General features: G+C 65.9%; 111 protein-coding genes (2 of these 111 only partly in view). 43 read left to right on the top strand and 68 right to left on the bottom strand.

The genetic code is table 11. The features are described from left to right. From IB275_RS10550 to IB275_RS10525, 6 genes are all read right to left on the bottom strand, one after another. Positions 1 to 958: the 5' portion of an outer membrane protein transport protein gene (locus IB275_RS10550; RefSeq protein ID WP_139791695.1), read on the bottom strand. It extends 641 nt beyond the left edge of the window; only the first 958 of its 1,599 coding nucleotides appear in the window; the start codon lies at positions 956 to 958; its stop codon lies beyond the left edge, outside the window. Between the two features lie 18 nt (positions 959 to 976). After that, the gene (locus tag IB275_RS10545) at positions 977 to 1,981 is read right to left on the bottom strand and encodes a transporter (RefSeq protein ID WP_081520583.1); all 1,005 of its coding nucleotides are present in this window, start codon (positions 1,979 to 1,981) and stop codon (positions 977 to 979) included. Positions 1,982 to 2,029: 48 nt separating this feature from the next. Then, complete coding sequence (locus tag IB275_RS10540) at positions 2,030 to 2,791, bottom strand: C39 family peptidase (RefSeq protein WP_081520584.1); 762 nt, start codon at positions 2,789 to 2,791, stop codon at positions 2,030 to 2,032. Positions 2,792 to 2,881: 90 nt separating this feature from the next. Next, the gene (locus IB275_RS10535) at positions 2,882 to 3,337 is read right to left on the bottom strand and encodes a DUF6160 family protein (protein WP_017516894.1); all 456 of its coding nucleotides are present in this window, start codon (positions 3,335 to 3,337) and stop codon (positions 2,882 to 2,884) included. 231 nt (positions 3,338 to 3,568) lie between these two features. Then, entirely contained in the window at positions 3,569 to 6,292 is a 2,724-nt protein-coding gene (locus IB275_RS10530) for a winged helix-turn-helix domain-containing protein (RefSeq protein ID WP_192295409.1), read from the bottom strand. A 1-nt stretch (position 6,293) separates the two neighbouring features. Beyond that, a complete protein-coding gene (locus IB275_RS10525) occupies positions 6,294 to 9,002 on the bottom strand; it encodes a winged helix-turn-helix domain-containing protein (RefSeq protein ID WP_192295408.1) in 2,709 nt (902 codons plus the stop codon). Between the two features lie 162 nt (positions 9,003 to 9,164). On the opposite strand from IB275_RS10525, the gene pabB reads away from it, so the two are divergent. Continuing rightward, positions 9,165 to 10,508 (top strand): aminodeoxychorismate synthase component I, encoded by a 1,344-nt coding sequence (pabB, locus tag IB275_RS10520; RefSeq protein ID WP_192295407.1) that lies wholly within the window; start codon positions 9,165 to 9,167, stop codon positions 10,506 to 10,508. Between the two features lie 58 nt (positions 10,509 to 10,566). Here pabB and thrH read toward each other — a convergent pair whose 3' ends face one another. Further along, complete coding sequence (gene thrH, locus IB275_RS10515) at positions 10,567 to 11,184, bottom strand: bifunctional phosphoserine phosphatase/homoserine phosphotransferase ThrH (RefSeq protein WP_024765701.1); 618 nt, start codon at positions 11,182 to 11,184, stop codon at positions 10,567 to 10,569. 189 nt (positions 11,185 to 11,373) lie between these two features. Here thrH and IB275_RS10510 point away from each other — a divergent pair, with 189 nt between their 5' ends. The 3 genes from IB275_RS10510 to IB275_RS10500 all read left to right on the top strand — a co-directional run bounded on the left by IB275_RS10510 (position 11,374) and on the right by IB275_RS10500 (position 13,801). Then, the gene (locus tag IB275_RS10510) at positions 11,374 to 12,108 is read left to right on the top strand and encodes a phosphoadenylyl-sulfate reductase (RefSeq protein ID WP_081520588.1); all 735 of its coding nucleotides are present in this window, start codon (positions 11,374 to 11,376) and stop codon (positions 12,106 to 12,108) included. A gap of 85 nt (positions 12,109 to 12,193) precedes the next feature. Beyond that, entirely contained in the window at positions 12,194 to 12,538 is a 345-nt protein-coding gene (locus IB275_RS10505) for a hypothetical protein (RefSeq protein ID WP_192295406.1), read from the top strand. A 78-nt stretch (positions 12,539 to 12,616) separates the two neighbouring features. Continuing rightward, a complete protein-coding gene (locus IB275_RS10500) occupies positions 12,617 to 13,801 on the top strand; it encodes an MFS transporter (protein ID WP_192295405.1) in 1,185 nt (394 codons plus the stop codon). Between the two features lie 54 nt (positions 13,802 to 13,855). Here IB275_RS10500 and cysB read toward each other — a convergent pair whose 3' ends face one another. From cysB to IB275_RS10475, 5 genes are all read right to left on the bottom strand, one after another. Beyond that, positions 13,856 to 14,830, bottom strand: coding sequence for an HTH-type transcriptional regulator CysB (cysB, locus tag IB275_RS10495; protein WP_192295404.1), 975 nt, complete (start codon positions 14,828 to 14,830; stop codon positions 13,856 to 13,858). A gap of 167 nt (positions 14,831 to 14,997) precedes the next feature. Then, positions 14,998 to 15,483: a universal stress protein gene (locus IB275_RS10490; protein WP_081520591.1), complete on the bottom strand. Its 486-nt coding sequence runs from the start codon at positions 15,481 to 15,483 to the stop codon at positions 14,998 to 15,000. A 96-nt stretch (positions 15,484 to 15,579) separates the two neighbouring features. Then, positions 15,580 to 16,491, bottom strand: a complete 912-nt coding sequence (locus IB275_RS10485; protein ID WP_192295403.1) for a 5'-nucleotidase — start codon at positions 16,489 to 16,491, stop codon at positions 15,580 to 15,582. A gap of 17 nt (positions 16,492 to 16,508) precedes the next feature. Continuing rightward, positions 16,509 to 17,456, bottom strand: a complete 948-nt coding sequence (locus IB275_RS10480) for a putative 2-dehydropantoate 2-reductase (protein ID WP_192295402.1) — start codon at positions 17,454 to 17,456, stop codon at positions 16,509 to 16,511. After that, the gene (locus tag IB275_RS10475) at positions 17,456 to 17,842 is read right to left on the bottom strand and encodes a YbbN family protein (RefSeq protein ID WP_192295401.1); all 387 of its coding nucleotides are present in this window, start codon (positions 17,840 to 17,842) and stop codon (positions 17,456 to 17,458) included. Before IB275_RS10475 ends, IB275_RS10480 begins: the two co-directional genes overlap by 1 nt. Here IB275_RS10475 and IB275_RS10470 point away from each other — a divergent pair. Beyond that, on the top strand, positions 17,841 to 18,260 hold the full coding sequence (locus IB275_RS10470) for a PilZ domain-containing protein (RefSeq protein WP_081520595.1): 420 nt from the start codon (positions 17,841 to 17,843) through the stop codon (positions 18,258 to 18,260). The genes IB275_RS10475 and IB275_RS10470 overlap by 2 nt on opposite strands. 180 nt (positions 18,261 to 18,440) lie before the next feature. After that, positions 18,441 to 19,517: a 3-deoxy-7-phosphoheptulonate synthase gene (locus IB275_RS10465; protein ID WP_192295400.1), complete on the top strand. Its 1,077-nt coding sequence runs from the start codon at positions 18,441 to 18,443 to the stop codon at positions 19,515 to 19,517. A 125-nt stretch (positions 19,518 to 19,642) separates the two neighbouring features. Here IB275_RS10465 and IB275_RS10460 read toward each other — a convergent pair whose 3' ends face one another. Continuing rightward, positions 19,643 to 19,927 carry a GNAT family N-acetyltransferase gene (locus IB275_RS10460; RefSeq protein ID WP_024765462.1) on the bottom strand — a complete coding sequence of 95 codons (285 nt, stop codon included), beginning with the start codon at positions 19,925 to 19,927 and terminating at the stop codon, positions 19,643 to 19,645. A gap of 22 nt (positions 19,928 to 19,949) precedes the next feature. Continuing rightward, positions 19,950 to 21,224 carry a hypothetical protein gene (locus IB275_RS10455; protein ID WP_192295399.1) on the bottom strand — a complete coding sequence of 425 codons (1,275 nt, stop codon included), beginning with the start codon at positions 21,222 to 21,224 and terminating at the stop codon, positions 19,950 to 19,952. Positions 21,225 to 21,461: 237 nt separating this feature from the next. Here IB275_RS10455 and IB275_RS10450 point away from each other — a divergent pair, with 237 nt between their 5' ends. The 4 genes from IB275_RS10450 to IB275_RS10435 all read left to right on the top strand — a co-directional run bounded on the left by IB275_RS10450 (position 21,462) and on the right by IB275_RS10435 (position 24,136). Next, positions 21,462 to 22,151, top strand: coding sequence for a crotonase/enoyl-CoA hydratase family protein (locus IB275_RS10450; protein ID WP_045208591.1), 690 nt, complete (start codon positions 21,462 to 21,464; stop codon positions 22,149 to 22,151). A 159-nt stretch (positions 22,152 to 22,310) separates the two neighbouring features. Further along, complete coding sequence (locus IB275_RS10445; RefSeq protein WP_081520664.1) at positions 22,311 to 22,502, top strand: hypothetical protein; 192 nt, start codon at positions 22,311 to 22,313, stop codon at positions 22,500 to 22,502. Between the two features lie 348 nt (positions 22,503 to 22,850). Beyond that, positions 22,851 to 23,072 carry a hypothetical protein gene (locus IB275_RS10440; RefSeq protein WP_081520598.1) on the top strand — a complete coding sequence of 74 codons (222 nt, stop codon included), beginning with the start codon at positions 22,851 to 22,853 and terminating at the stop codon, positions 23,070 to 23,072. A gap of 92 nt (positions 23,073 to 23,164) precedes the next feature. After that, entirely contained in the window at positions 23,165 to 24,136 is a 972-nt protein-coding gene (locus IB275_RS10435; RefSeq protein WP_081520665.1) for a magnesium and cobalt transport protein CorA, read from the top strand. 123 nt (positions 24,137 to 24,259) lie between these two features. On the opposite strand, the gene IB275_RS10430 is transcribed toward IB275_RS10435, so the two are convergent. The 4 genes from IB275_RS10430 to IB275_RS10415 all read right to left on the bottom strand — a co-directional run bounded on the left by IB275_RS10430 (position 24,260) and on the right by IB275_RS10415 (position 29,224). Then, positions 24,260 to 24,997: an amidotransferase gene (locus tag IB275_RS10430; protein WP_081520599.1), complete on the bottom strand. Its 738-nt coding sequence runs from the start codon at positions 24,995 to 24,997 to the stop codon at positions 24,260 to 24,262. 204 nt (positions 24,998 to 25,201) lie between these two features. Beyond that, positions 25,202 to 25,756, bottom strand: coding sequence for a cysteine hydrolase family protein (locus tag IB275_RS10425; RefSeq protein WP_192295398.1), 555 nt, complete (start codon positions 25,754 to 25,756; stop codon positions 25,202 to 25,204). A gap of 100 nt (positions 25,757 to 25,856) precedes the next feature. Beyond that, complete coding sequence (locus IB275_RS10420) at positions 25,857 to 28,001, bottom strand: 3-hydroxyacyl-CoA dehydrogenase NAD-binding domain-containing protein (RefSeq protein ID WP_192295397.1); 2,145 nt, start codon at positions 27,999 to 28,001, stop codon at positions 25,857 to 25,859. Between the two features lie 17 nt (positions 28,002 to 28,018). Then, on the bottom strand, positions 28,019 to 29,224 hold the full coding sequence (locus IB275_RS10415) for an acetyl-CoA C-acetyltransferase (protein WP_192295396.1): 1,206 nt from the start codon (positions 29,222 to 29,224) through the stop codon (positions 28,019 to 28,021). 672 nt (positions 29,225 to 29,896) lie between these two features. Between IB275_RS10415 and IB275_RS10410 the strand changes: the two genes are divergently transcribed. Next, complete coding sequence (locus tag IB275_RS10410) at positions 29,897 to 30,700, top strand: cytochrome c (protein WP_192295395.1); 804 nt, start codon at positions 29,897 to 29,899, stop codon at positions 30,698 to 30,700. A 235-nt stretch (positions 30,701 to 30,935) separates the two neighbouring features. On the opposite strand, the gene IB275_RS10405 is transcribed toward IB275_RS10410, so the two are convergent. From IB275_RS10405 to IB275_RS10390, 4 genes are all read right to left on the bottom strand, one after another. Continuing rightward, complete coding sequence (locus IB275_RS10405; RefSeq protein ID WP_192295394.1) at positions 30,936 to 31,670, bottom strand: proteasome-type protease; 735 nt, start codon at positions 31,668 to 31,670, stop codon at positions 30,936 to 30,938. A gap of 67 nt (positions 31,671 to 31,737) precedes the next feature. Continuing rightward, positions 31,738 to 32,538, bottom strand: a complete 801-nt coding sequence (locus tag IB275_RS10400; protein ID WP_192295393.1) for a transglutaminase family protein — start codon at positions 32,536 to 32,538, stop codon at positions 31,738 to 31,740. After that, entirely contained in the window at positions 32,535 to 33,485 is a 951-nt protein-coding gene (locus IB275_RS10395) for an alpha-E domain-containing protein (RefSeq protein ID WP_045208605.1), read from the bottom strand. The genes IB275_RS10400 and IB275_RS10395 overlap by 4 nt, the downstream gene beginning before the upstream one ends. A gap of 2 nt (positions 33,486 to 33,487) precedes the next feature. Next, positions 33,488 to 34,900 (bottom strand): circularly permuted type 2 ATP-grasp protein, encoded by a 1,413-nt coding sequence (locus IB275_RS10390; protein ID WP_192295392.1) that lies wholly within the window; start codon positions 34,898 to 34,900, stop codon positions 33,488 to 33,490. A gap of 327 nt (positions 34,901 to 35,227) precedes the next feature. Here IB275_RS10390 and ydcS point away from each other — a divergent pair, with 327 nt between their 5' ends. From ydcS to IB275_RS10365, 5 genes are all read left to right on the top strand, one after another. After that, complete coding sequence (gene ydcS, locus IB275_RS10385; RefSeq protein WP_192295391.1) at positions 35,228 to 36,400, top strand: putative ABC transporter substrate-binding protein YdcS; 1,173 nt, start codon at positions 35,228 to 35,230, stop codon at positions 36,398 to 36,400. Between the two features lie 277 nt (positions 36,401 to 36,677). After that, on the top strand, positions 36,678 to 37,697 hold the full coding sequence (locus IB275_RS10380) for an ABC transporter ATP-binding protein (protein ID WP_192295390.1): 1,020 nt from the start codon (positions 36,678 to 36,680) through the stop codon (positions 37,695 to 37,697). A 47-nt stretch (positions 37,698 to 37,744) separates the two neighbouring features. Beyond that, positions 37,745 to 38,596: an ABC transporter permease gene (locus tag IB275_RS10375; protein WP_225601947.1), complete on the top strand. Its 852-nt coding sequence runs from the start codon at positions 37,745 to 37,747 to the stop codon at positions 38,594 to 38,596. Continuing rightward, positions 38,586 to 39,407, top strand: a complete 822-nt coding sequence (locus IB275_RS10370; protein WP_192295389.1) for an ABC transporter permease — start codon at positions 38,586 to 38,588, stop codon at positions 39,405 to 39,407. The genes IB275_RS10375 and IB275_RS10370 overlap by 11 nt, the downstream gene beginning before the upstream one ends. A 75-nt stretch (positions 39,408 to 39,482) precedes the next feature. Further along, the gene (locus IB275_RS10365; RefSeq protein WP_192295388.1) at positions 39,483 to 40,907 is read left to right on the top strand and encodes a gamma-aminobutyraldehyde dehydrogenase; all 1,425 of its coding nucleotides are present in this window, start codon (positions 39,483 to 39,485) and stop codon (positions 40,905 to 40,907) included. A gap of 252 nt (positions 40,908 to 41,159) precedes the next feature. Here IB275_RS10365 and IB275_RS10360 read toward each other — a convergent pair whose 3' ends face one another. The 6 genes from IB275_RS10360 to IB275_RS10335 all read right to left on the bottom strand — a co-directional run bounded on the left by IB275_RS10360 (position 41,160) and on the right by IB275_RS10335 (position 46,742). Then, the gene (locus IB275_RS10360) at positions 41,160 to 41,864 is read right to left on the bottom strand and encodes a type 1 glutamine amidotransferase (protein ID WP_192295387.1); all 705 of its coding nucleotides are present in this window, start codon (positions 41,862 to 41,864) and stop codon (positions 41,160 to 41,162) included. A gap of 228 nt (positions 41,865 to 42,092) precedes the next feature. Beyond that, positions 42,093 to 42,431: a ribonuclease E inhibitor RraB gene (locus IB275_RS10355; protein WP_045208619.1), complete on the bottom strand. Its 339-nt coding sequence runs from the start codon at positions 42,429 to 42,431 to the stop codon at positions 42,093 to 42,095. Between the two features lie 281 nt (positions 42,432 to 42,712). Beyond that, a complete protein-coding gene (locus IB275_RS10350) occupies positions 42,713 to 43,396 on the bottom strand; it encodes a hypothetical protein (protein ID WP_192295386.1) in 684 nt (227 codons plus the stop codon). A gap of 154 nt (positions 43,397 to 43,550) precedes the next feature. Then, positions 43,551 to 44,309 carry an SDR family oxidoreductase gene (locus IB275_RS10345; RefSeq protein ID WP_192222934.1) on the bottom strand — a complete coding sequence of 253 codons (759 nt, stop codon included), beginning with the start codon at positions 44,307 to 44,309 and terminating at the stop codon, positions 43,551 to 43,553. After that, positions 44,306 to 45,283 carry an alpha/beta hydrolase gene (locus tag IB275_RS10340; protein WP_192295385.1) on the bottom strand — a complete coding sequence of 326 codons (978 nt, stop codon included), beginning with the start codon at positions 45,281 to 45,283 and terminating at the stop codon, positions 44,306 to 44,308. Before IB275_RS10340 ends, IB275_RS10345 begins: the two co-directional genes overlap by 4 nt. Beyond that, positions 45,267 to 46,742: a flavin-containing monooxygenase gene (locus IB275_RS10335; protein WP_192295384.1), complete on the bottom strand. Its 1,476-nt coding sequence runs from the start codon at positions 46,740 to 46,742 to the stop codon at positions 45,267 to 45,269. The genes IB275_RS10340 and IB275_RS10335 overlap by 17 nt, the downstream gene beginning before the upstream one ends. Before the next feature lie 146 nt (positions 46,743 to 46,888). Between IB275_RS10335 and IB275_RS10330 the strand changes: the two genes are divergently transcribed. Continuing rightward, entirely contained in the window at positions 46,889 to 47,905 is a 1,017-nt protein-coding gene (locus tag IB275_RS10330) for an AraC family transcriptional regulator (RefSeq protein WP_192295383.1), read from the top strand. Between the two features lie 19 nt (positions 47,906 to 47,924). On the opposite strand, the gene IB275_RS10325 is transcribed toward IB275_RS10330, so the two are convergent. The 3 genes from IB275_RS10325 to speE form a co-directional block, all read right to left on the bottom strand. Continuing rightward, positions 47,925 to 48,710, bottom strand: a complete 786-nt coding sequence (locus IB275_RS10325; protein WP_192295382.1) for a sulfite exporter TauE/SafE family protein — start codon at positions 48,708 to 48,710, stop codon at positions 47,925 to 47,927. 229 nt (positions 48,711 to 48,939) lie between these two features. After that, a complete protein-coding gene (locus IB275_RS10320) occupies positions 48,940 to 51,018 on the bottom strand; it encodes an LTA synthase family protein (protein ID WP_192295381.1) in 2,079 nt (692 codons plus the stop codon). Positions 51,019 to 51,340: 322 nt separating this feature from the next. Beyond that, positions 51,341 to 52,201: a polyamine aminopropyltransferase gene (gene speE / locus IB275_RS10315; RefSeq protein ID WP_192295380.1), complete on the bottom strand. Its 861-nt coding sequence runs from the start codon at positions 52,199 to 52,201 to the stop codon at positions 51,341 to 51,343. Positions 52,202 to 52,395: 194 nt separating this feature from the next. Between speE and IB275_RS10310 the strand changes: the two genes are divergently transcribed. Continuing rightward, positions 52,396 to 53,301, top strand: a complete 906-nt coding sequence (locus IB275_RS10310; RefSeq protein ID WP_192295379.1) for a DNA-3-methyladenine glycosylase family protein — start codon at positions 52,396 to 52,398, stop codon at positions 53,299 to 53,301. Positions 53,302 to 53,303: 2 nt separating this feature from the next. Then, complete coding sequence (locus tag IB275_RS10305) at positions 53,304 to 53,780, top strand: methylated-DNA--[protein]-cysteine S-methyltransferase (protein ID WP_081520622.1); 477 nt, start codon at positions 53,304 to 53,306, stop codon at positions 53,778 to 53,780. A 26-nt stretch (positions 53,781 to 53,806) separates the two neighbouring features. Here the strand turns inward: IB275_RS10305 and IB275_RS10300 are convergent, their stop codons facing one another. Together IB275_RS10300 and IB275_RS10295 are read right to left on the bottom strand one after the other, a co-directional pair. Next, entirely contained in the window at positions 53,807 to 54,340 is a 534-nt protein-coding gene (locus IB275_RS10300) for a methylated-DNA--[protein]-cysteine S-methyltransferase (protein WP_192295378.1), read from the bottom strand. Between the two features lie 24 nt (positions 54,341 to 54,364). Continuing rightward, positions 54,365 to 54,943, bottom strand: a complete 579-nt coding sequence (locus tag IB275_RS10295) for a TetR family transcriptional regulator (protein WP_192295377.1) — start codon at positions 54,941 to 54,943, stop codon at positions 54,365 to 54,367. 67 nt (positions 54,944 to 55,010) lie between these two features. On the opposite strand from IB275_RS10295, the gene IB275_RS10290 reads away from it, so the two are divergent. Next, positions 55,011 to 55,538 (top strand): dihydrofolate reductase family protein, encoded by a 528-nt coding sequence (locus IB275_RS10290; RefSeq protein WP_192295376.1) that lies wholly within the window; start codon positions 55,011 to 55,013, stop codon positions 55,536 to 55,538. Between the two features lie 54 nt (positions 55,539 to 55,592). Here the strand turns inward: IB275_RS10290 and IB275_RS10285 are convergent, their stop codons facing one another. From IB275_RS10285 to aroC, 6 genes are all read right to left on the bottom strand, one after another. Beyond that, positions 55,593 to 55,784 carry a PLDc N-terminal domain-containing protein gene (locus IB275_RS10285; RefSeq protein ID WP_045208647.1) on the bottom strand — a complete coding sequence of 64 codons (192 nt, stop codon included), beginning with the start codon at positions 55,782 to 55,784 and terminating at the stop codon, positions 55,593 to 55,595. A gap of 90 nt (positions 55,785 to 55,874) precedes the next feature. After that, positions 55,875 to 56,558, bottom strand: coding sequence for an acireductone synthase (gene mtnC, locus IB275_RS10280; RefSeq protein WP_192295375.1), 684 nt, complete (start codon positions 56,556 to 56,558; stop codon positions 55,875 to 55,877). A gap of 110 nt (positions 56,559 to 56,668) precedes the next feature. Then, positions 56,669 to 57,214, bottom strand: a complete 546-nt coding sequence (locus IB275_RS10275) for a 1,2-dihydroxy-3-keto-5-methylthiopentene dioxygenase (RefSeq protein ID WP_192295374.1) — start codon at positions 57,212 to 57,214, stop codon at positions 56,669 to 56,671. Positions 57,215 to 57,261: 47 nt separating this feature from the next. Then, positions 57,262 to 57,888: a methylthioribulose 1-phosphate dehydratase gene (locus tag IB275_RS10270; protein ID WP_192295373.1), complete on the bottom strand. Its 627-nt coding sequence runs from the start codon at positions 57,886 to 57,888 to the stop codon at positions 57,262 to 57,264. Beyond that, positions 57,872 to 59,032 carry an MFS transporter gene (locus IB275_RS10265; protein WP_192295372.1) on the bottom strand — a complete coding sequence of 387 codons (1,161 nt, stop codon included), beginning with the start codon at positions 59,030 to 59,032 and terminating at the stop codon, positions 57,872 to 57,874. The genes IB275_RS10270 and IB275_RS10265 overlap by 17 nt, the downstream gene beginning before the upstream one ends. Positions 59,033 to 59,087: 55 nt before the next feature. Next, a complete protein-coding gene (gene aroC / locus IB275_RS10260; RefSeq protein ID WP_192295371.1) occupies positions 59,088 to 60,179 on the bottom strand; it encodes a chorismate synthase in 1,092 nt (363 codons plus the stop codon). Between the two features lie 123 nt (positions 60,180 to 60,302). Here aroC and IB275_RS10255 point away from each other — a divergent pair, with 123 nt between their 5' ends. Both IB275_RS10255 and IB275_RS10250 read left to right on the top strand, forming a co-directional pair. Beyond that, positions 60,303 to 61,322, top strand: coding sequence for an alpha/beta hydrolase (locus IB275_RS10255; RefSeq protein ID WP_192295370.1), 1,020 nt, complete (start codon positions 60,303 to 60,305; stop codon positions 61,320 to 61,322). Positions 61,323 to 61,371: 49 nt separating this feature from the next. Continuing rightward, positions 61,372 to 62,151: a hypothetical protein gene (locus IB275_RS10250; RefSeq protein ID WP_192295369.1), complete on the top strand. Its 780-nt coding sequence runs from the start codon at positions 61,372 to 61,374 to the stop codon at positions 62,149 to 62,151. 70 nt (positions 62,152 to 62,221) lie between these two features. Here the strand turns inward: IB275_RS10250 and prmB are convergent, their stop codons facing one another. After that, on the bottom strand, positions 62,222 to 63,136 hold the full coding sequence (gene prmB, locus IB275_RS10245) for a 50S ribosomal protein L3 N(5)-glutamine methyltransferase (RefSeq protein WP_192295368.1): 915 nt from the start codon (positions 63,134 to 63,136) through the stop codon (positions 62,222 to 62,224). A 180-nt stretch (positions 63,137 to 63,316) separates the two neighbouring features. Between prmB and IB275_RS10240 the strand changes: the two genes are divergently transcribed. From IB275_RS10240 to IB275_RS10230, 3 genes are all read left to right on the top strand, one after another. Then, complete coding sequence (locus tag IB275_RS10240; RefSeq protein WP_045208668.1) at positions 63,317 to 63,913, top strand: cysteine hydrolase family protein; 597 nt, start codon at positions 63,317 to 63,319, stop codon at positions 63,911 to 63,913. A gap of 173 nt (positions 63,914 to 64,086) precedes the next feature. Then, on the top strand, positions 64,087 to 64,407 hold the full coding sequence (locus IB275_RS10235) for a hypothetical protein (RefSeq protein WP_192295367.1): 321 nt from the start codon (positions 64,087 to 64,089) through the stop codon (positions 64,405 to 64,407). Between the two features lie 68 nt (positions 64,408 to 64,475). Then, positions 64,476 to 65,033, top strand: a complete 558-nt coding sequence (locus IB275_RS10230) for a Smr/MutS family protein (protein ID WP_192295366.1) — start codon at positions 64,476 to 64,478, stop codon at positions 65,031 to 65,033. On the opposite strand, the gene IB275_RS10225 is transcribed toward IB275_RS10230, so the two are convergent. Further along, positions 65,034 to 65,582 carry a carboxymuconolactone decarboxylase family protein gene (locus IB275_RS10225; RefSeq protein ID WP_192295365.1) on the bottom strand — a complete coding sequence of 183 codons (549 nt, stop codon included), beginning with the start codon at positions 65,580 to 65,582 and terminating at the stop codon, positions 65,034 to 65,036. It lies immediately after the preceding gene. Positions 65,583 to 65,656: 74 nt separating this feature from the next. Here IB275_RS10225 and IB275_RS10220 point away from each other — a divergent pair, with 74 nt between their 5' ends. Together IB275_RS10220 and folE are read left to right on the top strand one after the other, a co-directional pair. After that, the gene (locus tag IB275_RS10220; protein ID WP_081520637.1) at positions 65,657 to 65,998 is read left to right on the top strand and encodes a winged helix-turn-helix transcriptional regulator; all 342 of its coding nucleotides are present in this window, start codon (positions 65,657 to 65,659) and stop codon (positions 65,996 to 65,998) included. A 91-nt stretch (positions 65,999 to 66,089) separates the two neighbouring features. Continuing rightward, entirely contained in the window at positions 66,090 to 66,635 is a 546-nt protein-coding gene (gene folE, locus IB275_RS10215) for a GTP cyclohydrolase I FolE (protein WP_024765420.1), read from the top strand. 63 nt (positions 66,636 to 66,698) lie between these two features. Here the strand turns inward: folE and IB275_RS10210 are convergent, their stop codons facing one another. The 4 genes from IB275_RS10210 to IB275_RS10195 all read right to left on the bottom strand — a co-directional run bounded on the left by IB275_RS10210 (position 66,699) and on the right by IB275_RS10195 (position 70,163). Continuing rightward, positions 66,699 to 67,550, bottom strand: a complete 852-nt coding sequence (locus IB275_RS10210; RefSeq protein WP_225601938.1) for a cache domain-containing protein — start codon at positions 67,548 to 67,550, stop codon at positions 66,699 to 66,701. 97 nt (positions 67,551 to 67,647) lie between these two features. Next, the gene (locus tag IB275_RS10205; protein WP_151186517.1) at positions 67,648 to 68,109 is read right to left on the bottom strand and encodes a bacteriohemerythrin; all 462 of its coding nucleotides are present in this window, start codon (positions 68,107 to 68,109) and stop codon (positions 67,648 to 67,650) included. A gap of 283 nt (positions 68,110 to 68,392) precedes the next feature. Beyond that, positions 68,393 to 68,995, bottom strand: a complete 603-nt coding sequence (locus tag IB275_RS10200) for a glutathione S-transferase family protein (protein WP_081520639.1) — start codon at positions 68,993 to 68,995, stop codon at positions 68,393 to 68,395. 10 nt (positions 68,996 to 69,005) lie between these two features. Beyond that, the gene (locus tag IB275_RS10195; protein WP_192295364.1) at positions 69,006 to 70,163 is read right to left on the bottom strand and encodes an aminotransferase-like domain-containing protein; all 1,158 of its coding nucleotides are present in this window, start codon (positions 70,161 to 70,163) and stop codon (positions 69,006 to 69,008) included. A gap of 82 nt (positions 70,164 to 70,245) precedes the next feature. Here IB275_RS10195 and IB275_RS10190 point away from each other — a divergent pair, with 82 nt between their 5' ends. Continuing rightward, on the top strand, positions 70,246 to 70,689 hold the full coding sequence (locus IB275_RS10190) for a MarR family transcriptional regulator (RefSeq protein WP_081520641.1): 444 nt from the start codon (positions 70,246 to 70,248) through the stop codon (positions 70,687 to 70,689). Here IB275_RS10190 and IB275_RS10185 read toward each other — a convergent pair. After that, positions 70,686 to 71,327 (bottom strand): hypothetical protein, encoded by a 642-nt coding sequence (locus tag IB275_RS10185; RefSeq protein WP_192295363.1) that lies wholly within the window; start codon positions 71,325 to 71,327, stop codon positions 70,686 to 70,688. The genes IB275_RS10190 and IB275_RS10185 overlap by 4 nt on opposite strands. A gap of 166 nt (positions 71,328 to 71,493) precedes the next feature. Between IB275_RS10185 and IB275_RS10180 the strand changes: the two genes are divergently transcribed. Genes IB275_RS10180 through IB275_RS10170 form a run of 3 tightly spaced genes read left to right on the top strand, consistent with a single transcriptional unit; the run spans position 71,494 to position 74,527 of the window. After that, complete coding sequence (locus IB275_RS10180) at positions 71,494 to 72,096, top strand: LysE family translocator (protein ID WP_081520643.1); 603 nt, start codon at positions 71,494 to 71,496, stop codon at positions 72,094 to 72,096. A gap of 13 nt (positions 72,097 to 72,109) precedes the next feature. After that, a complete protein-coding gene (locus IB275_RS10175; RefSeq protein WP_192222919.1) occupies positions 72,110 to 73,309 on the top strand; it encodes a benzoate/H(+) symporter BenE family transporter in 1,200 nt (399 codons plus the stop codon). Between the two features lie 54 nt (positions 73,310 to 73,363). Beyond that, the gene (locus tag IB275_RS10170; protein WP_192295362.1) at positions 73,364 to 74,527 is read left to right on the top strand and encodes an AAA family ATPase; all 1,164 of its coding nucleotides are present in this window, start codon (positions 73,364 to 73,366) and stop codon (positions 74,525 to 74,527) included. A gap of 176 nt (positions 74,528 to 74,703) precedes the next feature. Here the strand turns inward: IB275_RS10170 and IB275_RS10165 are convergent, their stop codons facing one another. Together IB275_RS10165 and IB275_RS10160 are read right to left on the bottom strand one after the other, a co-directional pair. Continuing rightward, positions 74,704 to 75,594 (bottom strand): bile acid:sodium symporter family protein, encoded by an 891-nt coding sequence (locus IB275_RS10165; RefSeq protein ID WP_081520646.1) that lies wholly within the window; start codon positions 75,592 to 75,594, stop codon positions 74,704 to 74,706. Positions 75,595 to 75,896: 302 nt separating this feature from the next. Further along, positions 75,897 to 76,658: an SDR family oxidoreductase gene (locus tag IB275_RS10160; RefSeq protein WP_081520647.1), complete on the bottom strand. Its 762-nt coding sequence runs from the start codon at positions 76,656 to 76,658 to the stop codon at positions 75,897 to 75,899. Between the two features lie 237 nt (positions 76,659 to 76,895). Here IB275_RS10160 and IB275_RS10155 point away from each other — a divergent pair, with 237 nt between their 5' ends. Continuing rightward, positions 76,896 to 77,900 (top strand): NADP-dependent oxidoreductase, encoded by a 1,005-nt coding sequence (locus IB275_RS10155; RefSeq protein WP_192295361.1) that lies wholly within the window; start codon positions 76,896 to 76,898, stop codon positions 77,898 to 77,900. A 247-nt stretch (positions 77,901 to 78,147) separates the two neighbouring features. Further along, positions 78,148 to 79,893 (top strand): SulP family inorganic anion transporter, encoded by a 1,746-nt coding sequence (locus IB275_RS10150; RefSeq protein ID WP_192295360.1) that lies wholly within the window; start codon positions 78,148 to 78,150, stop codon positions 79,891 to 79,893. Here the strand turns inward: IB275_RS10150 and IB275_RS10145 are convergent. Further along, the gene (locus IB275_RS10145; protein WP_192295359.1) at positions 79,861 to 81,816 is read right to left on the bottom strand and encodes a methyl-accepting chemotaxis protein; all 1,956 of its coding nucleotides are present in this window, start codon (positions 81,814 to 81,816) and stop codon (positions 79,861 to 79,863) included. The two genes, IB275_RS10150 and IB275_RS10145, sit on opposite strands and share 33 nt — an antisense overlap. 272 nt (positions 81,817 to 82,088) lie before the next feature. Here IB275_RS10145 and IB275_RS10140 point away from each other — a divergent pair, with 272 nt between their 5' ends. Continuing rightward, entirely contained in the window at positions 82,089 to 82,463 is a 375-nt protein-coding gene (locus IB275_RS10140; RefSeq protein ID WP_192295358.1) for a hypothetical protein, read from the top strand. A gap of 24 nt (positions 82,464 to 82,487) precedes the next feature. Here the strand turns inward: IB275_RS10140 and IB275_RS10135 are convergent, their stop codons facing one another. Beyond that, positions 82,488 to 83,096, bottom strand: a complete 609-nt coding sequence (locus IB275_RS10135; RefSeq protein WP_192295357.1) for a flavin reductase family protein — start codon at positions 83,094 to 83,096, stop codon at positions 82,488 to 82,490. Positions 83,097 to 83,173: 77 nt separating this feature from the next. Then, entirely contained in the window at positions 83,174 to 83,452 is a 279-nt protein-coding gene (locus tag IB275_RS10130; RefSeq protein WP_081520653.1) for a hypothetical protein, read from the bottom strand. Between the two features lie 152 nt (positions 83,453 to 83,604). Here IB275_RS10130 and IB275_RS10125 point away from each other — a divergent pair, with 152 nt between their 5' ends. Next, complete coding sequence (locus IB275_RS10125) at positions 83,605 to 83,952, top strand: GFA family protein (protein ID WP_081520654.1); 348 nt, start codon at positions 83,605 to 83,607, stop codon at positions 83,950 to 83,952. Positions 83,953 to 84,217: 265 nt separating this feature from the next. On the opposite strand, the gene mnmH is transcribed toward IB275_RS10125, so the two are convergent. Both mnmH and selD read right to left on the bottom strand, forming a co-directional pair. After that, on the bottom strand, positions 84,218 to 85,318 hold the full coding sequence (gene mnmH, locus IB275_RS10120) for a tRNA 2-selenouridine(34) synthase MnmH (protein WP_151186509.1): 1,101 nt from the start codon (positions 85,316 to 85,318) through the stop codon (positions 84,218 to 84,220). Further along, positions 85,318 to 86,352: a selenide, water dikinase SelD gene (gene selD / locus IB275_RS10115; RefSeq protein ID WP_192295356.1), complete on the bottom strand. Its 1,035-nt coding sequence runs from the start codon at positions 86,350 to 86,352 to the stop codon at positions 85,318 to 85,320. Before selD ends, mnmH begins: the two co-directional genes overlap by 1 nt. Before the next feature lie 108 nt (positions 86,353 to 86,460). On the opposite strand from selD, the gene IB275_RS10110 reads away from it, so the two are divergent. The 3 genes from IB275_RS10110 to IB275_RS10100 all read left to right on the top strand — a co-directional run bounded on the left by IB275_RS10110 (position 86,461) and on the right by IB275_RS10100 (position 88,152). Next, complete coding sequence (locus IB275_RS10110; RefSeq protein WP_192295355.1) at positions 86,461 to 87,498, top strand: patatin-like phospholipase family protein; 1,038 nt, start codon at positions 86,461 to 86,463, stop codon at positions 87,496 to 87,498. A 79-nt stretch (positions 87,499 to 87,577) separates the two neighbouring features. Continuing rightward, positions 87,578 to 87,814 (top strand): type II toxin-antitoxin system ParD family antitoxin, encoded by a 237-nt coding sequence (locus tag IB275_RS10105; protein ID WP_192295354.1) that lies wholly within the window; start codon positions 87,578 to 87,580, stop codon positions 87,812 to 87,814. Further along, positions 87,811 to 88,152 (top strand): type II toxin-antitoxin system RelE/ParE family toxin, encoded by a 342-nt coding sequence (locus tag IB275_RS10100; RefSeq protein WP_192295353.1) that lies wholly within the window; start codon positions 87,811 to 87,813, stop codon positions 88,150 to 88,152. Before IB275_RS10105 ends, IB275_RS10100 begins: the two co-directional genes overlap by 4 nt. Before the next feature lie 10 nt (positions 88,153 to 88,162). Here the strand turns inward: IB275_RS10100 and IB275_RS10095 are convergent, their stop codons facing one another. From IB275_RS10095 to kdpF, 6 genes are all read right to left on the bottom strand, one after another. After that, positions 88,163 to 88,855, bottom strand: coding sequence for a response regulator (locus IB275_RS10095; protein WP_192295496.1), 693 nt, complete (start codon positions 88,853 to 88,855; stop codon positions 88,163 to 88,165). A gap of 40 nt (positions 88,856 to 88,895) precedes the next feature. Continuing rightward, positions 88,896 to 91,553, bottom strand: a complete 2,658-nt coding sequence (locus tag IB275_RS10090; RefSeq protein ID WP_192295352.1) for a DUF4118 domain-containing protein — start codon at positions 91,551 to 91,553, stop codon at positions 88,896 to 88,898. Positions 91,554 to 91,707: 154 nt separating this feature from the next. Next, the gene (gene kdpC / locus IB275_RS10085; RefSeq protein ID WP_192295351.1) at positions 91,708 to 92,256 is read right to left on the bottom strand and encodes a potassium-transporting ATPase subunit KdpC; all 549 of its coding nucleotides are present in this window, start codon (positions 92,254 to 92,256) and stop codon (positions 91,708 to 91,710) included. Positions 92,257 to 92,459: 203 nt separating this feature from the next. After that, positions 92,460 to 94,520, bottom strand: coding sequence for a potassium-transporting ATPase subunit KdpB (gene kdpB / locus IB275_RS10080; protein WP_192295350.1), 2,061 nt, complete (start codon positions 94,518 to 94,520; stop codon positions 92,460 to 92,462). Positions 94,521 to 94,532: 12 nt separating this feature from the next. Further along, positions 94,533 to 96,227 (bottom strand): potassium-transporting ATPase subunit KdpA, encoded by a 1,695-nt coding sequence (gene kdpA / locus IB275_RS10075; RefSeq protein ID WP_192295349.1) that lies wholly within the window; start codon positions 96,225 to 96,227, stop codon positions 94,533 to 94,535. Positions 96,228 to 96,235: 8 nt separating this feature from the next. Then, positions 96,236 to 96,325: a K(+)-transporting ATPase subunit F gene (kdpF, locus tag IB275_RS10070; protein ID WP_009618573.1), complete on the bottom strand. Its 90-nt coding sequence runs from the start codon at positions 96,323 to 96,325 to the stop codon at positions 96,236 to 96,238. A 322-nt stretch (positions 96,326 to 96,647) separates the two neighbouring features. Between kdpF and IB275_RS10065 the strand changes: the two genes are divergently transcribed. The 5 genes from IB275_RS10065 to IB275_RS10045 all read left to right on the top strand — a co-directional run bounded on the left by IB275_RS10065 (position 96,648) and on the right by IB275_RS10045 (position 101,511). After that, positions 96,648 to 97,403, top strand: a complete 756-nt coding sequence (locus IB275_RS10065; protein WP_192295348.1) for a response regulator — start codon at positions 96,648 to 96,650, stop codon at positions 97,401 to 97,403. Next, complete coding sequence (locus tag IB275_RS10060; RefSeq protein ID WP_192295347.1) at positions 97,384 to 98,514, top strand: sensor histidine kinase; 1,131 nt, start codon at positions 97,384 to 97,386, stop codon at positions 98,512 to 98,514. Before IB275_RS10065 ends, IB275_RS10060 begins: the two co-directional genes overlap by 20 nt. A 108-nt stretch (positions 98,515 to 98,622) precedes the next feature. Beyond that, positions 98,623 to 99,414, top strand: a complete 792-nt coding sequence (gene xopAW, locus IB275_RS10055) for an EF-hand domain-containing protein (RefSeq protein WP_192295346.1) — start codon at positions 98,623 to 98,625, stop codon at positions 99,412 to 99,414. Positions 99,415 to 99,542: 128 nt separating this feature from the next. Next, positions 99,543 to 100,190, top strand: coding sequence for a FadR/GntR family transcriptional regulator (locus IB275_RS10050; protein ID WP_192295345.1), 648 nt, complete (start codon positions 99,543 to 99,545; stop codon positions 100,188 to 100,190). A 43-nt stretch (positions 100,191 to 100,233) separates the two neighbouring features. Then, positions 100,234 to 101,511: a CynX/NimT family MFS transporter gene (locus tag IB275_RS10045; RefSeq protein WP_192295344.1), complete on the top strand. Its 1,278-nt coding sequence runs from the start codon at positions 100,234 to 100,236 to the stop codon at positions 101,509 to 101,511. Positions 101,512 to 101,722: 211 nt separating this feature from the next. Here the strand turns inward: IB275_RS10045 and IB275_RS10040 are convergent, their stop codons facing one another. From IB275_RS10040 to sixA, 9 genes are all read right to left on the bottom strand, one after another. After that, positions 101,723 to 102,778: an AI-2E family transporter gene (locus tag IB275_RS10040; RefSeq protein WP_192295343.1), complete on the bottom strand. Its 1,056-nt coding sequence runs from the start codon at positions 102,776 to 102,778 to the stop codon at positions 101,723 to 101,725. Between the two features lie 89 nt (positions 102,779 to 102,867). Then, on the bottom strand, positions 102,868 to 103,758 hold the full coding sequence (locus IB275_RS10035) for a DUF4892 domain-containing protein (protein ID WP_405307727.1): 891 nt from the start codon (positions 103,756 to 103,758) through the stop codon (positions 102,868 to 102,870). A gap of 83 nt (positions 103,759 to 103,841) precedes the next feature. Further along, the gene (locus IB275_RS10030) at positions 103,842 to 104,702 is read right to left on the bottom strand and encodes an alpha/beta hydrolase (protein ID WP_138216439.1); all 861 of its coding nucleotides are present in this window, start codon (positions 104,700 to 104,702) and stop codon (positions 103,842 to 103,844) included. Between the two features lie 9 nt (positions 104,703 to 104,711). Next, positions 104,712 to 105,512 (bottom strand): alpha/beta fold hydrolase, encoded by an 801-nt coding sequence (locus IB275_RS10025; RefSeq protein WP_138216440.1) that lies wholly within the window; start codon positions 105,510 to 105,512, stop codon positions 104,712 to 104,714. Between the two features lie 239 nt (positions 105,513 to 105,751). Then, positions 105,752 to 106,399, bottom strand: coding sequence for a LysE family translocator (locus IB275_RS10020; RefSeq protein WP_192295342.1), 648 nt, complete (start codon positions 106,397 to 106,399; stop codon positions 105,752 to 105,754). 44 nt (positions 106,400 to 106,443) lie between these two features. Beyond that, positions 106,444 to 107,247 (bottom strand): AraC family transcriptional regulator, encoded by an 804-nt coding sequence (locus IB275_RS10015; RefSeq protein WP_192295341.1) that lies wholly within the window; start codon positions 107,245 to 107,247, stop codon positions 106,444 to 106,446. Positions 107,248 to 107,468: 221 nt separating this feature from the next. Then, on the bottom strand, positions 107,469 to 107,894 hold the full coding sequence (locus tag IB275_RS10010; RefSeq protein WP_081519161.1) for a hotdog fold thioesterase: 426 nt from the start codon (positions 107,892 to 107,894) through the stop codon (positions 107,469 to 107,471). A 15-nt stretch (positions 107,895 to 107,909) separates the two neighbouring features. Next, entirely contained in the window at positions 107,910 to 109,577 is a 1,668-nt protein-coding gene (locus IB275_RS10005; protein ID WP_192295340.1) for an AMP-binding protein, read from the bottom strand. Positions 109,578 to 109,836: 259 nt separating this feature from the next. Then, a protein-coding gene (gene sixA, locus IB275_RS10000; protein WP_192295339.1) for a phosphohistidine phosphatase SixA crosses the window boundary here: on the bottom strand, positions 109,837 to 109,926 show its 3' end. It continues 375 nt past the right edge of the window; 90 of the gene's 465 nt are visible here — the last part of the coding sequence; its start codon lies beyond the right edge, outside the window; its stop codon occupies positions 109,837 to 109,839.

The following is a 109,926-nucleotide window of genomic DNA, read 5'->3' as shown; positions in this document are numbered from 1 at the left end:
AGTTCTGCATGCCGGACCAGAAGCCCTGCCAGTCCTTGGTGTAGTCGACACGGTACTTGCCCTTGAGGTGCATGCGCGACTCGCTCTGGTAGGTCGCGCCCCAAGCCAGCCAGTCGTAGGGTTCCCACAGCACGCCCAGGTTGAAGCTCGGCGACAGGGTCTGCTGCATGTCCAGCTTGAGGTTGGCCAGCGAGTCGTAGGGGCCGATGCGGCCGCCGCAGACGTTGAACACCAGCTCGACGATCTCCTGCGCACCGGGCACGCAAGTGGTGTCGTGCAGGGTCTGCAACAGGCCGGTAAGCAGGCCTGGGTTGCGGAAGTCGGTGTCCAGCGCCATCGCCTGGTGGGAGAAGCCGATGCTCAGGCCCACCGACAGGTCGTCGTTGACCTCGTAGCCCACCGAGGGCGAGAAGTAGGTGATGCGCTGCAGCGAGACGCGGCGGCCTTCGTAGCGTGCCGGGTCGCTGTCCGAGTCGCGCGAATAGCCTAGCGCCTGGGGCGCGTAGACGTTGGTGGCGAAGGTGAACTTGGAGCCCGGCGGGTTGATCGACAGGCCGGCCAGTGGCGCCACCAGCAGCGGCATGTCGGTCATGCCGCCAAGGCCGGGCAGGTACATGGTCGGAGTCAGGGTACGGCTGTTCTCACCGGCCACCGGGTCGTCGTCCAGGCCGAAGGAGGACGAACCATAGTCCGGCGGCGCCTTGAAGCCGGCGCGGATATCCATGACCCCGGTGATCAGCTTGAGCTGAGTTTGGCGGCCCTTGAGCTTGGTCAGGGCGGCGGGGTTGTAGTGCACCGCGTCGATACCGGTGGAGTCGGCCGTGACCGCGTTGGCCATGGCCATGGCCTTGGGGTTGCCGATGGTCAGGTCGTTGGCGAGCTGGGCGTTGGCGAGCGTCGCCCAGCCAAACCCTACCCCTGCCATCGCCACCGCGAGGGGCGAAATGCGCATAGTCATGTGGTGGTCGCTCGTCGGTTACTGGGCTTTGAGGCCTTGGATATCCAGGGGAAGGGAAACCCCCAGCAGTACATCCGGCGAGTCTTCGGTCAGACCGAAACCGGCGTTCACGTTGACGATGTAGTCCGGCGATGTTCGCAGGCCGAGCGAGAAGTTCATGATCGCGCTGGTCTGCTCGGGCGCCTCGACCGTGCGGTCGTTGAAGTAGTACTTGTTCTTGAACGAGTAGGCCATCTGGTAGGAGGTGGCCAGGGAAACGTCGTAGGACAGCGCGTAGGCCATGCCCATGGCGAAGTTCAGCGTATCGCCCGGCACCACCTTCTCCAGCTCTTCGCCGAACTGGTTCTGGTGGATGTCATCGACCTTCATGTTGTAGGTGTAACCCAGCGAGCCGTAGAGCACGACGGGATCGATCACGTAGGACATGTTGGCGCCGGCGCCCAGGCTGTAGAAGCCGTTGCCGGTGGAGACGTCATCCTGCACGTTGCCCTTGTACGGGCTGTCGCCGGTGGGCAGGCCGAGGGTGGCGTAGAGCGTGGTGACCGGAGCGCCACGACGCGCGGCCCAGGGCTGCCAGCGCAGGGTGGCGGAGACATCGCCCAGGCTGTAGGCATGGATGTCGCGCTCGGTGTCGTACTTGGCCACGAACGGCAGGCGCATGCTGAAGGTCAGGTTGTCCCAGATGCCGTAGTCGAAGGTGAACGAGTTGGTGAAGGTGTGCTGCGCCTCGCTCTGGGCCAGCACGCTGTAGACGTTCTCGCCACTGCGCACGGCCTGCAGGCGGGTGTCGCGCATCAGGGTGTAGTCGAAGCCATAGGTCAGCTGGCGCTCACCTTTCTTGAGCAGGGTGTAGCTCTTCTCGGCGGCCTGGAATACCTGCTCCAGCGCCTTGGCGCTATCGGCGTCGGTATCCTTCTTGGCCAGCGCATCACGCGCGTCTTCGGTTGTCGCTTCTTCGGCGATGGTGCTGGTACTTGCCAGCAAGGCCAGAGCGGCAACGCACGCAAACCCCTTGAAATCCATGTTGCTATCCCCTGGTCTTGTTCTTATTCGTATGGGCCGATCGGGCGATCACTTGCGCCGGATGTACTGGACATCTCCGTTCGTGGCGGCTGTGCCAATCTGGTTCTGGGTGACCTTGCTCATCTCCGGGAACTCGCGGAAAGCCAGCAGGCTCACGGTCCGGTCGTCCACCAGGCGCATGTCGGCTTCCTTCAGCTCCAGAGCGTTCCTGGGCTCCTGGCCGCTGGGGTAGATCACGAAGAGCACGTTCTGGTCCCAGATTTCCTCGAAACGGGCGCGGGTGAAACTGATGTTGCCCAAGGCAGGATCGGCAACGAAGACGTGGTCGTTGTAGACGTCGCGGACCACGACGAAATGCTTGAAGCCGGCATAGTGGATCGGCACCAGCGCCGGGTGTTCGAGCGAGTCCAGGTCGGAGAACTCGGCACGGAAGCCGCCACTCTTGTAGCCGAGTGCGGCGGCATAGCGCTTCATGTCCAGAAGCGAGAATCCACGGCGCTGGACGATCTTGTCGGCCTCGCCGTACTTGATCAGGCCTTCCATGACCTGACGCTCTTCCAGGTTGCGGCCCAGGTAGTAGTCCAGCAGCGTGGTCAGCGCCGCCGAGCCGCAGCTGTAGTCGTAGGCCTGGCGGATGACGTTGCGGAACTGCACCTGGCTCATCGGCTCGAGCTGGACCGACTCGCGGAAGGGACCGTTGGGCGTGAGCGGCTGCGAGATGTTCACTGTGCCCTGCTGTTGCGGCTTGGTATCCACGGCCTGGGTAAAACCGAACAGGCCCAGCAGGCTTCCCAGCAGAATCTCGAACATCCCACCCCTCGCTTCAAATTCTGGAAGTCATTCCTGGAAGGCCCTCGCCGGCAGGCGCCGGCAAGGGGTACTGCGCTTCAACCTTCGGGATCAGTGACCCCAGACCTTCACGGTCGAACCGGCGAGGTTCAGGTTGGAAACGGTCAGCGAACCAATGCTGGCGCCGCCGGTGCCTACCTTGACGGCGTCGATGGTGACGTCACCGGTCACGGTGGGCAGGCCGATGGCCAGTTGTTCGGTGGCTACGGCAGTGCCGCCGCCAACCGGAGTGATGTTGGTTTTCACCACGTCGACGGTCATCGGCGCGTTGTCGGCGATGGTCACGCTCGGCAGGTGGATACCCTGCAGGACCAGGGAACCGCCGTTGGTGTCGGCGTCCTTGTAGGTGACAGCGCCAATGGAGGCGTTGAAGGTACCGGAAATGCTGATGCCATCCTGGCCGGTGATACCGGACAGTGCAGCGTCATCCATGGATTTCATGTCGGCATGTGCCAGGAACGGAGCGGCCAGAACTGCGCTTGCAAGAACCAGTTGCTTGATTTTCATTGTTATAACTCTCCAGTGTTCAGGTGGGGTTGCCCCAGGCACTGCAAGGGGCGTCCTACCCCGCTGCAGGTTGACCGGCTGATGCCGATCTTCCAGACCCCCGACTTCTTCCTTAGGCGCCGCGGGTATGGATTCGTGAAGCACGAAGCTTCTCGTCCTGGTCTCCAAGCTACTGACCCGCCGTGAACCTGCCAGCCCATCCAAGGGATGGCGCAAAACCAACCTTCCGACTCAAGCTTCGCTGAGCAGTCCCAGACTCTTCCCCTTGAGTACCGCCTGGGTGCGGCTGCGCACGCCGAGCTTGGCGAACAGGTTGTGCAGATGCCACTTGATGGTGGCCTCCGACAGATGCACCGCCTGGGCGATGTCCCGGTTCGACAAGCCGGCCGCCACGAGCCGCAGGATCTCTCGCTCACGGTGGCTAACATCTTGATTTTCATCGAAACTTTCAGGATCAACGGAGAGCCTGCGGCATTGCTCGCGAAGCATCTCGGCCACCCCTTGCCAGGCCGAAGCGCGCTTGGGTTCTGCGCCCTTCCAGGCCTCCCAGAGTGGCAGTAGCCACAGGGCGTCGTCCTGGAACAGGCGCCGGTAACCCAGGTTCCAGGCTTCCTCGAGGGTGGGGGCGAACAGAGCGAAGGCTTTTTCGCTGTTACCTTTCTGCCAATACGCCACAGAAAGTAACAGCGAAAGACGCAGCCGCCGGTCGCGCTGATAGGGCGAGGTAAAGCCCGCCAGACACGATTCCAGACGCTGCTGCGCACGTTCGGCGTGGCGCTCGGAAAGCGCCAGGCGCGCCTCTGCCATCACCAGCGCCGCGTGGGCATCGGCATAGCGTTCGGCGTTGAGTCCCGAGAGGTGCCGCGCCAGTTGCAGACACACGCGCTCGGCCTCGTTGGGCCGGCGCATCCACAGCAGCAGTTGCACCTTGCAGCTCATCGCCAGCGCATGCACCCGCTCGTAGCCCGGCGACTGCAGGCCAACCAGCCATTCGTCGAGCTGGGCCAACCCTTGTTCGGCCTCACCAGCGAAGAATCGCGCCTTGGCCATCACCAACTGACCGCGACTGATCAGCTCCACCGGTGTGGCAACGTCGCGCCAGGTGGTGGCCAGCGGCAGTTCGGCGAGGATCGCCGCGTGGCGATCCTGCTCGTAGAGCAGATCCGCATAGGCCAGGGACAACGGTCCTCCGACCCGGCTGCGCCGGCCGAAGACCCGCTCCACGCGGCTGCGCGCGCTCTCGGCAATGGTCCGCCCGCGCTCCAGCTCACCGCGTTCCTTGCAGATCAGCGCCTCGATCATGCTGACGACGACCTGCAGGTATTCGCTGTCAGCCATGCGCAGGCAATCGCGGGCAACGCCGATGGCACTGGCCGCCTCGGCGTAGTCACCCAGCAGCGCATAGGCCGCAGCCTGGATGCACGACAGGCTGGCGCGGAATACCGGCTGGTTACCCGGCACCAGCGCCAGCCACTGGCGCGCCACCTTCAGGCAGGCCTCCAGCTTGTCCTGGTACAGCAGCACCAGCGCCTTCAGCACCTGGGCCACGGCGAGCAGCTCGGCCATGCCGAAGTGACGCACCTTGCCCTGCCCCTGCAGCAACCGGACGCTGAGCTCTTCGATCAGCGCCTCGGCCTCGGCGAACTTCTGCTCGAAGGCCAGCTGCCAGGCGTAGAAGATCTGGAACACCGGGTGCTCGCGGATCACCTCGGCGGGAATGCTGCTGAGCATGCCGAGGATGCCGTACACGCGGTTGCCGGCAATCAGCTTTGCGCCCTGGCGCTCCAGCAGGTCGGCGGCAAAGGCATAGTCGCGGGCGCGCAGGGCGTACTTGATCGCGCGGTCGGCCATGTCGCGGCCCTCGCACCAGCGCGCGGCGGCGTGCAGCAGCGGCGTCGGATCGGAGTTGCGCGCCAGGCGGCCCTGAAGGAATTCGGCGAACAGGTGGTGGTAGCGGAACCACTCGCGCTGGTCGTCCAGCGGGATGATGAACAATTGCTCGTTCTGCAGCCGCATCAGCATGTCCAGGCCATCACGGCGCCCGGTCAGGGCGTTGCACAGCTCGGCGCAGAATTCGTCGAGCACCGAGGTCTGGTCGAGGAACTGCTGCAGCGGTTCGGGCAGGCTGCGCAGAACGTCCTCGGCGAGGTAGTCGGCAAGGTCGCGCTCGGTGCCGGAAAGCCCCTTGAGCAGCGCCGCGCGGTCCGGGTTGCGCGCCAGCGCCAGGGCCGCGAGATGCAGCGCAGTGATCCAGCCTTCGGTGCGTTTATGCAGCAGCTTGAGCTCACTGTCGCTCAGGGCCAGCCCCTTGAGTTCGGTGAGGAAGGTGTCGGTTTCCTCGCGGGTCAGGCGCAGGTCGTCGCCGCTCAGGCAGAAGGCCCAGGGCGCCAGGCCCGGCTCGTCCACCAGGAAGCGCGGGCGATAGCGGGTGCTGGTGACCAGGCGGATGTTGTCCGGCAGGTGCTCGATCAGGTAGCGCGCGCCGTGGGCCAGCGCCGGGTGGCGGATCTGGTGGAAGTCGTCGAGCAGCAGGTAGATCGGCCCGTCGAGGCGACGCAGGTCGGAAAGGAAGGCGTCGATGATGCCTTCCAGCGGCAGGGTCATGTCCGACTGCAGCAGGTTCGAGGTGTTGGTGCCGAAATCCGCCTCGACGCTGCGGATGCTCGCCACCAGGTACTGCACCAGGCGCTGCGGCTCGCTGTCGCCCTCGTCGCAGGACATCCAGGCGACCCGCGCGCCACCCTCCAGCAGGCGCTGGCGGAACAGGCTGAGAATGGTGCTCTTGCCGAACCCGGCCGGCGCACTGAGGATCAGCACGCGCTGCTGGCGGTGGGCATACAAGCGGTCGATCAGGGCGCGGCGCGGCAGCAGCGAATCGCTGTCGGTGCGCGGTGGGAACAGCTTGGTGCGCAGCAGCGGCATGGGCTGCTGCGGCAGTGTGGTCAGGGTCGTCATGTCAGAGCAGACTCAGCTCGCGGGCACGGCGTATCGCTTGGGTCCGATTGCGCACCTTGAGCTTCTCGTAGATGTTGTGCAGGTGCCATTTGACGGTGCCCAGAGCCAGCGACAGCTGCTGGCCGATCTCCTCGTTGGAGAGTCCCTGGGCCGCCAGGCATACCACCTCGCGCTCGCGGTCGGTCAGACCTTCCTCGAGCACTTCGGGCGACCTGCGTGCTTCCTGCCCCGGCCAGACGGTCAACATTCCGCGAATGAAAACCTGCAGCGCCGGTTGTCGCTCGGTGGATTCCAGCTGCTGCAGCAACTGGCGAACCCCCTCGCCTTCCTCGATGAAAATGCTCCGCACCCCTTCCCGCTCGGCGCCGACCAGGCATTGGCCAAGCAGGCTATGGGAGCGTTCCTGGTAGCCCAGGCGCTGGTAGCTCAGGGCCGCCAGAAGATCCAGGCGCAGCCGTTGCAGGCCGTGCCAGCCCGGCTGCAGCATGCCGCGCAGCTGGGTGATTTCGTGCAACGCCTCGCTGAAGTGCCCGCGCGCCTGGAGCAGGCGCACGCGGCTGATGCCCTGCACCCAGAGTACCGGGTTGAACGGCATCTGCTTGTAGTGACTGGCGAGCTTCGCCCAGTCGATCGCCTTGAGCCGCTGTTCGGCGCGCTTGCAGCGGTCGGTGGCGGTTTCCTGGAGGATCAGGTTGATCTCCTCGCCCACCGCCATGGCGAAGAAGCGCCAGGACTGGTTTCGCGAAGCCAGGGTCTGCATCAGCCCGAGGGTGGCCAGCGCCTCCTTGCCGCGCCCTTGCAGGCGCTGGATGCGCGCCAGGCACTGCATGCCCTGGGCGTACAGATCAATGGGGTTGACCACGTCGACCCGGCCCAGCGCCCAGCGCAGGCGCTCTTCAAGGCCATCCAGTTCGGTGCGGTAGTAGGCCGTCAGCGCTTCGGCGATGGCCGGCAACGCCAGGGCCTGGGAGCGTTTGTCGAACAGCGGCATGGCCTGCTCACGTACGCGCTCGATGAGCATCTGCGCCTGGTTGACGTGTCCCTGCTCCAGCGCCAGCACCACTTCGATGGTGCATTGCTGCATGTGCAGGTAGCGGCCGTCGAGGAAGTGGTTGCGCTGCTGCGCCAGCCCCATCAGGCGACGTGCCTGCTCCGCCTGGCCACGCACGACCTGGGCGAAGGCGGCGATCAGCAGAATCGCGCCCTCGAGGAACGCCGAATTCTGCCCCAGCTGGCTCTCCACCTTGCGCGCCAGGGTGATGCACTGTTCGAGGTCATCTTTCTGCAGCGCCAGCACGGCTTTCACCGCCAGCGCCGAGAGGTACTGGTTGCCCATCGGGCCGTTGCCGCGCGAGTCGCCCCAGCGCGCCAGCAGCTCGTCGATCATGCGGTTGGCTTCGGGCAGGCTGAGCTCGGTGGCGCGGGTCCAGACGTCGCTGAGCACGAGGATCGGGTAGCGCTCGGCGATCTCGTTCGGCACGTGCTTGCGCCAGCGCGAGATCAGGTAGAGCTGGCCCCGGTTGATCAGTTCAAGGCCACAACCATCGACCAGCGCGGCGAGCATCTCCGGGTCCTCGGCGAGGCAAGCGTGCTCGATGGCCAGGGTCGGCATGTGGTGGTTGGTGAACCACAGGCTGGCGTTGAAGTGCAGTTGCTTGAAGCGCTCCGGATCACGCTCGCGCAGGCAGGCGCGGAGGAAGTCGGCGAACAGCTGGTGGAAGCGGTACCACTGGCGGTCGCGGTCCAGCGGCAGGAGGAACAGCTGCATGCTGTCCAGATGCTCCAGCAGCGCCTGGCCGTCCTGGCGGCCGGTCAGGGTATTGGCCAGGTCGCCGTTCAGGCGATTGGCGATCCCCAGGGACAGCAGCGCGTCCTGCACGTCGGCCGGCAGGCGCTCGAACACCGCGCGCAACAGGTAGTCACCCACCGCCGCCTTGTCGCTGCTGAGCAGCTTGAGGTCTTCCGGAGCACCCGGCTGCTGGCGCAGCCACAGGCTGACCAGGTGAACCCCCGCCATCCAACCTTCGGTCTGGTTGTGCAGCGACTGCAGGCAGCTATCTTCGAGTTGCAGGCCATCGCGGGCCAGGTACTCGCGGGTTTCGTCGCGGGACAGGCGCAGCTCGTCCTGGCCAATTTCCAGCAGCAGGCCCTTGGCGCGCCAGGTAGCGAGGTTCAGCGGCGGCTGGGAACGGCTGCCGATGGCCAGGGTGAGGCCGGGCGGCGCGTACTGCACCAGGCGATTGAGGCCGGCGAAGACGTCGGAATGGGTGATCTCATGCAGGTCGTCGAGTACCAGCAGGACCTTGCGCTCGTCACGGGAGAGGTCCATCAGCAGGCTTTCCATCACCGCGACCACGGGCACGCGCATGGTGTTATGCACGTACCCCAGCGCATCCTCACCGGTGCCCGGCACGGAAGTGGCCAGGGCCTGGATGAGTTTCAGGCAGAAACGACCGGGATCGTCGTCGTCACTCTCCAGGGAAAGCCAGGCGACCTTGTGGCCTTCGCTTGCACGCTTGCCGGCCAGCGCCGCCAATGCGGTGGTCTTGCCGAAGCCGGCGGGCGCCGAGAACGACAGGATCGAGGCATAAGGATGTCGGTCCAGGGCATTCTGGACCTCGGGACGAATCAAATAATCAGCAGGCACCCGAGGGGGTGTTAATCTGGAGCGCAGAAGGCTGCCGGCTGCGGGCTCGAGCACTACATCCACGGCCTGTATCCCTATGTCATTATCGTTGTTGGTACGGAGCACTGTCCGCGTGGGATTCGTCACTTCTTATCAGAATGCTTTTCCTACGTAAACTGAAGAAATAGCTCTAGGATCGACACTTCAGCCGACCTGATCACCTCATTTGCCTGCACGCTGTTACCCATGCCTGACTGTTTTCTGTACCCGCTTCCTTACCGGGAAGACCCGGGCGAACGCTTCGCCCTGATTCATCGGGCACCCGGCGCCGTACTCCTGGACGCCGGTCGACCTATTGCCACACGTGGACGCTATGACCTTCTGAGCGCCTGGCCATTGGCAGAACTGGCACCAACCGCCGACGAATCGGCCAAGCGCTTCTTCGCCCGCGCAAGAGGCGCCTTGCAGAGCCTGGGCGAGGCAAAAGTCCCGGACAACCGCAAACTGCCATTCGTCGGCGGAATGATCGGTTATCTCGGTTATGACTTCGGCCGGCGCGTCGAGCACCTGCCCGAACCGAACCTCGACGACCTCGCCCTGCCCGATGCGCGCCTGGGCCTGTATGCCTGGGCACTGGTTACCGATCACGAGGAGCGCAGCAGCCAGTTGGTGTTCCACCCGTCACTGGCAGCCAGCGAGCGGGAACGCCTGATCGCGCTGTTCGAGAACGCCCACGACGATGAAGCGCTGCCGCCCTTCCAGCTTGCTGCGCCCTTCCGTCCGGACCTGAGCCGCGAGCAGTACCACGAGGCGCTGGAACGGGTGCACGGCTATATCCTCGCCGGCGACTGCTATCAGGTGAACTACACGCAGCGCTTCCGTGCGCCCTGCCAGGGCTCGCCCTGGCTGGCCTACCGCGCGCTGCGCGAGGCCTGTCCTACGCCCTTTGCCGGTTACCTGGCATTGCCTGAAGGCGCCGTCCTCAGCCTGTCGCCGGAGCGCTTCATCCAGCTCCACGGCAACCAGGTGGAGACCCGCCCGATCAAGGGCACCCGCCCGCGCGGCGACTCACCCGAGGCCGACCGACAGAATGCCGAGGCCCTGCTCGCCAGCGAGAAAGATCGTGCCGAGAACCTGATGATCGTCGACCTGCTGCGCAACGACCTGGGCCGCAGCTGCCGCCCAGGCAGCGTGCATGTGCCCGAGTTGTTCGCGGTGGAGACCTACCCCAACGTCCACCACCTGGTCAGCAGCGTGCGTGGCGAACTGGCAGACGGCAAGGACGCGCTGGACCTGCTCGAAGGCAGCTTCCCCGGCGGCTCCATCACTGGCGCACCGAAGGTCCGCGCCATGCAGATCATCGACGAGCTGGAGCCGACCCAGCGCAGCATCTACTGCGGCAGCCTGCTCTACCTCGATGTGCGCGGCGAAATGGACAGCTCCATCGCCATCCGCACCGTACTGGTCAAGGACGGCCAGGCAAGCTGCTGGGCCGGCGGCGGCATCGTGGCCGACTCCAACTGGGAAGAGGAATACGCGGAATCGCTGACCAAGGTGGGCGTGCTGCTGCGGACGCTGGAAAGCCTCTGACAGAAACGTAGAAAACAAAAAGCCCCGCATCAGCGGGGCTTTTTCGTCACAGCCGGTGTTACAGGCTGAGCGGGCGGTTGGACGCCTTGAGGAATTCCTTCTTCAGGTCCTCATAGGTGTGCACGGCCGGGAACTGCGGGAACTCACGAATCACGTTTTCCGGCGCGTGGAACAGGATGCCGGCATGGGCTTCGGAGAGCATGGTGGTGTCGTTGTACGAATCGCCAGCGGCGATCACACGGTAGTACAGGCTCTTGAAGGCGATGACCGACTGACGCTTCGGATCCTTCTGGCGCAGTTGGTAATCCACCACACGATCAGTCTCGTCGGTGATCAGCTTGTGGCACAGCAGGGTCGGGAAACCGAGCTGGCGCATCAGCGGCTGGGAGAATTCGTAGAAGGTGTCGGAGAGGATCACCACCTGGAAGCGCTCGCGCAGCCAGTCGACGAACTCCACCGCGCCTTCCAGCGGCTTCAGGGTGGCGATTACTTCCTGGATGTCTGACAGCTTCAGGCCGTGCTCGTCGAGGATGCGCAGACGCTGCTTCATCAGCACGTCGTAATCCGGGATATCACGGGTCGTCGCCTTCAGCGCTTCGATACCGGTTTTTTCAGCGAAGGCGATCCAGATTTCCGGAACCAGAACCCCTTCCAGGTCGAGACAGGCGATTTCCACGAACGATTTCCCCGCAGGTTTGACTTGAGAGGCGGCACTCTAGCCGCTCGCTCCAGGCGGTGCAACGCACCACTTATACCCAAACACCACAGTCGACCTTCCTGATGGTTATTTAGGGGCATATCCCCCTCTTTGCTACCATCGCGCCCACAGAGCGCCTTGCGCCATTAAAACTAGGAATACCGCCTGATGAGCCTCCCGTTCGATATCGCGGAAATCGCCGCGAGCTATGCCAGCAAAGCCCCACAGGACATCCTGAAGCTTGCCTTCGAGCACTTCGGCGACGAGCTGTGGATTTCCTTCAGCGGCGCCGAGGACGTGGTGCTGGTGGACATGGCCTGGAAGCTCAACAAGAACGTCAAGGTGTTCAGCCTCGACACCGGCCGCCTGCACCCAGAGACCTACCGCTTCATCGAGCAGGTGCGCGAGCACTACGGCATCGCCATCGAAGTGATGACCCCGGACCCGCGCCTGCTGGAACCCTTCGTCAAGGAGAAGGGCCTGTTCAGCTTCTTCAAGGACGGTCATGGGGAGTGCTGCGGCATCCGCAAGATCGAGCCGCTCAAGCGCAAGCTGTCCACCGTGACCGCCTGGGCCACCGGCCAGCGCAAGGACCAGAGCCCCGGCACCCGCAGCCAGGTCGCCGTGGTCGAAGTGGACGGCGCCTTCTCCACCCCGGAGAAACCGCTGGTGAAGTTCAACCCGCTGGCGAACATGAGCAGCGAAGAGGTCTGGGCCTACATCCGCATGCTGGAAATCCCCTACAACAGCCTGCACGAGCGCGGCTTCATCAGCATCGGTTGCGAGCCCTGCACCCGCCCGGTCCTGCCGAACCAGCACGAGCGCGAAGGCCGCTGGTGGTGGGAAGAAGCCACGCAGAAAGAGTGCGGCCTGCACGCCGGCAATTTGATCAGCAAGGCCTGAAGCCGTACCCTCGGCTGACGGAAACTTCCTTGTCAGCCCGCAGCCCAGGATCGGACGCCTGCATGCCTGCGGCGGAGCCGATCCCATGCGCATCACCCTGGTGAAGAAAGTCCTGGCCGACGGCCAGGACTGCCGCAAGTGCCGCGAAGTCCACGACCGCCTGGTCAAGGGCGGCTACCTGGACCGCATCGACCGCACCCTGGTCGCCGACGAGCGCAACCCCGCCAGCACCGGCTGGCTGGTCGCCGCGCAGTACGGTGTGGACACCGCCCCCTTCTTTGTCGTCCGCCACGATGATGGCCGCGAGGTCGTCTACACGGTGTTCATGAGCTTTCTCCATGAAGTTCTGGAAGGCCGCGGCGAACTCCCGCTGGACTCCCGCGAAGCGCTGGCCGAACTGGCCCAGCGCGACGACCTCGATCGCCTCTGAGCGTCGTCTTTGACGCTTTCTTGATGCCCGTTCGGCCAGACTGTTTTCTCCTTCCCTGACGCACAAGGATGTTTCGCCATGGCCGACGGCACGGATCGCAGACGCCCCCGCATTCCCACCACCGTCTGGGCACTGGGTTTCGTCAGCCTGTTCATGGACCTGTCCTCCGAACTGCTGCACAGCCTGTTGCCGCTGTTCCTGGTTGGCAGCCTCGGCCTTAGCATGGTCGCGGTGGGCCTGATCGAAGGCATCGCCGAAGCCACCGCGCTGATCGTGAAAGTATTCTCCGGCGCCATCAGCGACTACCTTGGACGACGCAAGGGCCTGGTGCTGTTCGGCTACGGCCTGGCGGCGCTGTCCAAGCCGCTGTTCCCGCTGGCTACCTCCGGCGAGACCATCTTCGCCGCACGCCTACTCGACCGTATCGGCAAAGGCATCCGCGGCGCACCACGCGACGCACTGATCGCGGACGTTTCGCCGCCGTCGATCCGCGGGGCCTGCTTCGGCCTGCGCCAGTCCATGGACACCGTCGGCGCCTTCGCCGGCCCGCTACTGGCCATTGCGCTGATGCTCTGGCTTGGCAACAACCTGCCACTGGTGTTCTGGTTCGCCTGTATTCCAGCCGGCTTCGCGGTGCTGGCCATCGTCTTCTTCGTCAACGAACCGGAACCGGCCGAAGGCCCCCAGCGCTTCCGCTCGCCGATCCATCGCGACGCGCTGCGCAGCTTCCCGGCGCGCTACTGGTGGGTGGTCAGCATCGGCGCGGTGTTCACCCTCGCGCGCTTCAGCGAAGCCTTCCTGGTGCTGCGCGCCCAGGACATCGGACTGCCGATGGCCTGGACACCCATTGTCATGGTGGTGATGGCCCTGGTATTCATGCTCTCGGCCTACCCGGTGGGCTGGTGGTCGGACCGCACCGACCGCACCGGCCTACTGGCTATCGGCATGGCCCTGCTGGTGGCGGCCGACCTGCTGCTGGCCTGGGCCGACTCCACGCCGCTGATGCTCGTCGGCGTCGCACTGTGGGGCCTGCACATGGGCTTCACCCAGGGGCTGCTGGCCACCTTGATCGCCGACACCACGCCAGCCGACCTGAAGGGCACCGCCTTCGGCGTGTTCAACCTCGCCAGCGGTATCGCCATGCTGCTCGCCAGCGTACTGGCTGGCTGGTTGTGGCAGAGTTTCGGCGCCAGCTGGACCTTCTTCATCGGCGCGGCGCTGGCCTTCGCCGCCCTGCTATTGCTGCGCTGGCGCATCCACTGAAGCCAGCAATGAAAAAGCCCGGCATCTGCCGGGCTTTTTCGAGTGAGGGGGCGATCAGTAGACCGGCAGTTCGATGCCGTCGAACAGCTCGTCCAGCTCGGTCTTGTTGTGGCACTGAACGGCCTTGGCCAGCAGGTCGCGGGTCAGGTGCGGGGCAAACTTCTCGATGAAGTCGCACATGAAGCCGCGCAGGAAGGTGCCGCGACGGAACCCGATCTTGGTCACGCTGGACTCGAACAGGTGGCTGGCATCGAGCATCACCAGGTCGCTGTCGAGCTTCGGATCGACCGCCATGTGGGCGACGATGCCCACGCCCAGCCCCAGGCGCACGTAGGTCTTGATCACGTCGGCGTCGGCCGCGGTGAACACCACTTTCGGCACCAGGCCACGCTGGTTGAAGGCTTCGTCGAGCTTGGAGCGGCCGGTGAAACCGAATACGTAGGTCACGATGGGCTGCTCGGCCAGCAGCTCCAGGGTCAGCTTCGGCATCTTGGTCAGCGGGTGGCCCTGGGGCACGATCACGCAGCGGTTCCAGCGGTAGCACGGCATCATGATCAGGTCACCGAACAGCTCCAGCGCCTCGGTGGCGATGGCGAAGTCGACGGTGCCGTCGGCGGCCATCTCGGCGATCTGCATCGGCGTGCCCTGATGCATGTGCAGGGAGACGTCCGGGTATTGCTTGATGAAGCCGCTGATCACGCCGGGTAGTGCATAACGCGCCTGGGTGTGGGTGGTGGCGATGGACAGCGTGCCCTTCTTTTCGTTTGAGAACTCCTGGGCGATCTGCTTGATGCTCTCGACCTTGCGCAGGATCTCGCCAGCGGTGGTGATGATGCGCTCGCCGGCCGGGGTGACGCGGGTCAGGTGCTTGCCGCTGCGGGCGAAGACTTCGACGCCCAGCTCGTCCTCCAGCAGGCGAATCTGCTTGCTGATGCCGGGCTGGGAGGTGTACAGGCTTTGGGCAGTGGCCGAGACGTTCAGATCGTGGTGCGCGACTTCCCAGATATAGCGCAGTTGCTGAAGCTTCATGGACTTTCCTCGAAATGAATGTCGCGACCCGCGATCAGGGGCTTGTCGTTTTATAACCATATTAATGGTTTAAGGAATAAAACTAGACGTTTTTTTTCGCCCTGCATGCCATTCGTCTAAAGCCCTACGGAAATTCCGGGCTTGCCTGACGTATCGTCACAAAGCCTTCAGCGGTGCTGCAGCATCGGTACCAGGTAGACCGGCACTTCGGCCAGCTGTACCAGGCGCGCGGCAGTGCGTCCCAGCGGCGTATTCAGCCCATCCCCGTGGCTGTGGCTGCCGGCGACGATGATGTCGACGTCCAGGCGCTTGGCCTCGTCGAGAATCACCATCGGCGCGTCCCCCTGCACCACGCGCACCGAGCGGATCAGCTCGGCGTCCTGGCGCGCTTCCCCCAGCTCATCGCGGAAGCCTTCCATCACCCGCTGCTCGATGCTGCCCATGACATTGGTCAGGCCATTGGTGCGCATCTCGTTCAGCGTGCCTTCATCCAGGTAGGTCTGCAGCACGGACTCGGCAAACAGCCCCAACGGTTCCACCGCGTGCACGACATACACCTCGGCTCCGTAGGCACGGGCCAGCGACAGTGCGTGCTGAAGGACGTAGGGAGCGTAAAGACCGAGGTCGGTGGCGTAAAGAATCGTTCGGATCATGCGGCCTCCTCGACTGCCTGCGCGGCGGGGCCTATCCAGCAGCGTAGCAGGAGAACGCGAATCGCTCCGAGAAGGCCGGATGTCGCGGCCGGGCGGCTAACCGGCGACCTTCTTCTCGTTGCTCACGCCATGGGGAACATGGCCGGTCGCCACTACCTCCCGAGCCTTCTCGCAGTGCATCGGCTGGTCGTCGAAGAACACGTCGGCGGCGAAGGCTTCGAGGAAGGCAGCCTTGTCCAGGCCACCGAGGAACAGCGACTCGTCCAGGCGGATGTCCCACTCGCGCAGAGTGCGGATTACCCGCTCGTGGGCCGGGGCCGAGCGCGCGGTGACCAGCGCCGTGCGGATCGGGCAGGACTCCTGCGGGAAGGCCTGCTGCACGCGGTTGAGCGCTTTGAGGAAGGGCTTGAACGGCCCACCGCCCAGAGGTTCGCGCGCGGACTCGCGCTCGTGGGTCTGAAAGGCTTCCAGGCCGCCCTGCTGGTAGACGCGCTCGGAGTCGTCGGAGAACAGCACCGCATCGCCGTCGAAGGCGAAGCGCAGCTCGCCATTGGCTTCCCGGCGGGTGCCGCCGGAAAGGATGGTCGCGGCAGCGAAGCCGGCATCCAGCGCGTTGCGCACGTCATCTATATGGGTCGATAGGAACAGGTGGCAGTTGAACGCCTTGAGGTAGGGATAAGGGCTACGCCCGCCGACGAACGCAGCGCGGGAGATGCCCAGGCCGTAGTGCTGGATGGAATTGAATACGCGCAGTCCGGTATCGGCGCTGTTGCGCGAGACCAGGACGACTTCCACCGGCGCGCTGTCGGTCCCGCCGTTGAGGGCGAGCAGCTTCTGCACCAGGGCAAAGGCATCGCCCGGCGGCAGGACTTCGTCCTCACGGTCGATCTGGTACTGGCGATAGGCTTCGACGCCCTCGCTTTCATAAACCTGATGGCTTTCCCGCAGGTCGAACAGCGCCCGCGAGGAAATCGCCACCACCAGCTTGTCGCCCAGCCCTTTTGCCATGCTTCCCCCGGTGCTCGTCAGCGAGTCTGGTTGCGTACGTCGATGAACCGCAGCGCGCGATACAGCGCCTCGATCTTCGGCAGTTCGCGCCCGGCCTTGCGCGCAGCTTCCAGAGGCGCCGCGTAGATCGCGCCCAGCTCCAGCGGCCGGCGCTGGGCAAAATCATGGTACATGCTGGGCAGGTAGTCCGGCATGGCATCGGTGGAGTTGAGCATCGCCCCGACTATGCCCTGGGGCAGCGAGTGCCCGCACGCGGCGGCGCCGGCGATGACTTCCTCCATCAGTTCGGCCACCAGGGTGCGACTGTCGGGGTTGTCCATGATCGCCCGCGTGCCGCTGTCGAGCAGCACCGAGAGGCCGTTGTATGGGATGTTCCAGACCAGCTTCTGCCAGCGCGCCTGCTCCAGATTGGGCATGGCGTTGGAGTCCAGGCCGGCGCTACGGAACAGCGCAGCGCCCTCCTCCACGATCGCCTGGCGCGCTTCGGCCTCCGGAGCGGAACCCGAGTGATAGCCGATGTTCACCCCGCCGAAGGCCTGGTGTTCGATCACACCCGGTTCGGCGCGGTGCACGCAGATGAAGCAGAGCCCGCCGAGCAGGTGGATGTGTCCGGGCAGCAGCGCGCGCAGTTCGTCTTCCACGGCAAGGCCGTTCTGCAGCAGCAGGACCTTGGCGCCTTGCGCAGCGGCCTGAATGATCAGCGGCGCGAGGTCGGCGTTGCTGGTGGTCTTGGCGCCCACCAGCAGCCAGTCGCAGGACGGCATCTTCGCCACATCGTCGTAGGCGTTCACCGGCGACAGGCTCAGCGCGCCGTGCACCTGGCTGTTCAGACGCAGGCCGTTCTGCGCGACGGCGGGATACTCGCTGCGCAGCAGGAAATGAACGTCATGGCCGGCGCGGGCCAGCATCAGGCCGTAGAAACCGCCAATGGCGCCGGTTCCGATGATGCCGATTCGCAGATTCATCAAGGCAATTCCTCAGCAGGACGCGCCAGGGCAGCGCGCAGGGCTTGGATCAGGGGTTCGGGGCGCAGCGGTGCGTGCACCGGGCCCAGGAAATGGCTGTCGCGCACCAGGAACAGGGACGGCAGATGGAAGACCTCATAGCGCTCGACCAGGCCGCCGCTGTGCCCGGCGTCGATCCAGCACAGGCGGTCGATGGGCAGGCCGAACTCCGGCAGCACCTGCCGCGCCCAGCGACAGGTGGAGCAGCCAGCGCCGGTGAAAATCAGCAGCGATACGCCCGGCAGCTCCAGCAGCCGGCGGTCGGCATCCAGGTCGGTCAGCTCCAGGGCCGGCACTATACTCAAGGTGCCACCACTATAAAGATTGCAGTCGGAGCGTTCCGTCATGCGTCAGTTCCTGCGCCACCCGTGCGATTTTCCGGTCGAGCTGGTCATCCGCAAACAGACTTTCCTGCCGCGCCAGCGGTTGCACAATATCAGCCTCGGCGGCGTCGCGTGCAATTCGCCACGGGGCTTTCGCCGCGGCACCTCCATCGAGCTGCGCATTCCCCTGCTGGGCGACTCCGCCTGCTACCCCGGCGTCATCGCCTGGAGCCGCAAGCAGGCCAGCGACTACCGCGTAGGCATTGCCTTCATCGACGAAGACACCCTGTTCCGGGCGCGCATGGTCGAGCAGGTCTGCCAGATCGAGCAGTACCGCCGCCAGCAGGAACAGGCGAGCGGCAGCAGCCTGCCGTTCGAGACCCTGGCGCTGGAGTGGATCGCGCAGAACGCCGCCGACTTCCCGATGTTTTGCGCGGTCTGATCGGCACCCCGCAGAAAGTCGCGCAAATGCCCGTGTTGCGGGCATTTTCCTGCATCGAGCCATTGTCGAGGCTACGCCTGAACGGTTAAGGTTCGGGTTCCCCTTAGCGACACCTCTGCCTGCGCCCCATCGCACGGGGATTTCTGGCGGCCGGCACCCGTGACCTGATTGAGTACCACGATGGCTGATTTACAGATCGACGACCTTAACGTTGCCTCCAACGAGACACTGATCACGCCGGAGCAGCTCAAGCGCGAAATCCCCCTGACCGACGCCGCCCTGCGCACCGTCGCCAACGGCCGCCAGGTCGTCCGCGACATCCTCGACGGCAAGGACCACCGCCTGTTCGTGGTAATCGGCCCCTGCTCGATCCACGACATCAAGGCCGCCCACGAATACGCCGAGCGTCTGAAGGTGCTGGCCGCAGAAGTCGCGGACACCCTGTTCCTGGTGATGCGCGTGTACTTCGAGAAGCCGCGCACCACAGTCGGTTGGAAGGGCCTGATCAACGACCCGTACCTGGACGACTCCTTCAAGATCCAGGACGGCCTGCACATCGGCCGCCAACTGCTGCGCGACCTCGCCGAGATGGGCCTGCCCACCGCCACCGAGGCGCTCGACCCGATCTCCCCGCAGTACCTGCAGGACCTGATCAGCTGGTCGGCCATCGGCGCACGCACCACCGAATCCCAGACCCATCGCGAGATGGCTTCCGGCTTGTCCTCGGCGGTCGGCTTCAAGAACGGCACCGACGGCAGCCTGACCGTGGCGATCAACGCCCTGCAGTCGGTATCCAGCCCGCACCGTTTCCTGGGCATCAACCAGGAAGGCGGCGTCTCCATCGTCACCACCAAGGGCAACGCCTACGGCCACGTGGTGCTGCGTGGCGGCAACGGCAAGCCGAACTATGACTCGGTCAGCGTCGCCCTGTGCGAACAGGAACTGACCAAGGCGAAGATTCCCCTGAACGTGATGGTCGACTGCAGCCACGCCAACTCCAACAAGGACCCAGCCCTGCAGCCGCTGGTGATGGACAACGTCGCCAACCAGATCGCCGAAGGCAACAACTCCATCGTCGGCCTGATGGTGGAAAGCCACTTGGGCTGGGGCGCGCAGCCGATCCCGAAGGACCTGTGCCAGTTGCAGTACGGCGTGTCGATCACCGATGCTTGCATTGACTGGGACACCACCGAGAAGGCCGTGCGCAGCATGCACACCAAGCTCAAGGAAGTCCTGCCCAAGCGCCAGCGCGGCTGACGCTCAAGGCACGAACGAAAAAAAAGCCGGGCATCTGCCCGGCTTTTTCTTTGGCGCTACGGCCATTCGGCAAGCACAAAAAAACCCGGCATTGGCCGGGTTCTTTCATTTCAGCGCGCTGAACGTCAGAGCGCTGTATCGGTGTGACGCTGGCGGCGTTCCAGGTAGCGCTCGACGTAGGAGCACGACGGGATGACGCTATAGCCCTTGCGCTCGGCGAACTGCAGCGCATGTTCGGTGAGCGCGGCAGCGATGCCGCGGCCGCGCAGGCTGTCCGGAACGAAGGTACGGTAGATGTCGAGCGTCTGCTTGCCCAGATCCATGTAGGCCAGATAGGCGCGATGACCATCAACAGTCGTTACGAACTGGTGGCTGGTTTCATCATGCTGGATGGACAACGACTCACTCACTTGCTCTCTCCTTCGCAGGGCCTCACAACATGACCCGCACCTGATTGATCTTGTTCAGGCGGAGGAACATTTCCGCCGAGCCCGTCCCGATCATGACGGTGATATAGACCCGGCCGTTCTCCACCTTGTGCAGCACACCCTGATAATAGGCACCATCAAACGTGATGAACTGCAGGCGCTTGCCTGTGTACTGGGCAAGACTTTCAACGCTAACGAACTCATATTGCTGCGTTTTGGCCTGCGACTCAACCGTTTCCGGGGCCGAAACCATTTGATACTGGCTTTCCGGCGTGAGTTTTTCCTTAGCCGGTTCGACCCACGCGAACCCCAGCGGTGTGACTGACTGCTGGTTCACTAAGACGACCGGATGGAGCATCTGGATCACATCCTTGGGCTCGAAAAATTGCAGACCGTCCCAGGCCATTCCCTCACTGGGCATCAGCTCGATGCGCAGCGAACGCGGATCTTCCAGGTAACGGCCATAGGCCTCGAGTAGCGGCTTGTCGAGCGCGACGCGCTGCTGGCGCAAGGCCTTGTCGAATTTCTCCAGCGACAGCGCGGTGTAGGCTTTCTGATCGACGCCCAGCTTGCCACGGCAGAATTCGCTGACCCGACGCTGGTACTGGTTGTCGTTCATCTCGAAGACGACCTGGGATACCCGGGGCGGGTTCACGCGCATGTCGCCCGGGCGCTCGGAGACGTTCATCAACGTCATGCTGGTGTGCATGTCGAGCATGTCGCGAGTATCGCTGCGCAGGTCAAAGGTCAGGGTCTGCGCACCCGGCTGCATGCGATAGGAGAACTCGATATCCGACTCGAGGGTGCGGTACCCCATCTGCAGCAACTCATCGACGCCGATGTTGCGAACGTTGCCGCAGGCCACTTCGCTCATGGCAGTGAAGGCGCTCTTCTCTGCCGGCTTGGCGTACAGCGATTGCATGAACGGGCCGTGGATCTGCAACTCGACGCCCTTCAGGTCCACCGCCATCTGCTCCGGCAGCTTGCCCTCATCCAGACGCTCCTTGAAGCTCAGCAGCTCGCGCAGCCCATTGAACTTCAACTGGGCGTGGGAGACCTTCAGGCTGTCACCGGCCATGGGGACCCTGATCACCACGTTCTGCAAACCGACACGGCCGTCGAAGGACGAGGAAATGCCGCCATAGGTAATTTCCATGAACGGCGAGACGCGGGCGATGGCGTCGTTCACCACGCTGCGCACCGAAAGCCAGAGCGACGCCTTGATGATGAGGGCGATCGCCACGACGGCGAATAGGGACCACTTGAGAATCTTCGACATGGCGGGCACATCCTGGATTGTGCGAGAGCGGGGCGTAGGGATACTGGCAGCTTAACAGTACGCCTGAGACCTCTCCACGAACGCCGTCGGAATTTGCGTGCACAGTACACAGAATTCGCCCGATTTTAGTGGCATGCAGCTGACTCACCAGTCAGTCAAAACGCTTTACGCACCAGGCCTGCGTCAGTATGTTCTGGCCACTTCCAACCCAAGGACTGCAACCCAGGACCCTCTGCCATGAGTGAGCTGATCAGCTACCAATTCGAAGACGGCATCGCCACCCTGACCCTGAACAACGGCAAGGTGAACGCCATCTCCCCGGCGGTCATCGAAGCCTTCAACCAGGCCCTGGACCAGGCGGAGAAGGACCGTGCCATCGTCATCGTCACCGGCCAGCCGGGCATTCTCTCCGGCGGCTACGACCTCAAGGTGATGACCTCCGGCCCGGAAAACGCCGTGAACCTGGTGGCCGCCGGCTCCACCCTGGCCCGCCGCATGCTGTCCCACCCGTTCCCGGTCATCGTCGCCTGCACCGGCCACGCCGTGGCCAAGGGCGCCTTCATCCTGCTCTCGGCGGATTACCGCATCGGCGTCGACGGGCCGTTCCAGATCGGCCTCAACGAAGTGGCCATCGGCATGACCATGCACCACGTCGGCATCGAACTGGCCCGTGACCGCCTGCGCCGTTCCGCCTTCACCCGCTCCGTGGTGAACGCCGAGATGTTCAACCCGCGCGACGCCGTGGACGCCGGTTTCCTCGACAAGGTGGTGCCGGCCGAACAACTCCAGGCCGCTGCCCTGGAGGCCGCCCAGCACCTGAAGAAGCTGAACATGACCGCCCACCGCAACACCAAGCTGAAAGTGCGCAAGCAGTTGCTGGAAACCCTGGACAAGTCCATCGAGCTGGACCGGAACCACCTGGCCTGATAGCCCGATGACCAAAAGCCCGGCCTGGTGCCGGGCTTTTTCATGCCATCACTATTACCTAAATAGCAATACTGATTAAGCCTGTTTGCTATTTTTCAAAAATTATTACGCATTAACCTATATATGAACCCGAAACAAACCAACCCAGAGGTGTTCATCATGAAACTCAACATCATCGCCGCCAGCGTACTGGCCGCCGCTACCGCCTTCGCCGCCCAGGCCAGCTTTGCCGAAGAGTCCCCGCTGATGCAGGACCGCATGGTTCACATGACCCAGGCCGCTATTCAGCAACAACAGTCCGAGCAGTCCGCCAGCCAGGTGAATGTCGAAGCCGCTTCCAAGCAGGGCTGAAACTTTCACATCCCGCCAGCCGCCTGCAGCAGGTGACGTCATGCAACCCTGCCCGAAGCGAAAAGCCCGGCGTGATGCCGGGCCTTTCAGGGACGATGACGCAACCTCAGTGCTTTTCGACGGCCGCCACGCCCGTCGCCTCCCCTCCCTGACGAGGGTCAAGCAGCCATGAAGCCCGCCAGAGTTCCGGAAACATCCGATAGCGTCCCGCCACTCACCTCCTTGCGTCTGGTCGTAGCGCCGCCATCTATCAATTTGCCTGATACCGGGAACCAACCGGCATCGTTATTCAATCGAAATGACCAAAGCGACACTGGGCCATCACTTCCCCTGACCCGAGTCGCCAGCATGAACCGCCAAGCCCACCGCTACGCCCGCAACGGTGCCCTCGCCGCCCTGGGGCTCTACACCATCGTGATCCTGGTGGTCACCGCCCTCAGCGCCGGCTTCGACGGCGCGCGCCGTGCCCCGGTGGACAACATCGACCGCAGCGGGCTCTTCGAACGCTTCAACCAGGCGGTGCCCGTGGCACTGCAAGGGCTCCAGGAAGCGCTCACGCCTCACTCCTGATTCCGCTTCGCTGGCGCGTCGCGCCAGGCTGGCCAACACTCAATCCCTGCAGAACGACTCCCGACCGATCCAGCAGCAGGGTGGGCTTGAGCATGGGCCGAGTCATCGCTTCCGCCGTCTACAGCAAGGGCCGCAAGGTCTCCGACATCCCGCTCGAGGACGGCTACCGCTGGGCGTGTCAGCCCGACCACTTCGTCTGGACCGGCCTGCAGGAGCCAACGCCGGAAGAGATGTTCAACCTGCAACGGCAGTTCAACCTGCACGAACTGGCCGTGTCAGACGCGCTGGAAAAGCACAGCCGGCCGAAGCTGGAAACCTTCGGCGACGCGCTGTTCATCGTCATCTACTCACCGATCCGCGCCGATAGCCGGCTGATGTTCGTCGAAACCCACCTCTTTGCCGGCATCGGCTACATCATCAGCGCGCGCCACGGCTTCTCCCAGTCCTACGCCCAGGTCCGACAGCGGTGCGAGGCGCGACCACTGCTGCTGGCCCATGGCACCGACTTCGTGCTCTACGCCCTGCTGGACTTCGTGATGAGCAACTACGAGCCGGTGGTCGAGGCGATCCGCGCGGAGATTGAGGAGGTGGAACAAGAGGTGCTGCGCAAGTCGCTGACCCAGGAGCAGATCGAAAAGATCTACGGCCTGCGCCGTGAGGTACTGCGGCTCAGGCGCTATGCCGCGCCCATGGTGGAAATCTGCCAGGAGCTGCAGCGCCTGGACTTCCCTTTCATCGACAAGCAGATGCGACCCTACTTCCGCGACGTGGCGATCCATGTGAACCGCCTGCTCGAAGACCTCACCACTTTGCGCGACGTGGCCAGCCAGACCATCGAGGTCGGGCTGGCGCTGGAGTCCTCGCGGCAGAGCGTGGTGCAGCGCAAGTTCGCCGCCTGGGCAGCCATCCTCGCGTTCCCCACTGCCGTGGCCGGCATCTACGGGATGAACTTCGAGTACATCCCGGAGCTGCACTGGCACTACGGCTACTTCCTGATCATGGGGCTGCTGGCGCTGGGCTGCGTCGGGCTCTACATCAGCTTCAAGCAGGCCGACTGGCTCTGACCGCAAGCTACAGATGCCCCCGGGAAGCTCCACCCATCCTACAAAAGCCGTTTGCCGATACCCCGTCTCCAGAATCGAAAACGCCGCTCGATTGAGCGGCGTTTTCAGTCAACAGAGCAGGAGTCAGGCCGCGCTCTTCTTTTCATCACGCCCCTGCTGGACGAAGCGCATCATCCATTCGCCGACCGCCGTGCCCTGGTGCGGGCGCGAAAGGCTGTCGATGCCGGACTGGAACACCGGCTCGCTGAAGATGTGCTTGCGCAGCTCGAGGATCGCCTGGGAATAGTCGCTCTGGAACTCCGGGTGGCCCTGGAAGCACAACACCTGGTCGCCGATGGCGTAGGCCGCGTTCGGGCAGAAGTCGCTGGAGGCGATGCGACGTGCGCCGTGGGGCAGCTCGGTAACCTGGTCCTGGTGGCTGACCAGCAGGGTCAGGCCATCGCCCGGCGCCGGGCTCATCCACTCCGGCTGCTCCTCGATGCGGTAATCGTGGATGCCCACGCCCCAGCCCTGGCTCGCGCGCTCGGTCTTGCCGCCCAGCACCAGTGCCAGCAGTTGGTGGCCGAAGCACACACCCAGCAGCTTGTCGCCGCGCTGGTAGAGCTTGAGCACGTAGTCCTTGAGGGTCTGGATCCAGGGATCAGTGCCGAAGGAGTCCGCCTTGCTGCCGGTCACCAGGTACGCGTCGAACTTCTCATCTTCGGGCGGGTAATGCCCTTCCACCACGTTGTAGACCGTGAACTCGGCCGGAACGGGTTGCTTGGCGAACAGTTGCTGGAACATCCAGCCATAGCCCTTGTACTGATCGATGAGTTCGGGGCGGAGGATGTCGGTTTCCAGAATGCAGATGTGCAACGACATGCAGGGGTGATTCCTGGGGGGTTGGCGGCTGATAAGAATGGTTTTCCTGACACTGATGAAACGCGCGTGAAAATTACGCCCTATTTTTTCACCACACAAGATGCCGGGGCCGATTCTTGTGTAGGAATTTCAGGGGAAATACCGGAAAAACCGACTTCCTTCAATTGCACGGATGCACAGGAGTGACGGCCGGTTGGCAAGGATTCAGCTGATGGACTGCCTTTTCAGCAGCGAGTTCGTGTCCAGGACCTGCGCGTACTCGCCCTGCAAGTTGGCCAGGGACATGGCGTGAACGTCCTCGGCGCTGCGCTGCACACCGTTGAAATCGCGCTTGTCGAAGGCGAAACAGGCGTCCGCCACGACCTGCGTAGTGAAGCCCAGGTTGCCCGCCGTGCGCGCCGTGGCCTCCACCGAGTTGTTGGTGCTGACGCCACAGATCACCACTGCCCCGATGCCCCGCGCACGCAACCAGCGCTCCAGGCCACTGTTGATGAAAGCGTCGGGGACGTTCTTCTCCACCACGTGTTCGTGTTCCAGCGGCGCCAGCGCCTCCTGGAACTCGGCGCCCGTCTGTCCGGGCCAGAACGGCGAGCCCGGCGTGCGCGACATGTGGCGGATATGTACCAGCGGCCAACCTTCCCGGCGCCAGGCCGCCAGCAGGTCGCCGATGCGCTGCTCGGCCTGCGGGTTGTTGCGCGGCTCGCGGCTGTCACGCATGCCTTTCTGCTGGTCGATGATCAACAAAGCGGGAGGCGTCATCGGAGCGATCCTGCTGAAGGGGAAGGCGCCATCCTAAGGCTTGTGCCGGCAAGAAAAAACCGGCCACTCGGGCCGGTTTTCTCATTCCGCGGAGGACGCCTCAGAAGCTCTCGCCCCGCGCTGCCTTCTCCAGCAGCAGCGCCGGTGGCAGGAAGCGCTCGCCGTACTGCTCGGCCAGGTACTCGGCACGGGCGACGAAGTCCTTCAGGCCGTACTGGTTGATGAACTGCAGCGCGCCGCCGCTCCAGGCCGCAAAGCCAATGCCGAAGATCGAGCCGATGTTGGCGTCGGCGGTGGAGGTCAGCACGCCCTCCTCCACGCAGCGCACCGTCTCGATGGCCTGCACGAAGAGAATGCGGTCGCGCACGTCCTCGGCGGAGATCTGCGCGTCAGCCTTCTCGAAGCGCTGCTTCAGCTCCGGCCACAGGTGCTTCTTGCCGTTGGCGGGATAGTCGTAGAAGCCGGCGCCGGCGGCTTTGCCCGGGCGCTTGTACTCGTTGACCATCAGGTCCACCACCGCGAAGGCCGGGTGTCTGGGCAATTGCTTGCCTTCGGTTTCCAGGTCCTTGCGGGTCTGCTCGCGGATGTGAGTCATCAGGCTCATCGACACTTCGTCGCTGATCGCCAGCGGGCCTACCGGCATACCGGCCTGGCGCGCCTGGTTCTCGATCATCGCCGCCGACACCCCCTCACCGAGCATGGCCAGGCCTTCGTTGGTGAAGGTGCCGAACACGCGGGAGGTGAAGAAACCACGGCTGTCGTGGACGACGATCGGTGTCTTCTTGATCTGCAGGACGTAGTCGAAAGCGCGGGCCAGGGTGGCGTCGTCGGTCTTCTCGCCACGGATGATCTCCACCAGCGGCATCTTGTCCACCGGACTGAAGAAATGCAGACCGATGAATTTCTGCGGCTGCGCCACGGCTTCGGCCAAACCGGTGATCGGCAGGGTCGAGGTGTTGGAGGCGATCACCGCATCGGGCAGCGCGGCAGATTCGGCGGCAACGCTGACCTTGGCCTTCAGACCACGGTCCTCGAACACCGCTTCGATGATCAGGTCGCAGCCTTCGAAGTCAGCGTCGCTGGCGGTCGGCTTGATCCGTGCGAGGAAGGCGTCGCGCTTCTCGGCGCTCATCTGGCCCCGGCTGACCTTCTTGTCCAGCAGCCCGGCGGAGTAGGCTTTACCCTTCTCTGCCGACTCCAGGGAAACGTCCTTGAGCACCACCTCGATGCCAGCGGCGGCCGAAACGTAGGCGATGCCCGCGCCCATCATGCCGGCGCCGACCACCCCGACCTTCTTCGTCTGCTGCGGCGGGATGCCCTGTGGACGGGACTTGCCCGCGTTGATCTCGTTGAGCTGGAACCAGAAGGTGCCGATCATGTTTTTCGCCACCTGGCCGGTGGTCAGCTCGGTGAAGTAGCGCGCCTCGATCAGCTGCGCGGTATCGAAGTCCACCTGGGCGCCTTCGACGGCGGCGCACATGATCTTCTCCGGCGCCGGGAAGCAGCCCTTGGTCTTGTCGCGCAGCACGGAAGGGGCGATGGCCAGCATCTGCGCCACGGCAGGGCTCGACGGCGTGCCGCCGGGGATCTTGTAGCCGGCGCTGTCCCACGGCTGCTTGGCGGCCGGGTTGGCGGCAATCCACTCGCGGGCCTTGCTCAGCAGCTCGTCGCGGCTGGAAGCCAGCTGATGGATCAGGCCGGCCTTGAGTGCCTGGTCCGGGCGCACCTTCTTGCCTTCGGCCAGGTACGGCAGGGCCTTCTCCAGGCCGAGCAGGCGCACCATACGCACCACGCCGCCACCTCCTGGCAGCAGGCCCAGGGTGACTTCCGGCAGGCCGAGCTGGACGTGGCTTTCGTCCAGGGCGATGCGGTGGTGACAGGCCAGGCAGATTTCCCAGCCGCCGCCCAGGGCCGCGCCGTTGATGGCGGCGACTACCGGCTTGCCGAGGGTCTCCAGGCGACGCAGCTGGCCCTTGAGCACCAGGATGCCTTCATAGAAGGCCTGGGCATCGGCCTTGGTCACCTTGATCAGTTCATTGAGGTCGCCGCCGGCGAAGAAGGTCTTCTTCGCGGAAGTGATCACCACACCGGCAATCGACTCCTTCTCGGCTTCCAGGCGCGCCACGGTGGCGGCCATGGCCTCGCGGTAGACACCGTTCATGGTGTTGGCGCTCTGGCCGGGCATGTCCATGGTCAGGACGACGATATTGTCCTGGCCTTTCTCATAACGGATGGCGTCGGTCATTTTCTTGTTCTCCGGCCTCAAACCCTTTCGATAATCGTCGCGATACCCATGCCGCCGCCCACGCAGAGGGTGGCCAGGCCGTAGCGCAAATTGCGCCGCTCCAGTTCATCCAGCAGGGTGCCGAGGATCATGCAGCCGGTGGCGCCCAGCGGGTGGCCCATGGCGATGGAGCCGCCGTTGACGTTGACCTTGCTCTCCGGCACACCCATGTCCTTCATGAACTTCATCACCACCGAGGCGAAGGCTTCGTTCACCTCAAAGAGATCGATGTCCTCGGCCTTCAGCCCGGCCTTGGCCAGCGCCTTGCGGGTTGCCGGCGCGGGGCCGGTGAGCATGATGGTCGGGTCGGTGCTGGTCACTGCGGTGGCGACGATGCGCCCGCGGGCCTTCAGGCCCAGCTCGCGGCCCTTGGCCTCGGAGCCGATGAGCATGGCGGTGGCGCCGTCGACGATGCCGGAGCTGTTGCCCGGCGTGTGCACGTGTTCGATGCGTTCGACGAAGCTGTACTTGCGCAGTGCGCTGGCGTCGAAGCCCATCTGCCCCATCATTTCGAAGCTGGGCTTGAGCGCGCCGAGGCCTTCGAGGGTGGAGTCGGCGCGGATGAATTCGTCATGGTCGAGCAGGACGATGCCGTTCTGGTCCGTCACCGGCACCAGGGATTTGCCGAACAGCCCTTCGGCGCGGGCCTTGGCGGCCTTCTGCTGCGAGCGCAGGGCGAAGGCGTCGACGTCGGCGCGGCTGAAGCCTTCCAGGGTGGCGATCAGGTCGGCGCCGATGCCCTGGGGCACGAAGCTGGTGTGCAGGTTGGTTTCCGGGTCCAGCGCCCAGGCGCCGCCGTCGGAGCCCATGGGCACGCGGGACATGGACTCCACGCCGCCGACCACCACCAGGTCCTCGAAGCCCGAGCGCACCTTCATGGCGCCCAGGTTGACCGCTTCCAGGCCCGAGGCACAGAAACGGTTGATCTGCACGCCGGCGACCTGCTCGTCCCAGTCGGCGACCAGCGCGGCGGTCTTGGCGATGTCCGAGCCCTGGTCGCCCACCGGGGTCACGCAGCCCAGGACGATGTCGTCGACCTGTGCGGTGTCGAGCTGGTTGCGCTGCTGCAGCGCGCGCAGGACCCCGGCCATCAGGTTGACCGGCTTGACGCTGTGCAGCGCGCCGTCCTTCTTGCCCTTGCCGCGGGGAGTACGCACCGCGTCGTAAATGAATGCTTCGGTCATGGCGTTCTCTCTTAGAGTTGTCGTCACGCAGGCGTGGCGTGTCGGCCTACCTTAGCGGCGTATCGGCAAGGGGCAATGACCGCAGCGCTCAGCGCAATTGACCGCCACGCTCAGCCACCGACCGGCGGCGAACGGGTCGAAGGCTCTGGAAAGGGGCTGCCGGAGCAGGCAGACGAACGGTCGAAAAGCTGAACAGAGCTGTCACGGCCCGGTCATATAGAGGGAATATGCCTGAAGCTGCAGGACTTGCTGCCAGATGGTCTAAGCCCCCGCGGCACTAGGCTTAGACTCAATCAGGCAGATGATGCGAAGAGTGCCGTTGCCGGGTTTTGCCGGCTCGGCTCGATAAACCAGAAGCCAAGGCATGGGCGTCACTATCAACAGGCCGTGAGTGAGCCGTGCCAAGAACAAGAAAGGCGGAAGGACATCATGGACAAACAATCGAGAAAGTGGCGTCAGGCTAGCCTGATCGTCTTCGCAACCACCGTTGTTTTGATCATCCCCAATCTGAGTCGTCTGGTCGGCTAGGGCCAACACCCGGCAACCCCGCCGCTGCGTACCGCGTGCCGCCATTCGCGAGCCACGGTCAACGCAGCGCGGGAGCCACCTGCCTCCTGCTGCGCCCACTCCTCTGCTAATGTTCCGCGGCCCTCTCCCGCCACGGATGCGACCATGCGCCCACTGCTGCTGACGCTGCTGCTGCTCTGCCCCACCACTTTCGCCGCCACGCTCACCCTGGAACTGCCCGACGGCAGGCACGACTTCAGCACGGAACAACTGCTGACCAACCCCAAGGCGCAGGACATCGAGATTCCCGCCGATGTCTCCTACAACCGCACCATGCATTACCGCGCGGTACCGCTGGCGGCGCTGCTGCAGGGCGTGAAGCCGGCCGACCACCTGCAGGCCGTGGCGCTGGATGGCTTCGCTGCCGAACTGCCGGCCGCGCCGCTGCTGGCGGAAAAAGGCTCGCGCGCCTGGCTGGCCATCGAAGAGACAGGCAAACCCTGGCCACCGTTGGCCGAAGGCAAGCCTTCCGCCGGGCCTTTCTATCTGGTGTGGACCGATCCGAAAGCCGCCGGCATCGGCCCGGAGCAATGGCCCTTCCAGGTCGCCAGCATCCGTTACCTCAAGCCGCTGGCCGAGCGCTTCCCCGCGCTGCTGCCGGCGAAGAATGCGCCTGAATCAGTGCAGAAGGGTTTCGCCCAGTTCCAGAAGAACTGCCTGGCCTGCCACCGCCTGAACGGTGCCGGCGACTCGCAGTTCGGCCCGGACCTGAACCTGCCGCACAACCCCACCGAGTACTTCGCGCCGGGCTATCTCAAGCAGTACATCCGCGATCCGCAGAGCCTGCGGCACTGGCCGGAAGCTCGGATGAAGGGCTTTGCGGCGGATGTGGTCAGCGATGCGGAACTGGAGCAGATTGTCGCCTACCTGAAGCACATGGCGGGGCGGAAGGTGAAGGCTGGCGGGTAACCAAACCGGCACGGTAATGGCTCGCGAGCATGCTCACTCCTGCAGAGCATCCATCGAAAGTTCCGGGTGCATCGGCGCAAGGGATTGCCCTCACCCTAACCCTCTCCCAGAGGGAGAGGGGACCGTTCGGAGCAGGATGAAACGACCGCGTCAGCCGGCACGGACGGCTCCCTCTCCCCTTGGGAGAGGGCTGGGGTGAGGGGTTTCAGCTCAAGCGCAGATGCTTAACCAGGCCTCAGTGCCAGTAATCTCCCGGCGGCGCCGGCAGTTCACCGAGCAACTGGCGCAGCCCCGCGCCCCACTGGTTGCGAATGCCCTCGAAATACGGGTCACCCTCCTGGATGCGGTACCCCGCCGGCACCTCCAGGCTGCCCTCGCGGTACACCAGCAGGTCCAGCGGCATGCCCACCGAGAGGTTGCTGCGGATGGTCGAGTCGAAGCTGATCAGCGCGCAGCGCAGGGCCTGCTCCAGCGGCGTGGCGTAGCTCATGGCGCGGTCGATGATCGGCTTGCCGTACTTGCTCTCGCCGATCTGGAAGTACGGCGTATCGCGGCAGGACTCGATGAAGTTGCCCTGCGGGTAGACGTTGAACAGGCGCGGCACTTCGGTGCCGATCTGCCCGCCGACCAGGAAGGAGCTGCCCAGGTCGACACCCTGGTTCTGACCAATATTCTCGTCGTGATCGACCACTTCGCGCAGCGTCGAACCCACGAGGCGCGCGGCCTCGAAGAGATTCTCCACTGTGCCGAGGTTCGGTCCGTCGCCGCCCATGCGCTGGCGCAGCGTGCTGATCACCGACTGCGAGGTGGCCAGGTTGCCGGCGCTCTGCACCACGATCAGGCGCTCCCCCGGCGTGCCGAAGATATGCAGCTTGCGGAACACCGCGATGTTGTCGACGCCGGCGTTGGTGCGCGAATCGGAAACGAAGACCAGGCCCTGGGCGAGGTTCATGGCGACGCAGTAGGTCATGGCTTTCTCATGGCGGCAGGAACTGGCACCGATCTTATGCCGGTGCCGTCGCTTGTGCCACGCATCCTCACTGTTGCGCCTGCTGCAGATGACCCGGCGCCACGGTGACGCGGGCGTGCATCTGCTCGCCACCGCCGCCCCGGCGCATCCCGCGCACCGGGCAGGCATCGAGGTAATCCAGGCCCACCGCCAGTTTCAGGTGGCGCTCAGGGCGATCCAGCACGTTGGTCACGTCGAAGCTGTACCAGGCGTCATCGAGCCAGGCCTCGGCCCAGGCGTGGCTGGCCAGGTGATCCTCGACATCGGTGTAGAGATAGCCGGAGACGTAGCGCGCCGGCACACCGAGGTAGCGCAGGCAGGCGAGGAAGGCGTGAGCGTGGTCCTGGCAGACGCCCTGCCCGGCCGCGAAGGCTTCGGCGGCGGTGCTGTCCACCTGGGTCGAGCCGGGCACATAGGCGATGCGCTCGTTCAGCGCCTGCATCAGCCGAATCATCGCCTTGCGGTCGCGGCGATCGGCACACTGGGCACGGGCGAACTCCTGCAGCGCGCCGTCGGCCTGGGTCAGCCGGGTGCTGCGCAGGAACGGCAGCGGCGACAGGTGATCGTGCTCGCGCTCGTTTTCCACATCGATCTCCACGTGGCCGTGGGCGGCGATGACGATGGCCTCGTGGGGCTCATCCAGAGTCAGTACGTGAAGGATGTTTCCGTAGGCATCGCGCTGCGGGTGTGCCGGTCGCGGCAGGTGCAACTGCCAGTCGAGCACATGCTGGCGCTCGCTTTCCTGCGGGGTCAGGCGCAGGTACTGGATGCTCGCGCGCACCTGGTCTTCGTAGCGGTAGGTGGTGTCATGGCGGATGGAGAGTTTCATGCGGCCTCCAGGTACGAGCTGTGAATGGCATTGGCGAGCTGACGAACCAGCCCGATATGGTCGGTGATCCAGGGATGCAGGCCGCTGCCCAGCACTTCGTCGATGCCGGTGTAGCGCACCCGCGCTTCCAGTTCGGCGGCCAGGCGCTGGGCCGGGCGGCCGTTGATGCCGGGCAGGCTGGCGAGGATCTGGCGCAGCTCCTCGGCGCAGGCCAGCAGCGAGCGCGGCACGTCCTCGCGCAGCAGCAGGAGTTCGGCGATGTTCCGCGCGTTGAGGGCGTCGCGGTACAACTCGGTGTAACCCTCGAACGCCGACAGCGCGCGCAGCAGCGCGGTCCACTGGTAGTAGCCGCGTGCCGTGCCTTCGGCCGGGCCGGCGCTGTGCTCCCCCAGCACCTGATGCCGCGCGTCGAGCAGGCGCAGGGTGTTGTCGGCACGCTCGATGTAGGTGCCCAGGCGTATGAAGTGGAAGGCGTCGTTACGCATGCTGGTGCCGAAGGTGGCGCCGCGGAACAGGTGCGAGCGGTCTTTCACCCATTCACAGAAGTGGCTGATGCCGTAGCGCAGCAGGCCCTGATGGGCGATGTCGCGCATCTCCAGCCAGGTGGCGTTGATGTTCTCCCACATGTCGGTGGTGATCCGTCCGCGCACCGCATGGGCACCGGCACGGGCCGCGCCGAAGCAGGAATAGATGCTCGCCGGGTTCTGCGCATCGAGGGCGAAGAAGTTCAGCAGGCGCTCGGCGTGCAGCTCGCCATGGCGGGCGAGATAGGCGTCGAGGTTGCCGGTGATCAGCAGCGGCATGGCCAACTCCTCCAGGCCATCGCCACGGCCGTCCTGGGGCATCAGCGACAGCGAGTAGGACACGTCGAGCATGCGCGCGAGGTTCTCGGCGCGCTCCAGGTAACGCGACATCCAGTACAGGTCGGAAGCGGTTCTACTGAGCATGCTTAATCCCCCACCACCCAGGTGTCCTTGGTACCGCCACCTTGTGACGAGTTGACGACCAGCGAACCCTCGCGCAGCGCCACACGGGTCAGTCCGCCGGGCACCAGGCGCACGTTGTCCGGCGCGGACAGCACGAACGGCCGCAGGTCGATGTGGCGCGGGGCGATGCCGTTCTCGACGAAGGTCGGGCAGGTCGACAGGCTCAGGGTCGGTTGCGCGATGTAGGCCTCCGGGCGCGCCATCAGCCGCGCGCGGAAGGCTTCGATCTCGGCGCTACTGGCAGCCGGGCCGACCAGCATGCCGTAGCCGCCGGAGCCCTGCGCTTCCTTCACCACCAACTCGGGCAGGTGCGCCAGCACGTGGGACAGGTCCTGCGGGCGGCGGCACTGCCACGTCGGCACGTTGTGCAGGATCGGCTCCTGGTCGAGGTAGAAGCGGATCATCTCCGGCACGTAGGGATAGACGGACTTGTCATCGGCGACGCCGGTGCCGATGGCGTTGGCCAGCACCACATTGCCTGCACGGTAGGCGGCCAGCAGGCCTGGCACGCCGAGCATGGAGTCGGGGTTGAAGGCCAGCGGGTCGAGGAAGTCGTCGTCAACCCGCCGGTAGATCACGTCCACCGGCATCGGGCCGGAGGTGGTGCGCATGTAGACGCGCTCGTCGCGGACGAACAGGTCGGCGCCTTCCACCAGCTCCACGCCCATCTCGCGGGCCAGGAAGGCATGTTCGAAGTAGGCGCTGTTGAAGCGGCCGGGCGTCAGCACCACGACGCAGGGCTGCTCCACTTCGCTGGCCTGGCGCAGGGTGTCGAGCAGCAGGTTCGGGTAGTGGTCGATGGGCGCGATGCGCTGGGCGCCGAACAGTTCGGGGAACAGGCGCATCATCATCTTGCGGTTCTCCAGCATGTAGGAGACGCCGCTGGGGGTGCGCAGGTTGTCTTCGAGCACGTAGTAGGCGCCGTTGCCGTCGCGCACCAGGTCGATGCCGGCGATGTGCGCATAGACGTTGCCGGGCACGTCCAGGCCCTGCATGGCCAGCTGGTACTGGTCGTTGGCCAGGACCTGCTCGGGCGGGATCAGGCCTTCCTTGAGGATGCGCTGGTCGTGGTAGAGGTCGGCGAGGAACAGGTTGAGCGCCTGGACTCGCTGGATGCAGCCGGCCTCGATGATCTTCCACTCGCTGGCAGGAATGCTGCGCGGGATGGTGTCGAAGGGGATCAGGCGCTCGGTGCCCTGGTCGTCGCCATAGAGGGTAAAGGTGATGCCCGCGCGATAGAACAGCAGGTCGGCCTCGCGACGGCGCTGCTGCAGCTGTTCGCCGGGCATGTCCGCCAGCCAGCGGGCGAACTCCGTGTAGTGCGGTCGGCAGGCGCCAGCGGCGTCATGCATTTCGTCATAGAACACCCGAGCCATCTTCCACTCCTTGTTGCCGCTCTCACTCGGCTGCAGGTGCCGTCGCAAGGCCCGTGCCAGAGGTCGATTTCCTGTCCATTCAATGACTTGCAAAGGCTGTTTGCGCAGGCCGCACTGCCATGGTGCGAAACCGCCACCGACCCTGCGCGCCGCGCCCTTTTTGGGGCCACGGGCCGCGCCAGGGCTCGCTTGTCAGCCTCCGGGGCCAGAACTACGCTGCAAGAGCGTGGCCATTCCCCATGGACTCGCAGCGGTCAACGGAGGTGCCATTTTTCTGCGCGCTGGTTCCGCAGTGGCTCCCACACGAAGAACAACAGGAGTCCGTCCATGTCATCAGTGCAATTGCTTTCACTGAAAGTCGCGGCGCTGGCCTTTGCCGGCGCCGGCCTGCTCGCCAGCGGCTCGTTGCAGGCCGCCGAGGCGCTCAAACAGCTCGGCAACCCCGAAGGCGCGCTGGATATCATTGCCTGGCCCGGCTACATCGAACGCGGCGAGAGCGACAAAAACTACGACTGGGTCAGCCAGTTCGAGAAGGACACCGGCTGCAAGGTCAACGTGAAGACCGCCGCCACCTCCGACGAGATGGTCAGCCTGATGGCCAAGGGTGGCTACGACCTGGTCACCGCGTCCGGTGACGCTTCCCTGCGGCTGGTCTACGGCAAGCGCGTGCAGCCGATCAACATCGCCCTGGTGCCCAACTGGAAGAACGTCGACCAGCGCCTGCAGAACGCGCCCTGGCACACGGTGGACGGCAAGCACTACGGCACGCCCTACCAGTGGGGGCCGAACGTGCTGATGTACAACACCAAGGTGTTCCCCAAGGCGCCGGAAAGCTGGAGCGTGGTGTTCAGCGAGCAGAAGCTGCCAGACGGCAAGAGCAACAAGGGCCGCGTGCAGGCCTACGATGGCCCGATCTACATCGCCGACGCGGCGCTCTACCTGAAGACCGCCGAGCCCAAGCTGGGCATCCAGGACCCCTACGAGCTCAACGAGGAACAGTACGCCGCCGCGCTCAAGCTGCTGCGCGGCCAGCAGAAGCTGATCCACCGCTACTGGCACGACGCGACGGTGCAGATGAGCGACTTCAAGAACGAAGGCGTGACCGCTTCCGGCTCCTGGCCCTACCAGGTCAACGCGCTGCAGGGCGAGAAGCAGCCGATCGCCTCGACCATCCCTGGCGAAGGCGTCACCGGCTGGGCCGACACCACCATGATGCACGTCGACGCCAAGCACCCGGTGTGCGCCTACAAGTGGCTGAACTGGTCGCTGGAGCCCAAGGTGCAGGGCGACGTCGCTGCCTGGTTCGGCTCGGTGCCCGCCTCACCCGATGGTTGCACCGGCAGCCAGTTGCTGGGCGAAAAAGGTTGCGCCACCAACGGCTACGACCAGTTCGACCGCATCGCCTTCTGGAAGACCCCGCAGGCCAAGTGCGACCAGGGCCAGTGCGTGCCGTACAGCCGGTGGACGCAGGACTACATCGCGATCATGGGCGGGAGGTGATGCTGCATTGCTCGCCTGAAAGCCCCTCTCCCCAGCCCTCTCCCTGAAGGGAGAGGGGGTATCCGAGTCAGGCATGCTGCCGTGCAAATAGCATGCTTGGGCGCAGGTTGATGCCATGATTACTCTTGATGCCGATCCAGTCCCCTCTCCCTTCAGGGAGAGGGTTAGGGAGAGGGAGCTCGGCATCAGCCACACCATGGATTCCGACTGACCAAGCACCCTCTTCCCCATGCGCTACCTTTTCTGATGCAGCCCCGCCATTCAGGTAGCCAGCAGCATGACCACAGCCGTCCAGTTCACCGACGTGAGCCGTCATTACGGCGAGGTGCGCGCCGTCGATTCGGTATCCATCGAGATCCGCGACGGCGAGTTCTTCTCCATGCTCGGCCCTTCCGGCTCAGGCAAGACCACCTGCCTGCGGCTGATCGCCGGCTTCGAGCAACCCACCTCCGGCTCCATCCGCATCCATGGCGCAGAAGCGTCGGGCCTGCCGCCCTACGAGCGCGACGTGAACACAGTATTCCAGGACTACGCGCTGTTCCCGCACATGAGCGTGCTGGACAACGTCGCCTACGGCCTGAAAGTGAAAGGCGTGGCCAAGGCCGAGCGTTACCACCGCGCCGAAGAGGCCCTCGGCATGGTCGCCCTGGCCGGGTACGGCAAGCGCAAGCCGGCGCAGCTCTCCGGCGGCCAGCGCCAGCGCGTCGCCCTGGCCCGCGCCCTGGTGAATCGCCCGCGCGTCCTGCTGCTGGACGAACCTCTCGGCGCGCTGGACCTGAAGCTGCGCGAACAGATGCAGGTGGAGCTGAAGAAGCTGCAGCGCCAGCTCGGCATCACCTTCATCTTCGTCACCCATGACCAGAGCGAAGCGCTGTCCATGTCCGACCGCGTGGCGGTGTTCAACAAGGGTCGCATCGAACAGGTCGACACCCCCGGCAACCTCTACCGCCGCCCCGCCACGCGCTTCGTCGCCGAGTTCGTCGGCACCGCCAACGTGCTGCGTGGCGATCTCGGCCAACGCCTGCTGGGCGAGTCGCGCCCGTACTCGCTGCGCCCCGAGCACGTGCGCTTCGGCCATGCGGGCGAAGGCGAGCTGGAAGTCAGCGGCACACTATTCGACGTGCAGTACATGGGCGCCAGCAGCCGCTACGAGATCGAACTGGAAAACGGCGTGCGCCTGGTCGCCGCCCTGCCCAATGGCGAGCGAGAGGAGCAACGGCCGAAACCAGGTGACGCGGTGACCGCCTGCTGGGCACGCAGCGCGCTGGTGCCGCTGCTCGAGGAGCCGGCGCCGTGAGGGCGATCTCCAGCTTTCTCTACCGGCGCAGCACGCTCTACCTGCTGATGCTGCTGATCCCGCCGCTGCTGTGGTTCGGGGTGATCTATATCGGCTCGCTGTTTGCCCTGCTCTGGCAGAGCTTCTACACCTTCGACGACTTCACCATGGCGGTGACGCCAGACCTGACCCTTGCCAACTACCAGGCCCTGTTCAACCCGGCCAACTACGACATCGTCCTGCGCACCTTCAGCATGGCGATTGCCGTGTCGGTGGCCAGCGCCGTCCTCGCCTTCCCCATCGCCTACTACATGGCGCGCTATGCCGGGCCCAAAGAGAAGGCCTTCTTCTACATCGCAGTGATGCTGCCGATGTGGGCCAGCTACATCGTCAAGGCCTACGCCTGGACGGTGATCCTGGCCAAGGGCGGCATCCTCTACTGGATAATCGAGCACCTGCACCTGCTCGGCCTGCTGGACCTGCTGCTGCAAGTGCCAGGCGTGGGTGGAAACACCCTGTCCACCTCGCACCTGGGGCGCTTCTGGGTGTTCACCTACGTCTGGCTGCCGTTCATGATCCTGCCGATCCAGGCCGCCCTGGAACGCTTGCCGCCATCGCTGTTGCAGGCCTCGGCGGACCTTGGCGCGCACCCGCGGCAGACCTTCTTCCAGGTGATCCTGCCGCTGGCCTTCCCCGGCGTGGTGGCGGGCTCGATCTTCACCTTCAGCCTGACCCTGGGCGACTTCATCATCCCGCAGCTGGTGGGCCCCAGCGGGCTGTTCATCGGCACCATGGTCTACGTGCAGCAGGGCGCGGTGGGCAACATGCCGCTGGCGGCGGCCTTCACCCTGGTGCCCATCGTGCTGATCGCCGTCTACCTGTCCATCGCCAAGCGACTGGGGGCTTTCGATGCGCTCTGAGGCACATTCCACCGATCGCCCCTCCTGGTTCCTGCGCCTGGCAGCCTGGGGCGGGCTGGTGTTCCTGCACTTCCCGATCCTGGTGATCCTGCTCTATGCCTTCAACACCGAGGAGTCGGCCTATAGCTTCCCGCTGCAGGGCTTCACCCTGAAGTGGTTCAGCATCGCTTTCCAGCGCGGCGACGTGCTCGACGCCATCTGGCTGTCGGTGAAGATCGCCTGCGTGGCCACGCTGATCGCCATGGTCCTCGGCACCCTGGCCGCCGGCGCGCTGTACCGCCGCGACTTCTTCGGCAAGGAGAGCATCTCGCTGATGCTGATCCTGCCCATCGCGCTGCCCGGCATCATCACCGGTATCGCCCTGCTCTCGGCGTTCAAGACGCTGGGGATCGAACCAGGCTTCCTGACCATCGTCATCGGCCATGCGACCTTCTGCGTGGTGATCGTCTACAACAACGTCATCGCGCGCTTCCGCCGCACCTCCTTCAGCCTGATCGAGGCGAGCATGGACCTGGGCGCCGACGGCTGGCAGACCTTCCGCTACATCGTCCTGCCGAACATCGCCACGGCGCTGTTGGCCGGCGGCATGCTGGCCTTCGCCCTGTCGTTCGACGAGATTATCGTCACCACCTTCACCGCCGGCCACGAGCGCACTCTGCCGCTGTGGCTGCTCAACCAACTGAGCCGCCCGCGCGATGTGCCCATCACCAACGTCGTCGCCATGCTGGTGATGCTCGCCACCATGCTGCCGATCCTCGGCGCCTACTACCTGACGCGCGGGACCAGCGACGTGGCAGGGAGTGGGAAATGACTCTGTGCCGAACGCCCCCTCCCTAGCCTTCCCCCTGAAGGGAGAGGGAAACCCACTGAAGAAAAGGAGCCTCCGATGCAAACCAAACTCCTGATCAACGGCCAGTTCGTCGCCGGCGAAGGCGCCCCGCTGGATATCCTCAACCCCGCCACCGGCACCGTGATCGGCCAGATCGCCGAGGCCAGTGAAGCCCAGGTGGACAGCGCCGTGCGCGCCGCCGACGCTGCCTTCGACGGCTGGTCGCAGACCGCGCCGAAAGACCGCGCCATGCTCCTGCTGCGCCTCGCCGACCGCATCGAAGAACACGCCGAAGAGTTGGCCCGGCTGGAATCCGACAACTGCGGCAAGCCCTACGCCGCGGCGCTGAACGACGAGATCCCGGCCATCGCCGACGTATTTCGCTTCTTCGCCGGTGCCTGCCGCGTGCTGCCAGGTTCCGCCGCCGGCGAGTACCTGCCTGGCTTCACCTCGATGATCCGCCGCGACCCGGTGGGCGTGGTCGCCTCCATCGCACCGTGGAACTACCCGCTGATGATGGCCGCGTGGAAGCTCGGCCCGGCGCTGGCCGCCGGCAACTGTGTGGTGCTCAAGCCTTCGGAGCAGACGCCGCTGACCGCTCTGCGGGTGGCCGAATTCATTGCCGAGCTGTTCCCCGCCGGCGTGGTCAACCTGGTCTTCGGCCGCGGCCCGAGCGTGGGCGCGCCGCTGGTGAGTCACGACCTGGTGCGCATGGTTTCGCTGACCGGCTCGGTGGGAACCGGCAAGGCCATCATCCGCAGCGCCGCCGACAGCGTGAAGCGCCTGCACATGGAGTTGGGCGGCAAGGCCCCAGTGATCGTCTTCGACGACGCCGACCTGGAAGACGTGATCGCCGGCATCCGCACCTTCGGCTTCTACAACGCCGGGCAGGATTGCACCGCCGCCTGCCGCATCTACGCCGGCAAGAAGGTCTACGACAACTTTGTCGCCGACCTCGCCAGCGCGGTGTCGAGCCTGAAGACGGGCCTGCAGAACGACCCTGATACCGAGCTTGGTCCGCTGATCACCGGGGCCCAGCGCGACCGCGTTGCCGGTTTCGTCGAGCGCGCCAAGGCCAGCCCGCACATCCAGATCGCCACGGGTGGCAGAGTGGTCAGCGGCAACGGCTTCTTCTATGAGCCGACGGTGGTGGCCAACGCCCAGCAGGACGACGAGATCGTCCGCCGCGAAGTGTTCGGCCCGGTGGTATCAGTGACCCCGTTCAGCGACGCCGACGAGGCGGTGCGTTGGGCGAACGACTCCGACTACGGACTGGCCTCGTCGGTGTGGACGAAGGATGTCGGCCGCGCCTCACGGGTGGCGGCGCGGCTGCAGTACGGCTGTACCTGGGTGAACACCCACTTCATGTTGTGCAGCGAGATGCCCCACGGCGGCTTCAAGCAGTCCGGCTACGGCAAGGACCTGTCCATGTATGGCCTGGAGGACTACACCGTGGCGCGGCACATCATGTTCAAGCATTGAGCCGGTGGCAGAACGGATTACCTGTAGAAACAACAGCGCTCTTCTGCGCAATCCGTGCCTGGGCTATCCCCCTCACCCCAACCCTCTCCCTTAGGGAGAGGGGGCAGTCCGTATCGGCTGACACCAAGGTTTCATCCTGCACCGAACGGTCCCCTCTCCCGCTTGCGGGAGAGCGGTTAGGGTGAGGGGTTCTTGATCTCGTAGGAGCGGACTCCGTCCGCGATGGCTCGCCGCCGTACCGAAACAGCAGGATCAGACCAACCCGGCCAGCTTCAGCCAGTGCTGATAGAACCCTTCCGCCACGCGGTTCATCGCCGCGACCTTCTGCGGCAGGTCGGCCAGCATCGCCTCCGCGCACTCCTGGCTTGGCTGGCTGGGGTCCTGGTATTCCGGGAAGCCGTTGACCCAACCGCTCACCAGTTCCTCCGTCATCTCCGGGTGGCCCTGCAGGCCGAGGATGCGCTCGCCGAAGCTGAAGCCCTGGTTCTCGCACCAGGGGCTGGAGAGCAGGCGGGTGGCACCGTTGGGAATGTCGAAGGTATCGCCATGCCACTGGTAGATCGGGAATTCCTCGGGCAGGTGCGCCAGCCACGGGCTCTGCCCTTCCTGACGGCGCATCGGCTGCCAGCCCATCTCGGTGTAAGGCAGGCGGTGGATATCGGCGCCCAGCGCCTTGGCCAGCAACTGGCCGCCCAGGCAGTGGCCGATCATCGGCACGTCGCGCTCGATGAAGCGGCGGATCGCGGCCATCTCGTCGCGCAGCCATTGCAGGTCGTCGTTCACGCTCATGGGCCCACCCATGATGGCGACGGCTTTCGGCCGCTCCAGGTCGTAGCCATCCAGCTCGCCCAGATCGACACGGCGTACGTCGAACGGCAGTTGCAGACGGTCGAGCAGCGCACCCAGGTGGCCGGGCGGGCAGAAATCGACATGGGTCAGGATCAGGATATCGGTCATGGTCACCTCCGCGCGGCAGTCTGCCGCATCGGTGGCGGTGAGGAAACCCGGCGTGTCCGCAAGCGCGTCCTTGCACGGCTGCCGTCCTGGCGCCGTTCCCCGGACGAAGAAAGGCGCGCCGTCACAGCTGGTGACGGCGCGCATTTTCATTCTTACGGGTAAAGAGCGCGGTTGAAATACGCGGGTAGAAGATCGGCCGTCGAAAGACGGCTCAACGACGTGTTGCGATCAACGCAGGGAGGTGACCTCCTGGGTCACACCCCATCCATCGAGCGTGCCGCCCAGTGGCACCACGACTTCCTCAAGGTCGTGTTCGAAATCGCCGATGGCGGCATGGGTGGCGAACATCACCTTGCTGATCTGCAGGTTCCAGCCGCCGTCATCGCGCGCTTCGACCTGGGTTCTCAGCGACTCGCCGCGAAACTGCCGGGCAGCTTTGCGGGCGTTCTGTTCATCGGAAAAGATGGCGAAAAAATCGATGGGATGAATACGAGCGAAATCGAAGCCACCTTCCTTCATCCGGCGCAACACGTTGACGCTGATATCCTCCGAGAGGGGCTTTTCCATGGTACGCACCTCCTGTCGAGACGTTCAGAGTGTATTCCCCGCCAACGAACACGCCCTGCGCGGGCGTATTCCGGGCACTTCAGTGTGCCGCCGGGAAACGTCAAATGACGCAACGTCCCCCGAAATGGTGGCCAACTCCGCCGAACGCGCCGAGCGGCGCAGCGGAAATCTCCCGGCCACATTGCTCAGCGTAGCGTCTGGCGGCGCGCCCTGCCGCTACTTTGACACCAAGGCCCGTTCGGCGGCGACAGGCGGCAGCCCGATGGCGCCATCCAGGATGGCTACCCACCCAGCGCCAGGCAGATGCCAGTCATGGCCATACCCAGCGCGGTGAAACCAACGGCGCCCTGCCACGGCCGGCCGCCAGCCCAGCGCGCCAGCAGCCAGCCCAGGCCGAACATCAGCAGCAAACCCGTGATCTGCGCCAGGCGCAGCGCCAGCAGGTCGTCACGGATAACCAGCAGCGGCAGGATGATCGGCAAGGTCGCAAGGAAGGTATGCCCGGCCAGGATCAGCCACGCGAGCCAATGCTCGCGTCCCAGGCTGGGCGCTTCCCCGGTACCGAGCAATGATTTCAGGAAGTTGCCGCGCAGGCGCTGGACGTCGCTGCTCTGCAGGTGATCCACCATCAGGTCCGGGAGGAATTCCCGCAGGCCTTCGCGGAAGCTCTTCTCGTCCGCCGACCGGCGCAGGGCGCGCAGGCCGGCGTGGCGATGCTCACGGTCCACGCGCATGCCAACCAGGGTCATCAGGGCGTCGACCATGCCCCACGCCAGGTTGCAGCCCAGCGCCGCCAGCACCAGTTGCTGTCGTCCTGCGCCATCGGCGGCGGTGGGAATGACCGAGATGATGGTCAGCGCCATGATCACCCCGAAGGCGACCTCGCTGAGCCGGTCGAACGGATCGGTCAGGTCGCTCCAGGCCTTGCTCCAGGCGGCTTTCCAGGAAAGTCGCGATTGCTCCACGAATCAGGCTCCTTCACTGCGTTGCCGCCCCGGCCAGAAGGCGCCGGGGCGGATTTCCAGTACGCAGTCTAATGGGAGCGTCCGACAGTGACGTTGATCGCAGCCGTTCTCCAGGAGAATCTCGACGCGGACCGTGAATGCCCGCCCGTTGCGCTCAGCGACTGAGCCAGGCCATCACCCAGCGGTTGATCGCCGGCGGCGAGAGCTGGCCGGACCAGTACATGGCGCGGAACATCGCACCGATGGGTCGGTGCACACCGCCGCTCTGGGCCTGCCGCCACGCGGCCTGGGCGATGTCCTCGGCCACCAGGGTGACCCCCAGTCGGCGCAGCACCGGCGGCTCGAAGGTCTGGCTGGCGACCATCGGTGTGCGCACGAAGGGCGGCATCAGGTCGGCGACGCGGATGCCCAGCTCCCGCCACTCCAGCTCCAGCGCCTCGGTCAGCCCGCGCACGGCGAACTTCGACGCCGAGTAGCTGGCCATCTGCGGCACGCCATAGAGCCCGGAAGCCGAGCCCATGTTCAGCACCTGCGCGCCCGGCGTGCGCTTGAGGTAAGGCAGCGCGGCATAGCAGCAATTGAGCACGCCCTGAACGTTGATGGCGATGATGCGGTTGTGCTCGGCGAGGCTGATGTCCTCGAAGCGCCCGAAACGCAGGATGCCCGCGCAGTTGAATAGCAGGCGCAGGTGCCCGTTGTGGGCTTCGGCGAACTCGCGAACCGCCGCCGATACCGCCTCGGCATCGGTGACATCCAGCGCCCTCTGCCAGGCGCCGTCCAGCTCGGCTGCCAGCGCCGCCAGTGGCTCGGGATTGAGGTCGATCAGGCCGACGCGCCAGCCGCGCTGGTGGAACAGCTTCGCGGTGGCGGCGCCGATCCCCGAGGCCGCTCCGCTGATCAGGATGGTGTTCATCGCTGCATTCCTTGCGTTGAGGTGGGTTGCGGGTGCCTGGCCTGCAAATGGCTGGCGAGAAAATTGGCGACGTCCCGCAAGGCGCGATCGGCCACGTCCAGCAGGCCGGCGTGGGCCTGGAACACGTGCCAGCAACCGGGAAAACGCTGCAGTTGCACGGTATTGCCATAGCGCCGCGCAGCATCGACGAAGCGCAGGCTGTCGTTGCGCAGCACCTCGTCCTCGCCGACCTGGATCAGTAGCGGCGGCAAACCGCCCAGATCAGCATGCAGCGGTGACAGCCGGGCGTCCGTGCGGGGCACGCCCGGCGGGCAGAACATGCCCATGGCGCTGTCCATCCAGGCACGGGTGATCAACGGGTCGCCCGCGGCTGGCGCGTGCAGGTGTTCATTGGAGAGATCGGTGACCGGCGAGAAGGTCACCAGCGCACCGGGCATCGGCAAGCCCTGCGCCTTGGCTTCCAGCGCCAGCTGCAGGGTCAGGTGACCGCCGGCGGAATCCCCGGCCACCGCGATGGTGGGCGCGGGGATGCCCTTGTCCAGCAGAGCGCGGTAAGCCGCCACGGCATCTTCACGCTGAGCGGGGAAGCGATGCTCTGGCGCCAGGCGATAGTCGAGCACCCAGACCTCGGCCTTGCAGAACCGCGCCAGGTTGGCAGTGATCGCCCGGTGCGTGGCCGGTGAGCCGATCAGATAGGCGCCGCCATGCAAGTAGAGGATCACCCTGCCCTCGCTCACTCCTTCGGACCGCCAGACCTCGGCAGGCACGCCACCCAGCGTCGTCTGCTCCCGGTGTACGCCACGCGGCGTCAGCGTGGCGGCCGTCAGCCCACGCAACAGGGCGCGCTGCGCCTTCACCGACAGTTGCGGGCCCATCAGCCCACGGAACAGCAGGTTGAGCGCACCGCGCAGGGTGGCCGTCAGCAGCTTCTGGCGGGTCGACAGCGGCAGTTGCGGTTCAACGGATGCAGTCATAGTCGGCGAACTCCGGCTGACGGGTCTGCTGGCGATAGCGGAAGGTGAAGCCCGGCCAGTTCACGGTGTTGCGCCCACTGGCGGTCTTGTACCAGCTGCTGCAACCGCGCTCCCAGATGGTGTGCTGCAAGTCGTGCTGCAACTGGCGGTTGAAGCCCTGCTGCGCCTGCGGCTTGAGGTCCAGATACTTCAGGCCCTCGCGCTGGATTCGCTTCAGGCAGCCGAGCACATAGGGGAACTGGCTCTCCAGCATGTAGATGATGGAGTTGTGCCCCAGGTTGGTGTTCGGCCCGTAGAGGATGAAGAAGTTGGGGAAGCCGCTGACACTGATGCCCTTGTAGGCTTCGGCGCCGTCGCTCCAGGCCTGGTTCAGTTCGCGCCCGGCGAGGCCGGTGATTTGCATCGGCGCGATGAACTCGGTGGCGGCGAAACCGGTGCCGTAGATGATCGTGTCCACCGGATGCCGCACACCGTCACGGGTGACGATGGCGTCCTCGGTGACTTCGCGGATGCCGGTATCCACCAGCTTCACGTTGCTGCGCGCCAGCGTCGGGTAGTAGTCGTTGCTGATCAGGATACGCTTGCAGCCCATGGGGTAATCGGGCTCCAGCCGCGCGCGCAGTTGCGGATCGCTGATGCTCTTGCGCATGTGCAGGTGGAAGCTGATCCGCATGATTTTCATCATCGGCGGGAATACGGTGAAGGCCAGCGCGCGGGCCTCATGCTGGATGTACTTCAGGCCCCGGTCCAGACGCTGCAGCCAGGGCAGGCGCGACTTGATGCGGCGCTCCCAGTCGGCATAGGGGCGGTCCGGCTTGGGAATCACGTAGGCGGCGCTGCGCTGGAACAGCAGCAGCTCGGCCACCTTCGGAGCGATCTGCGGGACGAACTGGATGGCGCTGGCGCCGGTGCCGACTACCGCGACGCGCTTGCCCTCCAGCAGCGCGCCGTGGTCCCACTGCGCGGAGTGGAAAGCCTTGCCCTGGAAGCGCTCGATGCCCGGCAACTTCGGGATCAGCGGGCGGCTCAGCTGGCCAAGGGCGCAGACCAGCGACTGGGCGCGCAGCTCCTCGCCGTCGGCGCAGGTCACCCGCCACTCGCCGGCCGCTTCGTCGAAGCTCGCCTCGCGCACTTCGCAGTTGAAACGGATGCGCTCGCGCAGGCGGTACTTGTCCGCGCAGTGACGCGCGTAGTCGAGGATTTCCGCCTGGGGCGCGAACTTGCGCGACCAGTCGGCCTTGGGTTCGAAGGAGAAGGAGTACAGGTGCGAAGGCACATCGCAGGCAGCGCCCGGATAGACGTTCTCGCGCCAGCAGCCTCCGACGTCGGCGGCCTTCTCGAGGATCAGGAAGTCCTGGATGCCCGCTTGCTGCAGGCGGATCGCCAGGCCCAGGCCGGCAAAGCCGGCACCGATGATCAGCACGCGCGGGGCGGCCGATCGACGGGAAGGTGTTGTCATTGTTGTGCTCCCGGTTTCGAAGTCCGCACAGCGGCGGATGACAACATCCTAGTGCGACTTCCCACGGCGGGTTATGGCATAGTCGGACATAAAATTGTGACTTTCGGTCACCCCTGATTTTCGGTCATTTGAAAGCCGAGGTTTCGATGCCTGCCACCCCAGCCTGGTCGCCCCGGCGCAGCGCCATCAGCGTGCAGCTCATGACGCAGTTCGGCCTCGACCACGGCATGACCCTGGAACAGTGCCTGGATGGCACTGGCCTGGACATCAGCGTGCTCGCCGACCCCGGCGCCGAGGTGGAAGCCACGCAGGAACTGGAGCTGCTGCGCAACATCAACCGGCAGATCGGCCAGCGCCCCGGCATCGGCCTCAAGGCCGGCCTGCGTTATCACCTCAACACCTATGGCATCTGGGGCTTCGCCCTGCTCAGCAGCTCGACCTTCCTCAGCGCGGCGCACCTGGGCCTGCGCTACCTCGACCTGACCTACGCCTTCCACCGCATGACGCTGGAGGAGCACGACGGCGAGGCGCACCTGGTGCTGGACGACTCAGCGGTGCCGGAAGACCTGCGCGACTTCCTCATCGACCGCGACGGCGGCGGCGTGCTGCGTATCCAGCGCGATCTCACCAACCAGCCCCCGCCAATCCGCCAGGCGCTGTTCCGCCGCGAGGCGCCGGCCGACCTGCAACCGTACATCGATGAACTGGGCGTGACGCCGTTCTTTGGCCAGGCGGAGAACCGCATCGTCTTCGACAGCCGCATCCTCGAAATGCCGCTACCCGGCGCCAACCCAGAGGTGGCGCGCCGCTGCGAAGAACAGTGCCGCGCCCTGCTCGCCCGGCGCCAGGTGCGCACCGGGCTGTCCGGGCAGATCCGTGATCGGCTGCTGGGTACGCCGGGGCGGCTACCGGACATGGAGCAACTGGCAGATGAGTTGCACATGACGTCGCGCACGCTGCGCCGCCGGCTGGAAACCGAAGGCAGCAGCTATCGCACCTTGCTGGACGAGGTACGCCAGGCGCTGGCCGAGGAATTACTGGCCACCGGGGCGATTCGTCTGGAGGAGATTGCCGAGCGGCTCGGCTATGGCGAAGTGTCGAACTTCATTCACGCCTTCCGCCGCTGGAAAGGCGTGACTCCGGGGCGTTTCCGCCGCGGCTGAGCGCTCGGGAAGCCGGGGCTCAGAAGACCAGCTTGTAGCCGATCATCGCCAGCATCACGGCCAGGCACGGCCGCAGGATGCCGTCCGGAATGCGTCCGGCCAGGTGGCTGCCGACGTAGATGCCCGGCAGCGAGCCGATCAGCAGGTAACCCAGCAGGCCCCAGTCCATGTTGCCCATGCTGGCGTGGCCGAGGCCAGCGACCAGGGTGAGCGGTACGGCGTGGGCGATCTCGGTGCCCACCAGGCGGCGAGTGGCGAGGAACGGATAGAGGATGAACAGTGCCACGGTGCCCAATGCGCCGGCGCCGATGGAGGTCAGCGCGACCATCGCGCCGAGGATGGCGCCGGTGATCACGGTCAGGGTGTTCAGCTTCGAGCCACTGAAGTGGAAACTGTCGCCGGCATGGCGCTGGGCGAAGGCCAGCACCTGCTTCTTGAACAGCACCGCCAGCGCAGTGAGCAGCAGCACCACGCCCAGGGCGTTCTTGATCACGGCGTTCATGGCCGCGGTATCGGCGTGCAGGCTGTGCAGGAACAGCAGCGTCAGCGCCGCCGCCGGAACGCTGCCCAAAGCCAGCCAGCCGGTGATGCGCCAGTCGATGTTGTCGTTCTTGCGGTGAACCAGGACGCCGCCGGACTTGGTAATGGCGGCATAGAGCAGGTCGGTGCCCACTGCGGCAGCGGGGTTGATACCGAACCAGAGGAGAATCGGCGTCATCAGCGAACCGCCGCCGACACCGGTCATTCCAACGATAAAGCCAACGACAAGACCCGCGATTACGAAACCGATATTGCCAACATCCATCTACGCGTCCTGACTGGCGAAACTGATCACCTCGTGGTGTGGCGGCGAGGATAACCAGTTTTCTTATAATCCATTAGACCGATGTGGTCTTAATTTATAACTGGATTCTACAGTTTGACTCTGCGCGAAATCCTGACGCAGATCGCCTGCCGCGACGGTTTCCCATGGGCACGGGAACGTCAATGAAATGAAAAAGGGGCCCGCAGGCCCCTTTTCACTCAACGCTCGATTACTTCGCGTCGGGCTTGCCGTCCACCACGCCAGCGGTGTTGTCCAGCAGGCTCTTGGTCGCGGTCTGGATGAAGGACTCCAGGCGCACGCGCAGGCTCTCCTGGTCCGGCGCGCTGTCCACACGCTTCACGCCGAAGTCGCTGCCCAGCTTGTAGTCGTAGACGCGGATATCGCCTTCCTTCGGACGGATGAGGATGCGGTTACCGGAAATCACGGCGACCACCTGCTCGCTGCCCGACGGCTTGATGACGCCGATGCCCTTGTCGCCAGCCGGCAGGTTCAGCAGGTCACGGCCCCAGCACTGGTGACGCACTTCCCCGCCCAGGCGGCCCATGATGGTCGGCACGATGTCGATCTGGGTGCCGACGGTGTCGCGGGTCGCGCCGAACTTCTCCTGGATGCCCGGGGCTACCAGCAGCAGCGGCACGTTGAAGCGGAACAGGTCCATCTCGGTCAGCTGCTCGGGGCTGCCGAAACCATGGTCGCCGACGACCACGAACAGGGTGTCCTTGTAGTACGGCGATTTCTTCGCCTTCTCGAAGAACTGCCCCAGCGCCCAGTCGGAATAACGCATGGCGGTCAGGTGCTCGTCGAGGCTGCCGTTACCGGTCACGCGCTCCACCGGCAGGTCCTTGGGCAGTGCGTAAGGCACGTGGTTGGACAGGGTCTGCAGCAGGGCATAGAACGGCTTGCCGGTGGCTTCGAGCTTGTCCAGTTCCTCGTTGCCGCGAGCGAACATGTCCTGGTCGGACACGCCCCAGGTCGGGTCGGAGAACACCGGATTGACGAAGTCGTTGCGGCCGATGAACGAGGTCATGCCCTGGTTGGCGAAGAAGCCGGACTGGTTGTCCCAGGCGAAGTCGCCGTTGTAGACGTAGACGTCCTCGAACTTGCGCGCCGACAGCAACTGCGGCAGGCCGGAGAACTTGTGGCCGCCCTCGGGCGTCTGCATCAGGTACTCGAAGCCCGGCAGGTTGGGGAAGCACGCCATGGTGGCGAACATGCCCTGGTGGGTGTGGGTGCCGTTGGAGAAGTACTGGGTGAACAGCAGCCCTTCCTTGCTCAGCTTGTCGAAGTACGGCGTGATGTTGCCCTTGCCGCCCAGCGCACCGACGTAGTGGCCGGCGAAGCTTTCCATCAGAATCACCACGACGTTCTTGATCGGCAGGGTGCCGTCGGCCGGCGGGGTGTAGTCGCGGCGCACGGCGGCATCGTCGGCGTCGACCAGCTTGTCGTCCGGCATCACCAGCATCTGGCGCACCACGTCGCGTGCCTGGTCCACCGGCAGGGTGGCTTTCCAGATGTTGTCACGGTCTTCGGACAGGAAGCGGCTCTCGGCGGCCTTGATCAGGCTAAGGGTGCCGTTCAGGCCCAACTGGTTGGCGAACATCGAATCGGTGGTGAAGGCATCGCCCCAGCGCAGCGGCGGGCCCTGGCGCAGGGTGCCGCGAGCGGCCACCACGCACAGCACGATCGCCACCAGCATCACGGCCACGCGGATGTACCAGGCGGCGGCGGACGGACCGGACGCATCCGGACGGGTGGCGCGGTCGATGCCGCGGAACAGCAGGTACAGGATCCAGGTAGCGAAGGCCCAGGCCAGTAGGTAGCGAACCACCGGGTAGCCGTACCAGATCATGCTCATGACCGTCTTCGGGTCTTCGGACATGTACTGGAACACCAGGCTGTTCAGGCGCTGGTGGAACTCGCGGTAGAAATCCATCTCCAGCACGCCGAGGAACAGCGTGATGCTCGCGGCGATGGTCAGCCAGGTCTTCCACAGCCAGCGCCAGCCCATGGCACGCACGCTGGCAATGGCGAACACCAGCGGGGCGACGATGTAGACCACTGCACGGATGTCGAAGCGCATGCCGGTGATGAAGGCCTCGACGAAAGTGGACGCCGGGGTGCTGCCGATCAGCTCGCGGTTGTAGACGAGCAGCGCCACGCGCAGCAGGGAGAACATCACCATCAGCGCAACGACGCTGAGCGCGGTGAACGCCAGGTGGCTGGACAGGGTCGGCCGCGTGAGGCTCGCACCGGTCTGGCGGTTGGTCAGGACTTCTGATTGGCCCATTTCTTGGTTCCGTTGTGAACGTTCAGGGTTCGAAGGAGCGTCGCCATGGCCGGGCAGACAGGCTGCCCGCGCGAGCGCGAAAGGCTGCGGCATTACACCGCAAAAGCAGCGGCGTCGCATTCTATTGTGCGCGCCTTAAGCGGACATTAAGCCTGGCCATGCATTCGTTTCGGGATGATGCAAGCGTGAACCGGCGCAGGTGGGACCGCCTGACGGCGGGGATAGTGCCGGCCGGCATGTGAAGAAAATGTCCCGAAGGACGGGCAATCCGGGGCATTGCGCCCCTGCCCACCACGCGCGGGGCGTGGCGGGCAGCGCTGGATCAGTCGTTGGCCGGTTTGCCGATGGCCTGCAGCACGTACTGCGGCAGGGCGAATGCGCCCTGGTGGATGGCCGGGTTGTAGTAGCGGGTCTGAATGCCGCTTGCAGCAAAGCGCCGGGCCAGGGTGGCAACGTCGACCTTGCGCAGCGCCGGGTTGGTCGAGCCCCAGGCGAAGGTCATCGAGCCGCCGATGTAGGTCGGCACGGCCGCCTGGTAGAAGTGCCAGTCGGCGAACAGGCCATTCATGCGGCCAGCGGTGTTGCGCACGGTGTCCAGTTGCATGAACGGCGTGCCGTTCTGGGTCACCAGCACGCCTCCTTCGTTCAGGCAGCGGTGGCAGGCCTGGTAGAAATTCTCCGAGAACAGCACTTCGCCCGGACCGATCGGGTCGGTGGAGTCGGAGATGATGACGTCGAACTTCTCCGTGGTGGTGGCGACGAAGCGCATGCCATCGTCGATCACCAGGTTCAGGCGCGCATCGTCGAAGGCGCCCTGGGAATGATTGGGCAGGAACTCCTTGCACATGTCGACCACGGTGCCGTCGATCTCGACCATGGTGATGTGCTCGACGCTGGCGTGCTTGGACACCTCACGCAGCATGCCGCCGTCGCCGCCGCCAATGATCAGCACGCGCTTGGCCGCGCCATGGGCGAGGATCGGCACATGGGTGAGCATCTCGTGGTAGATGAACTCGTCGGCCTCGGTGGTCTGGATCACACCGTCCAGCGCCATCACCCGGCCCATGCGGGCATTCTCGAAGATCACCAGGTGCTGGTGCTCGGTGCGCACCTCGTGGAGCATCCTGTCGACGCTGAAACGCTGGCCATAGCCGTCGTAGAGGGTTTCCTGGTAATCGTGCATGCAGTGGGCTCCCGTCGGGACAAGACACTAGGAGGGGACGGCCGGGCCGCCCCGAAAGAGGCGCGCATTCTACGTGCCGGAAGATGACAGGTCGAACCCTGCTGTCGGCGCCTTCCATATAAACAGCTTGAGCACGACAGTTTGAAAGTCAGGCGCGGGACGACAGCCCGTCGCGCAACAGGTAAGGTCGCTGCATGAAAAACAGAGCCGCCGATTCCAGCATCATCCGCCTGCCCTACCAGGCCCCCTGGGACTGGCAGCAGTTCCACGACCACTTCGCCCTGCGCAGCCTGGCCGGCGTCGAATGCCTGTCGCCCCGGCGCTACGCCCGCAGCGTGCGGCTGGGCGCCGACAGCGGCTGGTTCAGCGTCACGCCACTGGATGACAGCGCCGAGCTGGAGCTGGAGCTCCACCTGCCGGCCTATCATCACGAGGCGCTGACGGAGCGGGTGCGCAAGATGTTCGACCTGGACAGCAGCCCCGCACACATCGCCGGGCACCTGGGCAACGACCCCGTCCTCGGCCCGCTCCTGCTGCAGGCCCCCGGTCTGCGCCTGCCCACTGCGTTCGACCCGTTCGAGCAGGCTGTGCGCGCCATCGTCGGCCAGCAGGTCACGGTAAAAGCGGCGGTGACCATCGTCGGGCGGCTGGTGCAGCGTCTGGGCGAGACGTTGCCCGGAGAAGCCGAAAGCCAGCCAACCCGCCTGTTCCCCACGCCCGAAGCCCTGGCCGGAGCCGACCTCGCCGGTATCGGCATGCCGGGCAAGCGGGTGGAAACCTTGCAGCGCTTCTCCGCCGCCTGCGCCAGCGGCGCGCTGGCGCTGCATGTGGACGACGGCGCCGAGGATCTGGTGACGCGCCTCTGCGCCCTCCCCGGCATCGGCCCCTGGACCGCCGAGTACGTCGCCCTGCGCGCCTTCGGTGATCCGGACGCCTTCCCTGCCGCCGACCTGGGTCTGCTCAAGTCGCCGGTCTGGGGCGCCGAAGGCATCACCGCCCGCGAACTGCAACGCCGCGCCGAAGCCTGGCGGCCGTGGCGCGCCTACGCCGCCGTCTATCTGTGGCACGCCTATTCCCAGGCCGGCCGCACCGGAGGATGACCATGCACTACCGCTACCACGACAGCCCCACCGGACGCCTGCTGCTGGCCGGCGACGAGGGCGGTCTGCGAATGCTCTACATGGACCTGGAGACGCGCCACTATCCCGAGCCTGACTGGCAACAGGGCAGCCCTTTGCTGGACGAGGTAGCGCGGCAGCTGGACGAGTATTTCGCCGGCAAGCGCCAGCGCTTCGATGTGCGTCTCAATACTGGCGGCACCGAGTTCCAGCGCCAGGTCTGGCAGGCGCTGCTGGAAATCCCCTACGGCTACACCACCGTCTATGCAGAACTCGCACGGCGCATCGGCCGGCCCAGGGCAATTCGGGCGGTGGGCGCAGCTAACGGCGCCAATCCCATCAGTATCATCGTCCCCTGCCACCGGGTGATCGGCAGCAACGGCAGCCTCACCGGCTACGCCGGCGGCCTGCCGCGCAAGGAACTGTTGCTACGCCTGGAAGGCGCGCTGGAGTCGGCTTAGCTGCAGTCGGCTCAGGAGAATCCTGCCTAGAAATCGAAGGCGGTCTGCGCTGCCTGCGGGTCCTCGAAACCTTCCAGCGCCAGCATGCGCATCTTCGAGGTACTTCCGCCCGGCGCGGAGAAGCCGCCGGTCTTGCCGCCACTGGCGAGCACACGGTGACAGGGAATGATCAGCGGGATCGGGTTGCTGCCCATCGCCTGCCCTACCGCACGGGACAAGCCGACATCGCCCAGTCGCCGGGCGATCTGGCCGTAGGTCGTGGTTTCACCGCGCCCCAGCTGGAGAATGTCGTCGTAGACCCGGCGGTGAAAATCGCTCACCGCGGAAAGGTCCAGTGGCAGATTGACGAAGGACACTGCCTCGCCCCGCGCATACCCCAGGATCAGCTGGCGCGCCTCGTCGATGAACGCCGGCCAGTGGGCAGTTTCGCTGCCGAGCTTGTCGAAGCGCTCGCGCACGCTGTGCACGGAGTCACCCGGCAGATAGGCGCGCGTGATCCCCTGCGGGCTCCAGGCGAGCCCGAACCAGCCGAGGTCTGTTTCGATCAGGCAGTAATGCATCGAACGAGTCTCTATCCCTGCGCCCTATCCCGCAACCCTTTCCGCCTTCAGCACGACGTCGCACCAGCGCCGCAACTCTGCGCCGATGGCGCCGGCCGGATCACCCTGACGCTCGAAGGCCCACCACAGCTGCGCGCCCTGCCATTGGCTGGCCATCAGCCGGCCGAGTATCGGCTGCCGCTGCGGATCATCGCTCAAGCGCCGGCCCAATGCCTTGGCCAACGTGGCGCCCCACTGCGCACCACGCTCTCGCAGCAGCGGATCGCGCATGTCTTCCCTCAGGATCAGCAGGCCTTCGGCGTAATCCGTCTCGCCCTCGCCCACCGGGAACATCGCCACGAGCATCTGCACCGCACCCTCAGGGCTCAACCCGGCGCTCTCGTCCAGGCGCGCGGTCTGCTCATCCAACTGGTCCCAGGCGCGCAGCAGCACGGCGCGAAGGAACTCGGCCTTGGTTGCGTGTCGCTGCACCAGCGTCGCGGCGGACAGCCCGACCTCGCGGCCCACGGCGGCGAAGGTCACCGCCTCCGGCCCTTCACGCACCATCAGCGCCATGGCGGCGTCGAGTATCGCTTCGTCACTCACCGTCTTGGTTCGAGCCATGCCACCCTCTTTTATAAATGAACATTCATTTATATATTAGCGCAAAGCTTACCCAGGGAGACCTCACATGGCCAGGATTCTAGGCTACATCGCCAGCAGCCTCGACGGCTTCATCGCCACCCCGGAACACGGGCTGGACTGGCTGTTCAAGCATGACCAACTGCAGCTGGGCGAACACGACTACAGCCTGTTCCTCCAGCGCATTCGCACGGTCGTCATGGGCCGTTCGACCTACGACTTCCTCGCCGCCGATCCCGGCCCCTGGCCCTACGGCGAACAACGCGTGCTGGTGGTGACTTCTCGCCCCATCGACGACCCGAAGGGCCCGCTGGAAATCCGCAGCGATGTCGACGCGCTGGTCGCGGAGCTGCGAGCGCTGGACGATGGCGACGTGTGGATGCTCGGCGGCGGCCAGTTGCAGATGGCCTTCCTCGAGCGCGGGGCGCTGGATGAGCTGGAGGTTTACGTAATGCCGGAGATCATCGGCGGCGGCTTCCCGCTGTTCCCCGCCACCGGCCTGCGGGTGTCACCGACGCTGCTGTCGGCCAAGGTCATCGAGCCAGGCTGCGTGCGGATGCATTATCGGTTTGGCTGAGGAGCACCCTGCAGGAGCGCCCATGGGGCGCCCCTGCAGGGTGCGGTACGGCAACTAGATTTTCACATTCCCCCGCGGCCCCGCTACAGCCCAGATAATCAGGCCCAGTACCGGCAGGATGACGATCACCAGGATCCAGATGATCTTCATCGACATCTCGGCGTTGCTTTTCACCACGTTGATGATCGCCCAGATATCCAGGGCAAAGATGATCAGACTGATCAGGCCACTCAGGGTCGAACCCATATAGAAGATCCCTCTATGCAATTGTCGGCCTGATCAGCATAGCCGCCCGCGCCGCAACGGCACGGGCATGGGCATGGGCCAACGGTGGACTCAGACCCGCGCCGGGTCGATCACCGCAAAACTGGCCACGGTGTCGTGGCCTTCCAGCACACCACCCTCGCGGGCCAGGCCGATGGTCTGCAGACCGGCCTGCTGCGCGGCGTCCAGCTCCTGGACCACGTCGGACAGGAAGAGGATTTCCTCGCCCGGCAGGCCGATGGCAGCGGCGATGCGCTGGTAGGAATCAGCCTCGCGCTTGGGCCCGCTGGTGGTGTCGAAGTAGCCGGAGAACAGCGGCGACAGGTCGCCGGCCTCGGAGCAGCCGAAGATCAGCTTCTGCGCCTGGATCGAGCCGGAGGAATAGACGTACAGCTGGTAACCCTCGGCGTGCCAGTGACGCAGCGCGTCGACGGCGTCCGGGTAGACGTGCCCCTTGAGCTGGCCGGCACGGTAGCCCTGCTCCCAGACCATGCCCTGCAACGCTTTGAGCGGCGTGGCCTTGCGGTCTTCGGCAATCCAGCCGAGGAGGATGTCGATGCAGCGTTCGGTGTCGGCGTTCGCCTCGCCGCTGTCGGCGCGCACGGCAGCCAGCTGCTCGGCTACGGCGGGCTCCGCGGCGTGCTCGCGCACGTAGTGCGGCAGGTGCGCGGCGGCATAGGGGAAGAGCACATCGAAGACGAAGCTGACGGCGCTGGTGGTGCCTTCGATGTCAGTGAGGATGGCTTTGATGGGCATGGGAACTCCAGCTGCCCGCCCCTGGCACAGGCGGGGGATATGGCGGTAGGAGCGAGCAAGCTCGCTCCTACGAAAAGCAAGGAAAGCCCGGCAACGCCGAGGCGAAAGAATCAGTCTTCCAGCAACGGAAACCGCTTGGCGATCTCGTCACCCGTGAACTTCGCGACCCAGCCCTCGGCGTTGTTGAACAGGCGGATGGCGACGAAGTGCGGACGCTCGCCCATGTCGAACCAGTGGCGGGTGCCGGCGGGCACCGAGATCAAGTCGTTCTTCTCGCACTGCACGGCGTACACGTGATCCTCGATGTGCAGGGTGAACAGCCCGCGGCCGGCGACGAAGAAGCGCACTTCGTCCTCGCCGTGGCGGTGTTCGTCGAGGAACTTGGCGCGCAACTCGTCCTTCTGCGGGTGGTCGGCAGTCAGGCTGACCACGTCGACAGTGACATAGCCCTCCTCTTCCTGCAGGCGACGAATCTCGTGCTGGTAGGCGGCGATCACTTCTTCCTGGCTGGCGCCGGGGACGATGGGTGCGTTGGCCGCCCAGCGCTGGAAGCGCACGCCCAGCTCGCCCAGGGTGGAGGCGATGTCCTCGGTGTGGGTCAGCAGCTTCAGTGGCTGCTCGGGGTTGGACTCGTGGTAGACGGTCAGGCTGCTCATGGTCGTTATCCTTCTGGGCTATTTCCGCAAAAGCGGGCCGGATTCGCTCAGCGCGTGCCGCCGCGAAGGCTCAGTACTTTCAGTTCGCATTCGAAGAGGAATTCGAAGGCTTCGATCTGGCGCAGGGCATCGGCCATGCGTGGACCCCAAGTGTACAGGCCGTGGCCGCGGATCAGGTAACCGGGGCAATCCGGATGCGCTTCCAGCCAGGGCTGCACCTGGGCGGCCAGGCGGGCGATGTCCTGGTCGTTATCGAAGATCGGCACAGTCACGCGACCTTCGTGGGTGGTGACGCCGCTGAAGGCCTTCTGCAACTCGTAGTCCTCCAGCTCCAGGCAGTCGCCGGCGGTCAGGCGCGACAGCACGGTGGCGTTGACCGAATGGGTGTGCAGCACCGCGCCGATCTCCGCGCGCCAGGCGTAGAGCTGGGTGTGCAGCAGGGTTTCCGCCGAAGGCTTCTTGCCCGGCTCCAGGCTGTTGCCGGAAAGATCCGTTTCCAGCACGTCGTCCTCGCCAAGCTGGCCCTTGTGCTTGCCCGAAACGGTGAGCAGCGCGCGGTCGGCCGCCAGGCGCGCCGAGTAGTTGCTGCTGGTGGCCGGCGACCAGCCACGGCCATAGAGGAAGCGGCCGGCGTCGATGATCTGCCGGGTCAGCTGTTCACGGGTGTCGTTCATGCGGGTCCTCGTTCAGACGGGTCCAGATGATGAAGGCGGCGGCCAGCGCGGCGATGCTGGCGATGGAAAAGGTCCAGGCCGGGCCAAGGCTACCCCAGCTGTAGCCGGAGTAAAGCGCGCCCAGCGCGCCACCGGTCCCCGCCAGCGCGGCGTATAGCGCCTGGCCCTGGCCCTGCTGGCGCGCCTGAAAGCTGCGCTGGACGAAGTGGATAGCGGCAGCGTGGAAGCTGCCGAAGGTCGCCGCGTGCAGCAACTGGGCGAACAGCAACACCAGCAGGTGCCCGGCCAGCGTACCCAGCAGCAGCCAGCGCAAGGCCGCCAGCAGGAAGCTCGCCACCAGCACCTGGCGCAGGGAGAAGCGTTTGAGCAGGCGCGGCATGACCAGGAACAGCAGCACCTCGGCCACCACGCCCAGCGCCCAGAGCTGGCCGATCAGCCCACGGGCGTAGCCGAACGCCTCCAGGTGCAGGGTCAGAAAGGTGTAGTACGGGCCGTGGGACAGCTGCATCAGGCACACGCAGAGGTAAAACGCGAGCACGCCGGGCTTGAGCAGTTGCTGGAGGAAACCGCCAGCGCTGGCCGCATCCTGTCGTGCCGGCGGTTGGGCGTTGGGCACCCACCAGCTGGCGCCGACGATACCGAGCATGATCGCCAGTAACGCTAGCGGATAGGCATCCAGGCTGGCGAACTCGAACAGCCAGCCGAGGCCGACCACGGTGCAGATAAAGCCGATGGAACCCCACAGGCGGATGCGACTGTAGCTCTCGGTGCGCCCACTCAGGTGCGCCAGGGTGATCACTTCGAATTGCGGCAACACCGCGTGCCAGAAGAACGCGTGCCCGGCCATGATCAGCGCCAGCCAGGCATAGCTTTGGCCGAGAAAGATGCCGGCGAAGCACAGTGCCGTGCACACCGCACCAAAGCGCACGATGGCCAGCCGCTGGCCGCTGCGGTCGCCCAGCCAACCCCACAGGTTCGGCGCCACGCAGCGCATCAGCATGGGGATGGCGACCAGCTCGCCGATGCGCGCGCTGGAGAAGCCCAGGTGATGGAAATACAGCGCGAGGAACGGCGCCGTCCCGCCCAGCAGGCAGAAGTAGAAGAAGTAGAAACTGGACAGCCGCCAGTAAGGGACCTGCGTCATCGGCGGCGCGACGAACCTTCCGCGAATCGGGTGATTCGCGGAAGGTTCTGGTCGGTCACAGCTGACCGAGGACCGGGGTGCCGACAGTCACGTCGGCATTCTGCGCGCGATGGCGCAGCAGGTGGTCGAGCAGCACGATGGCCATCATCGCCTCGGCGATGGGGGTCGCGCGGATGCCCACACACGGGTCGTGGCGGCCCTTGGTGATCACGTCCACCGGGTTGCCGTTCACGTCGATGGAACGGCCGGGGGTGGTGATGCTGGAGGTCGGCTTGAGCGCCAGGTGGGCGATGATCGGCTGGCCGGAAGAAATACCGCCGAGGATGCCGCCGGCATTGTTCGACAGGAAGCCTTCCGGCGTCAGTTCGTCGCGGTGCTCGGTGCCGCGTTGGGCGACGCTGGCGAAGCCGGCGCCGATTTCCACACCCTTCACCGCGTTGATGCTCATCAGCGCGTGGGCCAGTTCGGCGTCCAGGCGGTCGAAGATCGGCTCGCCCAGGCCTGGCGGTACGCCTTCGGCGACCACGGTGATCTTCGCGCCGACCGAGTCCTGGTCACGGCGCAGCTGATCCATATAGGCCTCCAGCTCCGGCACCTTGTCCGGGTCGGGGCTGAAGAAGGCGTTCTCTTCGACGCTGTCCCAGGTCTTGAAGGGGATTTCGATCGGGCCGAGCTGGCTCATGTAGCCGCGCACACTGATGCCCATGCCTGCCAGCACCTTCTTGGCGATGGCGCCGGCGGCCACACGCATGGCGGTCTCGCGCGCCGAGGAGCGGCCACCACCACGGTAGTCACGCACACCGTACTTGTGGTGGTAGGTGTAATCGGCGTGGGCCGGGCGGAACAGGTCCTTGATCGCCGAGTAGTCCTTGGACTTCTGGTCGGTGTTGCGGATCAGCAGGCCGATCGGGGTGCCGGTGGTCTTGCCCTCGAACACGCCGGAGAGGATTTCCACCTCGTCGGCTTCCTGGCGCTGGGTGGTGTGGCGGCTGGTGCCGGGCTTGCGGCGGTCCAGGTCGCGCTGCAGGTCTTCCAGGGAAATCTCCAGGCCGGGCGGGCAGCCGTCGACGATGGCGACCAGCGCCGGGCCGTGGCTTTCGCCAGCGGTGGTGACGGTGAACAGCTTGCCGTAGGTGTTGCCGGACATGCGAGGCTCCGCGAAAAGACTGGGATTCGAAAAGGCCGAGCAGTATACCTGCGTCACTCCGCCCTGCGAACCTTCGCGGACCTTGAGGATCAAAGCGCCATCAACCCCATCGTGAAGTCATCGATGCGCCGTCTCGCCCTGTTCTGCTTCCTGCTCATTTCTTCCTTCGCCCAGGCAGCCCCCACCAGCATCCTGCAACGCCCCTATGACCTGGACACAGGTCACGGCGTGCTGCGCGGCACGATGCTGCTGCCACAAACTGAAACTCCACCGCCGGTGGCCCTGCTGATCGCCGGCTCCGGTCCCACCGACCGCGACGGCAACAATCCCGAGGGCGGGCAGAACGCCTACCTGCGCAAGCTGGCCGAGGCACTGGCGGAGAACGGCATCGCCAGCGTGCGCTATGACAAGCGCGGCGTGGCCCGCAGCCTGCCCGCAGCGCCGCGCGAGGAAGAGCTCAGCGTCGAGGCCTACGTCAGCGACGTGGTGGCCTGGAGCGACAAGCTGGCCCACGACCCGCGCTTCGGCCGGCAGGTGCTCATCGGCCACAGCGAAGGCGCGCTGATCGCCAGCCTCGCCGCGCCGCAATCCCATGCCGAAGCGCTGGTTTCCCTGGCCGGCAGCGCCCGCCCGATCGGCGATGTGCTGCGCGAACAGTTGCAGGGCCGCCTGCCCCCGCCCCTGCTGACGCAAGCCAACCAGATGATCGACAACCTGCAGGCCGGACAGCTTCAGCCCAACGTGCCGGAGCCACTGAAGGTGCTGTTCCGCCCCAGCGTGCAGCCCTATCTGATCTCTCTGTTCCGCCAGGACCCGGCCCGCGCCTTCGCCACGCTCAAGCTGCCCACCCTGATCCTGCAGGGCACCAACGATATCCAGGTCGGCGTCGAGGATGCCCAGGCGCTCAAGCGCGCCAAGCCCGACAGCGACTTCCACCTGATCTCGGGGATGAACCACATCCTGCGCATCGTTCCGACCAGCGGTCCGCAGCAGCTCGCCTCCTACAACAACCCCAACCTGCCGCTGGCTCGTGAGCTGGTGCAGCACATCACGACTTTCATCCGGCAGGCGCAGAACCTGCCCGGTGGCACGCTGGCGGAATCTGGAGCGAACGTCTCAAGAAATCCGCCGGTGCGTCGATAAACCACGGGAGAGCCCTGGTCACGCCCACCAGGCCCCGAGGTAGATCCCCATGACTGAAGCCGAACAGACCGCCGTCGCCGCCGACGAGGCCGCCGCCCGCCCGCACCCGTGGGCCGAGCTGGCGCCGGAACACTATCGCCTGCTGCGCCTGGCGCCGCTGCCCACCGACCGTAGCACCGGTGCGCGCCCGCTGCGTTTCGTCCAGCTCGGTCGGGTGGAACGCCACAACGCCGAGCAGAGCCTGCTGCGCCTGACCGTCCAGGTGCCCGGCCAGGTGCTGCGCAAGGAAGTGAACCTGCTGGAGGTCTGGGCGGACCATCGCAACAAGGAGGTGCGTTTTGGCGCCGATTCAGGCTTCGCCACCGAACCGCTGAACCGCGGCCTCGGACGCTTTCTGCTGGCCCAGGGGGTGGCCTGGGCGAAAAAGAAGTGGTCGCACTACCGCGTCGAGGGTGGCGCGCTGGCGATGAAGGACGCGCCCAACGAAGAGGCCCGGCAGCGCCGCGACCACTTCCTGCGCGCCCAGGGCTTCGACGTGATCTACGAAGACTCGCGGTTGCTGAAGGCGCGCTACAGCGTCGGCCGGGTCAGCGAGCTGTATGACGACTGGCACAAGGAGAAGGTGCAGATACTGCCGCTGCTGGAAGCCGGTTCCATGCTGGAACAGGCCGACCAGAACCTCGCCACCCAGTCCAACGAAATCCGCCGGCTGGAGCAGCGTATCGAGACCTTCCGCCGCGACGACACCAGCCTGCGCTTCACCATTGCCTGCCTGACGGTGTTCGCCGTGTTCCAGGCCGGTCTGCTGATCTGGATCGCCACGCACTGAGGCGTGGCGATTCGCTGTAGGAGCGCCCCATGGGTGCGATCGCGGGCATGGCCCGCTCCTACAGGTTCATTCAGGCTTTGATCCGCGACCTGAACAGTTCCTGATGCTCGCGGCACTGCTTTGCCGAGAGCAGGAACACGCCGTGGCCGCCGTACTCGAAGTCCAGCCAGGTGAAGTCCACTTCCGGATAGAGCGCCGCCACGTGCACCTGGCTGTTGCCCACTTCCACTACCAGCGTGCCGCGTTCGGTCAGGTGGTCCCCGGCCTCGGCCAGCATGCGCCGCACCAGGTCCAGGCCGTCGTTGCCGCAGGCCAGGCCCAGTTCGGGCTCGTGGTGGTACTCCGCCGGCATGTCGGCGAAATCTTCGGCGTCGACATAGGGCGGGTTCGACACGATCAGGTCGAAACGCTGGCCCGGCAGGCCTTCGAAACCATCACCCTGCACGGTGTAGACGCGCTCGCCCAGCTCGTGGCGCTCAATGTTGATGTTGGCCACTTCCAGGGCGTCGAACGACAGGTCGCCCAGTACCACCTCGGAGTCCGGGAAGGCGCTGGCACAGGCGATGCCAATGCAGCCCGAGCCGGTGCACAGGTCAAGGATGCGTGCAGGGTCGGCCGCCAGCCAGGGCTCGAAGCGGCGTTCGATCAGCTCGGCGATGGGCGAGCGCGGCACCAGTACGCGCTCGTCCACCACGAAGGGCATGCCGCAGAACCAGGCTTCGCCCAGCAGGTAGGCAGTCGGCACGCGCTCCTCGATGCGCCGGCGCAGCAGGTGCATCAGGTAGTCGCGCTCCTCGTCCTCGAGGCGGCAGTCCAGGTAGGCATCGGCCATTTCCCAGGGCAGGTGCAGCGCGCCCAGCACCAGCTGGCGGGCTTCGTCCCAGGCGTTGTCGGTACCGTGGCCAAAGAACAGTTCCTCGGCGTGGAAGCGGCTGACGGCCCAGCGGATGTGGTCACGCAGGGTCAGCAAACGGGATTCGGTCACGGCAGCAGTCCTCGCAGCTCGCAAAAAGGGGCGCATTCTAGCGGAACGCGGGGGCTCTGGGGCGCCTCCGGGCGGTTCCTGAGAAGAATGCCAATACCACTTTGGCGCGAGTTCGCAAAGATTCACAGCGGACGCGTTACGGCCCACAATGAGTGAACATGCATTTACAGGAGTCCAGACATGTCCCATCCGCTCAGCATGCTGCAGATCAGTGGGCGCGGATATCCGCCGGCCACTCTGCGCCAGAGCACTCTGTTGATCATCGACGCCCAGGAGGAATACCGCAGCGGTGTGCTCGCCCTGCCTGACCTGGACGCCGCGGTGGCGCAGATTCGCCTGCTGCTGGAGACGGCCCGGAACATGGGCACTCCCGTCGTCCACGTACACCACCTGGGCGTGGTCGGTGGCCTGCTCGACCCGCAGGGCCCGCGCGGCCGCTTCCTGCCGGAACTGGCTCCGCTGCCGGGCGAGGTGGTGGTGGACAAACGCCTGCCCAACGCCTTCGCCGGCACCGACCTGCATGACCGCCTGCAGGCCAGCGGCCGCCTGGACCTGATCGTCTGCGGGTTCATGACCCACTCCAGCATCAGCACCACCGTCCGCGCCGCCAAGGACTATGGCTACCGCTGCACCCTGGTGGACGCGGCCTGCGCCACCCGCGACATCCCTACCCCCGAAGGTGGCGTGCTCGCGGCCCGTGACCTGCACCGCGCGGAAATCGCCGCGCTGGGCGACAACTTCGCCGCCGTTGTCGCGCAGGCCCAGGCGCTGGTCTGAAGCCACTCGTCCCGACGGGCGGCAACGACAAGCGCCCGGGGTTAGGCTCAGCTTAGGCGCGAAAGCCCGCGAACCCGCTCACCCAGCGGGTTCGCCGCGCTTCCCGACCCTGGGGTTGGAACCCCACCCCTCCCCACCGGTCATAGCCTCGTTCAACAGATGAGGAAGTCGGGATGAAGATGACCGAGAAGTTCGATCCACCCAGCCTGCGCCCGAAACGTCCGGGGCGCTGGCGCTGGCGCTTCGCCGCCGCGATTGCCGCGGTGATCGCCACCTTCGGCATCCTGTCCAGCATGGCCGGCGTCGCCGCCCTGCTCCGCCGCCAGCCCGCGGTGGGCGTGCTGCACATCGAGCCGGGCGCCGGAGCCGTGCTGCTGGTCATCGGCCTGGTGTGCCTCTGGCTGGGCATCACCTTCTGGCGCGCCGCGCGCCGCCGTGCCCGTGGCCGCGACGGCCTGAGCCTGTCGCCGCGACTGATGAAGCGCCGCAACTGATTTCCTGGGCGAATTTCCGTAGGACCGGCACGATCCGTTAGACTGCGCGGCTCTTCGAGGAGGTGCGCATGCAAGACGACGATTTTTCCCAGTTCGCCCGCGAGATGCGCGGCGTCAAGCGCATCACCGTGGACCAGGCCGACACCGGCAAGCCCAAGGCCGACCGCAAGCAGCTCAAGGAGCTGCGGCAGAATGCGAGCGTGCGCACCGAGAACATCCGGGTGGACGGTCTGTCCGACCAGTTCGTCATCGACGTCGGCCCCGAAGACGAGCTCTACTGGGCCCGCGACGGCGTCCAGGAAGGCCAGATCCGCAAACTCAAGGCCGGCCAGATCGCCTTCGAGGGCAGCCTCGACCTGCACGGCATGAAGATCGAGACCGCCCGCGAAACCCTCTGGGACTTCATCGCCGAAGCCACCCGTTTCGAGATCCGCTGCGTCCGCGTCACCCACGGCAAGGCCGCACGCGTCGATGGCCGCAGCCCGATGGTGAAGAGCCACGTGAACACCTGGCTGCGCCAGCACCCGCAGGTGCTCGGCTTCGCCTCCTGCCTGCCACGCCACGGCGGCACCGGGGCGATCTACGTGATGCTGCGGCGCACCATGCTGGAAGGCCGCGACGAGTAATCAAGCCGGGAAACGCGCGCCGTAGCTTTCCCGCTCCACCTTCAGGCCGTTCACCACGAACGACACCGAATGGTAGAACCCCACCACCATCAGGCACTCGATCAACTGATCAGCGCTGAAGTGCTCGCTCAGCCACGCCCACAGCTCGTCGTTCACCGTCGCGCTGTCGTGCAGGCTGTCCGCCAGCGCCAGCAGAGCCCGCTGCGCGGGGCTCCACAACGCAGCGTCCGGTGTTGCGCGGCAGGTGTCGGCCAGTTGCTCCTCGCTGAAGCCGGTCTTGCCGGTATAGAACGCCACGTGCACGCCCCACTCGTATTCCGCGCCGCAGCGCGCGGTGGTGCGCAGGATCAGCAACTCACGGTCCTCCAGGGCGATGCTGCCACGGTCCAGCAAGCCGCCAGCGAAGAAGCGCTGCAGCACCCGCGGGTTATGCGCCATGGTACGGAACAGCTTCAGCGGCTCCACGCCGGGCGGCATGATCCGGGTGAACGCGGCTTGCTGGTCTTCGGGGAACGGCGGTTGCAACGGCTCGATACGCGGTTGTGTCATGATGCGCCTCCGGCTGCTATCAATTAAGTAGCACTCAAGCTAGACCGCTACTGAAAAAGTAGCAAGGAGAGTCGATGACACTTCCCCTCCCCGGCAACCCCGTACGCGGCTCCGACAGCGGCCGGCCGATCATGGCGCTGCTCGACCTGCTCGGCCGCCGCTGGAGCCTGCGCGTGCTCTGGGAACTGCACCAGGGGCCGGCGAGTTTCCGCGAGCTGCAGGCGCGCTGCGAAGGCCTCTCGCCCTCGGTGCTCAATACCCGTCTGGGCGAACTGCGCGAGGCGCAGCTGGTGGAAAACGGCGCGGACGGCTACCAGCTTTCCGAGCAGGGCCAGGAGCTGGCGCTGCACTGCCTGCCGCTGGCGCAATGGGCCGAGGGCTGGGCGCAGCGCCTGGCGCCAAACCGGCAGCCATAACGCGCCAACCGGCGCGCGGGCCTTGCCAGAGGGGGCTGAGCGCCCTACCCTGCGCCACGGTTTTTATTTTTGTCATTGCCACAGGTAGATCATGTCCCTGGAACAAAACTACTCCGCGATCCTCAGCCAGCTTGGTGAGGACGTCACCCGCGAAGGTCTGGTCGACACGCCCAAGCGTGCCGCCAAGGCCATGCAGTACCTTTGCCGCGGCTACCAGCAGACGCTGGAGGAGATCGTCAACGGCGCCCTGTTCAGCTCCGACAACAGCGAAATGGTGCTGGTCAAGGACATCGAGCTCTACTCGCTGTGCGAGCACCACCTGCTGCCCTTCATCGGCAAGGCCCACGTCGCCTACATCCCCAACGGCAAGGTGCTGGGCCTGTCCAAGGTCGCGCGCATCGTCGACATGTACGCTCGCCGCCTGCAGATCCAGGAAAACATGTCGCGGCAGATCGCCGAGGCCGTGCAGCAGGTCACCGGCGCGCTGGGCGTGGCCGTGGTGATCGAGGCCAAGCACATGTGCATGATGATGCGCGGTGTGGAGAAGCAGAATTCCTCCATGGTCACCTCGGTGATGCTCGGCGAGTTCCGCGAGAACGCCGCCACCCGCAGCGAGTTCCTCAGCCTGATCCGCTGATCGCGAGCCGCCGCCATGAAAAAACCGGCCCTCGGCCGGTTTTTTTGTGCCTGCAAGAAGGCATCAGCGGGTGTAGTAACCCACCGCCACCAGGTAGTGACCGGCCTTGCGCAGGAAGGCGTGCTTGTTTTCCACCTTGCTGGTCACCGGGTTGCGCCACTGGTATTCGAACTCCGCCTCGCCCTTGGCCTTGACCAGCTCCAGCATGGCGTGGCCGATGGGGTTGCCGCCCGGGTCCTTCAACGAGTCGAAGTCGGTGCCGACCATGCGGGTATTGAAGCCGTGGGCGACGAACTTCGAGGACTCCAGGTCGACCACGAAGACGTAGAGGTCATCCTCGATGAAAGCCTTGTCCCGTGCGGTGATCTGCTTGAAGGTCCCTTGCGGGTCGGCCTCGACGGCCTTCACCGCCTTGTCGAGCATGGCCACCGCCTGCTGCGCCGAAGCACGCGGGATGTAGTAGCCCACCGCGAGGAAGCGCTCGCCAACGCGCTGGTAATAGACGTGCTTGCGTTCCACCTTGCCGTCCGCCCAGTTCTTCCAGCGGTAATCGGCCTGCTGCACCTTGCCGGTTTCCGGCGACTTCAAGGCCTTGGCAAACTGCTCCTGCAACGAAGGATCGAGCGTCGAGGAAACGTCGCGGTCGATCAGCACCACCGACGGCCCGCCGCTGGCGAGCATGGTGCCCTTGCTGTCCACCACGAACACATAGAGGTCGCCATCGACGAATTCGCCCTGGCGGCTGAATGCGGCGAAGGCCTTGTCGCCGTCCTGCTTGTAGGCAGCCACCGCCTTGGACAGCAGCGCCTTGGCGCGCTGGTCGTCAGAGCCTGAAGTGGCGCTCGACTGAGCGGCGAACAATGGGAAGGACGACAGGAAGGAAAGCAGCAACAGTGACTTCAGCAGCGTCTTCATATGCGAATACCCCCGTGGCATAGCTTGTAGTTGTGCACAGAGCATAGCCAGCCAGGGGCGATTCGCGTCGGCATTCACTGCCGAAACAGCGGGCGATTCAGCCGAAGAATCGCTTCATCGAGCGAGAAAGCCAGCCGCCGTGGCCCTGGTCGCGGGTCAGCTCGTGCATGGTCGCCTTCACCGCCTCCACATAGTTGGCGTCGTCGTTGCGGATATGGTTGAACAGCCAGCGGCCGAGCAGCCCTTTGAGCTCCTCGGCGACGTCCTCGCCGGCCTCGAAGCGCGTGCGGTAATCGGAAACGCGCTTGATGAAGAGTTCATGGACCTTCTTGTGCGCGCGGGTGAACTGGTAGCCGGAGTCCTCCAGCAGGGTCTCCTCGAAGGCGAAGTGCGAGATGGTGTAGTCGACCAGCTCCTCCATCACGCCGCCGAGCAGGGCCCGGTCGTGATGGGCCTGGGCCTCGTGCAGCTGGTTGATCATTTCGACGATGCGCTTGTGCTGTGCGTCGATCACTCCGATCCCGGTGTCGAGATCCGCCTGCCAGACCAGATAGGCCATCTTTTCCCTCCCCATGCCAGGCGACGACACTGCCTGCCGCTCGCGCCCGGCCACATCGGTACATCCCGCATGGCAGCGCGTCCAGATTAGGGAGGGCGACAAAACGCCGCCATGATGCCGGTCAACCCCAAAGCGCCGGAATCCGCGGTTTAGAGCGGTTCTTTCGGATTCGTCTGATAGCATTTTGCCGGTTTTCTTCACCGACGCCCGGATCAGCCTGTAGGACGCACAACGAAAAACGCCGCTTCCAGGGAAGCGGCGTTTTCAAAAAGCAAGGCGCAGATCAGTCCTGCATGCCCACATGCCGCGGGTGATCCGCCACCCTCGCCAGCCAGGCGTTGATCGCCGGGAAGTTCGACAGGTCGAAGCCGCCCTGGTGAGCCACATGGGTGTAGGCGTACAGAGTGATATCGGCGATGGAGTACGTGTCGCCCACCAGATAAGGCGTCTGCTCCAGCTGCTTCTCCATCACCTTCAGCGCCTTGTAGCCGCCCTTGTGACAGCGCGCGTATTCCTCGCGGCGCTCCTCGGGCAGACCGAGGTAGAACTCGATGAAGCGCGCCACCGCCACGTAGGGCTCATGGCTGTACTGCTCGAAGAACTGCCACTGCAGCACCTGGGTGCGCAGGCGCGGTTCGCTGGGCAGCAGCTCGCTGCCATCGGCGAGGAAATTGAGGATGGCGTTGGATTCCCACAGGCAGGTGCCGTCCTCGAGCTTGAGCACCGGCACCTTGCCGTTGGGGTTCATCGCCAGGAACTCGGCGGTCTGCGTCTCGCCCTTGAGGATGTTGATCTCGCGCCACTGGTAAGGCAGGCCGAGCAGGTGCAGGGCCAGCTTGACCTTGTAGCAGTTGCCGGACAGTTGATCGCCGTAAACGGTGTACATGCTCATCTCCTCACTGGGCCTGGGCGTCACGGATCACCGTCGCCAGTCGACGGAGTCCCTCGCCGGCGCGTTCGAGCGCCACGTGGCTGAAGTTAAGCCGCAAATAGCCGGGATTGGCATCCGGTTCGGTGAAGAAAGGCTCACCCGGCATGAAGGCCACGTTCTGCGCCAGCGCCGCGTCCAGCAGCGTGCGGGTGTCCAGCGGCTGCTTGAGCCTGAGCCAGAAGAACAGCCCGCCCTGGGGCACGTTCCACTCCGCCAGCTCGCCGAAATGCTCCTCCAGCTGCGCCTGCATGGCATCGCGGCGGATGCGGTAGAAATCGCGCAGCTCAGCCAGATGGCCACGGTACGCTTCGGTGCCGAACCACTGCAACGCCTGCCACTGGCCGACGCGGTTGGTATGCAGGTCGGCGGACTGCTTCAGCCGCAGCAAATGCGGGAACAGGTCCGGCGTGGCGATCAGGAAGCCCACGCGCAGGCCCGGCAGCAGCGTCTTCGACACGGTGCCGGTGTAGATCCAGCTGGACTTCTTCAGGCGGCTGACCAGCGGGGTCGCGGCGCCCTCATCGAACACCAGCTCGCGGTAGGGTTCGTCCTCGATCAGGGTCACGCCGAATTCGTCGAGCACGGCGGCCACCTCATCGCGGCGCTGTTCGCTGTAACGCACGCCGGACGGGTTCTGGAAAGTCGGGATCAGGTAAGCGAAGGCCGGCTTGCTGGTCTCCAGGCGCTGGCGCAGCGCGGCGACGTCCGGGCCTTCGGCGCCCAGCGGCACGGTCAGGCAGTTCGCGCCGAACAGTTGGAAGGCCTGCAGCGCAGCGAGGTAGGTCGGCGCCTCGAGCAGCACTTCGGTACCCGGATCGATGAACAGCTTGCTGGCCAGGTCGAGCGTCTGCTGCGAGCCGCTGACGATCAGCACCTGGCTTGCCTCGCAGGGCACGCCCAGTGCGCGCGCCTCGACGGCAATCGCTTCGCGCAGCGCCGGCTCCCCCTCGCTCATGCCGTACTGGCCCATGCTTGCGGGCATGGCGTCCCAGTTCACCTTCGGCAGCATCGGCTCGGCGGGCAGGCCGCCAGCGAAGGACATCACCTCCGGGCGCTGCGCCGCGGCGAGGATTTCACGGATCAGAGAGCTTTTCAGTCGGGCGATGCGTTCGGAGAAGGCCATGGGAGTCACCGGTAGCGGGAGCACGGAAGAATGAGTCAAACTGCTTGACCGAAGCTACGACGCCGGAGACGGATACGTCAATATGCCTGACCTAATAAAAAATGCCCTGCAACTCCAGGCCATGGAAGCCTTCTTCTTCAGCTACCGGGCCTTCACCGCGAAACCCGACGAGATGCTGGAGCGCCGCGGCCTGAGCCGTGTGCACCATCGCATCCTGTTCTTTATCGCGCGCAATCCGGGGCTGAGTGTCAGCGAGTTACTGTCCGCCCTGGGCGTGACCAAGCAGGCGCTGAACGTGCCGCTGCGCCAGTTGCTGGAACGCGACCTGATCCGCAGCGAAGCCTGCGACAACGACAAGCGCCGGCGCCTGCTGGAGCTGACGGCCGAAGGCGGCAAGCTGGAAAAGGCCCTGCGCCAGGAACAGGGACGCCTGCTACAACGCGCCTTCGACGAGGCCGGAGAAGACGCCGTGCGCGGCTGGCTGGCGGTCAACCAGGCCATCGCCTGGTCGCAGGACGAAGACTAGCGGGCGGCGGCTTCCAGCTCGCGGGCGGCGCGCAGGAACATCAGCGCCAGCGGCAGCAGGCTGGCCATCGCCAGGGCAGTGCCGGGCAGGAACAGCAGGACGCTGAGCAGGCACACCCCGGAGGTGACCTCCAGCCAGCCCATGACCTTCACCGACGGGTACGGCAACTCGATCTTCAGCAGGCGGATGCCGTACCACAGCGTGACGATACCGGTGGGCACGAACAGCCCCATGAAGCCCATCAGCGCGCCGTTGAATTCGCCGCTGAGCTGCTCGTCGAAGATCAGGCTGTAGACCTGCATCACCAGCGCGATGGCGATCGACAGCCCGACCGGCCAGGCCAGTCCACGGGCATTGAAGCGATCCTCGAGAAAGCTGCGGGTACGCCACAGCAGGAAGCAGCCGAGCACCGTGCTGAGCACGCCGACCCAGAGTTCGTAGCGCTGCCACGTACTCGACTCATGCAGCGCTGCCGCGAAGGACAAGGCGAACAACACCACACTGCACAGCAGCAGCGCGAGACTCAGGAAACCGAGCAGACGCAGGTGGCCGGGGTTCCAGCGCCCGGCGAGGAAGGCCCCCGGAGCGCTCTGATCCACCAGCTCGACCTTGGGCGCGGCGTAGGGATTCTGTTCCATGGTGGCGATCTTCCATCAGTCGTACGGCTTTCCCGCACCATACCGGCGCACTCCCGCGCACGCCACTGCCGCTCGCACTGTACGGGCCACTCGGCCGCTGGCTGTTATGGGACAGCCTGGAGCCCGCGGGATTAGGCTGGTCCTACAACTAGACCGGTATACCGCCATGCCCCTCGAACTCCTCGGCGCCTTCGTGCTCTTCGCCTTCGTCACCTCCATCACACCCGGCCCCAACAACATGATGCTGCTGGCCTCGGGCGTGAACTTCGGCGTACGCCGGACCATCCCGCACATGCTCGGCATCAGCATCGGCTTCCTGCTGCTGGTGGTCGCCGTGGGCCTGGGCCTGCACCAGCTGTTCGAGCGCTTCCCGGCCACCTATACCGCGCTGCGCTACGCTGGCGGCGCCTATCTCCTGTACCTGGCGTGGAAGATCGCCCGTTCCGGCGCTCCCGAAGCCAAGGGCGAGCACAGCGCCAAGCCGATGACCTTCCTTCAGGCTGCCGCCTTCCAGTGGGTCAACCCCAAGGCCTGGGTGATGGCCGTTGGCGCTATCGCCACCTACCTGCCAGCCAACAGCTGGATCGGCAACGTGGTGCTGATCGCCACCCTGTTCGCCGTGGTCAACCTGCCCAGCGTGGGCGTCTGGACGGTGCTCGGCAGCCTGCTGCGGCGCTGGCTGGAAGACCCGCTGCGACTTCGCCTGTTCAATGTCGGCATGGCGGCGCTGCTGGTCGCCTCGCTCTACCCTCTGTTCACCCGCACCTGATGGAAGTTCGTGCATGACTGACACCACTCCCGCCTCCGCGCCCATGCGCCCGCTGGCAGACTCCTCCCCCGCCGCCATCGTCGCCGGGTTCGTCGCCATGCTCACCGGCTACACCAGCTCGCTGGTGCTGATGTTCCAGGCCGGCCAGGCAGCGGGGCTGACCACCGCGCAGATTTCCTCGTGGATCTGGGCGCTGTCCATCGGCATGGCCCTGACCACCATCGGCCTGACTCTGCGCTACCGCACGCCCATCGTCATCGCCTGGTCCACCCCCGGCGCCGCACTGCTGATCAGCAGCCTGCCCGGCGTGCCTTATGGCGAAGCCATCGGTGCGTTCATCGTGTGCGCCGCGCTGATCACCCTCTGCGGCGTCACCGGCAGCTTCGAGCGTCTGATGCGCCAGGTACCCGGCTCGCTGGCCTCAGCGCTGCTGGCCGGCGTGCTGTTCCGCATCTGCATCGAAATCTGCAACGCCGCGCAGCAGCAGACGGCGCTGGTGGTGGCGATGTTCGTCAGCTACCTGATCGCCAAGCGCCTGTCGCCGCGCTATGCGGTGTTCGCCGCGCTGCTGGTGGGTGTCGCCCTCGCCGGCTTCCTCGGCCTGCTCAACTTCAGCCACTTCCAGCTGGAAGTCGCCAGGCCGGTGTGGACCACGCCGAGCTTCTCGCTCGCCGCCACCATCAGCATCGCCATCCCGCTGTTCATCGTGGCGATGGCCTCGCAGAACATGCCCGGCCTCGCCGTGCTGCGCGCCGACGGCTACCAGGTGCCCGCCTCGCCGCTGATCTCCACCACCGGCATCGCCTCGCTGCTGCTGGCGCCGTTCGGCTCCCACGGCATCAACCTGGCGGCCATCAGCGCAGCGATCTGCACCGGCCCGGAGGCCCACGAAAACCCGCACAAGCGCTACACCGCCGCGCTCTGGTGCGGGCTGTTCTACGGCATCGCCGGCATCTTCGGCGCTACCCTGGCCGCGCTGTTTGCTGCATTGCCCAAGGCGCTGGTGCTGTCCATCGCTGCGCTGGCCCTGCTCGGCTCGATCACCAACGGCCTGACCAATGCCATGGCCGACGCGCGCCAGCGTGAAGCGGCGATGGTCACCTTCCTGGTCACCGCCTCGGGCTTCACCCTGTTCTCCGTCGGTTCGGCCTTCTGGGGACTGGTGGCCGGCCTGCTGACCCAGCTGGTGCTGAACTGGCGCCGCGCGCCGTAAAGGCGCAACCCTTCTGCTAGCATGCGGGCGATTGCCCGAACCGGATCGCCCCGCATGCTGCACACCCTGGCCGTCGCCAACTACCGTTCGATCAACTCGCTGGTGCTGCCGCTGGGCCGGCTGAACCTGATCACCGGCGCCAACGGCAGCGGCAAGTCCAACCTCTACCGCGCCTTGCGCCTGCTTGCGGAGACCGCCCAGGGCGGCGTGGTGAATGCACTGGCGCGCGAGGGCGGGCTGGAATCCACCTTCTGGGCCGGGCCGGAAACCCATTCCCGGCGCATGCGCACGGGCGAAGTGGAAGTCCAGGGCGGCCCGCGCAACGAAGTGAAGCGCCTGCGCCTGGGCTTTGCCGGCGAGGACTTCGGCTACGCCATCGCCCTCGGCCTGCCGCCACCGCCGGTGGTCAGCGCCTTCGGCCTCGACCCGGAGATCAAGCACGAAAGCATCTGGGCCGGCCCCTGGTACCGCCCCGCCTCGCAACTGGTGGAGCGCAACGGCCCGATGCTGCGCGCCCGCGAAGGCCGCAGCTGGCAGGTCATGGAACAGCACATTCCGACTTTCGACAGCCTGTTCACCCAGATCGGCAGCGGCTCGGACTGCCCCGAAGCCCTGCTGCTGCGCGAGCAGATTCGCGGCTGGCGTTTCTACGACCACTTCCGCACCGACGCCGACGCCCCCGCGCGCCAGCCGCAGCTCGGCACCCGCACCCCGGTGCTGCACCACGACGGCCGCGACCTCGCCGCCGCGCTGCAGACCATCCGTGAAATCGGCGACGCGACTGCGCTGGAAGCTGCCATCAGCGATGCCTTCCCCGGCGCCGAACTGCAGATCGACTGCCAGCCCGGCGGGCGCTTTGCCGTGGCGCTGAAGCAGTACGGCCTGCTGCGTCCGCTGAGCGCGGCGGAGCTCTCCGACGGCACCTTGCGCTACCTGCTGCTGGTCGCTGCCCTGCTCACCCCGCGCCCGCCGTCACTGATGGTGCTCAACGAACCGGAAACCAGCCTGCACCCGGACCTGCTGCCGGCGCTGGGGCGGTTGATCATCGAGGCCTCGAAGCACACCCAGGTCTGGGTCGTGTCCCACGCCAGCCGGCTGATCGCCACGCTGGAGGAGCACCCCGAGTGCAACTGCCTGCACCTGGACAAGGAGCTGGGCCAGACGCGCATCCGCGACCAGGGCATGTTCGATGCCCCGGCGTGGCATTGGCCGGATTGAGACTGCGCCTTCAGGTCGACGCCGAAGTTGAAAGGGTCGTAGGAGCGGACTTCGTCCGCGAAGCCCTTCTGCCAGGAACGTGAGAACCCAACCGGCAAGGCACGGCGCCAACCTGTAGGAGCGCGCCATGCGCGCGATCGCGGGCATGGCCCGCTCCTACAGGGAAAATCCGGGCGTCAGGCGGGCGCCTGCTCCGGTGCGGTCTTGGCCACGCCACGGCTGACCCACCAGCCGAAGAGGCCGGCGGTGAAGAACATCAGCACGCCGTAGATGGCCGCCGGGATCGCCATGGTCTTGTTGTTCAGCAGCATCGGGCTGAGCGCCAGGGCGATGGCGAGGGTGCCGTTGTGGATGCCGATTTCCATGCCGATGGCGATGGATTGCGGCTTGGACAGCTTGAGCAGGCGCGGAATCCAGTAGCCCACGGCCAGGCTCAGCAGGTTGAAGCACAGTGCCGCCGCGCCGACGATGGGCGCATAAGTGAGGAACGTCTGCCAGTCCTTGGTCACGGCCACACCGATGATCACCGCCAGCAGCAGCGCGGAGAGGATCTTCACCGGCTTCTGCAGTGCCGCCGCCACGCCCGGCAGCAGGCGCCGCACGATCATGCCGATGGCCACGGGGCCGAGGACGATGATGAACACCTGCACCACCTTGGCGAACTGCAGCGGGATGGTCTGGCCGTCGTTCATGAAGTACAGCAGCGACATGTTCACGATCAGCGGCATGGTGAGGATGGCGATCACCGAGTTCACCGCGGTCAGCGTGATGTTCAGCGCGACGTCGCCGTGGGCCAGGTGGCTGTAGAGGTTGGCGGTGGTGCCGCCGGGCGATGCGGCGAGCAGCATCATGCCCACGGCCAGCGCCGCTTCGAGGGCGAAGCCCAGGGTAATGAGGAAGCACGCCAGGGGCAGCAGGATGATCTGGCACACCAGGCCGATCAGCACGGGCTTGGGATAGCGCACCACGCGGGCGAAGTCGGCGATGGTCAGGGACAGGCCGAGGCCCAGCATGATGATGCCCAGGGCGATGGGCATGAACAGCGTCAGCAAGGGATCGTTGGTCATTGTCATTATTCTCCAACTGGAATGGGCCGATTGTTTCGGCCTCTTGGGCGCTTGTAACTGGCCTTGCAGGCCAATACCACTTCTTCCTGTAACAGAATGCGAAAGTTTGTAGCGAACGAGCGGGAACGTGAAGCGAGAGGGCCTTTCGTAGGACCGAGCGTGTAGGGCGCATAACCTGGAACAGGTTATCCGCCGCATGGTTCGTGGCGGATAACGCTGGCGCGTTAAGCGCCCTACGGGGCTGCAGGTGCCTCACGGAAAAATGGTGAGGGCAGCCCGAACACCGGGCTGCCCCGAGACGATCAGATCGCTGTCGCCCCGCCATCCACCGGCAGCGCGATACCGGTGGTGAAGCCGGCGTGGTCACTGCACAGGTAGAGCACGGCGGAGGCGATTTCCTCGACGCGGCCGACGCGACCCACCGGGTGCATGGCGGCGGCGAACTCGGCCTTCTTCGGGTCGGCCTCGTAGGCGCGGCGGAACATGTCGGTGTCGATCACCGCCGGGCACACCGCGTTGACGCGGATTTTCTTCTTCGCGTACTCGATGGCGGCGGACTTGGTCAGGCCGATCACCGCGTGCTTGGAGGCGGCATAGATGCTCATCTTCGGCGCGGCGCCCAGGCCGGCAACCGAAGCGGTGTTGACGATGGCGCCGCCGCCCTGCTCCAGCATCACCGGAATCTGGTGCTTCATGCACAGCCAGACACCCTTGACGTTGACGCCCATGATGGCGTCAAACTCGCTCTCCTCGCCGTCGGCCAGCTTGCCCTTCTCGATCTCGATGCCGGCGTTGTTGAAGGCGTAGTCAAGGCGGCCGTAGGCAGCCACGGTGCCTTCCACCAGCGCCTTGACCTCGGCGTCGCGGGTCACGTCGCAACGGATGAAGGTCGCCTCGCCACCCGCCGCGCGGATCAGCTCGACGGTGCCTTCTCCGCCCTTGGCGTCGACGTCGGAAACCACGACCTTCACACCCTGCTGGGCGAAGGCCTGGGCGGTGGCGCGGCCGATGCCGTTGGCGGCGCCGGTGACCAGGGCGACCTGGCCGGAAAGCAGCTGACTCATGAGCGTTCCTCGAAAGCGTTGCGAAGCGAATGGGGATAACCGTCGCAGTCTAGCCAGCGCGTTACGGGCGCGAAGCACTATCAGGCGGGGCGACGTCGCTGCATCCATGCCGATGATGATTCGGCCAAATCCGGATCACTGGCACCGATGGGCGGACATTCCCCCGGCGGACGGAACTTGCCCCAACGCCGCGCGCGGACTATCACCTAGGCTTTCCCCCTGACTGAGTCCACTGCCATGTCCGCCCAGATCAACCGTCAGTTCCAGCTCGCCCAGCGCCCGGTCGGCGCCGCCACCCGCGACACCTTCGCCTACGTGGAAACCCCGGTCGACGAGCCCGGCCCCGGCCAGATCCTGGTGAAGAACCAGTACCTGTCGCTGGACCCGGCCATGCGCGGCTGGATGAACGACGCCAAGTCCTACATCGCCCCGGTGGCCATCGGCGACGTGATGCGCGCCCTGGGCGTGGGCAAGGTGATTGCCTCGCAGCACCCGGACTTCAAGGTCGGCGACGAAGTGAACGGCGCCCTCGGCGTGCAGGATTATTTCCTCGGCGAGCCCAAGGGTTTCTACAAGGTCGACAGCCAGCGCGCACCGCTGCCGCTGTACCTGTCCGCACTGGGCATGACCGGCATGACCGCCTACTTCGGCTTCCTCGACGTCGGCCTGCCCCAGGCCGGTGACACCGTGGTGGTTTCCGGCGCCGCCGGCGCGGTGGGTAGCGTGGTCGGGCAGATTGCGAAAATCAAAGGCTGCCGCGTGGTCGGCATCGCCGGCGGCGCCGACAAGTGCCGCTACCTGGTCGATGAACTGGGCTTCGACGGCGCCATCGACTACAAGGCCGAGGACGTCAACGCCGGCCTCAAGCGCGAATGCCCCAAGGGTGTGAACGTGTTCTTCGACAACGTTGGTGGTGACATCCTCGACGCCGTGCTGGCCCGCCTGGCGCCCAAGGCGCGGGTGGTGATCTGCGGCGCGATCAGCCAGTACAACAACAAGGAAGCCGTGCGCGGCCCGGCCAATTACCTCTCGCTGCTGGTCAACCGTGCACGCATGGAAGGCATGGTGGTGATGGACTACGCCCACCGCTTCCAGGAAGGCTTCAAGGACATGGCGACCTGGATCGCCGAGGGCAAGCTGAAGTCGAAGGAAGACATCGTCGAAGGCCTGGAAACCTTCCCCGAGACCCTGGCCAAGCTGTTCAGCGGCGAGAACTTCGGCAAGCTGGTGCTGAAGGTCTGACGGCCGCTCCTACCAGGATTCCTGTGCTTGGATCGGCCCTCACCCTCACCCTCTCCCTCTGGGAGAGGGTGAGGGTGAGGGTGAGGGAAAAGGCACTGCGCCAGAATTACAGGGGGAGGATGTTCGCGGACATGGCCCGCTCCCGGAGTTCTGCATTCCTCGCTCTATCTCGATGATTTCCGACAAGCTCTGTTGATCCTTTCCAGCTAGGATTTCCCCTGGTCGATTCCAAGGAAGATCCCCCCGAATGTCCCTCGCCCGTTGGCTGCCCGGCCTGGACAGCCTGCTGCACTATCGTTTCGACTGGCTACCGCGCGATGTGCAGGCCGGCCTGTCGGTGGCCGCGGTGCAGATTCCCACCGCCATCGCCTATTCGCAGATCATCGGCTTCCCGCCCCAGGTCGGGCTCTACGCCTGCATCCTGCCGATGCTGATCTACGCCATCGTCGGCAGCTCGCGGCAGCTGATGGTCGGCCCGGATGCCGCCACCGCGGCCATGGTCGCGGCGGCCATCACACCGCTGGCGGCCGGCAACCCGGAGCGCCTGCTGCAACTGTCGATGATCGTCGCGGTGCTGGTGGGCGCCATGTCCATCGCCGCCGGGTTCGCCCGCGCCGGCTTCGTTGCCAGTTTCCTCTCGCGGCCCACGCTGGTGGGCTACCTGAACGGCATCGGCCTGAGCCTGATCGCCGGCCAACTCGGCAAGATCCTCGGCTACCACAGTGAAACCAGCGGCTTCGTCCGCGGCCTGATCGCCCTGGTACGCAACCTCGCCGATACGCATTTCCCGACCCTGGCGCTGGGGGTCGGCACGCTGGCGCTGATGATCCTGTTGCCGCGTCGCTACCCGAAGATTCCCGGCGCACTGGTGGGCGTGCTGTTCGCCTCGGTCATCGCCGCCATATTCGGCCTCGACCAGTACGGCATAAAGCTGCTGGGTGAAGTGCCGCAAGGCCTCCCGCAGTTGAGCTGGCCGAAGACCAGCTACGAGGAACTGGGCAGCCTGTTCCGCGATGCCATGGGCATCACCATCGTCAGCTTCTGCAGCGCCATGCTGACCGCACGCAGCTTCGCCGCCCGCCACGGCTACGCCATCGATGCCAACCACGAGTTCATGGCACTGGGCATGGCCAACATCGGCGCGGGGATTTCCCAGGGCTTCGTCATCAGCGGCGCGGACTCGCGCACCGCGGTGAACGACATGGTCGGCGGCAAGAGCCAACTGGTCGGCGTGGTGGCCGCGCTGGTCATCGGCCTGGTCCTGCTGTTGTTCAGCAAACCACTGGGCTGGGTGCCGATGCCGGCGCTGGGCGCGGTGCTGCTGATGGCCGGCTGGGGGCTGATCGACTTCCGTGCGCTGCGCGGCTTCTGGGCACTGAGCCGGTTCGAGTTCGGCCTGTGCGTGCTGACCACGGCCGGTGTGCTCAGCGTCGGCGTGCTGCCGGGCATCTTCGTTGCCATCATGCTCGCCCTGCTGCGCCTGCTCTACCTCACCTATCGCCCGCACGACGCGGTGATGGGCTGGGTGCACGGCATCGACGGCCAGGTGGAGCTGGAGCAGTACCCCAACGCCCACACCCTGCCTGGACTGGTGATCTACCGCTTCGACGCGCCGATCCTGTTCTTCAATGCCGACTACTTCAAACAGCGCCTGCTGGAAGTAGTGGCCGAGGCGCCCAGCGCCCGCGCGGTGCTGCTCAATGCCGAGGGCATCCTCAACCTGGATATCAGCGGCCTGACCACCTTGCGCGAGGTTCAGCAAACCCTCGACGCCCAGGGCGTGCACCTGTCTCTGGCGCGGGTAACCGGCGAAGCCCTGGCCATGCTCAAGCGCTCCGGCGCCCTGGGTGAGGTAAAGCCGCCGCTGGTATTCAGCTCGGTGCGCGCCGGCGTCAACGCCTACCGGCGCGTGCATCAGCAACACAAGCGTGAACAGGCGGCCGAACGATCCGCGCCGGCTTCAGAGACGGAACTGCCCGACCAGCCCCTGTAGCTCGCGGCTGAGCTGCGCCAACTCGACGCTGGAAGACGCAGTGGACTCCATGGCCTGCGCCGATTCGTCGGCGATGCCACGGATGCTGCTGACGCTGCGGCTGATCTCCTCGGCCACCGCGCTCTGTTGCTCGGAAGCGGCGGCGATCTGCTGGTTCATCTGGTGGATCACCGCCACCGCCGAGGCGATGGTGCCCAGCGCGGCCTCGGTCTGTACCGCGTCGCCGACGGTCATTTCCACCAGCGCGTGACTGCGCTGCATACGTTGCACCGATGTATTCGCGCCGCTCTGCAGGGCGGCAATCAGCGTCTCGATCTCCGCGGTGGACTGCTGGGTGCGCCGCGCCAGCGCCCGCACCTCGTCCGCCACCACGGCAAAGCCCCTGCCCTGCTCGCCCGCCCGCGCGGCCTCGATGGCGGCGTTGAGTGCCAGCAGGTTGGTCTGCTCGGCGACGTTCTTGATCACGTCCAGCACGCTGCCGATGCTCTGGCTCTCGCGGCCAAGCTGCTCGATGCTCTGCGTGGCCGCTCGCACCGCATCGGCCAATTGTTCGATGCGACCCAGCGTCTGGCGCACCACGTCCTGCCCGCTGGCCACTTTGCCGTCAGCCTGTTCGGCGGAGCTGGCGGCTTCTTCGGCATTGCGCGCCACGTCATGGACGGTGGCCGCCATCTGGTTCATCGCCGTGGCAACCTGGTCAGTCTCGGCCTTCTGGCTGTTCACTCCGTGCTGGGTGCGCTCGGTGACGCTGGACAGTGCCTGCGCCGAAGCGGTGATCTGCCCCACGCCATCGCTCAGCCGGCTGACGATGCCGCGCAGGCTGTCGGCCATGCTGCCGACTGCGCCCATCAGTTGGCCGACCTCATCCTTGCGCCGCACCTCGATGCTCACGCTCAGGTCACCCTCGGCGATGCGCCGAGCCATGCCGATCACCTGGCGCAGCGGTCGCACGATCATCCAGGTGATCAGCAACGAGGCCAGCGCGCCGACCAGCAGCGCCAGCGCCGCCGAAGCGACGATCTGCAGCGTATTGGTCCGCAACTGGCTCTGCATCGCCGCACGCTGGGCAGCGTAGGCATCGTCGACCTGCTGCATGACCAGTGCCGCACGGTCGTTCATCTGCGCATGAACCTGCTTTTCCTGCTCAAGGCTGGTGGTGTATTCGTCTAGCTTCTCGACGAAGGCGTTGATGTTGGTGATGACGTCCTTGAGTACCGAAACGTAGGTCGGATCGGTGATGGCCTCCTGCAGCTTGGCGGACAGCTCCAGCGCCTCGGCGGCGGACTTGATGCGTCCACCCTCGGTCTTCTCGTCGCTGCCCGCTTCCATGCGCGAGCGGGCCTCGTTCAGCCCCTGCAGCACCAGGCGGTAAAGCTGGCTGACCTGGGCGGCCTGCTGCAGCAGTTCCTCACCCTTCTGGCCCTGGGAGTCCTTGAGTTCGTAGGCGCCGTCATCGGCCAGGCTGGATTGCAGGATGTCCAGACTGTTGGACGCGCCGTTCACCGACCAGGTGGCGGCGTCCAGCGACAGGCGCCGGCTCTTGCTGGATTTCTCGAAGCGGGCGAACGCCGCAAGGTAGTCGGCAACGCCCTGCTCCACGCGGGCCATGGCCGCAGCCTGATCCGGCTGGGTCTTGAGACGCGCCACCGCTTCGCCGAGGTTGCCGGCGTGTTCGCGCAGGCGCTTGGCCGAGGCATCGCTGGCGTCGATCACGAAGTCCTTCTCGCTCTGGCGCATCTCCAGCAACTCGCGGTTGATGGTCGACATGTCGCCGAGCAGGTCGAAGCGCTGGGAAATCGCCCGCAGTGAGGTCACGCCGATCACCGCCACCACGGCCGTCAGCAACAGCACCAGGCCGAATCCGATAGCCAGTTTCTTCGCCGTTCCCATGTCGGCCAGACGACGCTGCACGAAGGCAACCATGGCTTCTCCCCCCTCCGCAATGGCGTTGCAGGAAATCCCGAAGGTCTCCTGATCGTTATCGCTGCTTTTGCGAGGAACATTAGGAGCGCCGCCCACCGACTGGATAGAGGGCACGACGGTGATGGCACGGTGATGCTGCACAGAGATACGTGGAGGTCGTATCCAGAACACTGAACAGGACATTCCTGGCCCGGATACGGAAATCGCCGACAGCGAGCTGACAGCCTGACCGTTCAGATTCCGACACCTGACTTTCCACTCCAGGTGCTCGGATGAACGCCTACTACCAACTGGTCCTGCAGCGCCCGCTGGCGGGATTCGCTCACGCACTCCAATTGCCGGAGCTGTACCGCGAGCAGCGCCGCCTCGATCCGCTGCTGCTGGCTCGCGGGCAACTGCCGATCCGCCGCTTCGTCTGCCCGCTGGCCTGCGACGAGGTCAAGGGCGAGTGGCTCGACTGCTGGTTCGATGCCCAGACCGGCTGGCGCCTGGTGCACGGCATCGTCAGCCTGATTCACGGCAGCACGCCGGACTTCACCCGCCGTGACGAACTGCTCTCCGAACTCTTCGCTCTCGGCGAACGGTTCGATGTGGCGCGGATGGGTGGCATCCACTGGCAGCTCGGGCTGGAACTGGAGTTCGCCTGACGCCGCCGCGTCAGGCGCGCAGCACTACTTCGGACGGATCATGCTGAAGGTGTCGCGGGTGTAGCTGTACTGGGTGCCGCCCAGGCGACCGACCAGGTCCAGCTTCGCCGGGTCGACGTGGCGCTCGTCCTGCATCACCGATTCATCGATGTGCGCCAGCAGCACGCGGGCGAAGATCAGCATGCTGGAGGGGTTTTCTGCCGGGTACGGCATGATTTCCGCCAACTGGCATTCAAAGGCCACCGGCGCACCGAGCACGCGGGGCGGTGCCACGCGCTCGCTGGGCACGGTGGCGATGCCGGCTTGCTCGATCTCGCTGACGCCGTGGGGCAGCCAGGCGGCGGTGGCGTTCATGTGCTCGGCCTGATCGGCGCTGACCAGGTGGATCACCAGCTCGCCGGTCTCGCGCACGTTGCGCAGGGTGTCCTTGACGCTGCCGTCCTCACGCACACTGGTGTTGACCAGCAGGGTCGGCGGTGAATCGCTGATGACCTGGAAGAAGCTGAACGGCGCGAGGTTGCTCTGGCCGTCCCTGGACAAGGTGGTAACCCAGGCAATGGGGCGTGGCGTGACGGTGGAGGCCAGCCAGCGGTAGGCCTCGGCCTTGGACAATTGGGTGAAGTCGAGTTGCATGGGCTGATCCTGGCAGAACGGCGGGCGGTGCGGTGGGAAAGGCGCGGGCCGCTTCAGGCAGCCCGGCGATGCGCGGCTCAGCGACCGGCGCGGGATTCCTTGATGTAGAAGCGCGCGCGGCTGGCCTTGTCGGCGCAACCGTCGTAGGCCTCGACCTGCTGCTGGGTCTTGGCGGCGGTCAGCAGGCCGACGGCCTTGGAGTAGCTGACGGTGCCGGCGAAACCTTCGGCCTTGGCCAGGTCCAGCTCGTGCCAGGCCGCGTTCAGCTCGTTGGCGCAGCTGTCGCGGTTGACGGTCTTGCCCGAGCAGCCGGCAACGGCGAGCAGCAGGGCGATGATCAGGGGAATGCGCGGCATGACGAAACTCCTGGAAGTATTCGGGGGTGAATCCAGCTTAGAACGCGGCGCAGGGGCCTGCCGGACGGCGCCGCAGTATGCCACCGGACGGATGGCATTCAAGCGACTACTACACTGTTTGCCCACGGGGTATCCCGACAAGGAGAAGGACCATGGTGCACCAGGGCAGCTGCCATTGCGGGCAGATCGCGTTCGAAGTGGAAGGGGATGTCGGTGAAGTCGTGTCATGCAACTGCTCGATCTGCCGGCGCAAGGGCTCGCTGCTGTGGTTCGTGCCGCGCGGCAAGCTGAAGCTGACGACTCCTGAGAGTGCGATGAGCACCTATACGTTCAACACCCATCGCATCGAACACCGCTTCTGCCCCACCTGCGGCTGCGCGCCGCTGGCCTACGGCGCGATGCCGGACGGCACGCCGATGGCGGCGATCAACGTGCGCTGCCTGCCGGGGGTGGACCTGGCGGGACTGACGGTGAAGGAGTACGACGGCAAGAGCGTGTGAGCACCTGTTGGTCCGCTGCAGCGTGTAGGGCGCATAACCCGGAACGGGTTATCCGCCGATGGCATAACGGCGGATAACGCTGGCGCGATATGCGCCCTAAGAAACTGAAAGCTAGTCGTAGGATGGCGTGGAGCGAAGCGATACCCATCGCTCTCATGCACCGACAGCAGCATGGGTATCGCAAGCTCCACCCATCCTACGTTGGTGCTCCGTCGTGATGCCGGTGCGGGCCGGTATGGCCCGCACCTGTAGGGGAACGCCGGGATCAGCGCTCCGCGCGGAAGCGCAGGTACTCCACCACCTCGTCCTGGGTGCCGCGGAACTCCACGCGCTCGCCCTTGCTCTCGCGCTGGAAGGCGTACATCGGGTCGTAGTATTCGCCCAGCAGCCCTTCGATCCAGCCCCGGTGCAGGTCCACCGCGCCGCTGCGCTTCTGCTCTTCCAGGGCTTCATCCATGATCGCCGCCAGGCGCTGGTAGCGCTCGCCGCCCAGGCGCTTGACGATGCCCGACAGGCTTTTGCGCAGGTAGGCGGCGAAGGACTCGAAGCCGCCCTCCTCGCCCACTACCTGCACGTGGTCGGCGCACAGGTTCACCACGTAGTCCTTGAGGATGCGCTCCACGCGCTGCTCGAAGCTGTCTTCCAGCCACACCAGCGGGTAGTGCTGCATGCCCTGGTACAGCTCCAGCGGCACCGAGCAGCTGCCGACGATGCGCCCCTCGTCCTCCAGCACGAACTGCTCCGTGCCGGCGTGGCGCTTCTTCAGGATGTCGATGGCCAGGCGGTTCTCGAAATCGATCTGCGCCGGCTGCGGCGTGGCGCGGCGGCCGAAGGCGGAACCGCGGTGGTTGGCGTGGCCTTCGAGGTCCAGGCTGTTGGCCAGCTGGGCGATGACTTCGGTCTTGCCGGTGCCGGTCAGGCCACCCACCAGCACGAACTGGCATTCTTCGACGGCGGCGCGGGTGGTGTCGAAGAGGAAACCGCGCATCGCCTTGTAGCCGCCGACCACACGCGGGTACTCGATGCCGGCTTCGGTCTTCAGCCACTGCTGGGTGATCTGCGAACGCAGCCCGCCACGGAAGCAGTACAGATAGCCCTCGGGGTTGGCCCTGGCGAAGTTCGCCCAGGCCTCGATGCGTGCGGCCTTGAGCTTGCCCATGACCAGCTCGTGGCCCAGGGCGATGGCCGCCTGCTGGCCGTTCTGCTTGTAGCAGGTGCCAACCTTCTGCCGCTCGCTGTCGTTCATCAGCGGCAGGTTGATCACATTGGGGAACGCGCCCTTGTCGAACTCGACCGGGGCGCGCACGTCCATCATCTTCACATCGCCGAGGAACAGTTCGCGGTAGTGGCGGGTGTTGTCGCGCATCACATCACCTCGACCGCGTGACGCTGTCGGCCGACCAGTTCGCCGATGGGTGCCAGGTCCATGCCCAGCTCCTTCGCCGTGGCGAGGAACTGCGCCTCACCCGCAGGCTCGACCGCCACCAGCAGGCCGCCGCTGGTCTGCGGGTCGCACAGCAGCAGCTTGTGCAGTTCGGGCAGCGGCGCGATGCGTTCGCCGTAGCTGTCGAAGTTGCGCAGGGTCCCGCCGGGGACGCAACCGGCTTCCAGGTAGTACTCGACGCTGGCCAGACGCGGCACGGCGTCATAACGAACGCGCGCGGTCAGGCCGCTGCCGTCGGCCATTTCCACCAGGTGGCCGAGCAGGCCGAAGCCGGTGACGTCGGTCATCGCCTTCACTCCGTCGAGCTTGCCGAAGCGCGCGCCGGGCTTGTTCAGGGTGCACATCCAGTCCCGGGCGACGCCCACGTCCTCGGCGCGCAGCTTGGCCTTCTTCTCGGCGGTGGTGAGGATGCCGATGCCCAGCGGCTTGGTCAGGTACAGCTTGCAGCCGGCGGTGGCGGTGTCGTTGCGCTTCATGAAGCGCTTCTCCACCAGCCCGGTGACGGCCAGGCCGAAGATCGGCTCGGGCGCATCGATGGAGTGCCCGCCGGCCAGCGGGATGCCGGCTTCGTCGCAGACCTTGCGGCCACCGGCGATCACTTCGCGGGCGATTTCCGGCGCCAGCACGTTCACCGGCCAGCCGAGGATGGCGATGGCCATCAGCGGGTCGCCGCCCATGGCGTAGATGTCGCTGATGGCATTGGTGGCGGCGATACGGCCGAAGTCGAAGGGATCATCGACGATCGGCATGAAGAAGTCGGTGGTGGATACCACGCCGCGCTCGGCATCGATTTCGTAGACGGCGGCGTCATCGCGCGAGGCGTTGCCGACCCAAAGCTTGGGGTCGAGGTTCTGCGCGCCGCTGCCCGCGAGGATGACCTCCAGGACCTTGGGGGAAATCTTGCAGCCACAGCCGGCACCATGGCTGTACTGGGTCAGGCGGATCGGTTCGCTCATCGGGAGGCTCCGGGCAGGGAAATCAAACGGCGATTCTAGCAAAGCCCGGCTTGGCGCGGCCGCTGCCCCCGGCGTATCGTCGCAGGGTTCGTCACGCGGAGTTGCCCCATGTCAAAACAGATCGCGCTGGTACTCGGTTCCGGCGGCGCGCGCGGTTATGCGCATATCGGAGTGATCGAGGAGATCGAACGGCGCGGCTATGAGGTGGTGTGTATCGCCGGCTGCTCCATGGGCGCGGTGATCGGCGGCATCTACGCCGCCGGCAAGCTGGGCGAGTACCGCGACTGGGTGGAAAGCCTGGACTACCTCGACGTGCTGCGCCTGCTGGACGTCAGCTTCCGGCTCGGCGCCATCCGTGGTGAGCGGGTATTCGGCAAGATCCACGAAATTCTCGGCGAGATCGACATCGAACAGCTGCCGATCCCCTACACGGCGGTGGCCACCGACCTCACCAACCAGCAGGAAATCTGGTTCCAGGAAGGCTGCCTGCACCAGGCCATGCGTGCTTCGGCGGCGATCCCCAGCCTGTTCACCCCGGTCATGCAGGGCACCCGCATGCTGGTGGACGGCGGCCTGCTCAACCCGCTGCCGATCGTTCCGGTGGTCTCGACCCACGCCGACCTGATCGTCGCGGTCAATCTCAACGCCACCAACCAGCGCCAGTACTCGCTGCCGGTGATCGAGCGCCCCGCCGCCCTCAAGGGCCGCTTCGACTCGGTGATCTCCGGACTGTCGAACAAGCTGAGCTTCTTCCGCCGCGGCGAAGCCGAGTCGCCGCCGGAACTGATCGCCGATGCCCTGCTGCACCCGGTACCGGTCGCCTCCGAAGAGCCCGCCGAACCGGAAATGCAGCAACCTGCCGCCGCCCCGCAGGCCAAGGGCTCGCCACGCTCGGCCACCGGCAGCCACGTGATCGACAGCAGCAGCCCGGCCTCGCTGCTGGAGTTGGTGAACCAGAGCTTCGAGGTCATGCAGACCTCGCTGGCACAGTACAAGATCGCCGGCTACCCGCCGGACATCCTGATCAACGTGCCCAAGCGCGTTTGCCGCTTCTTCGAGTTCTACAAGGCCCCTGAACTCATCGCCCTCGGCCGGCAGATCGCCAGCGATACGCTGGATCGGTATGAGGCGGAGAATCCTTATTGACCGGCTGGCGGGAGGCTTTTGCCATGCGGAGCGAACGGCGTATGCTTTGGCAAATTTTGCCATTTCCGAGAGAACCGGCATGAGCACGATGAATATCTCCCTGCCTGAATCATTGAAAGGCTTCGTCGATGATCAGGTCAGCCAACGTGGCTACGGCACCAGCAGCGAATATGTTCGCGAATTGATCCGCAAGGACCAGGACCGCCAGCACCTTCGTGATCTACTTCTGGCCGGTGCGGCGTCCGAGCCTGGTGAAGCGGTGGATGAAGGCTATTTCGAAGCACTGCGTGATCGCGTGCGCAGGCGCGACTCGTGAAAGCACGCCCGGTCAAGCCCCGGGGCATCGCCCGGCGGGATGTCGAAGAGTCCTTGGAATACTATCTGAGCGAAGGTGGCGAGAAGGCCGCCTTCGGCTTCATCGACGAGCTACAGCGTGCCTATCAGTTGATTGCACGTAATCCCACAGCATCCTCTTCACGATATGCCCACGAACTAGACATACCAGGTCTACGCAGTTGGCCTCTGAAACGCTATCCACACTTGGTGTTCTTCATCGTGCGAACCGACCACATTGATGTCTGGCGGGTACTTAATGACAAGCGGGATATTGCTGCGTGGCTACTGACTGGCGAAGACACAGATATCAATAAGTAGTGCCGGCTTTTCAACCTTCCCGCAACCGATAACCAACCCCCGCCTCGGTCACGATAAATCTCGGCGTCGCCGGATCATCCGCGAGCTTCTGCCGCAGATGCCCCACCACCACCCGCAGGTAGTGCGTGTCCTCGGTATGCGTCGGCCCCCAGATATCCTTGAGCAGTTGCTGCTGGGTCACCACCCGGCCCACATGGCGCGCCAGGGTCGAGAGCACCGCATACTCCTTGCGGGTCAGCGAGACTTCCTCACCCTCGAGCAGCACGCGGCGATAGGAGAAATCCACACTCAGCGGCCCCACCGCGACCACCGCCTCCTGCGTCTCGCCACTGGCGCCCTGGCGCAGCAGCACGCGGATGCGCGCGAGGAATTCCTGGATGCCGAAGGGCTTGGTCACGTAGTCATTGGCGCCGCTGTCCAGCGCCAGCACCTTCTCGCTTTCGCTGGCACGCACGGAAAGCACCAGCACCGGCACCTGCGACCACTCGCGCAGTTCGCGCAGCACGTCCTGACCGTCCTTGTCCGGCAGGCCGAGGTCGAGCACCACCAGGTCCGGGCGGCCCAGTGCGGCCTGGGCCAAACCTTCCTCGCCGGTGCCGGCTTCGAGCACCTTGTAGCCACCGGCGCTGAGGCTGATGCGGAGGAACTTGCGGATCTGCGGTTCGTCGTCGACGACCAGGATGGTGGCGGCGCTGGCGTTCATCGGCAGTCCGGGCTGGCGGGGGGCGTCCAGCTTGAGCCTTTCAGACAGCAGCATCAAGCTGCTCCAGGTCCGGCTGTTGCTGCAGCGGCAGGTGCAGCACGAGGGTGGTGCCGCGCCCGTCGATGCCGTCCTCGACGGTGATCCGCCCACCGTGGGCGCCAACCATGCCCTGGCAGATCGCCAGGCCCAGCCCGGTGCCCTGCCCGCCGCGGTCGCCACGTGCTGCGGTGTAGAACATGTCGAAGATCTTCTCGCGCTCGGCCGGCGGAATACCCGGCCCCTCGTCACTGACCAGGAAACGCAACTCCTCCTCGCCCTGCTCCACTGCCACCCGCAGGCGACCTTGCGGCGGCGAGAAGCGCGCGGCGTTTTCCAGCACGTTGACCAGCGCCTGTTCGATCAGTGCGGCATGCACATAGAGCAGCGGCAGTTCCGGCGCGACGCGGGTTTCCACCCGATACGGGGCGACCACCGCGCGCAGGCGATTGAGCGCGCTGCCAACGATATCGCCGGGCGATACCCAGTCGCGCGACAGCTTCAGGCCGCCATGGCCGAGACGGGTCATGTCCAGCAGGTTCTGGATGTAGCGATCCAGACGCTCGGCCTCGTCGCGGGTGCTTTCCAGCAGCTCGCGGCGATCCGGCGGCGGGATGGCATCGCCGAGGGCCAGCAGGCTGTCGATGGCGCCGCGCATGGAGGTCAACGGCGTGCGCAGGTCGTGGCTGACCGAGGCTAACAGCGCGCTGCGCAGTTGTTCGGTTTCGCCGTGCAGACGCGCGGCTTCGAGGTCTTCGGCCAGACGCGCACGGGCTAATGCCTGCGCCAGCGGTTGACCCAGAGCAGCCAGCAGACGGCGGCGCGATCCGGACAAAGGTTGCGAATCACGCGGGCTGACGCCGAGCAGCGCCAGCGGGCCGTCCTCGCCGGACAGCGACCACCACCACCAGCGCCCGCCCGGCAGCGTGCCGGTGCCCAGGCCGGCGGGCTGGTCGTGCTGCCAGGCCCAGTCGGCGGCGGCGCGCTCCTGGTCCTCCAGCGTGCGGTTGAGGCCACCCTCCAGTTTCCATTCGCCGTTGACCCGACCGAGCAGGCAGATATCCAGCCCCTCCCAACCGCCGAGCTGCTGCGCGGCGGCAGCCATCACTGCCTGGCGGTCGGTGGCGGCGGTGAGCTTGCGCGACAGTTCGAGCATCTGGCTGGTCTCTTCCTGCGTTTCGCGCAGCGCCTGCAACTGCCGACGCTGGCGGGCCGCGAGGTTGCCGGTGAGGCCGGCCATGAGGAGGAAGAACAGCAAGGTCAGTACGTCTTCTTCGCGCTGGATGGAGAAGGAGAAATGCGGCGGGATGAACAGGAAGTCGTAGGCCAGGAACGACAGCACCGCGCAGGCCAGCGCCGGGCCGAGGCTGCTGCGTACCGCCACCAGCAGTACGGCGGCGAGGAACACCAGGGAGATGTTCGGCAGCTCCAGCACACTGGCCACCGCCCAGGCCAGGGCGCTGGCGCAGCCGGCAGCCAGCGTAGCGAGCAGGTAGTTGCCCCAGGGCCAGGGCGATTGCGGACGGGCCCTGGGTGACGCGAGGTCGGCCTCGCTGTCGAGCACGCTGACCTCCAGCCCGTCGCCCAGGCGCAGCAGGCGCGCCGCCAGGCCTCCGCCGAACAGACGGCGATACCAGCGTTGCCGCGAGCGGCCGACCAGCAACAGCGTGGCACGACGTTCCTTGGCATGTTCGACCAGGGTGCGCGCGACTTCGCCGCCGCGCAGTTCGACCACGTCGCCACCGAGGCGCTCGGCCAGTTGCTGGGCGTTCTGCAACTGCATGCGCGACGTTTCGCTGCGCGCCTCGCCGGTATCGACGTGGACCAGCGACCAGGGCAGATGCCGGCGTTCGGCGACGCGGCTGGCATGGCGCACCAGCCGTTCGGCGTTGTGTTCTCCATCCACCCCCACCAGCAACCGTCCGCGCACAGCGGGGGCGTCGCCGCCCTGCTGGCGATAGCGATGGGCGAGATCGTCGTCAACCCGCGCGGCAGCGGTCTGCATGGCCAGCTCGCGCAGCGCGGTGAGGTTGGTCTGACTGAAGAAGGCGTCGATGGCGGCGCGCGCCTGCTCGGGCACGTAAACCTTGCCCTCGCGCAGGCGCTCCAGCAGCTCGCGCGGCGGCAGGTCCACCAGCAGCAGCTCGTAGGCTTCCTGCAATACCCAGTCGGGCACGGTTTCGCGCACCTGCACGCCGGTGATGTCGCGCACCTGGTCGTTGAGGCTTTCCAGGTGCTGGACGTTGACCGTGGTGTAGACGTCGATGCCGGCGGAGAGTAGTTCCTGGATGTCCTGCCAGCGTTTGGCGTGGCGGCTGCCGGGGGCGTTGCTGTGGGCCAGCTCGTCCACCAGCGCCAGCGCCGGCGGGTCGCCCAGCAGGCCGTCGAGGTCCATTTCCTCCAGGGTGATGCCGCGGTAGACCGAGCGCTTGAGCGCCTGCTGCGGCAGGCCGGCGAGCAAGGCCTCCGTCTCCGCGCGGCCGTGGGTTTCGACGACGCCGACGCGCAGCTTCACGCCCTGGCGCAACTGGCTCTGGGCGGCCAGCAGCATGGCGTAGGTCTTGCCGACGCCCGGTGCGGCGCCAAGGAATACCTTGAGGCGGCCACGGCCCACGGGGGGCAGGTCGGCCAGCAGGGCGTCGGCGCGGTTGGGGTCGGTCATGGGGCTATCCTCGGAGCGCGCGGGGCGCTCGTTTCATGTTTTGCCAAGGCGCAGACAAGCCCCTCTCCCCAGCCCTCTCCCTGGAGGGAGAGGGAGCTGTCCGCAGCAGGCCGGCACCCTCGTGCAGCGGCCTGGACGGCTCTGGCGCTGGAGTCTAGCGAGGCAGGCTGGCCAGGGCCATGTTCAGCGCCAGTACGTTGACCACGGCGGGGCCGATCAGCGGGCGTTCGGTGTTGGCTTCCACCAGTTTCTCCAGGCTCGCCGCCGGTACGCCGCGCTCCAGGGCGATGCGCGGCACCTGGTACAGCGCGGCGACGGGCGGCAGTTGCGGGTCAAGACCGCTGCCGGAAGTGGTGACCAGCGCCAGCGGCACCGGTTGCGCGCCGATCTGCTGGGCAGCGGCATCCTTGGCGATGCGTTCGGCCAGCGCCGGGTTGCCGGGCGCGAGGTTGCTGGCGCTGCTGGAGACGGTGGCGAAGTCGCCGGCGGAGGGGCGCGAGTGGAACCACTGGGCACCGTCGAATTTCTGCGCGATCAGCGCCGAGCCGCGCACGTTGCCCTGGTCGTCGCGAACCAGGCTGCCGTTGGCCTGGTCGTGGAAGGCGACCTGGGCGATGCCGGTGACGGCCAGCGGATAGACGACGCCGGTGACGGCGCTGAGCAGCACCAGCGAGGCGATGGCGGGGCGGAGTTGTTTGAGCATTTTTCGTGTTCCTCTGTTGGGTTCGGAGCGGGCTGTTTACCCTCTCCCCCGCCCTCTCCCTGAAGGGAGAGGGAGTTGTTCGGAGCATCCGGCGAGCTCCACATTTCCCGATACCACCGGACGGTCCCCTCTCCCTTCAGGGAGAGGGTTAGGGAGAGGGCGCACGGCACCAACGCCTCCCGTCAGTCGATCAAAGAAGCCCGTCAAGCCAGACCCACGGCGACGAGGATCATGTCGATTACCTTGATCCCCACGAACGGCGCCAGCAGCCCGCCCACGCCGTAGATCAGCAGGTTGCGCCGCAGCAGCTGCGAAGCGTCGCTGGCCTGCACGCGCACGCCGCGCAGGGCCAGGGGGATCAGCGCGACGATGATCAGCGCGTTGAACACGATGGCCGAGAGGATGGCGCTCTGCGGGCTGGCCAGCTTCATCACATTGAGCACGCCCAGTTGCGGGTAGATGCCGGCGAACAGCGCGGGGAGGATGGCGAAGTACTTGGCCACGTCGTTGGCCACCGAAAAGGTGGTCAGCGCACCACGGGTCACCAGCAGTTCCTTGCCCACCTGCACCACGTCCAGCAGCTTGGTCGGATCGCTGTCCAGGTCCACCAGGTTGGCGGCCTCACGGGCGGCCTGGGTGCCGTCGTTCATGGCCATGCCGACATCCGCCTGCGCCAGGGCCGGGGCGTCGTTGGCGCCGTCGCCGCACATGGCGACCATGCGGCCCTCGCCCTGCTCCTGGCGGATCCGCGCCAGTTTCTTCTCCGGCGTGGCTTCGGCAATCACGTCGTCCACCCCCGCTTCGGCGGCGATGGCGGCGGCGGTCAGCGGGTTGTCGCCAGTCACCATCACGGTGCGGATGCCCATGCGGCGCAGCTCGGCGAAGCGCTCGCGGATGCCCGGCTTAACCACGTCCTTGAGGTGGATGGCGCCGAGCAGCTTGCCGTCAGCCACCACCAGCAGCGGAGTGCCGCCACTCTGGGCGATGCGCTCGATTTCCTTGGCGAGGCTTTCGGGCATCTGCGCACGGTCCATGCCGACGAAGGCCAGCGCGGCGTCCACCGCGCCCTTGCGGTACACGTGGCTGTCGATGTTGATGCCCGACAGGCGCGTCTCGGCACTGAAGGCCACCGGGGTCACGCGATTGCGGTCCGGCTCCGGCAGGATGATCTGCGAGCGGAGGAATTCGACAATGGACTTGCCCTCCGGCGTGTCATCGGCCAGCGAGGCGAGGAACGCGCCCTCGGCCAGTTCCAGCGGCTGCACGCCGGGAGCGGTGTGCAGCGCGCTGCAGCGGCGATTGCCGAAGGTGATGGTGCCGGTCTTGTCGAGCATCAGCACGTGCACGTCCCCCGCCGCTTCCACGGCGCGGCCGGACTTGGCGATGACGTTCAGGCGCACCAGGCGGTCCATGCCGGCGATGCCGATGGCAGAGAGCAACCCGCCGATGGTCGTGGGAATCAGCGTCACCAGCAGCGCCACCAGGAACACCAGCGGCAGGTTGCCGCCGACGAACAGGGCGAAGGGCTTCAGGGTCACGACCACCAGCAGGAAGATCAGCGTCAGGCCGATCAGCAGGATGTCCAGCGCCACTTCGTTGGGGGTCTTCTGGCGCTTGGCGCCTTCCACCAGGGCGATCATGCGGTCGAGGGTGGACTCGCCGGGGTTGGCGGTGATCTTCACCAGCAGAGCGTCGGAGACCAGCCGGGTGTTGCCGGTCACGGCCGAGCGGTCGCCGCCGGATTCGCGGATCACCGGCGCGGATTCGCCGGTGATGGCGGCCTCGTTGACCGCCGCCACGCCTTCGATCACTTCGCCGTCGCCGGGGATCAGTTCACCGGCTTCGACGCGCACCACGTCACCCTTGCGCAGGCTGCTGGCGGCGACCTTCTCGAAGTGCCCGCTGGCAGTCCGGCGCATGGCCTGCAGGCCCTGGGTGCCGGCCTTGAGGCTGTCCGCGCGGGCCTTGCCACGGCCCTCGGCGAGGGCTTCGGCGAAGTTGGCGAAGAGCACGGTGAACCACAGCCACACGGCAATCTGCACGGCGACGAAGGTGGGCACCGAGTCCCCGCCTGCCACGCAAAGCACAGTGGTCAGCACGGCGGTCAGGGCCACCACCAGCATCACCGGCGAGCGTTGCAGCTGGCGCGGGTCGAGCTTGACGAAGGCCTGTACCAGCGCCGGCTTCCACAGGGCGGACAGCGCGGTGGTCGGGCGTTTTTCGACGGCCTTGCTCAAGGCCAGTTCCTGGGTTTTCGCATTCATGGAGGCGGCTCCTCAGAAGCCAAGCGTCAGGTGATCGGCCACCGGGCCCAGCACCAGCGTCGGCAGGAAGTTCAGGCCGCCCACCAGCAGGATGGTGGCGGTCAGCAGGCTGACGAACAGCAGGCCGTGGGTCGGGAAGCTGTTGGGGCCGACCGGGGTGGCTTTCTTCGCCGCCAGGCTGCCGGCGATCGCCAGCACCGGGAGGATGTAGCCGAAGCGGCCGATCAGCATGGCCAGGGCGATCATCAGGTTGTGGAACGGGGTGTTGGCGCCGAAGCCGCCGAAGGCCGAACCGTTGTTCGCAGTGCCCGAGGTGTAGGCGTAGAGCAGTTGGCTGAAGCCGTGGGCACCGGGGTTGCTCACCGCCGAGGCCGGGCCCGGCAGGCTGGCGGCGATGGCGCCGAGCACCAGCACGCCGACCGGCATCACCAGCAGGGTCGCCACCAGCAGGCGCACTTCGCGGGCCTCGAGCTTCTTGCCGAGGTATTCCGGGGTGCGGCCGACCATCAGCCCGGCGAGGAACACCGCCACCAGGACGAACAGCAACATGCCGTAGAGGCCCGCACCGACGCCGCCGAAGATCACTTCGCCAACCATCATGTTGAGCATCGCGACCATGCCCGACAGCGGGTTGAGGCTGTCATGCATGGCGTTCACCGAGCCGTTGGAGGCCGCCGTGGTGGTCACCGCCCAGAGCACGCTGGCGGTGGTGCCGAAGCGGCTCTCCTTGCCCTCCAGCGGAGCGACCTGCTCCACCGGCAGCGCGCTGAGCGCCGGGTTGGGCTGGTACTCGGCCCACAGCGTCACGCCCAGGCCCAGGGCGAACAGCACCAGCATGCAACCGAGGATGGCGCGGCTCTGGCGCAGGTCCTTCACGTAATGGCCGAAGGTGAACACCAGCGCGGCCGGGATCAGGATGATCGACACGACCTCGAACAGGTTGCTCCAGATGGTCGGGTTCTCGAAGGGGTGCGCCGAGTTCACGCCGAAGAAGCCGCCGCCGTTGGTACCCAGCTGCTTGATGGCGATCTGGCTGGCCGCCGGGCCCAGCGGGATGGACTGGTCGGCGCCCTGCACGGTCAGCGCGTGGGCATAGTCGAGGAAGGTCTGCGGCACGCCCTGCCAGACCAGCAGCAGCGCCAGCAGCAGGCACAGCGGGATCAGCCCGTAGAGGGTGGCGCGGGTCAGGTCGACCCAGAAGTTTCCGAGGTTGTTCGTCGACTTGCGCGAGATGCCTCGGGCCAGCGCCACCAGCACGGCCAGGCCGACGGCGGCGCTGACGAAGTTCTGCACGGTCAGGCCGAGCATCTGGCTCAGGTAGCTGAGCGAAGCCTCGCCGCTGTACGCCTGCCAGTTGGTGTTGGTGACGAAACTCACCGCCGTATTGAACGCCAGCGTCCATTCCAGGCCAGGCAGGTTCTGCGGGTTGAGCGGCAGCAGGCCCTGCAGCAGGAGGATGGCGAACAGCAGCACCAGCCCCACCAGATTGAATGCCAGCAGGGCCAGGGTGTAGCTCTTCCAGTCCTGTTCATCTTCGGGGTGGATGCCGCACGCGCGGTAAATGGCCTGTTCAACCGGCAGGAACACGGGGCTGAGGAAGGTGCGCTGGCCCTCCATCACCTTGTAGTAGAAACGCCCGAGGAATGGCGCCGGCACCAGCACCAGCACCAGGAAGGCGACGATCAGCAACAGGTCATGACTGTTCATGACGTCTCCTAGGAACGGTCGGCGCGCAGCAGCGCCACCAGCAGGTAGATGAACAGTCCCGTGGCCAGGACCAGTGACACACCGTCGAGCACGCTCATGATTGCTTTCTCCTCACGCGGGCGACTCCATCGCTTGGGCGGCCGTTGCCGCCTGACGGAAATTTTCCGCAAGCGGCGCGTAAAGGAGCGATTCCCAGCCCCGGCGGGCGGCATAAAGAAAGCGTAAAAAACCGCTCTGGCGCGGTGACCGGAAGGCTTTGTATCGAGCCCGATACAGAGCGGACACGCTGGCGACACCCGCGTACCGCAGCCTCGCCGACCATGGCCCGCGCACGCGATGACGGGTTAGCATGCGAACGTCGCATGCCCCCTGGCGGCCCCTGGCCATCCTGCCCCACGTTTTCCCGCGACAGGTTTCTTCATGTACCCGACCACTACCGACGACCCACGCCGCTGGACTACCCGTGCCCTGCTGGTGGATGACGACGAGCCGATCCGCGAACTGCTCTGCGGCTACCTCGCGCGTTTCAACATCGAGACCCACGGCGTCGCCGACGGCGTCGAAATGCGCCGCGCGCTGGAGAACGAAAGCTTCGACGTGGTAGTGCTGGACCTGATGCTGCCCGGCGAAGACGGCCTGTCCCTGTGCCGCTACCTGCGCGCCGAGTCGGACATCCCGATCCTCATGCTCACCGCCCGCTGCGAACCGGCGGACCGCATCATCGGCCTGGAACTGGGCGCCGACGACTACATGGCCAAGCCCTTCGAGCCGCGCGAACTGGTAGCGCGCATCCAGACCATCCTGCGTCGCGTGCGCGGCACCAGCCTCACCAGCGAGGAAGGCACCCGCGGCGAACCGCGCGCCCAGGTGCGCTTCGACCAGTGGCGCCTGGACAGTGTGCTGCGCCAGTTGCATGCGCCCGATGGCCTGGTGGTCCCTCTGTCCAATGCTGAATTCCGCCTGCTCTGGGTGTTCCTCGAACGCCCTCGGCGGGTGCTCAACCGCGAATTGCTGCTGGATGCCGCCCGGGGCCGCGCCATCGAGGCCTTCGACCGCAGCATCGACCTGCTGGTCTCGCGCCTGCGGCAGAAGCTCGGCGACGATCCGCGCTCGCCCAGGCTGATCAAGACCGTGCGCGGCGAAGGGTACCTGTTCGATGTCCGCGATATCGCCTGAGTCCGCGCCCGAGCGCGCGAAGGAAAAACCCCTGGAGCGTGCCGACAGCCTGTTCGCCCGGCTGTTCGGGGTGTTCCTGCTGGCCATCGTGGTCGCGCACCTGCTGGCCTTCGCCTGGTTCCACCACTACGGCCCGCACCGGCCCGACATGCCGCCACCCCCGCCGCCGGAGCAGGGCTTCGAACGCGGTCCGCCGCCGCAAGGTTTCGCGCCCGGCCCCGAGGGGTTCCGCCCGCCGCCTCCCCCGCCGCCGCGCCTGCCCTTCTGGAGCGCGCCGTTCGCCTTCCAGCTGCTGGCCCTGATCCTCGCCGCCGGCATCGGCGCCCGCCTGCTCGCCCGCCCGGTGCAGCGCATGGGCGACGCTGCGTTGCGCCTCTCCGAGGACCTGGACAGCCCGCCGCTGCCGGAAACCGGCCCGCGCGAAGCGCGCCAGGCCGCCCACGCCTTCAACCGCATGCGCGAACGTATCCGCGAACAGGTCCAGCAGCGCAGCCGCATGCTGGTGGCGGTGTCCCATGACCTGCGCACCCCGCTGTCGCGGCTGCGCCTGCGCGTCGAGGAAATCGACAACCCGCAGCTGCGCACCCGCATCGGCCAGGACCTGGCCGAGATGATCGGCATGCTCGATTCCACCCTGCACTACCTGCAGCAGGAGCGCGCCAGCGAGCCACTGCAGTGGTTCGACGTGAAGGCCCTGGCCGATTCGCTGGCCGAGGACGCCTGCGAGCGCGGCGCCGACGTCGGCGTGGAAGGCTTCTGCGCGCCGCTCAAGGTCCAGCCAATGGCGCTGCGCTCGTGCCTGAACAACCTGCTGGACAACGCCCTGCGCTACGCCGGCGATGTCAGCATCGAGCTGCGCGACGGCACCCGCGAAGTGGAAATCCGCGTCCGCGACCACGGCCCGGGCATCCCCTCAGAGCTGCGTGAGCAGGTGTTCGAACCGTTCTTCCGCCTGGAAGGCTCGCGCAACCGCAATTCCGGCGGCGTCGGCCTGGGCCTTTCCATCGCCCGCGATGCCGCGCGGCGCCAGGGCGGCGACCTGACCTTCGAGGAAACCCCCGGCGGCGGCGCCACCGCCGTGCTGCGCCTGCCCAGAAGCACAACGGCGTAACGCCGTTGTAGCGGCCAGCAAACAAAGCGCACAAACCCGCGACACAGGCGGACCCGAGGCTGTCATCAGCGGAGAACCCTCCGCTTCGGCAACCACGGAGACTCTCCCATGATCAGCGGCGTGAGCAGCAGCTATGCGAGCAACTACACCAGCTCGCTCGCCCGGACCCAGACCGCCACCAGCACCACCGCGACGCAGAGCGGTAGCACTGGCGGTTCCCAGGGCGCGGTGAAATTCCAGGAAGACCTGTTCAAGTCCATCGACAGCGATGGCGACGGCAGCATCAGCAAGGACGAACTGACCAGCGCGCTGTCCTCCAGCGATGACTCGGACAGCAGCGACATCGACATCGACGCCCTGCTCAGCGAGCTGGACAGCGACAGCAGCGGCGGCATCTCCCAGGACGAACTGGCAGCGGCCATGCCCCCGCCTCCCCCGCCGCCCGGCGACATGGGTGGCATGGGCGGTCTGGGCGACTCCGCCGAAGACCTGATCAGCGCGCTGGACAGTGACGGTGACGGCAGCATCAGCAGCGACGAGCTCTCCGCCCTGGGCAGCAGCGACGACGATAGCGCGCGCCTGAGCGAACTGTTCAGCCAGCTCGACGCCGACGGCAGCGGCTCCATCAGCAGCGACGAACTCTCCAGCGCACTGCAGGCCCAACGCCCGGACGGCCCGCCGCCGCCCCCGCCGGCTTCGGCCTCCAGCGGTTCGTCCGACGATTCCGCCAGCAGTGCTTCGGACAGCTCGACGACCACCGCCTCCAGCGCTTCCTCGACCAGCGCCAACACGGGCGCCGCCTACCAGAAGCTGGTGGCCAACCTGCTCAAGCAGTACCAGAGCAGCGAAGTCACCGCCCTCCAGGCGACCAGTGGCAGCCTGGTGAACATCGCCGCCTGATCCGCGTCGATGCCCACCGCCGGAGCGCCCCCCGCTCCGGCGGCCTTCTCTTCTCCCCGCATTGCCAGCCAACACCGAACTGTCCTAATCTTGGCCACCTAAAATTCATCCGATGATTGGATGTTTCCATGCCAAGCCCCATTCAGAAGCGCTCGCTGGTGGACATCGCCCTCGAGCAGATCCACCTGCGTATCGACGACGGCACCTGGCCGCTGGGCCAGCGCCTGCCGCCGGAACCCGAACTGGCCGAGTCCCTCGGTATCAGCCGCAATACCGTGCGCGAAGCAGTGCGCGTGCTGACCTTCTCCGGCGTGCTGGAAGTGCGCCAGGGCGACGGCACCTATGTGCGCGCCCGCGCCAACCCGCTGGACACCATGCTGGTGCTGGCCCGCAGCTCGGTGGAGCAGGCGCTGGAAGCGCGCGGCGTCATCGAAGTGGAAGCCAGCCGACTGGCCGCCGAGCGCCGCACCGAAGCCGACCTCGCTGCCCTGCGCGAAGCGCTGGAGACCTCCGCCGTTCATCACGGCGGTGCGCTGGATGAGTACATCGCCCACGACCTGGCCTTCCACCAGCGCGTGGTGGACAGCGCCCACAACCCGGTGCTCAGCGAGCTGTACCGCTACTTCTCGCAGGTGATCCGCGCCGGCCTGGAGCGCACCATCAGCGACCCGAACCGGCCGCAACCGAGCTTCGAACTGCACCGCGAGCTGGTGGATGCCATCGCCCGTGGCGACGCCGACGCAGCCGCAAAAGCGAACCGCGCGCTGCTGATCTGACTCTGAATGCTTTCATCTGCCTTGCTGCCCTGGAATGCCCACCATGTCCTTGCCCAATGACCCGAAAGACACCGAGCACAAGGTGTCCTGCCCGCCCGAAGAACTGCTGATCGACGCCGAGGACGACGGCGCTAAAGCCGCGCCACGCCCGCAACGCACCTGGCTGTTGCTGCTGGGCCTGGTGCTGGTGGCGATCAACCTGCGCCCGGCGCTTTCCAGCCTTTCGCCGCTGCTCAACACCGTGCGTGACGGCACCGGCCTGTCCGCTGCCGCTGCGGGCCTGCTGACCACCCTGCCGGTGCTCTGCCTGGGCCTGTTCGCACCGCTGGCGCCAATGCTCGCACGACGCCTGGGCGCCGAGCGCACCGTCCTGCTGATCCTCTTCACCCTGGCCGGCGGCATCGTCCTGCGTAGCCTGTTCCCGGTGGCCGGGCTGTTCCTCGGCAGCCTGGTGGCCGGCGCCAGCATCGGCATCATCGGCGTGCTGTTGCCGGGCATCGTCAAGCGCGACTTCCCGCACATCGCCGGGACCATGACCGGCGTCTACACCATGGCGCTGTGCCTGGGCGCCGCTACTGCGGCCGGCTCCACCGTGCCGCTGGCGACTCTGATGGACAATAGCTGGCAACTGGCGCTGGCGTTCTGGGCCATCCCCGCTGTGGTCGCCGCGGCGATCTGGCTGCCGCAGACCCGCCAGATCCACCACGCCCACCGCGCGGTGTACAAGGTGAAAGGCCTGTGGCGCGACCCGCTGGCCTGGCAGGTGACGCTGTACATGGGCCTGCAGTCCTCGCTGGCCTACATCGTCTTCGGCTGGGTGCCGTCGATCCTCATCGACCGTGGCCTGAGCGCGGTGGAGGCCGGACTGGTGCTCTCCGGCTCGGTAATGGTGCAGCTGTTCAGCGCCCTCGCAGCGCCCTGGCTGGCCACCCGTGGCAAGGACCAGCGCATCGCCGTGGTGATCGTCATGGCCCTGACCCTGACCGGCCTGCTCGGCCTGCTGTTCGCTCCGCTCTCGGGCATCTGGGGCTGGGCGGTGGTGCTCGGCCTCGGCCAGGGCGGCACCTTCAGCATCGCGCTGGCGCTGATCGTGTTGCGCTCACCGGACTCCCACGTCGCCTCCAACCTCTCCGGCATGGCCCAGGGCGTGGGCTACACCCTGGCAGCCTGCGGGCCGTTCCTGGTCGGTGTGGTGCACGACGCCACCGGCGGCTGGGCAGCGACCGGGGTGATCTTCGTGGTGGTGACGGTAGCGGGGATCGTCTTCGGCCTGGGCGCCGGGCGGGACAAGCTGGTGCAGGTGAAGAGCGAGCACGTCTGACTTCGCAGGATCGTAGGGCGCATAACGCCCCAGGCGTTATCCGCCATGGCGGCGGATAACCCGTTCCGGGTTATTCGCCCTACGCAGAGGTCTTCCCTGTAGGAGCGAGCTTGCTCGCGAACAGCGCTTACGATGAACACCGGAGCTGCCGGCTGCCCCCTCTCCCTTCAGGGAGAGGGCCGGGGAGAAGGCAAAAACCCGCTCCGAACCATCAAACCACCGGCGGCGGCGGCGGCCGTTGCGAGCTGGCCACCCAGGCGCTGACCAGGTTGTAGACCACCGCCAGCAGCACCGGGCCGAGGAACAGGCCGATGAAGCCGAAGCTGAGCAAGCCGCCGAGCACGCCCAGCAGCACCACCACCAGCGGCAAGTTGCCGCCGCGGCTGATCAGGTAGGGCTTGAGGATGTTGTCCACGCCGCTGATCACGAAGAAGCCCCAGATCGCCATGAACACCGCGTAGCCGTAGCTCTCCTGGTAGAACAGCCAGATCACGGCCGGGCCCCACACCAGCGGAGGCACCATCAGCAGGCTGCAGACGAAGGTCAGCAGGCCGAGCACCAGCGCCCCCGGCACCCCGGCGATGAGAAAGCCGATAGTGGCCAGCACGGCCTGGGCGGCGGCGGTGCCGATCACGCCGTTGACCACCCGTTGCACGGTGCCGGCGATGATGTCCATGTACTGCTGCGCGGCGGCGCCGATCAGGCGTTCCAGCACGCCATGAGCGAACGCCTGCAGGCGCTGGCCATCGCGGTAGAAGAAGAAGATCAGCACCAGACTCAGCACCAGTTCGAAGATGCCCGCGCCCAGCTTGGCGCTACGCGCCAGGGCCCAGTTACCGACCTCGCCCATGTACGGTTTGAGCGCGGAGAACATCGCCACGCCCTGCTGGTCGGCCTGGTACCACCAGCCGATCAGCCGGTCGCCGATCAGCGGCACCCGCGCCATCCACTCAGGTGGCGGCGGCAGGCCGGACACCTGCAGGTTCTTCACCAGCTCGACGCCTTCGCGCACCCGGTCGACCAGGCCGAAGCCCAGCCACACCAGCGGCAGCGCCACCAGCACGATCCAGCCGATGGTCAGCAAGCCCGCCGCAGAGGCCTGGCGACCGCCCAGCAACTGCGTCAGCAGACGCATCAGCGGCCAACTGGCGAAGGCCAGCACGGCAGCCCAGAACAGCGCCGACCAGAACGGCAGCAGCACCCAGATACTCGCGCCCAGCAGGCCGAGCAACAGCAGGCGCAGCAACAGGCGATCGTTGTCGAACATTGGAATCCCCGGTTGGCTCGAAAGCCCCAGTGTAGGGCGTTTCCGCTCTCAACGTAGGATATTCAGCATGGAGAATCAGTTCAGGGAAATCAGCGCAGCCAGGTCAGGTGCAGACCGTCACCGTCATCCTTGCCCTGCTCCAGCCGCGCATCGCGTACGCCCTGGGCGGTGAGCGCGGCGCGCCAGTCTCCAGCGTGCTGGCCGGCCAGTTCGACGCGCACGCCGGTGTCCAGGCGCAGGGTGCGCACCAGCAGGTCGAGCCAGGCGCCGCCCGGCTCCTGCGGCACGTGGCTGAGGGTCAGCTCGCCGTTGGCCTTGAGCAGGCGCATCAGGGTCGCCGGGCTGGGCAGCAGTTCGCCGAGGGCGGCGGTGCTGTCCAGCTGTTCGGCATGCAGGTAGGCGCGGCGGTTGCCACGGGTAATGGTGTAGACCGCCAGCAGGCTGTTCTCGTGGGGCGCGGCGAGGCGCACCAGCAGGTAGGCCTGCTGGTCGTCCGGACCGAACAGTTTGGAGTTGCCGAACACCGAGTTGGCCAGCAGGTTGCTGGAGCCGCAGTCACGGCTCTCGCACCAGAACAGCGGCGTAGCGTCGGCTTTGAGCAGGTCCTTGCGCGCGGCGGCGAAGGCGCTCTGGCTGGAATCCTCGTCGGGCAGGCGATAGGTCACGGCAGTCAGGTCGCCGATGGCGCGCACCTCCCCTTCCATGCGCAGGCGCCCGCTGATGCGGCTGATCGAGCCCTGCGGGTAGATGCGTTCCTGGCTGGCGGTCTGGTTGAAGTCGACGATCTCCGAGCGCGGGAAGCGCGGGAGTATTTCCAGGTCGTGGCTGTCAGGCAGGTCGGCAGCGCCGGCGAGGCTGGCGAAACCGAGCAGGCCGCCGGCGAGCAGCGTGCGAAGCAGCCGTGACATCCGGTGCGCGTCGGTCCTGACGAAGTGAGGGTTTTCCGGCCCCTGGCGCGCGGCGGTCTGGATGTCGAGCATGCACAATCTCCCTGAAGCGATCCGTGCAGCGTCGCGGCCGGCCCCGCTTTAGTCAAGCCGCAGGGCGCTACGGGGTGTTTCCCTCAGGCCTGCAGGAAGGGTCGGAAGATCGCCGCGACGGCTTCGGCACCCGCCTCGTCATCCAGGTGCAGGTGGTGCTGGCCGGGCAGCTCATGGACCGCGAAGGGCCTGTCTTTCAGGAGCTCGCGGGTGGCTGGCTCGACCAGCATGAGACCCTGCTGCGCCAGCACGAGGCTGGTCGGGCATTGCACGGAGTGGACGAATTGTCGCGCATGGGCGCGGGTCAGGCGCAGCGGCGACGGCAGGGTCAGGCGTGCATCAGTGCGCCAGGTGTAGCCACCGGGTACCGGCACCAGGCCACGGGAGGCCAGCAGCTCCGCCGCTTCTCGGCTGACCGCGCCGACACCTTTCATGCGCGCTTCCACGGCGCGGTCGATGGCTTCGTAGACCGGCTTGCGCTTGTTCGGCAGGGCCAGCTGGGCACGTAACGCTTCGCCGAGTTTCTGCGGCGAGGTGTCCGGCTCGCCGGTGTAGGGCACCAGACCGTCGATCAGCGCCAGGCGTTCGATGCGCTCGGGCATGGCGCCAGCCAGCAGCACCGAAACGATGGCGCCCATGGAATGCCCGAGCAGGGAGAAGCGCTCCCAACCCATCTGGTCCGCCACCATCAGCACGTCCAGCGCGTAGTCCCACAGCAGGTAGCTGGCCCCCGGCGCGCGGTGGCCGGAATGGCCGTGGCCGGCGAAGTCCAGGGCGAGGATGCGCACACCTTCGAGCTTGGGCGCCAGGCGGGCGAAGCTCATGGCGTTGTCCAGCCAGCCGTGCAGGGCGATCACCGGGCGGCCGTCTTCCGGGCCGAAGAGGTGTGCGGCCAGCTCGATGTGCGGCAGGTTCAGGCGGATTTCCTGGACTTTGGCGGTCATGGCGATTCCTTAGGCGTTGGCGCGCTGTTGCCAGCGGGCGAAGACGGTCTTGAGCAGCGCGGCGGTGTCCTGCGGGCGCTCCAGCGGGAACATGTGGCCGCCCGGCAGCGACAGGCTCTCGCCCATGGGGATGCGGCCGATCAGGCGGGCATGGTGCGGCAGCACCACGCGGCTGTGGCGGCCGCGCACCATGGTCAGCGGCACGGCCAACTGTTTGGCACGCCCCGGCGCGGTATGCGGCACGTTGCGGTAGATGGAGATCTCGGTGGCCGGATCGAACTTCAGCCGCAGGCCGCGCGCGTCGACCGGCGCCAGCCCGTGGCGCACATAGGCCTCCAGGCAGTCGCGGTCGAAGCGCTTGAACAGCGGCTTGCCGGCGAAGTATTCCAGCGCCTCGGCAAAATCGTCGAAGTCCTCGCGGCGGCCGAGGGTGCGGCCGGCGGGTGTCAGCCGGTCGATGAAGCCGAAGCGCTTGGCGACGCGGATCACCAGCTGGTCGGCCAGCGTCAGCAAGGGCGAGTCGAGCATCACCACGCCGCGGTACAGCTCGGGTTTGCGCAGCGCCGCGTGGTAATGCAACACGCCGCCGAGGGAATGGCCGACGCCCCACACGGGCTCGTCCAGCGCCTCGAGGTGATGCAGCAGCTCTTCCACCAGATTTTCCCAGTTGGCGTTCACCGGGAAGCGCGGGTCATGGCCGTGCATGTCCAGCCGATGGACCCGGTAATCCGGCTCCAGGGCATCGAACAACTTGCCGTAGGTCCCCGAGGGGAAACCGTTGGCGTGGGCGAAGAAGACCGCTTGCGACATGCTGCGTGAACTCAGGGGAATGACAGCCTGAATTTTCCGACAGCACCGGGGGCGCGGCAATGACCCGTGTTCCCGCGAATGACGGCACTACGGCCAAACTCCATGGCGCTCCGGCGGATTTGCCCTGATCCGCCCGCTATCGGCGGATAACCGCGAGCGGTTATTCGCCCTACGGGAACCCCATCGTAGGGCGCATAACTTGGAACAAGTTATCCGCCGATACCCTCAAGCCAAGCGCGTCACACCCAATGCGCCGCGTGATTCACCACGCTGAACAGGATGCCGCCCGCCACCAGCAGGAACACCAGCCCGCAAGCGCCGTCGATCACCGGCACCGCGCGCAGCAGGCGCTGCTGCCACAGCGGTCGGGTGAGGATCACGCTGAGCAGGCTGAACCAGGCGAAGCCGACGACGAACAGCATCACTGCCACCGAGACCTTGCCGGGCGCCGACATGCCCACCGGGATCAGGCTGCTGAGCAGCGCGAGGAAGAACACCAGCGCCTTGGGGTTGAACAGGTTGGTCGCCAGCCCGCGCAGCCAGGGCCCGAGCTTCGATGCGGACAACTCGCCGTCGATGCGCCCTGCCCCGCCCGGCTTGCGCAACGCACGCAGTGCACCGATGCCGAGCCAGCCGAGGTAGGCCGCGCCCACCAGTTGCAGCGTGCTGAACAGCAGCGGCGAGCGGCTGAGCAGCAACGACACGCCGGTCAGCACCAGGGTGCCGTGGACCAGGATGCCGCAGGCCAGCCCGAGGGCGCTGAGCACCCCGGCGCGGCGGCCCTGGTGCAGCGAGGTGCGCACCACCAGCGCGACGTCGGGGCCGGGACTGACCAGGGCGACCGCGAACACGGCGGTGAGCATGAGCAAGACGTGAACCTCCTGCATGGCGGGATTCTCCAGTGGGAAAGAAAACGAGATTGGGTGGCGGATCAGCGCTGGCGTAGTCGCGCGGGCGGCAATCCGTAGGTACGGCGGAACAGGCGGCTGAAGTGCGCCTGGTCATAGAAGCCCAGGCTCAGGGCGATCTCCGACAGCGGCTGGCCCTTGATCACCCGCGGCAGCGCACGTTCCAGGCGCAGCTGGGTGAGCCACTGGTGCGGCGGCAATCCGCACTGGTGGCGGAAGCGGCGCAGCACCTGCCAGGGGCTGAGGTCGCAGAACTCGGCGATCTCTTCCAGGGTCGGCGGGGTTTCCAGGCGCGATTCCAGCCACCCGCGAATACGCGCCCAGGTCACGGCGTCGAAACCCTGCCCCGGTTCGCGGATGCGCAGGCTGGAGGCGCGCTCCAGCAGTGCGGCCAACGCTTGCCAGAGCTGGCCTTCCTGCGCCAGCCGCTCGCCGCCGAGCATCAGGGCGTGTGCGCGTTGCAGCTCGACCTGCAGCAGCGGATCGCGCAGCTGAGCGGCAGTCAGGCGCGGCGCGCCCTGGCGGCCATCGCTGAAGGCGCGGCAGGCGTCGTCCAGCCATTGCGGGTCGATGGACAGCACGCGGATGCGGTAGCCGTCCTCGCCTTCGCTGGAACCGTCGTGGATGCTTTCGGGGCTCATCAGCAGGATGTCGCCATTCCCGGCCAGCGAGCGTTCACCGCGATGGGTGTAGCGCTGGCAGCCGTCCAGCATCAGCCCGACGTGGTAGTCGAGATGAAAGTGCCGGGGAAAGGCAAAACGGCGGTACTCGGCGTCGATGAAACGGACGCCGGGCAGGCCGCTGCTGTGGTGTTCGATGCGTTCCATGGGCCTACTCTACCGGCGCGGGAACGGCGGGTCTTGGACAAAATTGCGAGGGTGCCGGGCGGCGCTGCTCCTACTGACGGATGTAACCACAGTGAGCGCCTTTGCAGGATGGGTGGGGCCGAGGCGATACCCATGCTGCTGGTGCAGGGATCGATGGGTATCGCTTCGCTCCACGCCATCCTACGGTCCCATCCAGGGACAGGCCGCAGATTGGAACTGGTTCAGCGCTCCAGCGGCACCACCGCCATGGTCAGGCGCGAGATGCAGCTCGGCTTGCCGTCATCCCCATGCAGGCGGATTTCCCAGACGTGGGTCGAGCGGCCGATATGCACCGCCTTGGCCACCGCCGTCACCCGCCCGCTGCGCAGGCCGCGCAGGTGGTTGGCGTTCACTTCCAGGCCCACGCAGTAGTACTTGCTGTTGTCCAGGCACAGGTAGCTGGCGGTGGAGCCGACGGTTTCCGCCAGCACCACCGAGGCGCCACCGTGCAGCAGGCCGTAGGGCTGGTGGGTGCGCGAATCCACCACCATGCTGGCGGTCAGCGAGTCGTCGTCGAACGCCTCGAAACGGATGTCGAGCACTTCACCGATGGTGTTCTTCAGGTTCGCATTGAGCTTTTCCAGGTCGGGCGTGGTGCGCCAGGTCATTCCGCATTCCTTCTGTCATTCATGCCATTGCACCGCCTCGCGGCGCTCCGCCCATTCATTGAAGCGCTTGCCGTAGGTCCCTTCCACCACGTTGCGCTTGATCTTCATGGTCGGCGTGAGGAAGCCGTTGTCCACGGTCCAGACGTCCTTGACCAGCACCAGCCCGGCCAGGCGCTCGTGCTTGTCCAGCGCATCATTCACCTCCGTCAGCAGCTCCTGCAGGCTCTGCTCCAGCTGGCTGCGCGAGCCGTTGGCGGCTTCCTGGCGGCCGACTTCGGAAAGCACGCAGAGGCCCAGCGGGGCGATCAGGCCGTCGCCGACCACGCAGATCTGCTCGATCCGCGAATGCACAGCCAGGCGGTTCTCAATGGGCGCCGGAGCGACGTACTTGCCCTTGGCGGTCTTGAAGATTTCCTTGATGCGGCCGGTCAGGCGCAGGTGGCCTTCGGCGTCCTGCTCGCCCTTGTCGCCGGTGCGCAGGAAGCCGTCTTCGGTGATGGTCTCGGCGGTGCGCTCCGGGTCCTTGAAGTAGCCGACCATGGTCGCGCCGCTGCGTACCTGCACCTCGCCTTCGTCACTGATGCGTACTTCCACGCCGGGGCTGTTGCGGCCAATCCAACCGACCCGCTGCTCACCCGGCCGGCAGACGTGGGAATAACCGCAGTTCTCGGTCATGCCGTAGACCTCGAGCACGTTCAGGCCCAGGCGCTGGTACCAGCCCAGCAGCGCCTCGGGAACCGGCGCAGCCCCGCACAGGGCGAAGCGCACGGCGTCCAGGCCAAGGCCGGCAAGCACTTTGCGGCCCACGAGGCGGCCGACGATGGGCAGGCGCAACAGGCGGTCGAGCTTCTGCGCCGGCATCTGCGCGTAGACGCCCATCTGGAACTTGGTCCAGATGCGCGGCACGCCGAAGAACACCGTGGGCCGCGCGCGGCGCATGTCGGCGACGAAGGTGTCCAGGCTTTCGGCGAAGAAGATCGTCTGCCCGGCGTAGATCGATGCCATCTGCACGAACATGCGCTCGGCCACGTGGCACAGCGGCAGGTAGGACAGCAGGCGGTCCTCCTCGCCGACGCCGAACAGGTCGATGGCATGGCTGGCGGCAAAGGCGAAGTTACCGAAGGTGTGCATTACGCCCTTGGGCGTGCCCGTGGTGCCGGAGGTGTAGATGAGTGTCGCCAGCGTCGCGGCGTCCGGGCGCGGATCGTCGCTGATCGGCGCCTGCTGCTGCAGGTCGTTCCACTGCTGGTCGAAGTGGCCCTGCGGGTGCAGCGGCAGGGCAACAGTGGGCACGCCGTCGGGAATGCCGCCCTCCATCGCCGGCCAGTCGTCCAGCTTGCCGATGAAGGCCACCCGCGCTTCGGAGTGGGTCATCACCTGGCGCACGGAATCGGCGGTTAGATTGGGGTACAGCGGCACCGAGACGTGGCCAGCCATCCAGATGGCGATATCGGCGACGATCCAGTGCGCGCAGTTCTTCGAAATGATCGCCACCCGGCTGCCTTCGGGCAGGTCCAGGCTGCGCAGCCAGGCCGCGGCACGACGGGCCTGCTCGCCCACCTCGCCCCAGGTCAGGGTCTGCACTTCTCCGCCGGTCAGCGGTTGCACCAGGTAGCGTTTGTTCGGGTGGCTCTTCTCGCGCTGATAGAACAGGTCGAGTGGTAATCGGACTGCTTTAACCACGTGCCCCTCCTTTGTTCTTGTTGTCAGAGGTGTAGCTCAGGGATATAGCGATGGATCAACCAAGCACTTGCTTGGTTGAATATTCCACGCAGCGCAGCGGCAGACAAGGCTGGTCGTGTGAACTTTTGTAGGATTTAGCCGAAGGATGGGCTCCAGGCGCTCTGCGACGGGCCTCGCGCGGAAACATCCAGGCACGATTTGCCGGCGCCGGAAATGCAAAAGGCCCCTTGCGGGGCCTTTTCGCGGAGACTTGTCTGCCTCAGGAATGCCGCGGATGGTGCAGCGACACCAGCTCCATCAGCCCCGCCACCGGCACCTCGCCTTCCAGCTCCGCCAGGGTGGCGGTGCT

The organism is Pseudomonas sp. PDM21, from assembly GCF_014852505.2.
GTDB lineage: Bacteria > Pseudomonadota > Gammaproteobacteria > Pseudomonadales > Pseudomonadaceae > Pseudomonas.
Note: the sequence above shows the minus strand (reverse complement) of the source record. Positions and strands in the feature narration are given on the sequence as shown.

Bases quoted from the DNA above. Each gene is read 5' to 3' on its own strand.
- IB275_RS10545 (WP_081520583.1), bottom strand. From the start codon at position 1,981: ATGGATTTCAAGGGGTTTGCGTGCGTTGCCGCTCTGGCCTTGCTGGCA.
- IB275_RS10540 (WP_081520584.1), bottom strand. From the start codon at position 2,791: ATGTTCGAGATTCTGCTGGGAAGCCTGCTGGGCCTGTTCGGTTTTACC.
- IB275_RS10535 (WP_017516894.1), bottom strand. From the start codon at position 3,337: ATGAAAATCAAGCAACTGGTTCTTGCAAGCGCAGTTCTGGCCGCTCCG.
- IB275_RS10530 (WP_192295409.1), bottom strand. From the start codon at position 6,292: ATGACGACCCTGACCACACTGCCGCAGCAGCCCATGCCGCTGCTGCGC.
- pabB (WP_192295407.1), top strand. From the start codon at position 9,165: ATGCCTGACTGTTTTCTGTACCCGCTTCCTTACCGGGAAGACCCGGGC.
- IB275_RS10510 (WP_081520588.1), top strand. From the start codon at position 11,374: ATGAGCCTCCCGTTCGATATCGCGGAAATCGCCGCGAGCTATGCCAGC.
- IB275_RS10505 (WP_192295406.1), top strand. From the start codon at position 12,194: ATGCGCATCACCCTGGTGAAGAAAGTCCTGGCCGACGGCCAGGACTGC.
- IB275_RS10500 (WP_192295405.1), top strand. From the start codon at position 12,617: ATGGCCGACGGCACGGATCGCAGACGCCCCCGCATTCCCACCACCGTC.
- cysB (WP_192295404.1), bottom strand. From the start codon at position 14,830: ATGAAGCTTCAGCAACTGCGCTATATCTGGGAAGTCGCGCACCACGAT.
- IB275_RS10490 (WP_081520591.1), bottom strand. From the start codon at position 15,483: ATGATCCGAACGATTCTTTACGCCACCGACCTCGGTCTTTACGCTCCC.
- IB275_RS10485 (WP_192295403.1), bottom strand. From the start codon at position 16,491: ATGGCAAAAGGGCTGGGCGACAAGCTGGTGGTGGCGATTTCCTCGCGG.
- IB275_RS10480 (WP_192295402.1), bottom strand. From the start codon at position 17,456: ATGAATCTGCGAATCGGCATCATCGGAACCGGCGCCATTGGCGGTTTC.
- IB275_RS10470 (WP_081520595.1), top strand. From the start codon at position 17,841: ATGCGTCAGTTCCTGCGCCACCCGTGCGATTTTCCGGTCGAGCTGGTC.
- IB275_RS10475 (WP_192295401.1), bottom strand. From the start codon at position 17,842: ATGACGGAACGCTCCGACTGCAATCTTTATAGTGGTGGCACCTTGAGT.
- IB275_RS10465 (WP_192295400.1), top strand. From the start codon at position 18,441: ATGGCTGATTTACAGATCGACGACCTTAACGTTGCCTCCAACGAGACA.
- IB275_RS10455 (WP_192295399.1), bottom strand. From the start codon at position 21,224: ATGTCGAAGATTCTCAAGTGGTCCCTATTCGCCGTCGTGGCGATCGCC.
- IB275_RS10450 (WP_045208591.1), top strand. From the start codon at position 21,462: ATGAGTGAGCTGATCAGCTACCAATTCGAAGACGGCATCGCCACCCTG.
- IB275_RS10445 (WP_081520664.1), top strand. From the start codon at position 22,311: ATGAAACTCAACATCATCGCCGCCAGCGTACTGGCCGCCGCTACCGCC.
- IB275_RS10440 (WP_081520598.1), top strand. From the start codon at position 22,851: ATGAACCGCCAAGCCCACCGCTACGCCCGCAACGGTGCCCTCGCCGCC.
- IB275_RS10435 (WP_081520665.1), top strand. From the start codon at position 23,165: ATGGGCCGAGTCATCGCTTCCGCCGTCTACAGCAAGGGCCGCAAGGTC.
- IB275_RS10430 (WP_081520599.1), bottom strand. From the start codon at position 24,997: ATGTCGTTGCACATCTGCATTCTGGAAACCGACATCCTCCGCCCCGAA.
- IB275_RS10425 (WP_192295398.1), bottom strand. From the start codon at position 25,756: ATGACGCCTCCCGCTTTGTTGATCATCGACCAGCAGAAAGGCATGCGT.
- IB275_RS10420 (WP_192295397.1), bottom strand. From the start codon at position 28,001: ATGACCGACGCCATCCGTTATGAGAAAGGCCAGGACAATATCGTCGTC.
- IB275_RS10415 (WP_192295396.1), bottom strand. From the start codon at position 29,224: ATGACCGAAGCATTCATTTACGACGCGGTGCGTACTCCCCGCGGCAAG.
- IB275_RS10410 (WP_192295395.1), top strand. From the start codon at position 29,897: ATGCGCCCACTGCTGCTGACGCTGCTGCTGCTCTGCCCCACCACTTTC.
- IB275_RS10405 (WP_192295394.1), bottom strand. From the start codon at position 31,670: ATGACCTACTGCGTCGCCATGAACCTCGCCCAGGGCCTGGTCTTCGTT.
- IB275_RS10400 (WP_192295393.1), bottom strand. From the start codon at position 32,538: ATGAAACTCTCCATCCGCCATGACACCACCTACCGCTACGAAGACCAG.
- IB275_RS10395 (WP_045208605.1), bottom strand. From the start codon at position 33,485: ATGCTCAGTAGAACCGCTTCCGACCTGTACTGGATGTCGCGTTACCTG.
- IB275_RS10390 (WP_192295392.1), bottom strand. From the start codon at position 34,900: ATGGCTCGGGTGTTCTATGACGAAATGCATGACGCCGCTGGCGCCTGC.
- ydcS (WP_192295391.1), top strand. From the start codon at position 35,228: ATGTCATCAGTGCAATTGCTTTCACTGAAAGTCGCGGCGCTGGCCTTT.
- IB275_RS10380 (WP_192295390.1), top strand. From the start codon at position 36,678: ATGACCACAGCCGTCCAGTTCACCGACGTGAGCCGTCATTACGGCGAG.
- IB275_RS10375 (WP_225601947.1), top strand. From the start codon at position 37,745: ATGCTGCTGATCCCGCCGCTGCTGTGGTTCGGGGTGATCTATATCGGC.
- IB275_RS10370 (WP_192295389.1), top strand. From the start codon at position 38,586: ATGCGCTCTGAGGCACATTCCACCGATCGCCCCTCCTGGTTCCTGCGC.
- IB275_RS10365 (WP_192295388.1), top strand. From the start codon at position 39,483: ATGCAAACCAAACTCCTGATCAACGGCCAGTTCGTCGCCGGCGAAGGC.
- IB275_RS10360 (WP_192295387.1), bottom strand. From the start codon at position 41,864: ATGACCGATATCCTGATCCTGACCCATGTCGATTTCTGCCCGCCCGGC.
- IB275_RS10355 (WP_045208619.1), bottom strand. From the start codon at position 42,431: ATGGAAAAGCCCCTCTCGGAGGATATCAGCGTCAACGTGTTGCGCCGG.
- IB275_RS10345 (WP_192222934.1), bottom strand. From the start codon at position 44,309: ATGAACACCATCCTGATCAGCGGAGCGGCCTCGGGGATCGGCGCCGCC.
- IB275_RS10340 (WP_192295385.1), bottom strand. From the start codon at position 45,283: ATGACTGCATCCGTTGAACCGCAACTGCCGCTGTCGACCCGCCAGAAG.
- IB275_RS10335 (WP_192295384.1), bottom strand. From the start codon at position 46,742: ATGACAACACCTTCCCGTCGATCGGCCGCCCCGCGCGTGCTGATCATC.
- IB275_RS10330 (WP_192295383.1), top strand. From the start codon at position 46,889: ATGCCTGCCACCCCAGCCTGGTCGCCCCGGCGCAGCGCCATCAGCGTG.
- IB275_RS10325 (WP_192295382.1), bottom strand. From the start codon at position 48,710: ATGGATGTTGGCAATATCGGTTTCGTAATCGCGGGTCTTGTCGTTGGC.
- IB275_RS10320 (WP_192295381.1), bottom strand. From the start codon at position 51,018: ATGGGCCAATCAGAAGTCCTGACCAACCGCCAGACCGGTGCGAGCCTC.
- speE (WP_192295380.1), bottom strand. From the start codon at position 52,201: ATGCACGATTACCAGGAAACCCTCTACGACGGCTATGGCCAGCGTTTC.
- IB275_RS10310 (WP_192295379.1), top strand. From the start codon at position 52,396: ATGAAAAACAGAGCCGCCGATTCCAGCATCATCCGCCTGCCCTACCAG.
- IB275_RS10305 (WP_081520622.1), top strand. From the start codon at position 53,304: ATGCACTACCGCTACCACGACAGCCCCACCGGACGCCTGCTGCTGGCC.
- IB275_RS10300 (WP_192295378.1), bottom strand. From the start codon at position 54,340: ATGCATTACTGCCTGATCGAAACAGACCTCGGCTGGTTCGGGCTCGCC.
- IB275_RS10295 (WP_192295377.1), bottom strand. From the start codon at position 54,943: ATGGCTCGAACCAAGACGGTGAGTGACGAAGCGATACTCGACGCCGCC.
- IB275_RS10290 (WP_192295376.1), top strand. From the start codon at position 55,011: ATGGCCAGGATTCTAGGCTACATCGCCAGCAGCCTCGACGGCTTCATC.
- IB275_RS10285 (WP_045208647.1), bottom strand. From the start codon at position 55,784: ATGGGTTCGACCCTGAGTGGCCTGATCAGTCTGATCATCTTTGCCCTG.
- mtnC (WP_192295375.1), bottom strand. From the start codon at position 56,558: ATGCCCATCAAAGCCATCCTCACTGACATCGAAGGCACCACCAGCGCC.
- IB275_RS10275 (WP_192295374.1), bottom strand. From the start codon at position 57,214: ATGAGCAGCCTGACCGTCTACCACGAGTCCAACCCCGAGCAGCCACTG.
- IB275_RS10270 (WP_192295373.1), bottom strand. From the start codon at position 57,888: ATGAACGACACCCGTGAACAGCTGACCCGGCAGATCATCGACGCCGGC.
- IB275_RS10265 (WP_192295372.1), bottom strand. From the start codon at position 59,032: ATGACGCAGGTCCCTTACTGGCGGCTGTCCAGTTTCTACTTCTTCTAC.
- aroC (WP_192295371.1), bottom strand. From the start codon at position 60,179: ATGTCCGGCAACACCTACGGCAAGCTGTTCACCGTCACCACCGCTGGC.
- IB275_RS10255 (WP_192295370.1), top strand. From the start codon at position 60,303: ATGCGCCGTCTCGCCCTGTTCTGCTTCCTGCTCATTTCTTCCTTCGCC.
- IB275_RS10250 (WP_192295369.1), top strand. From the start codon at position 61,372: ATGACTGAAGCCGAACAGACCGCCGTCGCCGCCGACGAGGCCGCCGCC.
- IB275_RS10240 (WP_045208668.1), top strand. From the start codon at position 63,317: ATGTCCCATCCGCTCAGCATGCTGCAGATCAGTGGGCGCGGATATCCG.
- IB275_RS10235 (WP_192295367.1), top strand. From the start codon at position 64,087: ATGAAGATGACCGAGAAGTTCGATCCACCCAGCCTGCGCCCGAAACGT.
- IB275_RS10230 (WP_192295366.1), top strand. From the start codon at position 64,476: ATGCAAGACGACGATTTTTCCCAGTTCGCCCGCGAGATGCGCGGCGTC.
- IB275_RS10225 (WP_192295365.1), bottom strand. From the start codon at position 65,582: ATGACACAACCGCGTATCGAGCCGTTGCAACCGCCGTTCCCCGAAGAC.
- IB275_RS10220 (WP_081520637.1), top strand. From the start codon at position 65,657: ATGACACTTCCCCTCCCCGGCAACCCCGTACGCGGCTCCGACAGCGGC.
- folE (WP_024765420.1), top strand. From the start codon at position 66,090: ATGTCCCTGGAACAAAACTACTCCGCGATCCTCAGCCAGCTTGGTGAG.
- IB275_RS10210 (WP_225601938.1), bottom strand. From the start codon at position 67,550: ATGAAGACGCTGCTGAAGTCACTGTTGCTGCTTTCCTTCCTGTCGTCC.
- IB275_RS10205 (WP_151186517.1), bottom strand. From the start codon at position 68,109: ATGGCCTATCTGGTCTGGCAGGCGGATCTCGACACCGGGATCGGAGTG.
- IB275_RS10200 (WP_081520639.1), bottom strand. From the start codon at position 68,995: ATGTACACCGTTTACGGCGATCAACTGTCCGGCAACTGCTACAAGGTC.
- IB275_RS10195 (WP_192295364.1), bottom strand. From the start codon at position 70,163: ATGGCCTTCTCCGAACGCATCGCCCGACTGAAAAGCTCTCTGATCCGT.
- IB275_RS10190 (WP_081520641.1), top strand. From the start codon at position 70,246: ATGCCTGACCTAATAAAAAATGCCCTGCAACTCCAGGCCATGGAAGCC.
- IB275_RS10185 (WP_192295363.1), bottom strand. From the start codon at position 71,327: ATGGAACAGAATCCCTACGCCGCGCCCAAGGTCGAGCTGGTGGATCAG.
- IB275_RS10180 (WP_081520643.1), top strand. From the start codon at position 71,494: ATGCCCCTCGAACTCCTCGGCGCCTTCGTGCTCTTCGCCTTCGTCACC.
- IB275_RS10175 (WP_192222919.1), top strand. From the start codon at position 72,110: ATGACTGACACCACTCCCGCCTCCGCGCCCATGCGCCCGCTGGCAGAC.
- IB275_RS10170 (WP_192295362.1), top strand. From the start codon at position 73,364: ATGCTGCACACCCTGGCCGTCGCCAACTACCGTTCGATCAACTCGCTG.
- IB275_RS10165 (WP_081520646.1), bottom strand. From the start codon at position 75,594: ATGACCAACGATCCCTTGCTGACGCTGTTCATGCCCATCGCCCTGGGC.
- IB275_RS10160 (WP_081520647.1), bottom strand. From the start codon at position 76,658: ATGAGTCAGCTGCTTTCCGGCCAGGTCGCCCTGGTCACCGGCGCCGCC.
- IB275_RS10155 (WP_192295361.1), top strand. From the start codon at position 76,896: ATGTCCGCCCAGATCAACCGTCAGTTCCAGCTCGCCCAGCGCCCGGTC.
- IB275_RS10150 (WP_192295360.1), top strand. From the start codon at position 78,148: ATGTCCCTCGCCCGTTGGCTGCCCGGCCTGGACAGCCTGCTGCACTAT.
- IB275_RS10145 (WP_192295359.1), bottom strand. From the start codon at position 81,816: ATGGTTGCCTTCGTGCAGCGTCGTCTGGCCGACATGGGAACGGCGAAG.
- IB275_RS10140 (WP_192295358.1), top strand. From the start codon at position 82,089: ATGAACGCCTACTACCAACTGGTCCTGCAGCGCCCGCTGGCGGGATTC.
- IB275_RS10135 (WP_192295357.1), bottom strand. From the start codon at position 83,096: ATGCAACTCGACTTCACCCAATTGTCCAAGGCCGAGGCCTACCGCTGG.
- IB275_RS10130 (WP_081520653.1), bottom strand. From the start codon at position 83,452: ATGCCGCGCATTCCCCTGATCATCGCCCTGCTGCTCGCCGTTGCCGGC.
- IB275_RS10125 (WP_081520654.1), top strand. From the start codon at position 83,605: ATGGTGCACCAGGGCAGCTGCCATTGCGGGCAGATCGCGTTCGAAGTG.
- mnmH (WP_151186509.1), bottom strand. From the start codon at position 85,318: ATGCGCGACAACACCCGCCACTACCGCGAACTGTTCCTCGGCGATGTG.
- selD (WP_192295356.1), bottom strand. From the start codon at position 86,352: ATGAGCGAACCGATCCGCCTGACCCAGTACAGCCATGGTGCCGGCTGT.
- IB275_RS10110 (WP_192295355.1), top strand. From the start codon at position 86,461: ATGTCAAAACAGATCGCGCTGGTACTCGGTTCCGGCGGCGCGCGCGGT.
- IB275_RS10105 (WP_192295354.1), top strand. From the start codon at position 87,578: ATGAGCACGATGAATATCTCCCTGCCTGAATCATTGAAAGGCTTCGTC.
- IB275_RS10095 (WP_192295496.1), bottom strand. From the start codon at position 88,855: ATGAACGCCAGCGCCGCCACCATCCTGGTCGTCGACGACGAACCGCAG.
- IB275_RS10090 (WP_192295352.1), bottom strand. From the start codon at position 91,553: ATGACCGACCCCAACCGCGCCGACGCCCTGCTGGCCGACCTGCCCCCC.
- kdpC (WP_192295351.1), bottom strand. From the start codon at position 92,256: ATGCTCAAACAACTCCGCCCCGCCATCGCCTCGCTGGTGCTGCTCAGC.
- kdpB (WP_192295350.1), bottom strand. From the start codon at position 94,520: ATGAATGCGAAAACCCAGGAACTGGCCTTGAGCAAGGCCGTCGAAAAA.
- kdpA (WP_192295349.1), bottom strand. From the start codon at position 96,227: ATGAACAGTCATGACCTGTTGCTGATCGTCGCCTTCCTGGTGCTGGTG.
- kdpF (WP_009618573.1), bottom strand. From the start codon at position 96,325: ATGAGCGTGCTCGACGGTGTGTCACTGGTCCTGGCCACGGGACTGTTC.
- IB275_RS10065 (WP_192295348.1), top strand. From the start codon at position 96,648: ATGTACCCGACCACTACCGACGACCCACGCCGCTGGACTACCCGTGCC.
- IB275_RS10060 (WP_192295347.1), top strand. From the start codon at position 97,384: ATGTCCGCGATATCGCCTGAGTCCGCGCCCGAGCGCGCGAAGGAAAAA.
- xopAW (WP_192295346.1), top strand. From the start codon at position 98,623: ATGATCAGCGGCGTGAGCAGCAGCTATGCGAGCAACTACACCAGCTCG.
- IB275_RS10050 (WP_192295345.1), top strand. From the start codon at position 99,543: ATGCCAAGCCCCATTCAGAAGCGCTCGCTGGTGGACATCGCCCTCGAG.
- IB275_RS10045 (WP_192295344.1), top strand. From the start codon at position 100,234: ATGTCCTTGCCCAATGACCCGAAAGACACCGAGCACAAGGTGTCCTGC.
- IB275_RS10040 (WP_192295343.1), bottom strand. From the start codon at position 102,778: ATGTTCGACAACGATCGCCTGTTGCTGCGCCTGCTGTTGCTCGGCCTG.
- IB275_RS10035 (WP_405307727.1), bottom strand. From the start codon at position 103,758: ATGCTCGACATCCAGACCGCCGCGCGCCAGGGGCCGGAAAACCCTCAC.
- IB275_RS10030 (WP_138216439.1), bottom strand. From the start codon at position 104,702: ATGACCGCCAAAGTCCAGGAAATCCGCCTGAACCTGCCGCACATCGAG.
- IB275_RS10025 (WP_138216440.1), bottom strand. From the start codon at position 105,512: ATGTCGCAAGCGGTCTTCTTCGCCCACGCCAACGGTTTCCCCTCGGGG.
- IB275_RS10020 (WP_192295342.1), bottom strand. From the start codon at position 106,399: ATGCAGGAGGTTCACGTCTTGCTCATGCTCACCGCCGTGTTCGCGGTC.
- IB275_RS10015 (WP_192295341.1), bottom strand. From the start codon at position 107,247: ATGGAACGCATCGAACACCACAGCAGCGGCCTGCCCGGCGTCCGTTTC.
- IB275_RS10010 (WP_081519161.1), bottom strand. From the start codon at position 107,894: ATGACCTGGCGCACCACGCCCGACCTGGAAAAGCTCAATGCGAACCTG.